The organism is Nocardioides sp. Root151 (assembly GCF_001427925.1).
In the GTDB taxonomy this organism is placed as follows: domain Bacteria; phylum Actinomycetota; class Actinomycetes; order Propionibacteriales; family Nocardioidaceae; genus Nocardioides.
This window is the reverse complement of the sequence record NZ_LMGG01000005.1, coordinates 121,123-232,025: the sequence shown is the minus strand read 5'-3', so window position 1 is coordinate 232,025 and position 110,903 is coordinate 121,123. Positions and strand designations below refer to the sequence as shown.

Here is a 110,903-nt window from a genome sequence, read left to right as displayed (position 1 = left end):
CTACACCTCGGTGCCCAACAGCACCACCTCCGCGGTCTACATCCCGCCGACGTACACCTTCACCCGCCCCACCAACGGCGGCAAGGTCGGCTCCCCGCAGGCAGCCTCCGGCAACAACACCAGCACCCCCGGCGACCCCACCACCCCGACCAGCCAGGCGCCCACCGCGGGCAGCACCGACCCGGGCACGGAGTCCCCGGCGGACCCGGCCACTCCCGCGCCCCCGGGTAGGCCCGACCCGGTCACGACCCTCACCAAGACGGTTGAGAAGACCGTCAAGGATCCTGTCGGGACGGTCACGCAAACCCTCACGAAGGTCCAGGGCACCACCAAGTGCGTCCTGGAGGACCTGAGTGCCCTCCAGTTGGACGGCCTGACCACGTGCGTCGGCGGGCTGCTGAACCCCTGATCTTGATTCGCCCTGGTCCCGATCGAACAACGTTGCGACAGGTCGTCGCGACCACCCTGAACAAGGAGCAACCACATGGGTCGTATGCCGAACGATGTCATGGAGCACGAACTGAGCCTCTTCTGGCAGGACATCTTCACCTGGGCCAGCTGGGCCATCGTCCTGGTGATGCTGGCCATCGCCGTACGGCTGTGGATGCGCCAAGGGACACCCTTCTACTTCATCGCCTGCCTTGCGGCGGGCGTGGCCGCCTTCGCTGAACCGTTGTACGACGTGGCCTTCGACCTGTGGTTCTACGACGCCCAGAACGGTCAGCCCGGCGCGATGTACTCCCACTTCACTGCGTTCGGGGTGGTCCAGCCGAACTGGTCGCACAGTGGCTACATCATCCTCTACGCGAGCGCCTGCCTGTACGCCGGAGGACACATCTACCGGGGCACTCTCGGCCGTAAGAACCTCTTCCTCGTCTGGCTCGCCGAGATCGCTGCGTCGTGCGTCTTCGAGGTGATCGGCACGAGCACCGACGTCTACACCTACTACGGCCCCTATGAGCTGCGGATCGTGAACTACCCGCTGATCATCGGCGTGCTGGAGGGAACCCAGGTGGTCATCTTCACCGTGGTCGCCGTACAGCTCTGGCGACGGGTCGAGACGGCCTGGGGGCTGCTCGGCCTGTTCGTGCTGTTCCCGGTGACCTTCTTCGGCGCCAACTTCGGGCTCGGGTCTCCGGTGATCATCGCGTTGCATCTCGACGAGTCCGAGTTCTCGAGCGGCATCGTCTGGGCTGCGACGTTCCTGAGCATGGCGATGTGTGTCGTCGCCGTGAACGGCGCCGCCAAGTTCCTGCCGGATGCGCGTAGACCTGAAACCGAAAGAGTCGATGCGTCGGACCAGGCAGTGCCTGCGTAGGTACCGCCCTCAGGCGCCGATGGTGACCACCGGCGGCTCGATGACGCCGGCCTCCTGGAGGGCATCCAGCAGGAAGCGGTGCCCGAAGGCCTGGGAGCCGGAGCCGAACCCGGCATGTGTCGCGCCGCCGGTGAGCAGGGCACGGGTCGCCGCCGCGTGGAGCACTGCGGTCTGCGCGTAGGGACACGTGCCGGCCAGCACCACGTGGGTGCGGCGACCGGAGCCCATGGACCAGACCGAGTCGATCGACGCGTCGACCGTCTGGTCCATGGCCAGCGGGCTGCGACCCTCGGCGACCGCATGCTCGGCCGAGGGGTGGCTCATCAGGCTGACAAGTGACGAGCGCTCGGCAGCGCCGCCGTACGCGCGAAGCTCGGTGACGCGGTCGTCCTGGCCGAACCACAGACAGTGGGGAGAGTCGTCGAGGCGGATCGCCAGGCCGGGTTCGGTGTGTTCGGGGAGGCGCACGTGAAGGGTGCGGTCCATCGGCCACGACAGGACGTCGGCCAGGTCGAAGCCGTTCTCCTTCACCACGCGCTGGAGCTGGAGCGCGGAGGAGGGTGCCGAGGCGCCCTGCCAGAGCAGCATCACGTCGAGCAGCTCGGCCCCCGGCGTCTCGAGTGAGAGCTGGGCGGCGATCTCGCTCGTCGCGAACGGCTGGGCCAGGCCGGGAACCAGGGCCAGGCCGGCGTCGACGAACTGCTGGTGCCAGGTCTCACGCGCCTTGACCAGCCAGTCCATCTCGTCGGAGGCGTCGAGGTAGTGGCACCCGGCGCGCAGGGCGGCCTCCACCACGGTGTGGCCGGTGTCGGCGAACGGCCCGAACAGGTTCATCACCACCGTGGCACCGGTGAACTGTGCGGTCAGGTCGTCGGCGTCGTCGCGTTGCGGCTCGAGGAGCGTGAACGGGACGCCCAGGACGTCGAGCTGGTCGGCGATCGCCCGGCTCAACTGTCCTGCCTGGCCGTAGATCACGGCGGGTGAGGCTGTCACAAATACTCCAACAGAGGGGGAAGGAAGCTCGTCCTGCCAAGTCTGGCAGTCCTCCAACAGATTGGGAGGTGACTTGACAAACGTCAAGCAATTCGAGGCAAATGTCCTTGACAATCGTCAAGATTGGGTAGGGACACTTCCGAACGGCACCGATACGATGAGCCCGTGACGGAGACGGTGGGAAAGAAGCGGGGCACGCCCCGCACGCGTGACGAGAAGTACGACGAGCGGCGTACCCAGCTCGCGGAGTCCGCGCTGACCACCCTCGGCGAGCTCGGCTATGCCCGCACTTCGCTGCGCGAGATCGCCCAGCACTCGGAGTTCTCCCACGGAGTGGTGCACTACTACTTCAACAGCAAGGCCGACCTGATCATCCACTGCGTCCGCTACTACAAGACGAAGTGCTCGAAGCGGTACGACGACGTCGTCGCCACCGCCACCACCGGTGACGAGCTGGTCGCCGGCTTCATCGACAAGCTGGTCGAGACGCTGCGTGACGAGGCGCCCATGCACCGCCTCTGGTACGACCTGCGCGGTCAGAGCATGTTCGAGGAGGAGTTCCGCGAGCAGGTCAAGGTGATCGACGGGCTGCTCGAGGACATGATCTGGCGCATCGTCACCCGTTACTCCGAGCTGACCGGCGCCGAGCCGGCGTTCACCCCCGCCACGACGTACGCCATGGTCGACGGCGTGTTCGTCAGGGCGCTGCTGGCCCACGTGCACGGCGAGGAAGACGCACTCGAGACCCTGCGCGCGCAGACCCTGTCGATCCTCCCGGCGCTGTTCCGCTCCTGAGCCCGTGAGCTGGCCGCGGCCTACTGGGCCGCGCTCTCCAGGGCGTTGAGCCGCTCGACCGACGCCTTCGCGAGCGGCTGGATGCGGGACAGCACGTCCGGTCGCTCCCCGAACGCGGCGATGGTGATGATCTCGTTGCCCGCCCACACGACCGTGTACGTCGCCACCTGCGGATAGCGCTTGCCGTCGTAGGTGTAGAAGCCCTTGCCGGTCAGGCTGGACTGTCCGTCGGCGGAGACGTCGAGCGAGTCGTCGTACGTCAGGTCGACCTGCACCCGGCCGTGCTTGTCACGCGTGCGGACCTTCGTGCAGGCCTTCATGTGCTGGTCGATCTTGCCCCAGGTCAGGAGGGCGGCGTCGTTGTCCGACTCGTCGGTGGTGTCCGACTGGTCGAAGGACGCGACCGACGCGAAGATGCTGGTGTACTGCTGGGTCTTCGAGGAGCCGTTGAAGACGATCTCGCGGTAGTTGTCCGGGGTCCCGAAGTCGTCGATGTCGTCGATCCTGGCAAGACAGCCGAACGAGTCGTTCTCTGGCGACTTCTGGGTGCGCTCCTTGAACTCCGGGCCCACGTCGGAGGCGTTGACGAGGACCTCGGCGAGCTGGTCGTCGTCCAGCGGCTCGTCGGGGTTGTACGGCGGGATCGCCGGGTCGCCCATCGCCGCGCCGAGGTCCTTCGGCGGGTCCGTCTGGTCGCCGCAGGCGGTGAGGGTCAGCATCGTGGCGGCCAGCAGCGCCACCAGTCCCCGAGTAGTCATGGCGGCAGGCTACCCGCCGGACGGCTTCTTCAACCCCGGCTCAGGCGTCCGCGCCGCCGAGCAGGTCGGCATACTCCTTGCCGATCGGGTAGTCCTCGAGGACCCCGGCATCTGCCGGTTGGTCCTCGCCGTCGAGGGCGGCCGTCAGCCTGTCGACCACGACCTGTACGACGTCGCGTCGGGCCCGGTCGATGTCGCTGGCCATGTCGACGAACATCACCAGCGAGACCGCGGTGTCGACGCGCACGGCCGTGAACGACAACGAGATCGGGAGCTCGACCCCCGAGACCGTGGCGTGGCCCTCGGCCAGCACGTTGATCTGCTGGTTGACGCCGTCCGCCCAGGCCACCCGGTCGGAGTCGACGTCGAACTGCCAGCGGGTGTCGTCCTCGGTGGTGTCGACCTTGTCGCAGTCGTCGACCTGGGAGCCGAGCTCGCTCAGCAGCGCGCGGGCCTGCTCGGCGTTCTCGGCGTTGGAGATCACGTGGAAGACCGCGGGCATGCCCGGGTCGGCGCTGGCCTCGATCTCGACCTCGATGTCGTCGCCGTCGTCGTCCTTGTCGGTGGCGTCGTCCTTGAAGTCGAGGAGGCAACCCCAGTCGGGACCGTCGGAGTCATCGTCGTGGTCGTCGTCGTCAGGAGAGATCTTGAAGTCCGGCCCGAGGTCGTCCGAGGTGAGCAGGGCCTTCGACAGGTCCTTGTCGGTGACGCCTGCGTCATCGCCAGCACACCCACTGAGCAATGCAGGGCCCAGGGCGAGGATGCCGACGACGGCGAGCGAACCGATACGGCGGCGGGTGTCTGACACGTGTGTAAGGGTAGCCCGCGTGAGCCTCCGCATTCATCGCGCCGAACGGACGGACCTGCTGGCGTCCGGCCTGGCCGACCTCCTGTCGGAGCCGCTCCCGGACCCCTTCGCGCAGGAAATCGTCGTGGTGCCGGCCCGTGGCGTCGAGCGCTGGCTCACGCAGCGGTTGTCGCACCGCCTGGGCGTCGGCGCCCGCGGCGGTGACGGGGTCTGTGCGGGTGTGCGTTTCCTGAGCCCCCATTCGCTGGTCTCCATGCTGCTCGGCCGCGACCGGGACGACCCGTGGGACCCGGATCGCCTGGTCTGGACCGTGCTCGAGGTGATCGACGCCAGCCTCGACGAGACGTGGTGCGTCACCCTCGCCACGCACCTCGGCCACGGGGTCGGTGGTGCCGAGGGTGAGCTGCGCCAGAGTCGTCGCTATTCGGTGGCCCGGCGGATCGCCGGCCTCTTCGCGTCGTACGCCGTGCAGCGGCCGCAGCTGCTGACCGACTGGCGCGACGGCGACGACACCGACGGCTGCGGTGGTCCGCTCGACGGCGACCTGGCCTGGCAGGCGGAGCTGTGGCGGTGCGTCGTGGCGGCCAGGGACATCGCGCCACCCGACGTGCGCCATGTGGAGACCCTTGCCGCCCTTCGCGCCGGCGGAGACGGACTCGACCTGCCCGCCCGGCTCTCGTTGTTCGGCCACACCCGCCTGCCGCGGACCGAGGCTGAGCTGCTCGGTGCCCTCGGTGAGCTGCGCGACGTCCACCTCTGGCTGCCGCAGGCATCGACCTCGCTGTGGGACGACCTGGTCGAGGTGTCGGCGGCCGGGCCCGTGGCGCGCACCGCCGACCGCTCGGCCGAGCTCGTGCAGGACCCCCTGCTCGCCTCGCTCGGCCGTGATTCCCGCGAGCTCCAGCGCACGCTCGCGCTCGTGCCGGCCGACGACGAGCCGCCTGTCGGCACCCTGCCGGCGAGCGGCTCGATCCTGGGTCGGCTCCAGGCCGGCCTGCGCGGCAACGCGTTGCCGGATCCCGTGCCGGGCCTGGTCGACTCCACCGTGCAGGTGCACGCGTGTCACGGCCCGTCGCGGCAGGTCGACGTGCTCCGCGAGGTGCTGGTCGGGCTGCTCGCCGACGACCCGACGCTCGAGCCCCGCGACATCCTCGTGATGTGTCCCGACATCGAGACCTACGCCCCGCTGATCCAGGCCGGCTTCGGCCTGGGCGAGGTTGCCGGCGGCAAGGGCCACCCGGCGCACCGGCTGCGGGTCCGCCTGGCCGACCGCTCCCTGGCCAGCACCAACCCGCTGCTCGCGGTCGCCGCCCGGCTCGTCGAGATCGCCGGCGGCCGGGTCGCGGCGACCGAGGTGCTCGACCTGCTCGCCAGCCCGCCGGTGCGGCACCGCTTCGCGGTCGATGACGACGATCTCGACCAGGTGGCGCGCTGGGTCGAGGCCTCCGGCATCCGCTGGGGCATGGACGCCGCCTCGCGGGCCGACTACGCCCTCGAACGCTTCGGCCAGAACACCTGGCGGGCCGGCCTCGACCGGGTGCTCCTCGGCGTCGCGATGGCCGAGGGCGAGCACACCTGGCTCGGCGCGGCCCTGCCGGTCGACGACGTCTCCTCGGGCGACATCGACCTGGTCGGCAGGTTCGCCGAGTACGTCGACCGTCTCGAGGCCGTCTTCGCCGCGATGGCGGCGGCCAGCACCGTCGACGACTGGGTGACTGCCCTCGGTGACGGTGTGCTCGCCCTCACCGACGTGGAGCGCGACGATGCCTGGCAGGTGGCGCAGTTCGAGCGCGAGCTGGCGATGATCCGTGACGCGGTCGGCGACGGCGACACGACCCAGCTACGACTGGCCGACGTGCGCAACCTGCTCAACCACCGGCTCTCCGGGCGACCCACCCGCGCCAACTTCCGCACCGGCACGTTGACCGTCTGCACGATGGTGCCGATGCGCTCCGTGCCGCACCGGGTGGTCTGCCTGGTCGGCCTCGACGACGGAGTCTTCCCACGAACCGGCCACGTGGACGGCGACGACGTGCTGGCCCGCAACCCACAGACCGGCGAGCGCGACGCCCGCAGCGAGGACAGGCAGCTGCTCCTCGACGCCGTGCTGGCCGCGACCGAACGACTCGTGGTCACCTACACCGGAGCCAACGAGCAGACCGGCGCCGTCCGACCTCCGGCGGTGCCCCTGGGCGAGCTGATCGACGCGGTCTCGCGGATCGCGCCCGACGCCGACCTCTGCGTGCACCACCCGCTGCAACCCTTCGACCGGCGCAACCTGGTGCTGCCCGGGCTCACCGACCCGGAGCGCACCTTCACCTTCGACACCGCCGCCGAGGCCGGGGCCCGGGCAGCGCTGGCCCCCCGCTCCGCGCCCGGGCCGCTCGTGACGGAGCCGTTGGCCGCCCGGCCGACCGACAACGTGTCGCTGGCGGACCTCCAGCAGTTCTTCACCCACCCCGCGCGCTCCTTCCTGCGGCGACGGCTCGACGTTGCCTCGCCGCTCGAGGCCGAGGAGACCCGCGACGCGATCCCGATCGAGCTCGACGGCCTGGAGAAGTGGGGCGTCGGTGACCGCCTGCTGAGCGACGTGCTCGACGGGCTCGACCCGGTCTCGAGCATGACCGCCGAGCAGCTGCGCGGCCTCCTCCCTCCCGCGCAGCTCGGGCAGCGGACCCTCCGTGCGGTCGTGACCGACGTGCAGGCGCTCGTGCAGAAGACCGACCAGCTCCGGCAGGGCAGCCCGCGCAGCCTCGACGTCGACGTGGACCTCGGCGACGGACGCCGGCTCACCGGCACCGTGCCCGGCGTGCGCGGCAACCGGATCGTCAGCGTCACCTACTCCTCCCTGCGCGCCCGGCAACGGCTCATGTCGTGGATCAACCTGCTCGCCCTCAGCGCGTCGCACCCCGACGAGCACTGGGTCGCCTCGGCGGTCGGCAAGGGCAAGGCAGGTCCGGCCCACGCACTGGCCGGGCCGCTGGACCACCGCACGGTCGAGTGGCTGCGCGAGCTGGTCGACATCCACGACCGCGGGCTGCGCGAGCCGATCCCGTTGCCCCTGCGCACCGGGCTGGCCTACGCCGAGGCCAGCGTGCGCTCACGCATGGGCGACCCGAAGGACCCGGTCGAGATCGCCGACCGCGAGTGGCAGACCGACCGTGGCCGCGCGTTCGTCGTACCCGGCGAGCACGACGACCCCGCCCACGTGAGGTTGTACGGCGAGCAGGCGGCGATCTCGGTGTTGACCGGGGCGCCACGGGCCGACGAGGACTTCAACGACGAGCCGCACCGGTTGGGCCAGTTCGCGTGGCGAGTCTGGTCGCCGTTGCTGACCGGGGCCGAGAAGGTGGGCCCGCTGTGAGCGACCTGTTCCACGAGGACCTCGAGGCCTTCGACATCACCGACCCGCTGCCCACCGGCACCACCCTCCTGGAGGCCAGCGCCGGCACCGGCAAGACGTGGACGATCGGCGCCCTGGTCACCCGTTTCGTCGCCGAGGGGGAGGCCCGTCTCGACGAGATGCTGGTGGTCACGTTCGGACGAGCCGCCAGCCAGGAGCTGCGCGAGCGGGTGCGTGGGCAGCTGGTCGAGGCCGAGCGCGCCCTGTCGACGCCCGACGCCCCGCGGGAGGCCAACGACCTGGTCGACCTGCTGCTCACCGGCAGCGCCGAGGAGGTCGCCGTACGCCGACACCGGGTGCGCGAGGCGCTCGGATCGTTCGACGCGGCCACCATCGCGACCACCCACCAGTTCTGCCAGCTGGTGCTGCGCAGCCTGGGGGTGGCCGGCGACACCGACTCCAGTGCCCGGTTGGTCGAGGACCTCGACGACCTGCTGATCGAGGTGGTCGACGACCTCTACCTGCGTGGCTTCGCAGACGCCGAGGACGGCCCCCTCTTCAGCCGGTCGGAGGCCCTCGAGCTGGCCCGCGCCGCGGTGAACGACCCGCAGGCCCGGCTCGAGCCCGCCGAGGCGGAGCGCACCACCGGCGCCGGCCGTCGGGTCGGTTTCGCGACCGCGGTGCGCGCCGAGATGGACCGCCGCAAGCGCCGGCTCGGGGTGCTCAGCTATGACGACCTGCTCTCCCAGCTGGCCCACGCGCTGACCGCGGACGACGCCCCGGCCCGCGCCCGCATGCGCCAGCGCTGGAAGGTCGTGCTGGTCGACGAGTTCCAGGACACCGACCCGGTGCAGTGGCAGGTGCTCGACCGGGCGTTCACCGGCCACGCCCGCATGGTGCTGATCGGCGACCCGAAGCAGGCGATCTACGCCTTCCGTGGGGGCGACGTGGTCACCTACCTGGCCGCCGCGGCGACCGCCACGACCCGCAAGACGCTGGCCACCAACTGGCGCTCCGACCAGCCGCTGCTCTCGTCGTTGCAGGCCGTCCTCGAAGGTGCCGAGCTCGGCGACCCGCGCATCGTCGTACGACCTGTGGGGGCAGCGTCCTCACATCAGGACCCACGCCTGGTCGGTGCCCCCGACGACACCCCCTTCCGGGTGCGGGTGGTGCGCCGCGAGCAGTTCCGGGCCAAGGGAAACCGGGGCGTGGCGGTCGGCCGGATCCGTCCGCTGATCGCCCAGGACTGCGCCCACGACATCAAGAACCTGCTCACCTCCGGCGCGACGTATGACGGCCGCCCGATCGAGCCCGGTGACGTGGCCGTGCTGGCCCACACCGGCAAGTCGCTGCAGATGGTGCGCGAGGCATTGCACGAGATCGGTGTGCCCGCGGTGGTCGCCGGGGGCGGCAGCGTCTTCGGCACCCCGGCCGCGGTCGAGTGGCTGACCCTGCTCGAGGCGCTCGAGCAGCCGCACCGTTCGAGCCGGGTGCGCAGCGCTGCCCTCACGTCGTTCCTCGGTCGCTCGGCAGTCGAGCTCGACACGGTCCCCGACATCACCGACGACGTGGCCGCGACGATGCGCGAGTGGGCCGAGCTGTTCAGCCTGCGTGGGGTCGCCGCGGTCATGGAGGCGGCGGTGATCCGCGGACTCTATGCGCGCGTGCTCGCCCGGGTCGACGGCGAGCGCCACCTGACCGACCTGCGCCACGTCGCGCAGGCGATGCACCAGGCGGCGCTGGTCGACCGGCTCGGCCTGGTCGCCCTACTCACCTGGTTGCGCGCGCAGATGGCCGACGACAAGGTGCAGGTCGCTTCCGAGCGCACTCGTCGCCTCGACAGTGACGCCGCGGCGGTGCAGCTGGTCACCATCCACGGCAGCAAGGGGCTCGAATACCCCGTCGTGCACCTGCCGTTCGTGGCCGACAGGTACTCCTTCGATCCCTCCATCCCCTTGTTCCATGCGGACTCTGACGAACATCGCTCGATCGACGTCGGCAAGGACGGACCTGGTCGCGGGGCCAACGTGTCGCGCGCCCGCGCCGAGGACCTCGGCGAGTCACTGCGACTGCTCTACGTCGCGATGACCCGCGCCAAGTCACAGGTCGTCACGTGGTGGGCGCCGTCCAACAACGCGAAGACCTCGGCGCTGCACCGCATGCTGATCGGCCGTGGTCCCGGCACCAGCGTGGTGCCGGCCGACGTGGCCCTGTCCGACGACGACGCCACCCAGGCCTTCTTCGACGCCTGGCAGCACCGGGGTGGGCCGAGCTGGGCACCCGCGGTGCCGGCCCAGCTGGCCGCCGCCGAGCTGGCCCGGCCGTCCGACGAGCTCTCGGCACGCTCGTTCGGCCGCACCGTCGACACCCACTGGCGGCGGACGTCGTACTCCGCGCTGAGCAGTGTCGAGACCGCCGAGCCCACCCTGCCCGGTGTCGGGAGCGAGCCCGAGGAGACGCCCCGAACCGACGAGCCCGACGCCATCGAGCCGGTGTCCGTGCGGCACGGCGACGGGCCGGAAGTCCCTTCACCCATGGGCGACCTGCCGGTCGGCGCGACCTTCGGCTCCCTGGTGCACGCCGTGCTCGAGACCGCCGACCCGTCGGCCGAGGACCTCGTCGACGAGCTGCGTGAGCGGGTGGTCGAGCAGCTCGTCCGGTGGCCGGTCGACCTCGACGCGGCTGCGCTGGCCGAGGCCCTGAAGACGGTGTGCGAGAGCCCGCTCGGCCCCTTGGCCGGGGCGGTCACGTTGCGCGACATCCCGATGACCGACCGGCTCTGCGAGCTCGAGTTCGAGCTCCCGCTCTCCGGCGGCGACGAGGGCGACCTGCCGGGTGCGCCGGTCACCCTCGGCGACATCGCGCCGCTGCTCCGGCGACACCTGCCCGCCGACGATCCACTGCTGCCGTACGCCGACGCGCTGGCCGACCCCAACCTCGGCGGCCAGGACCTCCGCGGCTACCTCACCGGGTCGGTCGACGTAGTGCTCCGAGTCGGTCCGACCTTCCTGATCGTCGACTACAAGACCAACTGGCTCGGCGGCTTCGACGAACCGCTGACCTCCGCCGACTACCGGCGCGAGGCGCTCGAGGCGGCGATGGGCCACTCCGACTACCCGTTGCAGGCACTGCTCTATGCCGTGGTCCTGCACCGCTACCTGCGGTGGCGCCTGGGCGACTACGACCCGGCGACCCATCTCGGGGGCGTGCTCTACCTCTACCTGCGCGGCATGTGCGGCGCCGACACCCCGTCGTACGACGGCCATCCCACGGGCGTCTTCTCGTGGCGCCCGCCGATCGACCTGGTCACCGACCTGAGCGACCTGCTGGACGGAGCCCGCGCATGACGACCTCAGACCTGGTCGACGGCTACGACCGGCACCTGGCCCGGCGTTCCGACGGCCTGTTGCGGGCGTTCAACGACGCCGGTGTGCTGACCGCTGCCGACGTGCACGTGGCCAACCGGCTGGGTGCGCTCGGCGGTGAGCCCGACGAGACCGTGCTGCTCGCGGTCGCCCTGGTCACCCGCGCCGTGCGCCACGGGTCGGTCTGCCTGGCGCCGGCCGACGCCGCAGAGATCGACCCCGAGCTCGACTGGCCCGACGTCACCGCGTGGGTCGCGGCGATCGAGGCGAGTCCGCTGGTGGCGGCCGGCGTGCTGCACTGGGAGTTCGGGCTCCTCCACCTCGACCGCTACTGGCGCCAGGAGGTGCAGGTCTGCGACGACCTCGTGGCCCGGCGCGCGCTGCCCGCCCCCGTCGTGGACGAACCCGCCCTCACGGCCGCGCTGGCCCGGGTCTTCCCCGACAGCGGGTACGCCGAGCAGGCCGCCGCCGTCGACCGGGCTGCCCGGCAGTGGACCACCGTCCTGACCGGCGGACCCGGCACCGGCAAGACCACGACCGTGGCCGGACTCCTCGCCGTGCTGATCGAGCAGGCCGAGTCCACCGGCCAGCAGGTGCGCATCGCGATGGCGGCCCCGACCGGCAAGGCCGCGGCCCGGCTCCAGGAGTCCGTGCAGGCGGAGACCGCCAAGCTTCCCGCAGAGGACCGGGCCCGGCTGGTCGGCCTCACGTCGTCCACGCTGCACCGCCTGCTGGGCTCGCGCCACGACAACGGCACCCGCTTCCGGCACCACCGCGCCAACCGGCTGCCCCACGACATCGTCGTCGTCGACGAGACGTCGATGGTGTCGCTGACGATGATGGCCCGGCTGCTCGAGGCCGTGCGTCCGGAGGCCCGACTGGTCTTGGTCGGCGACCGTGACCAGCTCGCGTCCGTCGACGCCGGTGCCGTGCTCAACGACCTGGTGCTCGGGCTGCCCGACGACGGCACCGTGATCGCGCTGCGCGACAACCACCGCTCCACCGAGCAGATCATCAGGCTGGCCGAGGCGCTGCGCGACGGGCGCGACGACGACGCGGTTGCCGCACTGCAGGCGGGCTCCAGCTCCGGCTCGGGCTCCGGCTCCGGCGAGGTCGAGTTCGTCACCGCCGAGGACCCGGCCAGTGCCCTGCGTGCCACGATCACCGACGCCGCGCTCGCCGTACGTCGTCATGCGGAGGCGGGTGACGCGGAGGCCGCCCTGACCGCGCTCGACCAGCACCGGTTGCTCTGCGCCCACCGTGAGGGACCGTACGGCGTACGCCACTGGAACCGGCAGGTCGAGGCCTGGCTCTCCGAGGTGACCGGCGACCCGCTCTACGACACCTGGTACGTCGGGCGCCCGGTGCTGGTGACCGCCAACGACTACGGCCTCGGCGTGCACAACGGCGACACGGGGGTCGTGATCCGTCGTGCGTCCGACGGCGCGTCGAGGGTCGTGCTGCGGGGCGCCGAGGGGCTGCTGGACTTCGCGCCGAGCCGCCTCGACGCGGTCGAGACCATGCATGCGATGACGATCCACAAGGCGCAGGGCAGCCAGGCCACCGTGGTCACCGTGCTGCTGCCCGACGAGGAGTCCCGGCTGCTGACCCGCGAGCTGTTCTACACCGCCGTGACCCGTGCGAAGGAGAAAGTCGTCGTGGTCGGCAGCGAGGCCGCCGTCCGTCTGGGAGTGGCCAGGCGGGCGGTGCGGCCGAGCGGTCTGCAGCAGAGGCTGCGCGCGGCAGACCCTGGTGTGGACCTATAGTCGCCCTGAATCGGAATCGGCCCTGCGGCCACGACAGTGAGGAATCCATCATGCGGACCCCCAACAAGGCCGTGGCGCTCGTGGCACTCGCGGCGCTGGCTCCCTTCGGACTGGCCGGCTGCGGCGACGACTCAGACGGCGACTCCGAGGGCGGCAGCAAGAGCTTCGCCGACCAGTCGGCGGAGGAGATCAAGGACGCGACCATCAAGGACATGCAGGACGTCTCCTCGCTGACCATGACCGGCAACTTCACCAACGACGGCCAGGAGACCGCGCTCGACCTCAGCACCGACGTCGACGGTCGCTGCACCGGCACGATGACCATCAACGGTGGCCAGGCACAGATCATCTCCACCGGCACCGACTCCTTCCTGAAGGCTGACGAGGCCTTCTGGACGGCCAGCGCGGGCGACACGGCCCCGCAGATCATCGCCGTGCTGGGCGACAAGTGGGCCAAGCTCCCTGCGGACAACGACTTCGCGGAGGTCTGCGACCTCGACCAGATGCTCGACGAGTTCAACGACACCGACGACGACAAGAAGGCGACGGTCGGTGACGTGACCGAGATCGACGGGCAGGACGCCGTGGAGATCAAGTCGGAGGACGAGAACGGCGAGTCGAGCACTGCGTGGGTCGCTGTCGACGGCAAGCACCGCATCCTCAAGCTCAGCTCCAGCGAGGGCGACGAGCCCGGTGAGTTCACGTTCACCAACTACGACGAAGAGGTCGACGCCCAGGCGCCCGCCGACGATCAGATCGTGCCGCTCGGCTGATCCTGCAGATTTCGGTGCGGTGACGCCTGCGTTCTCGTAGGATCCCTTGGTCCGGGCCCGTTCGGGTGGCCCATGTTCCGGGGATCACGACATGAAGCGCACCATCAAGGCCGTGGCCCTAGCCGCCCTCCTGCCTCTCGCCCTCTCGGGTTGCGGCGACGACTCGTCCAGCAACGACGACACCGGCAAATCCTTCGCCGAGAAGCCTGCCTCGGAGATCAGGGACGCCGCGCTCAAGGACATCGAGGACATCACGTCTATGACCGTTGTCGTGAGGACTGAGTTCGGAGAACACGCGCTCGAGAGCGAGATCAGCACCGACACTGAGGGCCGTTGCGTCGGAACGATACAGATGGGCGGAGGAGAGACCCGGTTCGTCATCACGGGTGGCGACTACTACTACACGGCCGACGAGGCCTTCTACAAGGCGAACACGGAGGCCGACGACGAGCTTGCGGCGGCGTACGACGGCAAGTGGTTCAAGACACCCAGCGCGGGCCAGGCACAGTATGCCGAGCAGTGTGCCCCCGCTGAGATCACCGAGAACTTCAGCGCGGACGACGAGTTCAGCGTCGGTGACGTCCGTGAGATCGACGGGCAGGATGCCATTGAACTGATTTCCGCTGATCAGTCCGTGACCGCATGGATCGCTGTCGAGGGCAGGCACCATCTCCTCAGGCTCGTCCTCAAACCCGACGTGGGCGACGGCGGCTTCGGGTACACCGACCAAGGAAGCGGAGCTCAGTCCACAGCCCCCTTCGAGGGCGACGAACGCGAGGGGGTTGTGGTGACCTTCACCGACTACGGCAAGAAGGTCGTCGCCGAGGTGCCGTCCGGGGACATCCTCACGGATGGAGACACAGGTGCCTGAGGGTTGTGCAGCACGCACGATTCCGCCCGATTCCTTCGTGCGGACGCACAGGGCGCGAGACGGTTACCAGTAGGTAGGATTGCCGCATGAAGCGCACCATCTACGACGCCGACCATGACTCCTTCCGCGCCTCCGTGCGCGAGTTCCTCGAGCGTTCCGTCATCCCGAACGTCGAGGAGCACGCCGCCAACAAGGCGCTGCCGCGCGAGTTCTGGCTCGAGGCCGGCAAGCAGGGATTCCTCGGCCTCTCCATCCCCGAGGAGTACGGCGGCGCCGGCGCCGACGACTACCGCTTCAACGCGGTGCTGTTCGAGGAGCTCAACAAGGTCAACGCGGCCCTGGGCTCCTGCCTGGGCATCCACGCCGACATCACTGCGCCGTACCTCGTCGAGCTGGGCACCGAGGAGCAGAAGCAGAAGTGGCTCCCGGGTGTGGCCGCCGGTGAGGTCCTGCTGGCCATCGGCATGACCGAGCCGTCCGGCGGCTCCGACCTCGCCGGGCTGAAGTCCACCGCAGTCCGAGACGGCGACCAGTGGGTGATCAACGGCTCCAAGACCTTCATCACCAACGGCTACTCGGCCGACCTGGTGATCACCGCCGTACGCACCTCGCCGGAGAAGGGTGCCCGCGGCATCACGCTGTTCGCGATCCCCGCCGACGCCGACGGCTTCAGTCGCGGCCGCAAGCTCGACAAGGTCGGCCAGGACGAGTCCGACACCGCCGAGCTGTTCTTCGAGAACATCCGCCTCGGTGACGACCACATCGTCGGTGAGCTCGACGGCGGCTTCATCCACATGATGCAGAAGCTGCCGCAGGAGCGGCTCGGCTGCGCCATCTCGAACGTCGCGCACGCAAAGCAGATCCTCGAGGAGACCCTGCAGTACACCAAGGACCGCAAGGCGTTCGGCCAGGGCATCGGTTCGTTCCAGCACAACAAGTTCCTGCTGGCCGAGCTGTTCACCCAGATCGAGGTGGCCGAGTCCTACATCGACCAGTGCGTCGTGGCGCACGACAAGGGCGAGCTCTCGCCGATCGACGCCGCCAAGGCGAAGTGGTGGTCCTCGCAGGTGCAGAACGACGTGCTCGACCACTGCGTCCAGCTGCACGGCGGCTACGGGTTCATGAACGAGTACCGCGTGGCCCGCGCCTGGCGCGACGCCCGCGTCTCCAAGATCTGGGCCGGCTCCAACGAGATCATGAAGGAGCTCATCGGCCGCGATCTGGGGCTGTAGTTCTCGATACTCCCTGACGTTTCGGCCCCTGAATAGCGATAGTCCCTGACGTTCCGGTCCCGCGAGGGGCCGAAACGTCAGGGACTATCGCGTCCTGAGGACCCAAACGTCAGGGACTATCGCGTCCTGAGGACCCAAACGTCAGGGACTATCGTGATTTGGGTGAGGGTGTTCGTGGCGGTGGTGCCGCCGGCGGAGGTGCTCGAGGACCTCGAGGAGTTCCTCGAGCCGCGGCGTGAGGCGGCCGACTTCCGGTGGACCGTGCCCGACCAGTGGCACCTCACCCTGGCCTTCAGTCCGGCCCTGGCCGAGCGGCACCTCGACGACCTGGTCGAACGGCTTGGTCGCGCCGCGCACCGGCGTACGCCGTTCGACCTCCGGATCGCCGGCGGCGGAGCCTTCCCGGGCCCTGACCGGGCGCGCGTGCTGTGGGCAGGCGTGGAAGGCGATGAGGCCGCCCGCATCGAGCTGGACCGACTGGCGACAGGGGCCCGTGCCGCAGCGGCGAAGGCCGGAGCCGAGGTCGACGGCGGGCGGTTCCGGGCACACGTCACGCTGGCCCGCCTGGGCCGACCGGCGGAGGTCTCCAACTGGGTCCGCCTGCTCGATGCGTACGCCGGCCCGACCTGGACCGCGCACGAGATCACCCTCTTCGAGTCCCATCTCGGGGAGGGACCGAGACGCCGACCGCGCCATGAAGCGGTGGAGGTGTTCCCTCTCGGGAGGAAAGCCAGCGCGTGAAACGGCAATGTTGCCGAAACACCGGGCCGATACAGTCGAGTCATGCCGTTCCTGCTCCGTGTCGAACTGCCTGACGTCCCCGGCTCACTGGGACGGTTGGCGACCACGATCGGTGAGGCCGGCGGTGACATCGAGGCGATCGAGATCGTCGAGCACCGCCACGACGGCACCGCGGTCGACGACGTGCTGCTCGAGATGGCGCCGGGGAGCATGCCCGACTCGATCGTTTCGGCGTGCAACCAGCTCGACGGCGTGCAGGTCGTGTGGATCTCGCGCTACGCCGCGGGCGGCAACCTGGTGCTCGACCTCGAGGCCGTCGAAGAGCTGACCTCGCACCCGACACAGGCGCTGAACCGCCTCGTCGACCTGCTGCCGCTGACGTTCCGGGCCGACTGGGGTGCGCGGGTGCGTCGTACGCCGGACGGGGTGGTCCGCGTGCACGGCACCCCGGCGGCACCCGACACCGTCGAGTGGCACGACGTCGACCGGGCCACGATCGTGCCCTCGGGCGACGAGAACAACCTGCTCGCGGCGGCGCCGCTGATGTCGGACGAGCTGATCCTGATCGGACGCCGCGGCGGACCCGACATCCTCGAGTCGGAGCTCGCCCGCCTCAGCCACCTCGTCGGGCTGGCCGTGAGCATCTCCCGCTCGTAGGCCGCACGACAGGATCAGACGCGTTCGAGCAGGAACAGCGGGATCTCGCGGTCGGTCTTCTGCTGGTAGTCGGCGTACGGCGGGAACGCGTCGACCGCGCGTGTCCACCACTCGGCACGCTCGTCGTCGGACGCCAGGCGGGCGACGTACTCGTGCGGCTCGGGGCCGTCCTGCAGGTCGACGTGGGGGTCGGCGACGAAGTTGTTGAACCACTCGGGGTGCTCGGGGGCGCCGCCCTTGGAGGCGACGGCCGCGTAGACGCCGTCCTTCTCGACCCGCATCACCGGGTTCTTCCGCAGTTTGCCGGACTTGTGGCCGCGTGAAGTGATCACCACGATCGGGCGGCCGTCGGGAAGCGTGTTCGCCTCCTGGCCGCCGGAGGCCTCGTAGGCGGAGACCTGGTTGCGGACCCATTCGGCAGCGCTGGGCTCGTACTCACCTTGAAGTGTCATGCCTCCACAACAGCACGGGCGGAACGCGCATTCCACGGGGCCGATAGCCTGCGCCCATGAGCGCGATCGACGGAGTCTCCGAAATCTTCGATGCCGAGGCGTGGGACGTGGTGCCCGGCTTCGACGACCTGACCGACCTGACCTATCACCGCGCGAAGGCGCATGGCACCGTGCGGATCGCCTTCGACCGTCCCGACGTGCTCAACGCGTTCCGGCCGCACACGGTCGACGAGCTGCTGCGGGTCCTCGAGCACGCGCGCACGTCGGCCGACGTCGGCTGCGTGTTGCTGACCGGCAACGGGCCGAGTGGGAAGAACGGCAAGTGGGCCTTCTGCACCGGTGGTGACCAGAGGATCCGCGGCCGCGCCGGCTACGAGTACGAGACCGACGGCCACGTCGACGCCGGTGCCCCGCCGAACCCGATCGACAAGGCCAAGCTGGGTCGCCTGCACATCCTCGAGTGCCAGCGGCTGATCCGCTTCATGCCCAAGGTCGTGATCTGCCTGGTCAACGGCTGGGCGGCCGGCGGCGGCCACTCCCTGCACGTGGTCTGCGACCTCACCCTCGCCTCCCGCGAGCACGCCCGCTTCAAGCAGACCGACGCCGATGTCGGCTCGTTCGACGGCGGCTTCGGGTCGGCGTACCTCGCCCGGCAGGTCGGGCAGAAGTTCGCCCGCGAGATCTTCTTCCTCGGTGACGAGTACGACGCCGAGGAGATGCACGCACTGGGTGCGGTGAACCGGGTTGTCGACCATGTCGACCTCGAGAAGGAAGCCCTCGAGTGGGGCCGCAAGATCAACCGCAAGAGCCCGACCGCCCAGCGGATGTTGAAGTACTCCTTCAACATGATCGACGACGGCCTGGTCGGCCAGCAGCTCTTCGCCGGCGAGACCACTCGCCTGGCCTACATGACCGACGAGGCCGTCGAGGGTCGCGACCAGTTCCTCGAGAAGCGCGACCCCGACTGGTCCGAGTTCCCCTGGTACTACTGATCGCCGCCGGTGGTTGAGCCTGTCGAAACCCGCAGGTCAGAGGCCTGACGGTCCTCGTCTTCCAGCAGGTAGATGGTGGCGAGGAGGGTCCGAATCTCGCGCTCATCGGACATCTGCTGAATTTGACGAACGATCTGAGCTAGGTCGGGTGGGGCCGAGCCTGGCGGTGAAGTACCCCACACGGGGACTCTGCTTCTCGATGAGTGGGAGAGGGCACGACTCCAGTGTCAGGCGTTGCTTGGATGTGACACGGATGAGTCGAATCCTCGAAGGGACGTTGAAGTGGACCTGCTCGAACGCGCAGCGCATGTCGTCTTGATCTCCGACTTGGTCGCCAGGTTGGCCCAGGCGGCCGACTCCGGAACGCTCGAGGAGTACGGCGCGCTGCTTGCAGAAGACTTCACCTGGGAGATGCCTGCGTCGCCGGACATCGACCTTCCCGCCCAAGTCCGAACCGGCCGCGAGAGTGCCCTCATCGGCGCGCAGGAAAGACGCGATGCCGGGATCCAGGGCCCCGGAACAGGGACGTTCCACGTCATCACCACCGTGTCCGTCGACCCGGGACCCGACGAGGCAACGTCCATGGCGTACTGGCACTACTACACGCACGGCCGGGAGATGCCCGTACTGCAATCGATGGGCGTCTACCGCGACCGGTTCGTGCGGATCGACGGGACTTGGCTCATTGCGTCCCGACAGATCAGTCGACCCTGACCCACTCAGACGCAGCTCTGGGTCACATGTTGCTGCGATCCGTCAACACCCGAAGGGGATGACCATGTCCACCTCGAACACGCCTGGTGCAATCATCGTGACCGGTGGCACCGGCGGCATCGGTGCCGCGATCTGTCGCAAGCTCGCAGCCCCCGGCGCCAGAATCGCACTGACCTATCGCAGCCGCACCGATGCGGCAGACGCATTGGCGGAGGAGCTCCGATCCCTCGGTGCGACCGCGCGCGCCGACGCCATCGATCTGCAGGATCCCGAGGCGACGGCGGCCTATGTCAAGGACGTCGGTGAAGGTTGGGACGGTGTGCGCACCGTCGTGCATTCCGCTGGCCCCCACATTCCGATGATCCATCTCTCCAAGGTCAGCCCGGGCCAATTCGGTCAGGCGCTCAACGCCGAGGTCGCGGCCTTCTTCAATCTGATCTCGGCGTCGCTGCCGGCGCTGCGTTCCTCCTCAGGGACCGTCGTTGCCGTGACGACCGCTGCCACCTCGCGCTATCCCGTCCGGGACGGCATGTCTGCCGGTCCCAAGGCTGCCGTCGAATCGCTGGTGCGTGGCTTTGCCGCCGAGGAGGGTCGGTTCGGGGTCCGGTTCAACAGCGTCGGTCCCGGCATGCTCACCGACGGCATGGCAGAGCGCCTGATCTCGAGCGGGGAACTCGAGCCGAGTGCCTTGGAGATCACGCGTGGCAACATCCCCCTCCGACGTTTCGGTGTTGCTGACGACATCGCCGAGGCCGCTGCCTTCCTGGTCTCGGATCGCGCGAACTTCATCACCGGGCAGAAGTTGGACGTCGACGGCGGGTACGGCGTCTGACGCGCTCACCCTCGGTGATCGAGAGCGGGAGACTGGGAGAGCGGTGAGCAAGGCGAAGGTCTTGGTGGTCGGCGGCACCGGGCTGATCGGCTCGTGGGCGGCGGTGGAACTCTGGGACCGCGGCCACCAGGTGACCCTTGGTGCGCGGGCTTGCCGCCGAGGAGGGACGCTTCGGGGTCCGAGCGGGGCTCCGGCACTGAGGGCACACGGCCTTCGTGCCGAGACCGTGCTGAGCTGACCGTTCGCCCACGCGCACGACGCCACCGCATGTCGCGTGCTTGACGCCTTGACGGGTCAGGGGCGCGCACCTATTGTCTGAACATGTTCAGTGAACGTGTTCAGTCAAGGATGGTCGCACCGTGGTGACCCGCGACGAGCTGCGACAGGCCACCCACGACAAGGTGATGGCGTCCGCGGAGCGGCTGTTCCGCGAGCGCGGCTACCGGGCGACGACGGTCCGGGACATCGCGACGGACGCCGGGGTCAGTGTCGGCAGCGTGATGACTGTGGGCGACAAGGCCCAGCTGCTCGTCGCGATGTTCGACAGGTCGATCGAGCAGATCCACGTCGGGCGCAGGCGTGACGGCGTACCCGAGAGCCCGTCAGGGCCCGGCGGCAACCCGGCGGATCGCATTCTCGAGGTCGTCACGCCCTTCCTCGAGATCTTCGCCGAGGACGCCCAGCTGTCGCGCGAGTACAGCGCCATCCTCACGAGTGGTGATCACGACTCGGCTCTCTTCCACGGCCTGGCTGACGACCTCGTTCGCGAGTTCTCCGTCGTCCTGCAGGAGTCCGGGATGGGCTCCAAGGACGTTCCGGTCGCGGCGAAGGCGATCTACTTCGCCTACCTCGGCGCGATCCGCGCCTCCGCCGCCAGGGGAGGCGTCGCCGCGGAACAGTCGCTCGAGGACATGCACGCCGTCTTCGCCTACATCGCAACCCCGAGAGGAAAGTGATGCCCGTGCTTCCGGAGCCCTGGTGGCCCACGGCGCTCCTCGCCGCTGCCCTGTTCGGTGACGCGATCCTGTCGATTCGCCCGCCGAAGTTCATCCGCGACTGCCTGGACGGCGTGAACTCCCACGCGAGTGGTGGTGGGTGCTGATCTGCGTGAAGCTCCTCGCAGTCGCTGGTCTGCTCATCGGCATCAAGGTCGAGGGCGTCGGTCTCGCCGCGAATGTCGGCGTGATCGCCTATTTCCTGGCGGCGACCTACGCGCACGTCAGGGCAAGGTTCCTCAAGCAGGAGTTCTGGCTCAACTGCCTGGGGATGCTGCTCTTTGCCGTTGCGGTCCTGCTGTACTCATTCGTCCTCTGAGCCTTGTAGACAGGGGTTTGTGCGTCGCGGGTGCGCGGTACGGTGAAGACGAAAATACCCACCCCGTGTTTTGGAGATTTCTCGGATGTCATTCCACGACCAGCTTCATCGCTATCTCGAGCAGGCAGAGCAGGAGATGCAGGAGAACGAGCGGAAGCTCGGTGAGTTCCGCAAGATCGAGCCGCAGCTCGCCGAACTGGTCGGTGAGGGGTTCGGGGCCGAGGGCAAGGTCCGGGTGACCTGGACCCAACGCGGCATCCAGGACCTCGAGTTCGATCCGCGTGCCCTTCGGCTGACGTCCGGCATCCTCTCGCGCGAGGTCAAGGCCGCGATCGCGGAGGCCGTGGAGCACCTGCGCGACCAGACCATGGAGATCGTCAACAATCTGGGCGTCAAGACGCCGGAGATGCCCGACCCCGAAGAGGCGCAGAGGCAGCTCGGTCGGTTCCGCGAGGAGATGATGGGCGCGTTCCGCCTCAGCGGCGAGGAGCTCGACCGGGTGGCCCGGCTGCGGCAGCAGTACAACCCGTCGAAGCGGGGCGACCGTCCCGGCAGCGCCGGCTGAGGTACGGCGATGTCCTACCCGCCACCGCCGCCTCAGTGGCAGGGCGGATTGTCCTCGACGACCACGACCGGCGCCCCGTACGGCGAACCCGTCTCCGGCCTGCGTGCCTGGTCGGCGGGGCTGCTCGACTGGATTGCCCTGGCCGGGTTCTTCGTGTTCTGGCTCGGCCTCGGGATCCTTCTCGCTGAGTCCGACGACGATCGCTCCACGCTGTTCATCGGACTCGGCATCGGCATCGGGATCCTGGGTGCCGTGGTCTGCCTCTTCGTCGAGGCTCGGCTGGCGGTCAGGCACGGCTCCACGGCAGGGCATTTCCTGCTGGGAGTTCGACGCGACCCGGCTGTCTCCATCGGCTACATCGTCGCCCTCGAGTCATTCCTCGAGTTCTGGTACGACACCGTCCTCGGCACGCTGAGTCGGCTGTTGGACCGCGTGTTCCCGAGCCGCCGAGACGGAGCGGCGGCAGGCACCGGCCTCGTCCGCGACCCACGGTCCCAATCGGCCGGCGGTCGCTGTGCGCGCGTCGTACTCGCCCTCTTGATCATCGTGTCGCCGGTGCCGCTCGTGCTCGCGATCCTGGCCTGAGCCCCGACCCACGCAGGAGCCCCGACCACGCAGGAGCCCCGGTCCACCGAAAGCTCGGTGGACCGGGGCTTCAACTGTCGCAGTCAGCCGCTGTAGGGACCGCTGTCCGGCTTGTCCTCGCCGAACAGGATGTCGCCGCCCTTGTTGCCGGCGTCCTCGGCGTGCTCGCCCAGGTGATCGTCGACCCCCTCCTGGATGGGGTCGTTGTTCTTCCCCAGGTAGTCCTCCGGGTTCGCAATCCGGTTGCCGAGGTCGACCGGCCACGGGCTGAGTGCTTCGATGCCGCTCCCGGCCAGGTTCTTCACGCCCTGCTCGATGGTCATCTCGACCGTGGCCCGGGCCAGGTCGGTCCACGCATCCTCGTCGCCGTGGCTCTCCTGCTGTCCGGCATTGATGAGGGCCCCGCCGACAATGCCGGCAGCCGCCGCAGACAGGACTCCGAGGAGAACGTAGGAGCCGATCTTGAGGCTGCGGTTGCAGGCGATCGCCGTGGCCAGGCCTTCGGCGTAGATGACCTCGGACGGGCCGAGGTTTCCGACGATGCTGGCGACGGCCGCGTAGAAGAGGCTCGCGTTGGCGAACTGGATGACGCCCACGATGCTGCAGCCGAGGGGCCAGGCGCCGAGGGGGACCACGCCGGCGACCAGGGACCATCCCACGATGGTGGCGAACAGCTCGGCGTCCCCGATCTGCTGGGCCAGCTCACCGAGCTCCTTGTTGAACGCCTCGCGGTCGTCACCCGACCACTGGTCCGAGGTGAGGCTGGAGGTGAGCTGCTCCAGGCGCGATCGGGCCTGCGAGAGCTTGTCCGCGGCATCGAACCACTTGTCGGCTGCCTCGCCGACCGCGAAGGGCGCGCCCAGCCCGTCACTCATGATCCAGGCAGTGCCGTTGTTGAACTTGAGGCCCGGGTTCTTGTTGAGCCCGCCGAGCGTTCCGCGCCGCTTCACGATGCCGTGACGGCCGAGGGTTCCACCATCGCCGATCGCCGGGAACGACTTGGCGGCCTGGGTGAGGGCAAGGTCCGCGACGATGGACAGGGGTGGCGGGAGCACGTTGATCGGGAAACAGCCTGCATAGATGCAGAACCCTTGGTTGACGCGGACGGCTGCCTCTACTCCTGCGTCGACGCCTTCGCCGATGCTCACATTCGCTCCTCAGTCGTTGGGGTGGTGGTGCGCGGGGTCAACGGATGACTCGTACGGTCGAGGCTTCCTCGGCCTCTTCCCACTGGTCTGCGGTTCGGTTCAGGCGGCGCTGGATCGAGGCGACCTGGGCGGCCTGCTCGTAGGCGTCGTTGCCGGCGTACTCGATGGCGCCGAGGAAGGCGTAGGCCAGCGGCTGGCCCGAAGGGCTGAACGCATCGGCCTGGGTGTCTGAGTCGGAAATTGACTGCTGTGCTGCAGCCAGGAGGGTGATGACATCGTCGAGCTCGGTGGCCAGTCGCCGCAGGGACGGCGGGTCGACACGGACTTCTCCGCTCATGGGGACTCCTCGATCGGGGTTGTGTGCTCCGGCCCGTACCCGTCCTCGGGACACTGAAACATCGTCCAGCGACCGAATCGCTCCGCTCCGGGTACGGCGTACGCATGATTCTGCGGGAGTCGGGAAGGGTGGGGCCGTGACTCACCGACACCAGGGGACTTCCATGCGCACGATGACGCTCACGACCACACTGGCAGCGATCGCCCTGGTGGCGCTGGCCGGCTGCTCGGACGACGGCGGCGGCAACGGCGGCGGCGGCGGCGACACCAAGGACGTGATCGCCGGCAAGGACGTGGCGGCCAAGGCGGAGACGGCGCTCGAGAGCGAGGTCGACAACCTCGCCGAGGGCGGCTTCGAGTGCCCCGACGTCGACCGTGAGAAGGGCGCCACCGCCACCTGCACGCGCACGAGCGAGGCCAGTGGCTACTACCTCGTTGTCGACGGGCAGGTCGAGGTCAGCGAGGTCTCGGGTGACGACTTCGGCCTCGACGTGCAGATGGAGGACGCCGCCAAGGAGTTCGGCCAGACCGCGGAGTCGATCGAGGCGGACCTGTCGACCCAGGCCGAGAGCAAGTTCGGCGAGGCGCCGCAGTCCCTCGAGTGCCCCGACCTGCCCGGTGAGGAAGGCGCCACGATCACCTGCTCCCTCACGGTGGCGGGCGAGGACAAGAGCCTGGAGGTGACCGCCACCGAGGTGGACCTGACGAACTACACGATGAGCTACACCTTCGCCGAGAAGTGAGCACCGTCGGGCCGGTGGCCGCGCGACACCCCGTCGTACGCATCCTGAAACGGCGGTGACGCTTCGCCGGTTCCCTCTATGGTGCAGGGGTGAATGTCGTCGTGCTGACCGGTGCCGGAATCTCCGCGGAGAGCGGCGTGCCGACGTTCCGCGACGCCGACGGCCTCTGGGAGGGCCATCGCGTCGAGGACGTCGCGACCCCCGAGGCGTACGACGCCCGACCGGCCATGGTGCAGAAGTTCTACGACGACCGCCGGGCCGCGTTGGCCGGAGTCGAGCCGAACCCGGCGCACCTCGCGCTGGCCCGCCTCGAAGAGGTGATCGGCGACAACCTGCTCCTGGTCACCCAGAACATCGACGACCTGCACGAGCGCGGGGGCTCGCGCCGTGTGCTGCACATGCACGGCGAGCTGCTGTCGGCCCTGTGCCGGGGCTGCGGCAGGCGCTCCCACTGGACCGACGAGCTCAGCGACTTCCCGCCGTGCCCGCGGTGCGGGGTCAGCGAGCTGCGGCCCGACGTGGTCTGGTTCGGCGAGATCCCCTACGAGATGGACCGGATCCAGCGCGAGCTGATGGCCGCCGACCTCTTCGTCTCCATCGGTACGTCGGGGGCGGTCTACCCGGCGGCCGGTTTCGTGCAGATGGCCAAGGCATGTGGCGCGCGCACCCTCGAGCTGAACCTGGTGCCCAGTGAGGGCACGTCGTTCTTCGACGAGGCGCGGCACGGCAAGGCCGGCGAGCTGGTGCCGGTCTGGGTCGACGAGGTCATGTCGCGCGCAGCCCTGTGACGTTCAGCCCTGTGACGATCAGCGGCTCGAGCCGGTCGAGCTCGTCGGCGAGGCCGAGGAGCGTGGCCTGGGTGCGGAACATCTGGCGGAACAGCACACCGCTCTCGATCATCCGCGGGTCGAGGTGTCCGAACACCTCGAGCGTGACGGTCCCGTAGAGGGCGGCCCACGACTGGGTGAAGACCCACAGCAGCCCGCGCATCTCGTCGGGAATCTCGAGTGGGACGTCGGGCATGATCGGGTCGCGCAGGATCTGCACGAGGTCGTCGTCCAGCTCGTTCAGTGGCGGGAACGGGGTGTCGTACTTCTGCCAGATCTGCACCAGCAGGTCGTTGAACAGGGCTCCCGAGGCGGAGGCCTTGGTCAGCGTGGTCTCGGTCAGGGTCGGGTCCATGCACAGTGAGGCGACGTCCATGTTCGCGAACACGACGGAGAACTCGTTGCGCGCGGTGAGTGCCCAGCGACGGAACGCAACTGCAGCGGCGGTGATGCGGGCCGCGGGGTCGTCGACCGGGTGGGCGTCGCGGGCCGGTTCGAGGAACTCCGCCGACATGGCGCTGTCGATGCCGATCGCGACCACGCGCAGCAGGTCCTGGTAGGACTCAACGTAGCGGTAGAGCGCGGGCGCGGTCATCCCGATCCGTTGGGCCACAGCCCGCAGCGACAGCTCGCCTCCCTCGGCCAGGATCGCGCGCGCGGCGGCCACGATCTCGTCGAGGGTCGCCTGCCGCTGGCGTTCGCGGCGTTCCTTGGCCATGGTCACGAATTTCCTCCCGGGGGCGGTTGACGCGACGAGTTTACACTGTTTACAGTTAACGGCGTTAACTAATCTGATACCTCGTCACAAAGGAATGGCCGTCATGGAGCGTTGGGGTGCGATCGTCGCCCGCAGGGCAGTGCAGATCCTCGTCATCGGCGTGCTCGCGGTGCTCGGCGCGGGCGCCTACGGGGCCGGCGTCTTCGACTCGCTCTCCCAAGGTGGCTTCGACGACTCCGCCAGCGAGTCCTCGAAGGAACTCGCCCACGAACGGGCGGTGTTCGGCAACCAGACCGTCGACGTGGTCGCGATCTACTCCAGCGACGACCTCACCGTCGACGACCCGGAGTTCGAGGCCGCGGTGCGCGACATGGTGGCCGACCTGCCCACCGTCACCACCAGGATCGTGAACTACTACGAGACGCCGTCGGAGGCCCTGGTCAGTCACGACAAGCACGCCGTCCAGGTGCCGATCTCTCTCGAGGGCGACACCCAGAACGAGCTCCTCGAGAGCTGGGACGCGCTGGAGCCGCACCTCGAGGCCGACGGGCTCGAGACCGACGTGGCCGGCGCCTTCGCGGTGTACGGCGACGTCAACGACATCACCGAGAAGGACCTTGCGCAGGCCGAGACCATCTCGGCGCCGTTCGTGCTGCTGCTCTCCCTGCTGATCTTCGGCAGCCTTGTCGCCGCCTCGATGCCGGTGCTGGTCGGAGCGATCGCAGTGATCGGCGCGCTGGCCGTGGTCCGGCTGCTCACCGTGTTCACCGAGGTGTCGGTCTTCTCCGTCAACGTGATCACCCTGATCGGGCTCGGCCTGGCGATCGACTACGCCCTCTTCATCATCAGCCGCTTCCGCGAGGAGCTTGGCCGCCTCCCCGCTGACGACCCCGACGCCACGGCGACCGCGATCAGGACGACCATGACCACCGCCGGACGCACCGTGCTCGTCTCGGGGCTCACGGTCGCGGCCGCCCTCAGCTCGCTGATGGTCTTCCCGCAGAGCTTCCTCAAGTCGATGGGGTACGGCGGCATGGCGGCCGTGATCGTGGCGATGGTCTCCGCGCTGACGGTTCTTCCGGCGGTGCTGCGACTGCTCGGACGCCGGGTCGACGGCGGTCGCCTGCCGTGGCGCCGGCACCGGCCGGTCTCGGTGGGCAGTGACCACGGCGCCTGGGCCCGACTGGCACACGGCGTGATGCGGCGCCCGGTGGTCGTGACCGTGCTGGTCACCGTCGCCCTCCTGGCGATCGCGTCCCCGTTCCTGGGCGTCAAGTGGGGCAGCGTGGACTATCGCGTGCTGCCCTCCGACGCGCCCGCGCACGTCGCAGCCGACAAGCTCAACACCGACTTCGGCCCCGAGACCTCCAGCGCCAACCTGCTGCTCGACGGCACGTCGAAGGCTGACGTGGCGGCGTACGTCCGCGAGGTGGAGGGGATGCGCGCCCCGGTGACCGTGGAGCCGGTGGCCGACAAGGGCGACGTCACGCTGTTGAGGGCGACCTGGCGGGGCAACAGCCAGTCCCAGTTCTCCCAGGACGTGGTGGAACGGATCCGGGACGTCGAGCCGGGCAGTGGGTCGGTGCAGGTCGGCGGGCTCTCCGCCTCGACGGTCGACCTGCTCGACTCCGTGGGCAGTCACCTGCCGTGGATGGGCCTGATCGTGATCGGCGTGATGCTGCTGCTGCTCTTCCTGGCCTTCGGGTCGGTGGTGCTGCCGGTCAAGGCAGTCGTGATGAATGCGATCTCGATCACAGCGTCGTTCGGAGTGGTGACCTGGATCTTCGCCGACGGTCACCTGGAGGGGCTGCTCGGATTCGAGTCCCAGGGCTACCTCGACGCCACCCAGCCGATCCTCATGCTGGCCATCCTCTTCGGCCTCTCGATGGACTACGAGGTCTTCCTGCTCTCCCGTGTGCGGGAGCAGTGGGACCTCACCCACGACAACGACCAGGCGGTCGCCACCGGACTGCAGAAGACGGGACGGATCATCACCAGCGCGGCGCTGCTGCTGGCGATCGTGATCGGTGCGTTCGGCCTGAGCGGCATCGTGTTCATGAAGATGATCGGAATCGGCATGCTGGTCGCCCTGCTGCTGGACGCGAGCGTCGTACGTGCCCTGCTGGTGCCGGCGACGATGAAGCTGCTCGGCCGATGGAACTGGTGGGCGCCGGGACCGTTGCTGCGGTGGTGGGAGCGCTTCGGCCTCAAGGGCCACTGACCGGATCGGGCGCTGAGGCGCGACTCACGATCCGCATGCTGGGATGGTTGCCCGCATATTGGGCGCCCGGGCTCTAGATTGCCAACCACCCGGCAGGACTCCGCTACCCATGCGGAATGCTGCCAGCATCGCGTACGTCGCCACAGACTGCGTGGTCGTCATCAGCATGGAATCGGAGTGATCACATGATCATCGGCGTCATCAGGGAGGCACAGACCGGGGAGACCCGTGTCGCTGCCACCCCGGCCACCGTTGGCCAACTGCTCAAGCTCGGTTACGACGTGATCGTCGAGTCGGGGGCCGGTTCGGCTTCCAGCTTCGCGGACGAGGCGTACGTCGAGGCCGGTGCGAAGATCGGCGATCCGTTCGAGGGCGACATCGTCCTCGGCGTGAACGCCCCGGCGGATGCCCAGCTCGACCAGCTGCGTCAGAACGCGACGCTGATCGGCATCCTGAACGCCCGGTTGGACGAGTCGGTGGTGGCGGACCTGACCTCGCGGCCGATCACGGCGTTGTCGATGGACGCGGTGCCGCGCATCTCGCGCGCCCAGTCGCTCGACGTGCTGAGCTCGATGGCCAACATCGCCGGCTACCGTGCCGTCGTCGAGGCGGCCCACGTCTTCGGGCGGTTCTTCACCGGCCAGGTCACCGCTGCGGGCAAGGTCCCGCCGGCCACGGTGCTGGTCGCCGGTGCCGGTGTCGCCGGTCTCGCCGCGATCGGGGCCGCCGGTTCGCTCGGCGCGGTGGTCAAGGCCACCGACCCGCGTCCCGAGGTCGCCGACCAGGTGAAGTCGCTGGGTGGTGAGTACCTCGCGGTCGAGGACCCTGAGGCCGAGGTGTCGGCCACCGGGTACGCCAAGGAGATGGGCGACGACTACAACGCCCGCGCCGCGGCGCTGTATGCCGAGACCATGCCGGGCGTCGACATCGCCATCACCACCGCGCTGATCCCGGGACGCCCCGCGCCCCGGTTGATCACCGCCGAGATGGTCGCCTCGATGAAGTCGGGCAGCGTCATCGTGGACATGGCTGCCGGGTCCGGCGGCAACGTCGAGGGCTCGGTCGCCGGTGAGGTGGTCACCACCGAGAACGGTGTGACGATCATCGGCTACACCGACCTCGCGGGCCGTCTGCCCGCGCAGGCCTCGCAGCTCTACGGCACCAACCTGGTCAACCTCCTCAAGCTGATGACGCCGGAGAAGGACGGTCAGCTCGTCCTGGACTTCGACGACGTGGTGCAGCGCTCGATCTGCGTCGTACGCAACGGTGAGTCGACGTGGCCCCCGCCGCCGGTGCAGGTCTCGGCCGCCCCGGCCGCCGCCCCGGCCGCGGAGATTGCGGTCAAGGAGGAGAAGAAGCCGGCCAGCCCGGCGCGCACCTCCGCGATCGTCGGCGGCGCAGCCCTGTTGTTCTTCCTTCTGGTCGCGGCCTCGCCGGCGCAGCTGCAGCTGAACCTGACGGTCTTCGCCCTGGCCGTCGTGATCGGCTACTACGTGATCGGCAAGGTGCACCACGCGCTGCACACTCCGCTGATGTCGGTGACCAACGCGATCTCGGGAATCATCGTCGTCGGCGCGCTGGAGACCATCGGTCAGTACGACGGCACGATCACCGCGGTGTCCTTCGTGGCGATCCTGCTCGCCAGCATCAACGTCTTCGGTGGCTTCGCGGTGACTCGCCGCATGCTCGCCATGTTCTCCAGGTCTTGATAGGTAGCTGAGAAATCATGAGCATCGAATCCGCATCGGCCGCTGCGTACGTCGTAGCCGCCCTGCTCTTCATCCTTGCCCTCGCCGGGCTGTCCAAGCACGAGTCCGCCAAGGCCGGCAACTACTACGGCATCGCCGGCATGGCGATCGCCCTGGTCGCCACCGTGGTCCTCGCCATCGACAAGGACATCGAGGGCCTCGGTCTCGGCCTGCTGATCGCCGCGGTCATCGTCGGCGCCCTGGTCGGCCTGCAACTGGCACGCACGGTCGAGATGACCGGCATGCCTGAACTGATCGCCCTGCTGCACTCGTTCGTGGGTCTCGCCGCCGTACTCGTCGGCTGGAACGGCTACCTGCACATCGAGGCACACCCGCACCGCTTCGACGCCAAGGTGCTCGAGCACGCCGACCTGCTCGGCATCCACTCCGCCGAGGTCTTCATCGGCGTCTTCATCGGTGCGGTCACCTTCACCGGCTCGATCGTGGCGAACCTCAAGCTGTCGGCGAAGATGAAGTCCGCGCCCCTGGTGCTCCCGGGCAAGAACCTCATCAACCTCGGTGCGCTGGTGCTCTTCGCGGCACTGACCGTGTGGTTCGTCATCGACCCGCAGCTGTGGCTTCTGATCGTGGTCACCATCGTCGCGCTGGCCCTGGGCTGGCACCTCGTCGCCTCCATCGGCGGCGGTGACATGCCCGTGGTCGTCTCGATGCTGAACAGCTACTCCGGGTGGGCCGCGGCCGCGTCGGGCTTCCTGCTCAACAACAACCTGCTGATCATCGTCGGCGCGCTGGTGGGTTCTTCGGGTGCCTACCTGTCCTACATCATGTGCACCGCGATGAACCGCTCGTTCATCTCGGTGATCGCCGGTGGCTTCGGCATCGAGGCCGGCCCCTCGGAGGACACCGACTACGGCGAGCACCGCGAGACCAACGCCGAGGACGTTGCCGACCTGCTCACCCACGCCAAGTCGGTGATCATCACCCCCGGCTACGGCATGGCCGTCGCCCAGGCGCAGTACGGCGTCGCGCAGCTGACCTCCAAGCTGCGGGACAAGGGCATCGACGTACGCTTCGGGATCCACCCGGTCGCCGGTCGCCTGCCCGGTCACATGAACGTGCTGCTCGCCGAGGCGAAGGTGCCCTACGACATCGTCCTCGAGCTCGACGAGATCAACGACGACTTCGACGACACGACGGTCGTGCTGGTGATCGGTGCCAACGACACCGTCAACCCCGCCGCCGCGGAGGACCCCTCCAGCCCGATCGCCGGCATGCCGGTGCTGACGGTGTGGAACGCCGAGCACGTCGTGGTGTTCAAGCGGTCGATGGCGTCGGGCTACGCCGGCGTCCAGAACCCGCTGTTCTTCCGGGACAACTCCCAGATGCTCTTCGGTGACGCCAAGGACCGGGTGGAGGACATCCTCCGCGCGCTCTGATCCAGGTCGAGTGCTGAAGTGGCTGCCCTAGCAACCACTTCAGCACTCAACCTCGGCGCCTGTGGATGACGGGCGAGACCGGTCCCATGCCATCGCAGAATCGATTGCATGGATGAGCCATGGTCAAGCCTGGCCGGATTGCAGCACGGAGTCCTGGCCCGCAGTCAGCTGTACGCCCTCGGCGTGACTCGTGCCGCGGTGCGCGCCAACGTCTCTGCCGGCCGATGGTGCTGGCGCACGGAGTCAGTCCTCACCACGACCACCGGCCCACTCAACTGGGAGCAGCGGTTGTGGCTCGGAGTGCTCCACTGCGGCCCGGGGTCGGCCGTCGGTGGGCTCACCGCGGCCAAGGTGCACGGCCTTCGCAACTGGGATCGCGACCTCGTCACGGTGGTCGTGGACGACTCGCTCTCCTTCGAGAAGGTTCCCGAGTTGCACATCGTCCGGACTCGAAGGCCCATCCAGAAGTGGCTGGCACCGGTGACGCTTCCGCTGCTGCGTCTCGAGCCGGCAGTTCTGCTCTTCGGCGCCTACGATCGGAGCAAGCGCACGGCGCAGGGTGCTCTGGCCGCCGTGGTCCAACAGGGTCTGACCACCCCGGATCGACTCGGCGCATGTCTGGCCACGATGAATCCCTTGCGCCGGTCCCGTGACTTCCGGGCCACTCTTCTCGACTTGGCGGGTGGGGCACAGTCGGTTGCCGAAATGGATGTACGGCGAGCCTGCCGCTCCTACGGCGTCGTGCCGCCGCACAGGCAAAGAGCCCGCGTCGACCGCGCAGGAAAGCGGAGATGGACGGACTGCGAGTGGGACCTCCCCGATGGCCGGGTGGTGGTGTTGGAAGTCGACGGTGCTTTCCACCTGGACGTCATGCAGTACTCCGCGGACATGCGGCGACAACGAAGGATCACCACCCCCACGCGATTGATTGTGCGATGTGCCGCTGTCGAGATCCGCGACGAACCGGGTGAAGTCATGGCGGACCTGATCGCTCTCGGTGTCCCGCTGGTGAAGCGCGCAGGTTGAGTGCTCAGGTGGTTGCCCTGGGCACCACCTGAGCACTCAACCAGGAGACAGTAGAGTCTCGCCATGCCCGAGAACCCTGCCGCCCCGACCGATGCGCGCGCTGCGCTGGAGGAGCTGCGGGGCCACGAGGCCTGGGCCATCGTCCGCCAGAAGGACGCAGCGACCCTGTCGCTGGTCGGCGGCCGGCGCACCGTCGTGGAGAGCCTGCTCGACGTGCCGCTCGAGACCGGCATCCCCGTCGACGGCCGGCAGTTCGACCGGCTGGTGGCCGTGCCCTACCGCCAGGTCCGGGAGCGCGGGTTCGACGCGATCGACGACGGCACGCCGCTGGTCGTGGTCGACATCGACCTCGAGCAACACGTGGCGTACGCCGACCTGCTGGCCGCCCTGCCCGACGTACCGGTGGAGTTCGACGACCCGGGCGGCTTCGACTCGAGCGACGACGACTACACCCGTGTGGTCGAGAAGGTCATCGCACACGAGATCGGCAACGGTGAGGGCGCCAACCTCGTGGTGGCCCGCAACTACCGTGCCAAGGCCCGCGGCTGGGGCGACGACCAGGCCCTGACCGTGCTGCGCAGGCTGCTCGAGCGCGAGCGCGGTGCCTACTGGACCTACGTCTTCTTCACCGGCGACCGCTACCTGGTGGGGGCGAGCCCGGAGCGGCACGTCAGCATCCAGGGCGGCGACGTGCGGATGAACCCGATCTCGGGCACCTTCCACCTGCCCAAGCAGGCGCAGCCTCAGGAGCAGACCAAGGCTCAGCTGCTGGAGTTCCTCGCCGACGAGAAGGAGATCTACGAGCTCTTCATGGTCGTCGACGAAGAGCTCAAGATGATGTGCGACATCTGCCACGAGGGCGGCCAGGTGCTCGGCCCGTTCCTCAAGCCGATGACGCACCTCGTGCACACCGAGTACCTCCTCGCCGGCCGCACCGACCGCGACCCGCGCGAGGTGCTGCGCGACACGATGTACGCCGCCACGCTCACCGGCTCACCCGTCGAGAACGCCTGCCGGCTGATCGCGGCCTACGAGCCCGAGGGGCGCGCCTACTACGGCGCGGCGCTGGCGCTCTTCGGGCGCGACGGCGAGGGCCAGCCGACCCTCGACAGCCCCATCGTCATCCGCACCGCCGACGTCAGCACCGAGGGCGTGCTCCGGGTGGTCGCCGGAGCCACCCTCGTGCGCGACTCCGACCCGGCCACCGAGGTGCGCGAGACGCACGCCAAGGCCGGTGGCATCCTCAGCGCGTTCGGGCTGGTGCCCCCGGCGGCCGCGCCCCCGGAGAGCCTGGGCGAGCTGGCCCGCGACGAGGACGTGCTGATCGCCCTCAACGCCCGCAACCAGCGGCTCTCGAAGTTCTGGCTGACCGACCAGGAAGGGTCGGCGCCCGACGTGGCCCTGAAGGGGAAGTCGGCGGTGATCCTCGACGGCGAGGACGACTTCGTGAACATGCTGCGGCACGTGCTCACCGTGCTCGGCATGACCTCGACCGTGGTCCGCCACGAGGACTACGCGCCGGGCGTGCTCGACGGGTTCGACCTCGTCATCGTCGGCCCCGGCCCTGGTGACCCGCGCGACGGCGACCACCCCAAGATCGCCACGTTCCGCACCGCGGTCGACGCGCTCCTGGCCGCCGAGCAGCCGTTCCTCGCGGTGTGCCTGGGGCACCAGACGCTGTGCCAGCGGTTGGGGATTCCCCTTGCCTACAAGGACATCGTCTTCCAGGGCACCCAGTCACCTGTCTCGATCGACGGCCGCACCGAACGGGTCGGCTTCTACAACACGTTCGTCGGACGGGTCGAGGGCCAGGCCCCCGACGGGGTCACGGTCGAGGCCGACCCCGAGACCGGCGACGTGCACCTCGTCCGCGGGCCGCACTTCCGGGGCATCCAGTTCCACGCCGAGTCGATCCTGACCGAGAACGGCTACGACCTGATCCACGACCTGATGCGCGAACTCCTGACCTGAGTCTCAGCCCTCAACCGGGGCGCCCCCCGGCGCAACCTTTCGGGCCTCACCGACGTCTATAGGGCAGAGGCTCGAACCAGACGGGGGTTTGCAGTGCGGTTCCGGGTGTTGTCCCTTGCGCTCCTGGCGATCCTGGTCGCCGCCGTCGTCGTCACCGGACGCCATCAGGGCACCGTCGCCGACGCCGACGCGCCCGGCGGCCCCTCCACCACGATCGCGGCGCCCGTCGAGATCCCGGCCCGCCCCAACATCGTGCTGGTGCTGATGGACGACTTCTCCCTCGACCTGCTGCAGACCATGCGCTCGGCCGAGGCGATGCGGCAGCAGGGTGCGTCGTACGACCGGGCGTTCGTGGTCGACTCCCTGTGCTGCGTGTCGCGGTCGAGCCTGATGACCGGGCAGTACCCGCACCAGACCGGCGTGCTGACCAACACCGCCAACCTGCCCAACCCCTACGGCCCGATCGGCGGTTGGGAGGCGTTCTCCGCCTACGGCAACCCCGAACGCTCGGTCAACGCGCACCTGGAGCACAGCGGCTACACGACGGGGTTCGTCGGCAAGTACCTGAACCAGTTCGAACCGGGCATGACCGACCTCGAGCTGCCGGCCGGCTGGAGCGAGTTCAACGCGCTGTTCGGTTCGGCGTACGACGGCTGGGGCTTCGCCAGCTCGTACGTCGAGGACGGCGAGCTGCGCGTCCGGGAGCATGCGATCCCTCCCGCGTCGGCGACTGACGAGGTGAAGGACGCGGCGTACGCCGGCACGGTGACCGAGGACCTGGCCCTCGACTTCATCGAGCGCCACACCCCCGACGACGCGCCGTTCTACCTCGAGGTGGCGCCGTACGGTCCGCACAGCCGGGTCGACGGTGACACCCCGTGGCCGGACGAGCCGCTCTTCCCGCCGGCGATGCGCGACCGCACCGGCCACGCCGGGCCGCTGGGCAACTGTGGTCGGGTGGACTGCAGCGACCTCGACCTCGACGACCTGGTCGGGTTCGGCGACGACCAGTCCGACAACCTGCCGGTGCACGCCGACGGCACCCCGGCCCCGGGCTGGAAGCCGACGACCACCACGCTGCGGCCCGAGGACGCGGTCGTCGACCTGCGCAACCGGGCCCGCATGGTGGCCTCGATCGACCGCATGGTCGAGCGGATCCTGGCGGCCGTCGACGACGACACCTATGTGGTGCTGACCTCCGACAACGGGTTCCACCTCGGGCAGCACGACCTCGAGCGCGGCAAGGGCGCGCCCTACGACTCCGACGCGCACGTGCCGCTCCTGGTGGTCGGGCCGTCGATCGAGCCCGGCACCCGCCCGCAGGTGGTCAACAACATCGACCTGGCCGCCACCTTCGAGGACCTCGCCGGCCTCGAGCCGGAGCCCTGGCGCTCGGGCACGTCGTTCGCGCCCAGCCTGCTCGAGCAGACCGCGAAGGGCTCGCGCCACGCGTTCTTCGAGCACACCTACGCGCCCTCGCTCGGCCTGGACCCGGACCGGGTCTACTCCGGCGGCACGATCGACATCATCCCGTCGTACGTCGCGATCCGCAGCCGGGACGCGCTCCTGGTGCGGCTCGACCTCGACCCGGACTGGCAGGGCACCGACTACGCCTGGGAGTTCTACGACTACCGGGACTCCGCGTTCGAGCAGACCAACTCCTACGCCGACCCGGGCAAGCGGGCGGAGGTGCGCCGGCTGCAGCGGCGACTGGAGGAGTTCGTCGCGTGCGGTGAACAACGCTCCGAGCGCGTCCGGCCGAAATGTCTGGCGCTGACGCGCTAGGTCCTGACCGAGTAGGTTGCGCATGTGATCGATGCGGTGACGAACGTGGTGGTGGTCGACCACCACGACTCCTACACGTGGAACCTCGTCCACCTCGTCGCCGCCGTCACCGGGGCCCTGCCCGAGGTCGTGCAGCACGACGCCACGTCCGCGGCGTACCTGCTCGGCTTCAGCCATGTCGTGCTCTCGCCCGGCCCCGGCCACCCGTCCGACCCGGCCGACTTCGCGGTCGGCAACGACGTGCTGCTGGCCGGCACGACGCCGGTGCTCGGCGTCTGCCTGGGCATGCAGGGCCTGGTCACGGCGTACGGCGGCACGGTCGAGCGCATCACCCCGGCCCACGGTGACGTGGCCTCGGTCCGGCACGACGGCACGTCCGTCTTCGCCGGGCTGCCCGCGTCGTTCGACGTGGTGCGCTACCACTCGCTGGCCGCGACCCGGCTGCCCGACGACCTCGTCGTCACCGCCACCTGCGACGGCGAGCCCGGTGAGCCGGAGGTCGTCATGGGGGTCCGGCATCGCACGCTTCCCCTTCACGGCGTGCAGTTCCACCCCGAGTCGATCCTCAGCCGGTACGGCGCCGAGCTCGTGGCGAACTTTCTGGGGCGGACATGACCGACCCGGTGCCGCACTTCCTCGAGATCGCCGCCGCCCACGACCGCTGCTTCTGGCTCGACGGTGGTGGCGCTCGGCCCTGGTCGGGACGCCGCTCGATCCTGGGTTGGCTGGACGAGGACGACGTCTCGCTGACGTACGACGCCCGCACCGGCCTCGTGCACCGTGTCGTCGCCGGCACGCGTGAGGTGGTCGGTGACGACATCTTCGCCGCACTCGAGGCGGAGTCGGCCGGCGACGGCGCCGACGTGCACTGGGTCGGCTACTTCGGCTACGCCAGCCGTCCGGACCTGCCGGCGTCCGTGGATGCCGACGACCCGATGCCGACCGCGGTCTGGATGCGGACCAGGAACGTGCGGATCTTCGAGCATCCCGAGGTGGATGTGTCGGGGAGTGGTGGTTTCGAGACGCTCGCTGGCGCTCGCTCCTCAACCACCAAGGAGGCCTCGTTGTTCTCCACCACCGAGGAGGCCTCCACCACCGACGTGCCGGGGGAGTACGCGGCGGAGTTCGCGCGGGTGCAGGAGGAGCTGCACGCCGGCAACTCCTACGAGGTGAACCTGACCTACCGCCTCGCCATCGAGTCCGGGTTGGACCCGGTGTCGGCATACCTGCGACTGCGCGCGCTCAACCCGGCGCCGTACGCCGGGTTCCTCCAGCACGAGGGTGCCTGGCTGCTCAGCTCGTCACCCGAGCGCTACGCGACCGTCGACCGGCACCGGGCGATCGAGACCAAGCCGATCAAGGGCACCACTCCGCGAGGGGAGAGCGCCGAGGACGACGAGCGGCTGCGCCGGCTGCTGGCCACGGACCCGAAGTTCCGCGCCGAGAACCTGATGATCGTCGACCTGCTGCGCAACGACCTCGGCATGGTCTGCGAGGTCGGTTCCGTCGAGGTGCCGGTGCTGATGGACGTCGAGACCTACAGCTCGGTGCACCAGCTCGTGTCGACCGTGCGCGGCCACCTGCGCGACGACATCACCACGATCGGGGCCCTGCGCGCGCTGTTCCCGGCCGGCTCGATGACCGGCGCGCCCAAGCTGCGCACCATGGAGATCATCAGCGACGTCGAGGACTCGTCGCGTGGCGTCTACTCCGGGGCCTTCGGCTGGATCTCCGGCGACGGTCGGGCCGACCTCGGCGTCGTGATCCGCAGCCTGACCACCAGCGGCGACGGACGCTGGCGCCTCGGCACCGGCGGCGGAATCACCGTGCGCTCGGACGTCGACGAGGAGTACGCCGAGTCCCGCCTCAAGGCCGAGCGCCTGACCCGCGTCTTCGACTGAGCCGGGGCCGGGCCTGGACTGGGGCGGCGGAGGCCCTGTGCGGCACGACCCGGCCTCCGCCGGCGCTGCGCTCACGGCACGGCCGACTGCACGGCTCACTGCATGCCCGGCCTCACAGGTCGTCGAAGAGGCGGCCCTTCTCGGCCAGGGTGACCTCGAAGGTCTGCTCCTTGCCGTCACGCAGCACCCGCAGCTTCACCTTGTCGCCGGGGCGGTACTGCAGGGCGGTGGTGACCAGGCCGAGGCCCTGGGCGATCGGGTAGTCGTCGACGGCGACGACCACGTCGCCCTGCTTCAGGCCGGCCTCCTCGGCGGGGCTGTCGCTGGTGAAGTCCTCGACCGTGGCGCCCTGCGCGACTCCGGACTCGCGGGCGTTGCCGGGAATGATGCCCAACCACGCGTGGGTCGGCTCGTCACCGTTCTTCAGCTCCTCGACGATCGGTGCGATGACGTTGACCGGGATGGCCCAGCCGATGCCGATCGAGCCGAGGTCGCCCTCGGAGCCGGTGTTGCTGGACGCCGTACGGTTGGCGGAGTTCATGCCGACCAGCTCGCCCTTGATGTTGACCAGTGCGCCGCCGGAGTTGCCGGGGTTGATCGCGGCGTCGGTCTGCAGTGCGGGGTAGACCATGGCCTCCTGCGAGGCCTCCATGCCGGCGACGTTGACCGGGCGGTTCACGGTGCTGATGATGCCGGCGGTGACGGTCGACTCGAGGCCGTACGGCGAGCCGACCGCGACAACTGCCTGGCCGACCTTCAGGTCCTCGGCCGCGCCGAACTTCATCGGGGTCAGGCCGGAGACGTCGTCGGCCTTGATCAGCGCGATGTCCATGTCGGGGTCGGCCCCGACGAAGGACCCGGTGGTGCTGCTGCCGTCGTCGAAGTAGACGGTGGTGTCGCCCTCGATGCCGTTGAAGGCGACGTGGTAGTTGGTCAGGATCAGGCCGTCGTCGCTGATGATGATCCCCGAACCGGTGCTGCCGCTGGAGGCCCCGAAGGCCTCGATCTTGACCACCGACGGCAGGGTCTTCTCCGCGACGTTCTGCACCGAGACGAGGTCCTGGAGGTTGAGGCCGGCGATGTCGATCTGGCCGGCGTCGACCTTGCCGTCTCCGCCGCCGGAGGTCTCGTCGTGCAGGTAGCCGCCGCCGAAGCCGGCGGCCGCTCCGAGGATCAGCGCACCCGCGAGCAGGCCGATGCCGGTCTTGCCGCGCCCGCTCCCACCGGTCTGTCGGTGCTCGGTCGGCGGGCCCAGGGGGGCCTGGTGCCCCGGCTGGGGATAGCCCGTCGGGTACGGCGGGGGTGCCTCCCACGGCTGGGCGTGCTGCGGGCCCTGGCCGTAGGGCTGGGCGGCCTGTCCGGGCGGTGCGAACTGGCCCTGCTGACCCGGGTGGCCAGGATCCTGGGGCGGGGCGAACTGGCTCTGCGGGGCCGGCGGCGCCTGGTCCTGGGGCGGCGCGTAGGGACCGGGCTGGTGCGCGTGGCGGCCGTCGTACGCCGCCTGCTGGGGCGCCTGGGCGGGAGGCACGGGGGAGGTTTCGTGGTCGGGCCCGGGATCGTTGATCGCGTGAGCCACGCTGGGCTCGGCCTCGGGGGACGCGGGCTCCGGCGGCTGGTCGGCATACGGCTGGGCGGCGTACGGCTGGGTCGGCTCGGCCTGCTGGTGCTTGCGCGCGCCGGGGCGGATCGCCGTCGTGGGATTGGAGTCGTCTCCCGCGTTCTCATCGCTCATGGCCGACATCATGCCGTGAATGTTCGGCCCGGAAACCCCTCATCCGCGGCCTGTCGGGCCAGATCGACGTCCAGGTCAGACGTCCCGGTCAGACGTTCAGGTCAGAACAGCGTGGCGACGGCCAGGGCGAGGCCGGCGACGTTCGCCAGCAGGAAGACCACCATCCAGAAGCCTGCGGGGAACGGCGTGAGGCGCGCCAGCTGGTCCGCGTCCGAGCCGGTACGGCGACCGCGGTGCTCGCGCATGAGCTCGACGACGGGCTTCGGCGCGGCGAGCAGCAGGACCCAGGCGATCAGGTAGGCGAGGGCCGACTGGAGGGTGTCGGAGAGATACCAGGAGACGCCCACCAGGGCAGAGCCGATCACCAGCAGCACGAGTGCGCCGTACCAGTTGCGGATCTGCACGAACATCACCACGAGCAGGGCGACCAGGAGCCACAGCAGGCCGAACGCGCGGCCGTTCGCCAGCATCAGCGCCGCGAGCAGGCCCAGGGCGGCAGGCGCGAGGTAGCCGGCGCACAGCATGGCCACCATGCCGGGGCCGCGCGGCTTCCCGCGCGAGACGGTCAGCCCGGACGTGTCCGAGTGCACCCGGATGCCCGAGAGCCGTCGGCCGACGAGGACGGCGACGAACGCGTGCCCGGCCTCGTGGACGACGGTGACCAGGTGGCGCACCCAGTGCCAGCTGAGTGGGTGCACCACGAGCGCAAGCGCCAGCACGGCGAGCAGCAGCACGACGCGCGGGGACGGTGCGGGTTGCACGGTCGTGGCGCGGGACCAGATCTCGCCGGCCACGTCGGTGAAGGCCACCGTGGACGTGGCCGGGTCAGGGAAGCGCACCGGGTCAGACCTGCTGCAGGGTGCGTCCGGGCAGTCGCAACGTCAGGCAGGCGCCGCCGTCGGGGAGAGTGCTCGCCTCGGCCGACCCCGAGTGGCGCACAGCGGTCTGCCGCACGATCGAGAGCCCCAGGCCGGAGCCGGGCATCGACCGCGACTCCGTGGATCGGTAGAAGCGGTCGAAGACGTAGGGGAGGTCGGCCTCGGAGATGCCGGGGCCCTGGTCGGCGACGGTCAGCACACCGTCTGCCAGGCGGACGGTCACCGTGCCGTCGGCAGGGCTCCACTTGGCGGCGTTGTCGAGCAGGTTCATCACGGCGCGCTCGAGAGCGGCCGACTCGCCGGTGACCCACCAGTCCTCGGCCTCGACGTCGAAGTCGATGCTCGACGCGCGACGGCGTACCCGCGTGATGGCCCGGTCGAGCACCTCCTTGAGGTCGACCAGCTCGACCTGGTGCGGCGCGTGCTCGTCGCGGCCGAGCTCGACCAGGTCGCCGATCAGGTTGGTCATCTCCTCGATCTGGGCACCCACGTCGTCGAGCAGCTCGGCGCGGGCCTCGGGTGGCATGCCGCCGGACGCGTCGGCCTGGAGCAGCAGGTCGAGGTTGGTGCGCAGCGAGGTCAGCGGCGTGCGCAGCTCGTGGCCGGCATCGCCGACCAGCTGGCGTTGCCGTTCGCGGGAGGCCTCGAGCGCGGCCAGCATGGTGTTGAACGCCGAGGAGAGCCGGGCGATCTCGTCGTTGCCTTCGACCTCGATGGGGGTGAGGTCCTCGGTGCGGCCGATCTCCTCGACCACCGAGGTGAGCCGGCGTACTGGCCGGAGCCCGTTGCGGGCCACGCCCCAGCCGGCCACTCCGGCAGCGATCACGCCGGCCACCCCGAAGAGCAGCATCACGATGCCGAGGCGCCCGAGCACGGTCTCCTGGGAGTCGAGCGACTGGGCGATCACCAGCGCCACACCGTCGTCGCGGGTCGGCACGGTCACCACGCGGTAGCGGGTGTCACCGGCCTCGATGGTGCGGATCGAGCTGTGTGCGTCGCCCCTTGCGACGTCGATCTCGTCGCCACCGAGCTTGAGCACCGGGCCGTCGTCGATCGACCAGGTCTTGCCGTCCTGGCGGATGAACGCGATGCGGACGTCGGCGGCGCCGAACGCCCACGACGGCCAGCGCATCTCCACGGTCAGCTCGGACAGGGTCGGAGCCTGAGAGGCGCGTTGGGCCCGGTCGATCAGTGAGGCGTCGAGGCTGGCCTGCATCTGCATGCGCACGGTCACGTAGGCACCCAGGGCGAGGACGGCGACCGTCAGGCCCACCGCGAACGTGGTGAGCAGGGTGACCCGGCTGGCGAGGCTGCGGCGGTAGTGCCACCGGCTCGGCTCGCGCGGCGACAGGCCCATCAGAGTCGGCCCATCAGATTCGGCTGCCCGTCACGGGGAGTCCCGAAGCACGTAGCCCACCCCGCGCACCGTGTGCAGCAGCCGGGCCTCGCCCTCGGCCTCGGTCTTGCGGCGCAGGTAGCCGACGTACACCTCGAGGGAGTTCGCAGTGGTGGGGAAGTCGTAGCCCCACACCTCTTCGAGGATGAACGAGCGCTCCAGCACCCGCTTGGGGCGGCGCATGAACATCTCGAGCAACGCGAACTCGGTGCGGGTGAGCTCGATGGCGCGCTTTCCGCGGCGCACCTCGCGGCTGGCCAGGTCGAGGGTCAGGTCGGAGAACGCGAGCGTCTCGTCGACCAGCTCGTCGTGGGGTACGACGCGGCGCAGCAGTGCGCGCAGCCGGGCGAGGAGCTCCTGGAGTGCGAACGGCTTGGTGAGGTAGTCGTCAGCGCCGGCGTCGAGGCCGTCGACGCGGTCACCCACGGCGTCGCGCGCGGTCAGCACGAGGATCGGTACGTCGTTGCCCGCAGTGCGCAGTGCCCGGGTCGCCTCGATGCCGTCGAGCCGCGGCATCATCACGTCCATCACGACGACGTCGGGTCGCAGGTTGCCGATCCCGGCCAGGGCCTGGGCGCCGTCCTCGGCCATCGACACGGTGAATCCGTTGAACTCGAGGGAGCGCCGGAGGGACTCACGGACGGCCCGGTCGTCGTCGACGACGAGGACGTGGGGCTTGGGTGCAGCACTGTTCACGACACCACTGTGCCAAAGACTCCTGAGGCGTGGCTGAGAATCGCGCTCAGTAGCGCGCCGCGACGCTGGCCGCGCGGGCGCCGTACCCGCCGCCGAACGTGCATGCGTGGACCAGCAGCGGGAAGAGCTGGTGCAATCCGAGCCGGTCCTCCCAGCCGTCGGCGAGCGGCGCGGCCTCGTGGTAGGCGTCGAGGGCACGCGGCAGGTGGGGCATGCCGAAGAGCGAGAGCATGGCCAGGTCGACCTCGCGGTGACCGGCGTACGCCGCGGGGTCGATCACGTGGATGTGCCCGTCGGTGCCCCACAGCACGTTGCCGTTCCAGAGGTCGCCGTGCAGTCGGGCCGGGGGCTCGACCGGGACCAGGTCGGCGAGTCGTCCGACGAGCGACTCGATGCCCCTCGCACCGGACTCGTCGATCGCACCACGGTCGCGGGCCAGCTTCAGGTAGGGCAACAGCCGGCGGGTGGCGTAGAACTCCGCCCACGTGTCGGCTGCGGTGTTGCGCATCGGCAGTCGCCCGATGAAGCCGTCGGCGTCGGCGCCGAAGCCGGTGGCGCCGACGGCATGCGTCGCGGCCAGCGCGCGGCCGAACTCCACCGCGGCGTCGGGGGTCTGCTTCCCGGTCTCGACGAACGAGATGATCAGGCAGTCGGCGTCGCCGGCCAGCACGTCGGGGACGGCGACGCCCCCGGACTCGCCCAGCCAGTGCAGCCCGCGGGCCTCGGCGTCGAAGAACCCCTCGGGCGGGTGCACGTGGGTCTTCATCAGCGCCGAACGTCCGTCGGAGAGCTTGAGCCTGGTCGCCGTACAGATGTCACCGCCGGCGACCGGCGCCGTGGCCACGACCTGGACGTCGAGGAGCTCTTCGGCCTTGCGAGCGGTGGCGGAGTTGCGCGTCATGAAGGGACGACCTCCTGCTGCAGTGCGTGGGTGATGCCGAGTGCGGTGCGCTCGACCATGGCGAGCACGTCGCGGAAACCGTCGTCGCCGCCGTAGTAGGGGTCGGGGACGACGCCGTCGCCGGGTGTCGGGTCGAAGTCGCGGAACAGGCGCAGGCGGTCGGCGGGGACCCCGATCGCGGCGAGGTCACTCACGTTGTCGTGGTCCATCGCCAGGACGAGGTCGTACGACGACACGGCGTCGGCGTCGAACTGCCGGGCCCGGTGCTGCGTGGCGTCGTAGTCGTGGGTGGTCAGGACCGCCGCCGAGCGTGGGTCCATCGGCTTGCCGACGTGCCAGCCGGCGGTGCCGTAGCTGTCGGCGTGGACGTGGTCGGCCAGCCCGGCCTCGTCGAGCCGGTGGTTGACCACGACGTCGGCGATGGGGGAGCGGCAGATGTTGCCCAGGCAGACCAGGGCGACGCGGTAGGTGCCGGGGGTGCGCGGGAGCGGCAACGCCATCAGTCGTCCTCGAGCACGGCCACGTCGATGAAGCCGCAGACCAGCGTGATGATGATGCCGCCGAACAGTGCGTTCCAGAAGCCGTCGACGTGGAAGCCGATGTCGACCTTGTCGGCGATCCAGGCGGTCAGCATCAGCATCAGGGCGTTGATCACCAGCAGGAAGAGGCCGATGGACAAGATGATGAACGGGATCGAGAGGAACTTGACCACCGGCTCGACGTACATCGACACGAGGCCGAGGATCAGGGCCACCATCAGCAGGGGCAGGATCTTCGCCTGCCAGTCGGAGCCCTCGAAGCTGATGCCGTCCAGGAGCCATGCCGCGACGGCCAGCGCAGCGGCGTTGGTCAGGAGCCAGGCGAGGAACTTCACGGCCTCAGCCTAGACAAGGCGTCAACGCGGACACACAGGATCGGCGTTTCGGGGCCCGGCTTGTAACCTCTGGCGGGTGAATGAGTTCGGCGGTACCGGTGCGATGGTGCTCGGGACCGTGGCCTCCGCCGTCGTGTTCCTGCTCCTGGCGCTCGCCCTGCTCAAGCCCCTCGGCTGGGTCTCCGCCTTCTCCATCGCCGGCTTCCTGTGGGCGATCACGGTGATCGGCCTGGTCACGCTCACGCCGCTCGACGCGGTCGACCTGGCCATTCCGGAAGACGCGCGGATGGCCACCTGCTCGACCGACATCGGCGGCCCGGCCCCCGACGGCTTCTGGATCTTCGAGTCCGGTCAGCGCACCCTCAACACCGCGCTGTTCATCCCTGCCGGGGCGCTGCTGGTGCTCTCGGTGGCCCGGTGGCGGGCCGGCTGGATCCTCACCCCGTTGGGTCTGGTCGCCCTCGCTGCGTTCTCCGCGGTGATCGAGAAGACCCAGCTCGAGGTGGCCCGCATCGACCGGGCCTGCGACGTCACCGACATCGTCGACAACGTCACCGGGGCGGCGTTCGGGGTGGGGCTCGGGCTGGTGCTGATCCTGGTGTTCCAGCCGTGGCGCCACAAGCACCGCAAGCGCCGGAGTCGCGCGGGGTACTAGCCTGCGCCCATGACCTCGACTCCCCAGCCACGCGCGAACGTCGGCGACATCCCGGCGTACGTGGCCGGCAAGCCGCCCGTGCCGCGCCCCGACTTCACGACGTACAAGCTCAGCTCGAACGAGAACCCGTACCCGCCGCTGTCCGGTGTGGTCGAGGCGGCGATGGGCGTGGTCGGCCAGATGAACCGCTACCCCGACATGGGCTGCGTGGAGCTGTACGCCGCACTCGCCGAGCACTTCGACGTACCGGTCGAGGACCTCTCCGTGGCCACCGGGTCGGTCGCGCTGATCTACCAGATCATGCAGTCGTTCTGCGACCCCGGCGACGAGGTGGTCTACGCGTGGCGTTCGTTCGAGGCCTACCCGATCGCCGTCACGGCCGCCGCGGCCACGTCGGTGCAGGTGCCGGTCACCGCCACCGGCGAGCACGACCTCGACGCCATGGCTGCCGCGATCACCGACCGCACCAAGGTCGTCATCGTCTGCACCCCGAACAACCCGACCGGCCCCGCCGTCACCCAGACGGCATTGCATGAGTTCCTGGCCAAGGTGCCCTCGCACGTGCTGGTCGTCGTCGACGAGGCGTACGTCGAGTTCGTGCGCATGGACGACGCCGTCGACGGGCTGGCGACCTACCGCGAGTTCCCCAACGTCGTGGTCACGCGCACGTTCTCCAAGGCCTACGGGCTGGCCAACTTCCGGGTCGGGTACGCCGTGGCGCAGGCGCCGCTCGCCGCCGCCCTGCGCGCTGTCTCGCTGCCGTTCGGGGTCTCCGGTGTCGCCCAGGCCGCGGCCATCGCCTCGCTGAAGGCCGAGCCGCAACTGCTCGACCGGGTGGAGACGCTGGTCGGCGAACGCGCACGGGTCGTCGAGGGTGTGCGCGAGGCCGGCTGGGACATCCCCGACGCCCAGGGGAACTTCGTCTGGTTCGCGCTCGGCGAGAAGACCGCCGACTTCGCCGCCGCTGCGGACGAGGCCGGCATCGTCGTGCGCCCGTTCGCCGGCGAGGGTGCCCGGGTCAGCATCGGCGAGCCCGAGGCGAACGACCGCCTGGTCGACCTGGCCGGCACCTTCCCGCACTGACCGCCGCACTCACGCTGCCTGTGAGTTCACCGGCCACGCCTGCGCCGACTATGGTTGAAGAAGCAACTTTCAGGAGGAGTGCCGTGACCGACCAGAGCCAGGCCTATGTCGAGAAGGGCAAGGAGTTCACCCGCGACATGAACTACATCCCCGACCGGATCCTCGTCGGGGAGAGTTCCGCGGACCCGCTGGACGACACGTTCCCGAGCGGCAGCAAGGACAGCCCGCGCGACGTCCAGGTCTGGCCGGTCGAGCCCGGCCGCTACCGCCTGGTCGCGGCCAAGGCGTGCCCGTGGGCGAACCGCTCGATCATCGTCCGCTCACTGCTCGGCCTCGAGGACGTCATCTCCCTGGGCCTGCCCGGACCCACGCACGACAAGCGGAGCTGGACCTTCGACCTCGACCCGGGCGGTGTCGACCCGGTGCTCGGGTACGAACGCCTGCAGCAGGCCTACTTCTCACGGTTCCCCGACTACCCGCGCGGCATCACGGTGCCGGCGATCGTCGACGTGCCGACCAATGGGGTGGTCACCAACGACTTCCCGCAGATCACCCACGACCTCTTCTTCGAGTGGCGAGACCACCACCGCCCCGGTGCGCCCAACCTGTGGCCCGACGACCTCCGCGAGGAGATGGAGTCGGTGATGAAGCGGGTCTTCACCGAGGTCAACAACGGCGTCTACCGGTGCGGCTTCGCCGGCTCGCAGGAGTCGTACGACGCGGCGTACGACCGGCTCTGGACGGCGATGGACTGGCTCGAGGAGCGGTTGACCGACCGGCGCTACCTGATGGGTGACGCGATCACGGAGGCCGACGTACGACTCTTCACGACGCTGGCGCGCTTCGACCCGGTCTACCAGGGGCACTTCAAGTGCAACCGCAACAAGCTCGTCGAGATGCCGGCGCTGTGGGGCTATGCGCGTGACCTGTTCCAGACGCCCGGCTTCGGCGAGACGATCGACTTCGACCAGATCAAGCAGCACTACTACGTGGTGCACACCGACGTGAACCCGTCGGGCATCGTGCCGAAGGGCCCGGACCTGAGCGGATGGACCTCGCCGCACGGACGCGAGAAGCTTTGATCGAGGCCCTCAGGCCTTGAGCCGGTCGACCTGGTCGAGCAGCTGGTCCAGCGAGCGGGCGAAGGTGGCACGCGACCACTCGCCCGGCATGGACGAGTGGTGGTAGAGGCCCTCGCCGATCAGCATGATCGCCTCGGCGGCGTGCCGGTCCCCGACCTCGGAGCGGATCAGGTCGAGCCAGGCCGCGTGGACCCTCTCGAGCTCGTCGATGGCCGGCTGCCAGGACGACTGGGCCAGGCGGACCATGGCCGTGTAGTAGGTGTCGAGGTCGCTGCCGCTGGTCCAGGAGGTGCGCACGTAATGGCGTGACGGTCCTTCGGGCGCCTGCGCCATCGTGACCAGGTCGCGCTCGCACTCCTCGTGGAACCTGGCCTGTGCGGCCTCGGCCAACGCCTCCTTGCTCGGGAAGTGGTAGAGCACCCCGCCCTTGGAGATCCCCGCCCGGGCGGCCACCTTGTCGATCGTGGTTGCGCGCTCGCCCTCGCTGCGCAGCAGTTCGCAGTACGCCGCGAGCGCCGACTCGCGGGCCTTGGGAGGACGGGACATGGGGCGACCCTATCGACCACGGCGTGGAGGCGGAGATCACCATCGCGTGGGTTAGTAACTGTACCGTCCAGACGGTACAGTTGTGCGGGTGACGATCTACCAGCTCCCGCTCGCCCCCGACCAGCTCTCCCGCCGTTCCCGGTGGGTGGCGCTGGCCGTCCTGATGCTGCCCGTGCTGCTGGTCTCGATCGACAACACGGCGCTGAGCTTCGCCGTACCGTCCCTGTCGCGGTCGCTGGGTCCGACTGGCAACCAGCTGCTCTGGATCATCGACATCTACCCGCTGGTGCTGGCCGCTCTCCTGGTCACGATGGGCAGCCTCGGCGACCGGATCGGCCGGCGCCGGATCCTGCTGTGGGGCGCCTCCGGCTTCGCGGCGGTCTCCGTGATGGCCGCCTTCTCGCCGAGTGCGGGCTGGCTGATCGCGGCCCGTGCGCTGCTCGGCGTCTTCGGTGCGATGCTGATGCCGGCCACCGTCTCGCTGATCCGCAACATCTTCACCGACGCGGCCGAGCGGCGGACCGCCGTCGCGATCTGGATGGCCGGCTTCTCCGCGGGCGCCGCGCTCGGTCCCGTGGTCGGCGGCTGGCTGCTGCAGCACTTCTCGTGGGGCTCGATCTTCCTGATCGCCGTGCCACTCCTCGTGCCGCTCCTGGTGCTCGGCATGCGGCTGCTCCCCGAGTCGCGCGACCCCGACCCCGGTCCGGTCGACCCGGCCGGCATCGCCCTCGTCTCGGTGGCGCTCGCCGCCTCGGTCTTCGCGATCAAGTCGGTGGCCACCCACGGACTGGACGAGCTGACGCTGATGGCGGTCCTGGTCGGCATCGCCTGCGGCATCGGGTTCGTACGCCGCATGCTGCGGCGCAGCAACCCGATGCTCGACGTCCGCCTGTTCGCCAACCCGGTGTTCTCGGTGTCGCTGGTGGTGAACCTGGTCAGCGTCTTCGCGCTCGTCGGCTTCATCTACTTCCTGGCCCAGCACCTGCAGCTGATCGCCGGGCACTCGCCGCTCGATGCCGCCCTGATGATGGTTCCCGGCCTGGTCGTGACCGTCGTGCTCGGCCTCGGTGCGGTGCCGATGGTGCGGCGCTTCGGCGCGGCGCGGGTGATGGTGGCGGGTGTGCTGCTGAATGCGGCCGGCTATGCCGCCGTCTCCGCGATGGGGCACACCGGCTCGGGCGCCGTGCTCCTGATCGGCTTCGTGCTGGTCTGTGCGGGCGTCGGCATGTCCGAGACGGTGTCCAACGACCTTGCGCTCAGTGCGGTTCCGCCGGCGAAGGCCGGTGCCGCCTCTGCGGTCTCGGAGACGGCGTACGAGATCGGTGCGGTGCTGGGCACGGCAGTCCTCGGCAGCCTGCTGAACCTGGCCTACCGCCAGGGCATCGACGTGCCGGTGACCGTCTCTGGCCCGGACGCCGAGCAGGCCCGGGCCACCCTCGGGGGAGCCGTGGAGGTTGCCGGCGGACTGCCCCCGGCATCGGCCGACGCGTTGCTGGCCTCGGCCTCGCATGCCTTCGACTCCGGAGTCACGTTGACCGCAGCGATCGCCTCGCTGCTGTCCTTCGCGGTCGCGTTCGCCGTCCATCGGATCCTGCGCGCCCGCGTCTGATCGACCCGTCGTGAATTCCGCTCGACCTGTCGCCAGTTTCGGTTGACCTGTCGTGAGCCTCTGAAACTGGCGACGGGTCGACATGAACTGGCGACAGGTCGACGGGTGTGCGACTATATGCGCATGCACGCATATACGGATGAAGAGCTCGACGCGCACCTGCCCGTGGCCGTCGAGATCTTCTCCCTGCTCGCCGACGCGACACGCGTGCGCATCGTGATGGCGCTGCGCGACGGCGAGCAGTCGGTGGGCGTGCTGGCCGAGGAGGTCGGCAAGTCGCAGGCCGCGGTCTCCCAGCACCTCGCCAAGCTGCGGATGAGCCGGGTCGTCTCCACGCGCCAGGAGGGCAACCGGGTCTACTACCGGCTGGCCAACGACCACGCCCTCGAGCTCGTCGAGGTCGCCTTCAACCAGGCCGAGCACGCCGTCGACGCCGTCGTGCGTCATCGGGACCGCTGATGGGCCACGGACACGGTCACGGACACTCGACCGGTCATGCGAGCGGCCGGGCGGAGGACCGCCAGCGGCTGAGGATCGTGCTCGCGGTGACCGCCTCCGTCATGGTCGTGGAGGTTGTCGGCGCCTTCGTCACCGGCTCGCTCGCCCTGCTCGCCGACGCCGGTCACATGGCCACCGATGCCGCCGCCGTGGTGCTCGCGCTCGGGGCGTCGTACGTCGCCACACTGCGACCCGGGCCGCGTTCGACGTTCGGCTACCACCGCGCCGAGATCCTGGCGGCGCTGGTCAATGCCCTTGTCCTGTTGGGCGTCTGCGGCTATCTCGCCTGGGCCGGGATCAGTCGTCTGGCCGATCCGACCCACGTCGAAGCCGGCCCGATGATCGCCTTCGCGGCGGTCGGCCTCGTGGCCAACGCGGTCTCGATGGTGATCCTGAACCGCTCCGACACCGGCTCGCTGAACCTGAAGGGAGCCGCGAACGAGGTCCTCGCCGACCTGGTCGGATCGGTGCTCGCCGTGGCCGCCGGCGTGGTCATCCTGACCACCGACTTCCATCGCGCCGACCCGATAGCGTCGCTTCTGATCGCGGTGATGATCCTGCCGCGGTCGTTCGTGCTGCTGAAGGAGTCCCTCGTGGTGCTGCTCGAGATCGCGCCGGCCGGCCTCGACCTCGCCGACGTACGACGACACCTGGTCGAGGTGCCCGGCGTGACCGATGTCCACGACCTGCACGCCTGGACCATCACGAGTGGCCTGCCGAGCCTCTCCGCGCACATCACCGTCACCGACGAGGCACTCGCCGAGATCGGCGTCGGCGGCATGCTCGACCGGCTCCAGGGCTGCGCCGTCGACCACTTCCAGCTGCACCACGCGACCTTCCAGGTCGAGCCGGCCAGCCATCGCAGCCACGAGGACCTCGGCGAGGCCGGCTGCGACTGAGCCGCCGGCATTCGGACGCCCTGATGACCGGTCAAGTGAGGTTAGGCTACCCTGACCTCATGCAGAGTGCGCAGTTCCGTGGCGAAGGCCTCGACCTCTCCTACTACGACCGCACGGTCGTCCGTGCTGCATCGCTCACCGTCGATCCCGGGCGGGTCCACGCCTTGGTCGGGCCGAACGGCAGCGGCAAGTCGACCCTGCTGCGCGCCATGGCCCGGCTGCACAAGATCGACCGGGGCACGCTCTCGCTGGGCGAGGAGTCCGTCTCCACGCTGGGCAAGCGCGAGTTCGCCCGTGTGATCACCCTGCTCTCACAGAACCGACCGGTGCCCTCGGGGGTCCCGGTCGCCGAAGTGGTCGAGTTCGGTCGCCACCCCTACCGCGGCAAGTGGAAGGCCCGCGACCCCGAGGGGCCGGCCGCCGTCGCCTGGGCGATGGAGGTGACCGGAGTCGCCGAGATGTCGACCCGTGGCGTCGACGAGCTCTCCGGTGGCGAGCTCCAGCGGGTGTGGCTGGCCTGCTGCCTGGCGCAGCAGACCGACGTGCTCCTGCTGGACGAGCCCACCAACCACCTCGACCTGCGCTACCAGGTCGAGCTGCTCGACCTGGTGCGCGACCTGGCCGACGACCACGGTGTCGCGGTCGGGGTCGTGCTGCACGACCTGAACCAGGCCGCCGACGTCGCCGACGTCGTGACCCTGCTCCACCACGGAGCCGTCCAGGCCACGGGCGCTCCGTCAGACGTCCTCACCTCGGAGCGTGTCTCCGCGGTCTACGGACTCCCGGTCGCGATCCACCGCGACCCGGCCACCTCACGGGTCTCCGTGCACCCGGTGCACCGCACCGAGCGTCGCCTGGCCCAGATGGCCTGACCCACCCACCCCCGAAAGGCACCACCGTGAAGACATCGCGCGCGCTCGCACTCGCCTGCCTGCCGCTGGCCCTGGCCCTCTCCGCCTGCGGCAGCACCGAACCCGCCAAGGACGAGCAGGAGGACTCCGTCGCGACCGGCGGTCCGGTCTCGGTCGAGGACGCTCGCGGCAAGACCGTCGAGCTCGACCACCCCGCAACCAAGGTGGTGTCGCTGGAGTGGATGCAGACCGAGACCCTGGTCAGCCTCGGCGTGATGCCGGTCGCCCACGCGGACGGCGACGAGTACAACGCGTGGGTGGCGAACGCGCAGGTCGACGACTCCGTCCAGGACGTCGGCAAGCGCAGCGAGCCCAGCTTCACCGAGATCATGAAGACCGGCCCCGAGCTGGTGATCACCGACAGCTCCGGTCCCGAGGCCATCGTCAAGCAGCTCGAGAAGCGCGACGTGCCGGTCATCGTGCTCGACACGGCCGACGGCTCCGGACAGCTCGACCTGATGAAGGAGAACGTTCGCACCATCGCCGAAGCGGTAGGCAGGACCGAGGCGGCCGACAAGATCATCGGCGACCTAGAGGCCTCGCTCGAGGCCGGGAAGAAGGCGATCGCCGAGAGCGACGCCGCCGGCGCCACGTTCGCGATGGCTGACGGCTGGGCCGAGGGTGGCAACGTCACCATTCGGTTGTTCGGCAAGGGCTCGCTGATGTCCGACCTCGCCGAGGGTCTCGGACTGGAGAACGCGTGGACCGGCGAGGTCGACAAGGACTGGGGTCTGGGCACCACGGACCCCGAGGGCCTCACCTCACTCGGTGACGGCGTGCGGTTCTTCTACAACAGCCCGGTCGAGGCTGACGACGTCTTCGGCAACCAGCTCGAGAAGAACCCGATCTGGAACGAGCTCGAGTTCGTGACCAGCGGCCATCTCTACCCGCTCGAGAAGGGCGTGTGGACGTTCGGCGGACCGGTCTCGGCGCAGGAGTTCGTCGACCAGATCGTCGCGAACCTGACGAAGTGATCCACCGGTCGTGACCCTGCGCAGTCTCACCGGCCTCGGGGTGCTGGTCCTGGTGGCCCTCGCCGCCAGTGCGGTGCACCTGACCCAGGGCACGTCCGCCATCGGCTTCGGCGACCTGCTCGAGCTCGCGCTCGGGCGCGGGGACGAGCTGACCCGTGACGTCTTCATGGGCTCACGCCTCCCACGCCTGCTGGCGGGCCTGGTCGTGGGGCTGTCCGTGGGCGTCTCGGGAGCCTTGCTCCAGTCGGTCACCCGCAACCCCCTCGCCTCGCCCGACACCCTCGCGATCAATGGCGGAGCCTGGTTCGCGGCCACCCTGGTCGCGGCCCTCGGGATCTCGCTGCCGTTGTTCCTGCAGGGCAGCGTCGCCTTCCTCGGCGGCCTGCTCGGCGCCGGGATCGTGCTGGCCCTGTCCGGCGGAGCCTCCGGTCCGGCGCGCCTGGTGCTGGCCGGGTCGGCACTCGCGCTGGCGCTGGGCTCCCTGACCGGACTGCTTCTGCTGCTCTTCGAGGAGCAGACCCAGAGCCTCTTCGCCTGGGGCAACGGCAACCTGGTCCAGATCAGCATCGACGCCCCGGCGCAGGGGGCGGTGGCGGTCGTCGTCGTGGTGCTCGTCGCGATGCTGCTGAGCCGACAGCTCGACCTGATCAGCCTGGGCGACGACGCCGCGTCCAGCCTGGGCGTCAACGTGCGGCTCGTGCAGCTGGCCGCCGTACTCATCGCCGTCCTGCTGGCCAGCCTCGCCGTGACCGTCGCCGGCCCGATGGGTTTCATCGGGTTGTGCGCCCCCGTGCTGGCACGGCTCTCCGGACCGTGGATCAAGGACGTGCACAAGCACAGCGTGCTGCTGCCGCTCTCGGGCCTGATCGGCATCGTCCTGGTGGTCCTGGCCGACGTCCTGATGCGACTCGTGCCGACCGGGACCTTCGGGCCCGGGGTGCCGACGGGCGTCGCGACCACCATGTTCGGCGCGATCGTCCTCGTCGGCATCGCCCGCACCTTCCGCCAGGGTGGCACGGTGCCCGACGCGCCCTCCGCGCGCACCCGCCCCGGGTCCCCGTTCCGCTTCACGACGCTGCTCGTGGTCGGGCTGTCGGTGCTCCTCGTCGGTGCGACCGTCCTCGGCCTGCTCGCAGGCAACGGCTGGCTGCTGATGGGTGACGACCGCCTCCTGCTCGGCGACGTGACCCACTGGCTCACCGGGAACGCGGGGCCAGTCGTCCACTACACGCTCGAGGAGCGGACCCCGCGTCTCATTGCGGCCACCTTCGCGGGCGCGGCGCTGGCCCTCGCCGGCTGCGCCACCCAGGCCGTCTGCCGCAACCCGTTGGCCGAGCCCGGCCTGCTCGGCGTCACCGCGGGCGCCGGTGTGGGTGCGGTCACCTGCATCTCGTTCGTGGGGACCACCGCGCTCTGGACGATCAACGCAGCGGCGCTGGTCGGGGCAGCCGTCGCCTTCGTGATCGTGTACGCCGTCTCGTGGCGGGGCGGCCTGGACTCGATCCGGCTCGTGCTGGTCGGCGTCGGTGTCGCGGCCGTCGGCCAGGCGCTCATCGCGTTCATCATCATCAGCGCCAGCCCCTACGACACCCAGCTCGCGCTGACCTGGCTCAACGGCTCCACCTACGGCCGCACCTACGACCAGGTCGTCCCGCTCGTTCTCGTCGTCCTCGTGGGACTCCCGCTGCTGCTGCGCCACCGCAACGACCTCGACGTGATGGCCCTCGACGACGACACCCCGCGGGTGCTCGGCCTGTCCCTGGAGCGGACCCGGCTGCTCCTCCTGGTGGTCGCCGTCGTGCTGACCGCCGCCTCGGCCGCCGCCATCGGCCTGGTGGTCTTCACCGGCCTGGTGGCCCCGCACGCGGCCCGCGCCGTCGTCGGTTCCCGACACATCCGGGTGCTCCCGGTGGCAATGCTCCTCGGAGCGCTCCTGGTCAGCCTGGCCGACACCTTGGGACGCAACGTGATCGCACCCGACCAGGTGCCGGCCGGCATGGTCACCGCCCTGATCGGTACGCCGTACTTCGTCTGGTTGCTCTGGCGCTCCCGGGCCTGAGGCGGGTCTGGGGCAGGCACCGCTCGATTGGCGAGGGGGCCGACTGGACGGGTACCTTGAGAGAACGGCAGTGTGGTTCCCGTCACAGACGGTTCCCGGTGCCGGATAGACCGTCACGTCCACGCCGTACCACCACTTCGACGCGTTCGTGACGCGGTTCCCACACCCTGCCTCGGTGACCCCGCAGGCCGGCGAAGAGAAGGAGTGCACACGTGTCCCATGCAGAGTTCGGGCCAGACCTCGTCGAGGTCTTCGGTCCCTCACAGCAGGACGGAGGGCCGGAGCTCGTCCAGCTCCTGACGCCCGAGGGAGAGCGTGTCCACCACGCAGAGTTCGACATGGACTTCTCCGCCGAGGAACTGCGCGGCTTCTACCGCGACATGGTCCTCACCCGCCGCATCGACACCGAGGCCACCGCGCTCCAGCGCCACGGCGAGCTCGGCATCTGGGCACAGCTGCTCGGCCAGGAGGCCGCCCAGATCGGCGCCGGCCGCGCCCTGCGTCCGCAGGACTACGTCTTCCCGACCTACCGCGAGCACGGCGTCGCCTGGTGCCGCGGGGTCGACCCGCTCGACCTGCTGGGTCTCTTCCGCGGGGTCGACCACGGCCGCTGGAACCCCAACGACAACAACTTCGGCCAGTACACCATCGTGATCGGCGCCCAGGTGCTGCACGCCACCGGCTACGCCATGGGCATGCAGCGCGACGGCGTCGTCGGCACGGGTGACCCCGAGCGCGACGCCGCCGTGATCGCCCACTTCGGTGACGGCGCGTCCTCACAGGGCGACGTCAACGAGGGCTTCATCTTCGCCGCGTCCTACAACGCGCCGGTCGTGTTCTTCTGCCAGAACAACCAGTGGGCGATCTCCGAGCCGATCGAGCGACAGACCCGCATCCCGCTCTACCAGCGGGCTCTCGGCTTCGGCTTCCCCGGCGTCCGCGTCGACGGCAACGACGTCCTCGCGACGTACGCCGTCACGAAGGCCGCGCTGCAGCGGGCCCGCGACGGACAGGGCCCGACCCTCATCGAGGCCTACACCTACCGCATGGGTGCGCACACCACGACCGACGACCCGACCCGCTACCGGCTCTCCGCCGACGTGGAGCACTGGAAGCTGAAGGACCCGATCGCCCGCGTCGAGGCCTACCTCAAGCGCAACGGTCTGGTCGACGACGGCTTCCTCGACACGGTCAAGCAGGAGGCCGACGACCTCGGCGTCCGGCTCCGCGAGGGCTGCAAGGCACTGCCCGACCCCGACCCGCACGCGATCTTCGACTTCGTCTACGACGAGATCCCCCCGGAGCTCGCCGAGCAGCGTGACGGTTTCGCGGCCTACACCGCCGGTTTCGAGGAGGCCCACTCATGAGCACCCAGAAGATCACCCTCGCCAAGGGCCTCAACATGGGGCTGCGCAAGGCGATGGAAGACGACCCCAAGGTCCTCATCATGGGTGAGGACGTCGGCCGGCTCGGCGGCGTCTTCCGCATCACCGACGGCCTCCAGAAGGACTTCGGCGAGGACCGCGTCATCGACTCGCCGCTGGCCGAGTCCGGCATCGTCGGCACCGCGGTCGGCATGGCGATGCGCGGCTACCGCCCGGTCGTCGAGATCCAGTTCGACGGCTTCGTCTACCCGGCGTACGACCAGATCGTCTGCCAGGTCGCCAAGATCCACTTCCGCTCCAAGGGCAACACCAAGATGCCCATGGTCATCCGCATCCCGTTCGGTGGCGGCATCGGCGCGGTCGAGCACCACTCAGAGTCGCCGGAGGCGCAGTTCGCGCACACCCCCGGCCTCAAGGTCGTGGCCTGCTCGAACCCGGTCGACGGCTACTGGATGCTCCAGCAGGCCATCGCCTGCGACGACCCGGTGATCTTCCTCGAGCCGAAGCGCCAGTACCACGCCGACAAGGCCGAGCTGGACGAGTCGATCACCCCCGAGCCGCTGTTCACCTCGCGCGTGGTCAAGACCGGCACCGACCTCACCCTGCTGGCCTACGGGCCGACCGTGAAGACCGCGATGAAGGCGGCCGAGGCCGCGGCGACCGAGGGCAAGTCGCTCGAGGTCATCGACCTGCGCACGCTCTCGCCGCTCGACATGGGTCCGGTCCTCGACTCCGTACGCCGCACCGGCCGCGCCGTCATCGTCCACGAGGCGCACGTGAACCTCGGCATGGGTGCCGAGGTCGCGTCACGCATCACCGAGAAGTGCTTCTACAACCTGGAGGCGCCGGTGCTGCGCGTGGGCGGGTTCGACACCCCCTACCCGCCGTCCCGCATCGAGGAGGACTACCTCCCCGACCTCGACCGGGTCCTGGACGCCGTCGACCGATCCCTGGAGTTCTGAGCATGGCTGAGTTCAAGCTGCCCGACGTCGGTGAAGGCCTCACCGAGGCCGAGATCGTCGCCTGGAAGGTGAAGGTCGGCGACGTCATCGAGGTCAACGACATCATCGTCGAGATCGAGACCGCCAAGTCGCTGGTCGAGCTGCCCTCGCCGTACGCCGGCACGGTGCTGGCGTTGCTGGTGCCCGAGGGCGAGATGATCCCGGTCGGCACCCCGATCATCTCCGTCGGCGACCCCGACGAGGCCCCGGCCCCGGCGGCCCCGTCCGGCGAGGCCCCGGCCCGCGACATCGGCGAGATCGACCTCTCCAACCCGGCCGCCAGCGGTGGCGGCGAGGGCGAGAGCCTGGTCGGCCGCATGAAGGCCGAGCGTGGCCCGGTCCGCCGACCCCGCAAGGGTTCGGCCTCCCCGTCGACCGAGTCGGCGGCGGCCACCCAGATGCAGCTGCAGGGTGCCTTCGCGCCCGGCGGTGCGCAGTCCGAGCCGGTGGTCGAGGCCGACGAGCCGGCCGTTCCGTCGCAGTCCGCCGTGTCCCCGCAGTTCGAGACGCCGGCCTTCGTGCCCGCCTCGGCGACCGACCCGGGCGCCGTACGCGCCCTGGCCAAGCCGCCGGTGCGCAAGCTTGCCAAGGACCTCGGGGTCGACCTGGCCGCGCTGCGCGCCACTGGACCCAACGGCACGGTCACGCGTGACGACGTGCAGGCCGCGGCGAGTGGTGCGGGTCTCGATACGGGTCTCGATACGGTCGCTGGCGCTCCCTACTCGACCTCCGAAATCGCTGGCGCTCGCTACTCGACCAACGAAGGCGGCGTGCCTTCCTCAACCAGCGGGAGTGCCTCGGCGGCCGTTGCAGGTGGGGAGCGGCGCGAGCCGATCAAGGGCGTCCGCAAGATGATGGGCCAGGCGATGGTGAACTCCGCGTTCACGATCCCGCACGTCACCGAGTGGGTCACCATCGACGTCACCTCGACCATGGAGTTCGTCGACCGCCTCAAGAAGCGTCGCGAGTTCAAGGACGTCAAGGTCTCGCCGCTGCTGGTGCTGGCCCGTGCGGTGATGCTGGCGATGCGGCGTACGCCGGAGATCAACTCGTTCTGGGACGAGCCGGCCGGCGAGGTCGTGTTCAAGGACTACGTGAACCTCGGCATCGCCGCCGCAACGCCGCGTGGCCTGGTCGTGCCGAACGTCAAGGGTGCCGAACAGCTCTCGTTGCTCGAGCTCGCCGAGGGCCTCAACGCGCTCACGAAGACCGCGCGCGAGGGCAAGACCCAGCCGGCCGAGATGAGTGGTGGCACCTTCACGATCACCAACGTGGGTGTCTTCGGGGTCGATGCGGGCACGCCGATCATCAACCCGGGCGAGTCCGCGATCCTGTGCTTCGGCTCCATCAAGAAGAAGCCGTGGGTCGACGCGGACGGCGAGCTGTGCGTGCGCGACGTGACCACGCTGGCGCTGTCGTTCGACCACCGCCACGTCGACGGAGAGAAGGGCTCACGCTTCCTCGCCGACGTCGCCGGCATCCTCGAGGACCCGGCCAGCGCCCTGCTGTTCTGAGTCACCCGACAAGGATGTGGATCGCAGTCACCAGGTGACTGCAATCCACATCCTTGTTGCTCGGACCTTGATGGCCCGCTCAGCTGACCCGGGTTCTGAGCTCGCCGCCGCGCCGGTTGCCGACCGCCCGCCTCAGACGCCGATCGACCTCCACGGACCCCAGATCGCGAAGCTCATGCCTCGTGAAGCCTGGATGTTCACGAAGAGCGTGTGGCCGTCAGGGCTGAACGTCGACCCGGCGAACTCGTCGCCGAACCGCGGTGCGCCCGAGCTGCTGCGCAACCTGTTCAGGCCGATGTCGAACAGTTCGCCGTCACGGGTCAGACCGCGCAGGAAGTTGTCGCCGGCGCTGTCCTCGCAGATGACCAGGGTGCCGTCGTTGCTGGTGGTGATGTTGTCGGGGAAGTCGAGCACGTCGTCGTCGGGGGACTGGAAGATGCAGGTCAGTGTCTGCGCCTTGGTGTCGTAGGCCCACACCTGCCCGGTGCCGTTGCCGAACCCGGTCGGCGCCGGGCCTGCGGGATACGGCGCGACGGGGCCGCCGCCCTGGGTTGCGGTGAAGTACACGACGCCGTCGTCGTACACCTGTCCCTCGCAGCGGGAGAACAGGGCGGCACCTTGGGCGCGACCCTGGTCGCCGACGTACGAGATGGCCTCGTCGTTGGTGGTGGGCGCCGGCTGGCCGGGGGTGTAGGGGAAGGACGGGTCGGGGTCGGCGATCGGCACCCAGGCGACGGGGTAGGTGGTTCCCTGGACCTGATTGGCCTCGAGGTGCGCGTTGGGTGTGCCGACGACGGCGAGCATCTCCAAGGTGCCGTCGTTGTCGAGGGAGCCGCTCGTCATCGGGTTCGTGCGCGGGCGGTAGCGGTAGAAGCCTGACGGGAAGCCGAAGTTGTCCTCGGTGAGGTAGAGGACGCCCTCGGTCGGGTCGAACGACACCGCCTCGTGTGCGAAGCGCCCGGCTTGGGTGATCGGCTCTGCGGTCGCTGCCCCGTGCAACGGCACCTCGAAGACGAAGCCGTGTGGCTTGGTCAGGCTGGTGTTGGGAGCACCGGTGAAGTCTGCGCCGACGTCGGGGCCGTTCACGGTCTCCTCGCACGTGACCCACGCGCCCCAGGGCATGATTCCGCCGCTGCAGTTCATCTGGGTCCCGGCGAGGCTGTTGTGTGCGGCGAGTACCTCGCCCTGCTTGGTGACCTGGATGGTGGTGGTCCCTCCGGCAGTCATCGGGTCGTAGAGAGGGCCGGGGCCCAGTGGTGCGCCGGGGCCGTTCACCTCGTGGTTGCGGATCAGCACGACCGTGTCGTCGGGGCCGGCGAACGCTCCCATCCCGTCGTGCCTGCCCGGCAGATGGGTGCCGTCGTCGAGCACCACCGGGAACTCGGTGTCGTGGAACGACCGGTAGTTGAAGCCCCGGGGCAGGTGCAGGCGCACGATTCCGTCGCGATGGTCCTTGATCGGCACCAGCCCCAACGGTCGTGCGGACGTGCGCGCCCCGGCAGGCGCGGCGACCAGGCCCGCGAAGGGTCCGGCTGCGGCTACGGCGAGGGTGGCCTTGAGCAGGGTGCGGCGCTCGATCGGCATGGTTGCTCCCGGGGTCTGGTGTGTGTGACCCAGATCACTCTATGACCGAGTGGTCGGCCCTTCCACCCCTTGCTCGACCCGGATTGCGATCAGCATTCAGTGGACCTGACCAGCGCGAGCGCGAAGTCTGCCTGCTGGGCCGCCAGCGCGTCCGGAGTGAGTCCGCCGTCGGGCTGGTACCACGTGGGAACGGTCGCGCACAGCAGCAGGATCGCGCGGGCGGCCTCGCGTGGGTGCGCGGTGCGGAAGCTCTCGTCCTGCACGCCCTCGGTGACCAGGTCGACGAAGATCCGCTCCGTCGAGTCGCGTGACTCGACGACGTCCTGCCGATTCTCGCCCTCGAGGTAGCGGAACTCGCTCATCGCGACGATGGACGCGAGGCGGTGGTCGGTGGAGAACTCGACGTACGCCTGGACCGCCGCGCGCAGCCGCTCCGTCGGACCGGCGCCGGCGCCGGCGAGCCGGTCGGCCAGTCGGCTGAGCAGCTCGTCGTTGGCGTCCTTGAGGACGGCGACCAGCAGGTCGTCCTTGGAGGGGAAGTAGTTGTAGAGGTTGGACAGGCTGGTGCCCGCGCTGCCGGCGATGGTCCGCATGGACGCGCCGTTGAACCCCTGCTCTGCGAACGAGGTGAGCGCCGCGTCCAGGATCGAGTCCAGCTTGGCGCCGCGCGCTCGTGGTGGGCTGGGCTTCTTCATGTCCTCGGACACTAGTGCACTCACTGGCCGGCCCCCGGACGATCGGCCGCGTCACGCGCGGGCGGCCACACGAAGGTGCCCGGCTCCCATCCCTGCTCGACGTCGCTCCACCAGAAGAACCGCACCGCGCGCTCCTCGAAGCGCCAGCGGCCGTCCTCGCAGCGGACCATCGTGTCGACGTAGCGCCCCGCTGCCAGCTGGCTCTGCCGGTCGACGACGCACGGCTGCAGCAACCAGGTCTGCCCGGTCGCCCGGTCGTCGTCCACCTCGAGGGTCTCGTTCGAGGAGAAGTGCCACCAGGCCGAGAGGCTTCCTGACTGCAGATTGCTGAAGAACTCCCTGAGCCCGGTGCGCCCGCGGGCGGTGGAGAGTCCGACGAAGGCGCCGTCGGGGGTGAAGAGCTCGACCAGCTCGTCCCACCTGCCCGAGTCCAGGTGCTGGCAGTAGTGGGCACGCAGCTGTTGGAGCTCGTGCAGGTCCTCCATCCGGCGGAGCCGTTCCTCGACGCCAAGCCCGGTGCTCACTGTCTTCACCCTCTTTCGATCGACCTCTTGCGGAATCCGTCGGTGTCACCCTATCGTACAAGAACGATCGTTCGTACGTCCGCGAACGGCTGGTCACACCGAGGAGCAACAGCCATGGCAAAGCACGCAGAGGCGTCGCCCGCCGCCACCCAGGAGCGAGGAGTGCTGGCCCGCGTCGCCGGCGCGGTACTGCTCGGGTCCGCCCTGGAGTGGTACGACTACTTCCTCTACGGGACGGCCGCGGCGCTCGTCTTCAACGAGGTCTTCTTCCCCTCGCAGAGTGCGACCATGTCGCTCCTGCTCTCCCTCGCCACGTTCGGGGTCGGCTTCGTCGCCCGCCCGATCGGCGCGGTGGTCTTCGGACACATCGGCGACAAGTTCGGTCGCAAGCCGGCGCTCGTCGCAGCCCTGATGCTCATGGGAGTCTCCACGACGCTGATGGCCTTCATTCCCTCGCACGCCTCCATCGGGTTGGCGGCCCCGGCGATCCTCGTGCTCCTCCGCCTGGTGCAGGGCGCCGGCGCCGGCGCCGAGTACAGCGGCGCAGCGATCTTCGGTGTCGAGTACGCCCCCGAGAACCGGCGAGGTGTGTACGGCGCCATTGGTGCGTCCGGTGCGTACGCCGGCCTGGTGCTGTCGTCCGCGGCCGTTCTGCTCACCACCGCGCTGACCACCGACGCCCAGTTCCTTGCCTGGGGTTGGCGCCTCCCCTTCATGGCCAGCATCGTGCTGATCGGGCTGGGCATGTGGATGCGCCTCCGGCTCGAGGAGACGCCCGCCTTCGAGGAGAACGTGCAGGACAGCCGGGACGACCATGCCGACACGCCCGCCCACTCGCCACTGCGCACCCTGCTGCGCACGCAGTGGCGAAACATCCTGCTGGTCATGGGCATGGTCGCGGCACCGCTGGCTCTCAGCTACGTCTACCAGGTCTACGCACTCGCGTTCATGGCCAAGGCCGGCCACTCGCCCGAGGTCGGCACCGCCAGCCTCGTCGTCGCCGGATTTGCCGTGATGCTCACCGCCCCGCTGGCCGGCCTCGCCTCCGACAGATGGGGACGACGCCCGGTACTGCTGGCCGGTGCGGTCTTCGCGGCGGCGTACGCCTTCCCGTTCTTCTGGCTCGCCGGCAGCAGCAACCCGCTGCTCGCGATCCTCGCCGTGGGCATCGCCCAGGGCGGCAGCGTCGGCATCATGTTCGGCGTCCAGGGCGTGATCCTGGCCGAGCTGTTCGCCACCGAGACCCGCTACAGCGGCGCGGCGTTCAGCCGTGAGGTCGGCGCGGTGGTCTTCGGTGGAATGGCTCCGTTCATCTCCGTCGGGCTCTCCTCAGCTGCCGGTGGTGCCTCGTGGCCGGTGGGCCTGTACGTCATCGGCCTGGCTGCGATCACCTTCGTTGCCGGCTACCTGGCCCCCGAGACCAGGCACCGGCCCCTCGACGCACTCGACAAGGTCGCCAAGCAGTTGCCCGCCAACCGTGCCGACGAGTTTGACGGCCTGGAGGTGGGCGCACGATGACCCACCGCCCCGCACCACGCCCCGACACGCCGCGCCACCTCACCGAGGAGCGCCTGGAGATCCAGAAGCTGGCCAGGCAGTTCGCCCGCGAGCGCGTGCGCCCCATCGCCGACGAGCTCGACCCGGAGCAGGGCACCATCCCGGATGCGCTGCGTGACGAGATGGCCGAGCTCGGCTTCTTCGGGCTGATGATCCCGGAGGAGTACGGCGGCCTCGGCCTCGGCGTCTTCGAGTACTGCCTGGTGGCCGAGGAGCTCGCGCAGGGCTGGCTCAGCGTGTCCAGCCTGCTGGCGCGCGGCAACGGCATGGGCGGCGAGTTCACGGAGGTCCAGCGCAAGGAGCTCCTGCCCCGGATGGCCTCGGGTGAGTATCTCGGCGCGTTCGCGCTCTCAGAGGCCGAAGCAGGATCCGACGTCGCCAACCTGTCCTGCCGGGCCCGCCGGGACGGCGACGAGTGGGTGGTGCACGGCACCAAGATGTGGTGCACGTACGCCGACCAGGCCGACTACCTCGTGCTCTTCGCCCGTACGTCGGACAAGGACCCGGCCAAGCCCCACCGCGGGATCAGTGCCTTCCTCGTCGACAAGCCGCGGGGCGCCTTCCCTGCAAGGGTGAGCGGCACCAAGGTGCGCAAGATCGGGTATCACGGGTGGAGCACCTGGGAGCTCTCGTTCGACGGGCTACGGCTGCCGGCCGATTCGATGCTCGGCGCAGAGGGTCGTGGCTTCTACCTGGCCCTGGGCGGCCTCGAGGTCGGTCGTGCCCACACCGCCGCCCGCGCGATCGGCCTGGCCCAGGCCGCCCTGGACGACGCCACGGCGTACGCACAGACCCGGCGCCAGTTCGGTGGTCCGCTCACGCAGTTCCAGGACGTCCGCTTCAAGCTGGCGCGGATGGCCGCCGACGTCGAGGCGGCGCGCCAGCTGATGTACCACGTGGCCACCGAGATCGACTCGGGTCGCCGGTGTGACCGCGAGGCGGCGATGGCGAAGTACGTCGCCAGCGAGATGGCCGAACGGGTCACCAGCGACGCCATGCAGATCTTCGGCGGGGCCGGCTACACCACCGACTTTGCGGTCGAGCGCCACTGGCGGGACGCCCGGCTCACCAAGATCTTCGAGGGCGCCAACGAGATCCAGCTCCGGGTGATCTCGGACGACATGCTGGGGGGAAGTGCGTGAGCACCACGTCGCAAGCAGCCGAGGTGCCGACCCGTCTCGAGGACTTCCGGGTGGGGCAGCGACTCACCGCGCACCTCGCCCTCCCCGGCGCCACCGGAACGGACACGCACGTGGACGGCGCCGCCCTTGCCGCCGCCCTCGCGGCCTCCGACCTCTCGGTCGGCCGGGACCTGGCTGCCACGTGGCGCTACCTGGCACCCGTCCGCACCACCGACGAGATCCTCGTCGAGACCACGGTGACCGGTTGCCGGCGTACCCCCGATCTCGAGCAGGGGGTCGTCACCCGGCACATCAGGTTCCACGACGACGACGGCGGGCTGTGCCAGGAGGGCACCGTCACGTCACTGGTGCCCGTGCGCTCGGCGGTCGACGACGAGGAAGCGCGTGCGAACCGGGCGTTCGGCACCCGCGCATGGGCCACGGCGCTCGCGGCACTGCTGGACGCCGACCCGGCCTTTCGCACCGAGACCAGCACCTGGGACGGCACGATCGGCATCGGGTACGGCGAGCAGCAGGCGCAGTTCCGGGTCTACAAGGGCCGGGTCCTGGAAGCCGGCACTCGCACGGTGACTGGTGCGACCTTCGCGGTCGAGGCGGGCGAGCGTGACTGGGTCGATCTCCTCACCGGGCCGGCCAACGACTTCGTCCGGAGGGCGATGATGGACCAGTTCGCGGTCACCGGCAACGCCTACGAATACCTCCGGCTCCAGGCGGCCGTCGTCGCCCTGGTCGACCGGGCCCGGGAACTGGCAGGAAGTGAAGGTGCTCACGATGCGCGCTGACTATCTCGACGTCGGCGGGTGCACGTCGTTCGTGCTCCAAGAAGGGCGGGGGACCCCGGTGCTGCTGCTGCACACCGCGGGACAGCACGGCGTCCAGTGGCGGCACACCCAGCAGGCGCTGGCCGCACACGGCTACCACGTGGTGGTGCCGGACCTGCCGGGCCACGGCAAGTCCGAGCCGGCTCCCGCAGGCCCGGTCCGCGACCTTGGCGACTACGCCGCGTGGTGCGAGGAGCTCATCGACACGCTCGGCCTGGACCGCCCCTTCGTCGTGGGCTGCTCGATCGGCGGCCGGATCACCCTCGACCTGGCCACCCGTCGCGGCGACCGCCTCCGCGGCGCAGTCGCCATGGCCTCCCACGGCCAGCGAGACACCGCGCCCCGGCTCTCCGTCGGCGGACTCGAGCGCGAGCTCATCGACTCGGCCGCACCGTCCCGCGCAGATCGCACGTACTTCGGCACGAAGGCCGTCGTGGGCGGGACCGTCCCCGAGGCGACCGTCGAGATGATCGCGCGGATGCACCGACGCGAGGACCCGGTGGTCTCCAACAGCGACCTGATCGGCTGGACCACGCAGGATCTCGGCGATGCCCTGGACGCCGTCGCGTGCCCGGTGCATCTCGTCGCGGGGGTCGACGACCTCTGGGTCGACCCCGCGGACGTCGCCCGCACCGCCGAGCGGATCCCACGCTCGGAGCTGACCGTTCTCGACGGCATCGGGCACTACCCCATGGAGGAGATCGACGGCTTCGCCGATGTACTGCACGGCTGGCTGAAGGGGCTCGAGGACCTGTGAGCGCCGGCCCGATCTCCCACCTGGCCCGCCTCGTCGAGGCGGCCCCGGACGCGGTCGCCCTCTGGGAGGGACACTGCGAACCGCCGGCTCCCGTCACTCGCGTCGACCTCTGGCAGCGCAGCGTTGCGGTTCGCGACGATCTCCGCGACCACGGCGTCGGGCCGGGCGACTGCGTCGCGGTCTGGCTGCCCAACTGGTCGGACGCCGTGGTGTGGCAGTTCGCCGCGGCCGCACTCGGCGCCCACGTCATCGGTGTGAACACCCGGTACGGCGTGGACGAGGTCGCCCACGTCCTGGCGAAGGCGCGGCCGCGGGTCATCGCGGTGGCCCACGGCTTCCTCAGGCTCGAGCTGGCCACCGTGCTGCACGCGGCCACGGAGTCCGTCGACGCACCGGCCCCGTCGGTGGCGCTGGTCACCGGGCCCGGCAGTGCCCCGGCCGACGCGCAGGCGTTGGCGGCCTACGACGTCGGCGCCGGAGCGTGGGCACCCAGCCCGGCCGCCGGTGGAGTCACCGACCCGGGGGCGCTCGTCGACCACCCGGACGATCTGTTCGTGGCCTTCACCACCTCCGGTTCGACCGGACGGCCGAAGCTGGCCGCCCACCGTGCCTGCGCGACGGCCGGCCACTCCTTGGCGGTCGCGGCCGCGGCGGACCTGGACGCGGGCAGCGTCTCGCTGCTCGTGCTCCCGTGGTCCGGAGTCCTCGCCCACAGCCCGGGCATGGCCGGGCTGCTCGCGGGCGGGTCGCTGCTGCTGATGCCGTCATTCGACGCGGACCGCGCCCTCGACCTGATGGAACGGTTCGCCGTCACCCACCTCACGGTCGCCGACGACGTGGCCGGACGCCTCATGCGTTCGTGGCGGGAACGTCCCCGGGACCTCACCGCGTTCCGGCGCTTGCTGATCGGAGACTTCTACGGGGAGTCCGGTCGGATCGCTGCCTGGGTCGAGTCCGAGACAGGCGCCACCGTGTTGGGCATCTACGGCTCCAGCGAGATCTTCGCCCTCACCGGGTTCTGGTCCCCGGACACCCCACTGCCGTTGCGTCACCGCGGAGGCGGCCGACTGGTCACTCCCGGCATGGAGGTCCGCAGCGTCGACCCGGTGACGGGCGAGCTCGCCGACGGGCCCGGGGAGCTCCAGTTCCGGGGCCCAAACGTCGTGGACTCCTACCTCGGCGACGTCGACGGCGGGATCGCCGCCGGCGTGCGGAGCCGCGACGGCTGGTTCTGCACCGGCGACCTCGGCACCGCGGCCGGGGACGGCACCTTCGAGTACCTCTGCCGGATGGGCGACTCCCTGCGCCTCAAGGGCTTCCTTGTCGAGCCGGCCGAGATCGAGACCCGATTGATCGAGCACGAGGCCGTCGAGCTGGTCAAGGTGGTGGGGCTCGACGTCACCGGGGAGACCCAGGCCGTCGCGTTCGTCGTACCGCGCCCCGGCACCACGCCCGACCCGGCGGAGCTGCGGGCCTGGTGTGCCGAGACGCTGGCCCGCTTCAAGGTGCCGGCGCAGGTGCACCTGATCGACGAGATGCCGATGACAGCAGGAACCAACGGGGCGAAGATCCGGGCGGTCGCGCTCCGCGAAATGGCCAAGGAGCTGGCGAGTGCCGGCACGGAAGGAACATCATGACTGACGTCGACCGCGCCGATCCCGGCAGCGAGATCGTGATCTGCGAGCCGGTGCGCACCGCCGTGGGTGCCGACGGCGGCATGTACAAGGACCTGACGGCTGCCGACCTCGCCACCCAGGCGCTCACCGGGCTCGCGGCCCGCACCGGCCTGGGCGAGGGCGTCGTCGACGACGTGGTCTTCGGCTACTGCTATCCCACGAGCGAGGCGCCCGCCATCGGCCGGGTGGCCGCCCTCAACGCCGGGTTCGGCGTCGGCACCGGCGGACTTCAGCTCGACCGGCGTTGTGGGTCCTCCCTCCAGGCCGTGCTGTACGCCGCGACGAGTGTCTCCAGCGGGTTCGCCGACGTGGTGGTGGCCGGCGGCGTCGAGGCGATGACCCAGGCCGAGTTCTACGCCCTCGGCCTCAAGCAGGGCGTGCGTGGGGACTCCGTCGAGATGGTCAACCGGATCGTCCGCGGCCGCACCACCGCCGGCGGGGTGAACTTCCCGGTGCCCGGCGGCATGCTCGAGACCGCGGAGAACCTGCGCGCCGAGTACGACATCTCCCGGGCCGAGCAGGACGAGTTCGCCCTGCACTCGCAGGAGAAGGCCGTCCACGCGCAGAAGAACGGCACCTTCGCCGACGAGATCGTGCCGGTCACCGTCCCCGCGAGCCGCCGTACGCCCAAGCAGGTCCTGGACACCGACGAGCACCCGCGGGCCGGCCTGACCCTGGCGGACCTCGGTCGGTTGCGGGCCGTGCGGTCCGCCATCGACCCCGACTCGACGGTGACCGCGGGCAACGCGTGCGGGCAGAGCGACGGCGCGGCGGCCTGCGTGGTCACCACGCGACGGCGGGCCGACGAGCTCGGTCTGCGTCCGTTCGTGCGCATCGTGGGTGCCGCGGTGGCCGGCGTACCCCCGCGGACCATGGGAATCGGCCCGGTGCCCGCGGTGGCCAAGGCGCTCCAGCGCTCGAGGCTGACACTCGACGACATCGACCTGATCGAGATCAACGAGGCGTTCGCCGCCCAGGTGATCGCCTGCCTGCGCGAATGGAAGGTCGACCCGATGGACACCCGGCTCAACGTCAGCGGATCCGGCATCTCGCTGGGCCATCCGGCCGGCGCCACCGGCGCCCGCATCCTGGCGACGCTCTCGCACGAGCTGCACCGTCGCGAGGCGCGCTACGGGCTGGAGACGATGTGCATCGGCGGCGGGCAGGGCCTGGCCGCCGTGTTCGAACGGGTCTCCCGTTGAACACTCTGTGGGTCTTCGCGCACCCGGAAGCGCGCTCCCTCAACGGCTCCCTTCGTGACGAGGGGATCGCCAGGCTCCGGGAGAACGGGCACGACGTACGGGTCTCCGACCTCTACGCGATGGGCTGGAAGGCGGTCGCCGACGGTGGCGACTTCCCCGGCCGGGATCCGGACGCGCCTGTGCGGTACGGGCCCGAGTCCGAGGCCCACCAGGCCTCGGGTGCGCTGAGCCCGGACATCCTCGCCGAGCAGGAGAAGATCACCTGGGCCGACAACCTCGTCATCCAGTTTCCCCTGTGGTGGTACGCCGCACCGGCCATCCTCAAGGGCTGGTTCGACCGCGTGTTCACCAAGGGATTCGGCTACGGAATCGCCGACCCGATGCATCCGGGCCGCACCTTGCGTTACGGCGACGGGCTTCTGGCCGGCAAACGGGCCATGCTCGTCGTGACCGCGGGAGGGAGGGAGGCGTCGCTGGGTCCGCGCGGGGTCAACGGGTCCATCGACGAGTTGCTGTTCCCGATTCAGCACGGCCTCCTCTGGTACGTCGGCATCTCGGTCGTGCCGCCCCTGGTGCACTACGGGGCGAACCGGGTCGACGCGGAGGCCCACGCCGCCCTCACCAAGTCCCTGCGGGCGCGCCTGGACGGCTTGGAGAGCGAAGACCCGATCCCGTTCCGCTTCCAGAATCGCGGCGACTACGACGACGACCTCGTCCTGGAGGACCACCACGCCCCGGGCCGGTCGGGACTGGGCATCCACGTCAGGTGAGTCACTGAGCCCGGTCTGCGCCGCTCAGTGCTCGACGGGGGAGCCGAACCGGGCCACGTGGTGCCAGACCTTCTTGAGGTCCTGGGGGTCCTCGTCGTCGGCCAGCGCGGCGCGGCCGATGGTTGCGGCGTCGAGCACGCCGTCCTGCGCGACCCGGAGCCCGACCTCGACGATGCGCGGCCCACGGAACTCGGAATGCTGGGAGAGCACGTCGACGAGCAGCCGGCGCCCCTCGTGCCATTCGACCGGTACGTCGAGGGCGCGGGCCTGCACCTCGATGTCTGAGTCGCGGAAGCACGGATCGAGCACCAACGCCTCGACGTCCGCGGCCAGGTCGACCGTCCCGTGGACGTGGGCCTCGATGTAGTCGTCCAGCACGCCTCCCTCGAGCGCCTCGACCTCGTCGGTGCGTGCGCGGTCGGCGAAGGCGTCGGCGAGGGGGACGAGGGCGAAGCGGCGCGCCGTCCCGTAGTCGTCGGGGTCGAAGACCGAGTCGGGGAAGCAGAACGTGGTCCGGTCGAGGACGTGCTCGGCCAGTCTCAGGTGCGCCGACCCGAACCGTGGAGCGGCGCCGATCCGGCGCTGGCGATGGTTCAGTGCGCCGTACTTCGGTCGCTCAGCGACCGGTGCGTCGTCGTACGCGTGCCCGAAGATGCGTTGCTCCCAGGTCCAACGGTCACCGCCGGGCCGGGCGGTGAGCCCGCCGTTGCTGGTGCCGGTCTCGAACTGCGACCGGTAGCAGCCGTCCTTCGCGAGGTGCTCGAGCACCGTGGCGCCCCGGGAGACGCGGTCGGGATGGAAGTTCAGCGTGACACGGTGCCCCCGGTCGAGTGCCGCGCCGGTGGCGCGCCGGGCCACGTGGTCGAGGGCTCGGGCGGACCAGTCTCCGGGCATGGCGGCATGCTGCCACGTCGACCGGTGAGTGAGTACTCCCTTGCGACCTGAGTACGCGTACGGATGTGGCGCGTGCCCGATTTCACGAGGGTGGAGTCATGTCCGCAACCCGTGCCTCCGCCTCACGGCCGGCCGCCGCCGCCCTCGACACCTCTGCCCTCGGGCCGGGCTCGGTGCTCGGCGACTTCCGCATCGAGGGCACCCTCGGACACGGGGGCATGGGCGTGGTCTACGAGGCCACCCAGCTCTCCCTGGACCGCCCGGTGGCGCTCAAGGTCATGTCGCGGCGCCATGCCGACGACCCGGTGATGCGGGCGCGCTTCTCCCGTGAGGCCAGGGCCCAGGCGGCACTGCGCTCGCCGTACGTCGTCCAGGTGCACGACCACGGCGAGCACGACGGACTGTTGTGGACCGCCACCCAGCTGATCCCCGACGGTGACCTTGCCGCCGCACTCCGCGCGAACGGGACCCCGCCCCTGGCCACGGCCCTCGACCTCGTCGCGCAGGTCGCCTCCGGTGTCGTCGACGCGCATGCGGCCGGCCTGGTGCACCGCGACATCAAGCCGGCCAACGTGCTGCTCAGCCGTCGCGACGGCCAGGTGCGGGCCTACCTCGCCGACTTCGGCATCGCCCGGACGGCCGACTCCGACCTGACCAAGGCGTCCGGGATGCTCGGTACGGCGTCGTACATGGCACCGGAGCTGCACCACGGTGTCGAGGCCAGCACGGCCAGCGACGTCTATGCCCTCGGCTGCCTGCTGTGGGCGGTGCTCGTCGGCGAGGCGCCGTACGCCTGGAGCACCGGCGACTACCAGTTGATGAGCGCGCACATCTCCGCTCCCGTGCCGGAGCTGACCGGCGACCAGCCGGTGGTCGCGAGGCTCAACGCGATCCTGGCCCGCGCGCTGGCCAAGGACCCGGCCGACAGGTTCGCCGACGTCGTCGAGTTCAGGGACGCCGTGCGGTCGGTCTGAGCGTCACTCCGACGTGGCCAGCGACTGGATCTCGTCGCGCAACCGGCCCATCTGGCCGTCGAGGTCGGACGCCGTGCTGGCCACCGTCAGCAGCGCCTGCTGCAGGTCGTCGGGCACGGCGCCGTCGTACTTGTAGTAGATGCGGTGCTCGACGCTGGCCCAGAAGTCCATCGCGATCGTGCGGATCTGCAGCTCCACCGGCACGTTGATCGAGCGGTCGGAGAGGAAGACCGGCACCTCCACGATCAGGTGCAGGCTCTGGTAGCCGTTGGCCTTCGGGGTGGCGATGTAGTCCTTCGTCTCCAGCACGGTCAGGTCCGGCTGGCGGGTCAGCATCTCGGCGACGCGGTAGGTGTCCTCGACGAACGCGCAGGTGACCCGGATGCCGGCGATGTCACGGATCCGTTCGCGCACCGCATCCAGGTCGGGCGGGCAGTCGATGCGCCGCATCTTGTCGACCAGGCTGTCCATCGACTTGAGGCGGGTCTTCACGTGCTCGATCGGCCCGAAGTCCTGGGTCTGCTCGAACTCCTGGCGCAGGATGTTGATCTTGGTCGCGACCTCCTCCATGCCGCAGGAGTACTCGAGCCGGAAGGCGGCCAGCTCGGCCTGGATCTCGCGCAGGCTCTGCTCGGCCTCGGCAGGGTCGGTGGTTCCCTCGATGAGCCCACGGAGCAGGTCGACTCGGGGCGCGGAGGTTGCCGGTTCACTCATGGCCCCAGTATCCGGGACGCCCGGTAGCCGGTGATCGAGGCTCAGAGATAGCGGGCGGTGCGCTCGGCCGGTGACCCCGGCCCGGAGTCGAGCAGCCGGGCCAGCTCGAACTCGAGCACGCCGCCGACCCGGTGGCAGAACGCCTCCGGCTCCTCCGCGGCGTCCGGCTTCTCGGCCACGATGCGGTCGACGATGCCGCGTTGGTGCAGGCCGATCACGTGCACCTGCTGGCTGCGTGCCATCTCGGCAGCGTGGTCGAGGTCGCGATGCACGATGGCGCTGGCTCCCTCGGGTGGGAGCGGCGAGAGCCAGGCGTGCTGGGCCGCGATCACCCGGTCGGCCGGCAGGAAGGCCAGGGCGCCACCGCCGTTGCCCTCGCCGAGCATCAGGCACAGCGTCGGTGCCTCGAGCGTGACCAGGTCGGCCAGGCAACGAGCGATCTCTCCGGCCAGCCCGCCCTCCTCGGCCTCCTTGGACAAGGCCGCACCCTGGGTGTCGATCACGGTCACCAGCGGCAGTCCCAGGTCGACGGCGAGGTGCATGCCGCGGCGTGCCTCGCGCAGCGCGCCCGGTCCCATCGGGTGGTCGGTGGTCTGCCCGCGACGGTCCTGGCCGAGGAAGACGCACGGTGCCTCGCCGAACCGGGCCAGCGCGATGAGGAGCCCGGGGTCGGCCTCGCCCTGGCCGGTGCCGTTGAGCGGCACGACGTCCGTGGCTGCGTACTTCAGCAGGCGTCGTACGCCGGGGCGCTCCGGGTTGCGCGAGCGTCGTACGGCGTCCCACGTGTCGACGTCGGGGATCGGGTCGTCGACCGGGTCGGGCACCGCGGCGATGCCGTGGCGCGGGGCGAGCAGGATGTTGAGCGCCCGGTCGACGATGTCGGCCAGGGCCTCGGGCGGCAGGACGGCGTCGATGATGCCGTGGGCGTGGAGGTTCTCCGCGGTCTGCACGCCCTCGGGGAACGGCCGGCTGTAGAGCGCCTCGTAGACCCGCGGCCCGAGGAAGCCGGTGAGTGCACCGGGCTCGGCCACGGTCACGTGGCCCAGCGAACCCCACGAGGCCATCACTCCGCCGGTGGTGGGGTTGCGCAGGTAGACGAGGTAGGGGAGGCCGGCGTTCTTGTGGGCGGCGACGGCCGCGCTGATCCGCACCATCTGCACGAACGCCGGGGTGCCCTCCTGCATGCGGGTCCCGCCGCTGATCGGGGCGGCCAGCAACGGCAGTCCCTCGGCGGTGGCGCGCTCGATGCCGGCCACGAGCCGGTCCGCGGCGTCGCGTCCGATGGACCCGGCCAGGAAGCCGAACTCGCCGGCGAGCACGGCGACCCGGCGGTCGCGGATCCGGCCCTCGCCGGTGATCACGGACTCGTCGGTGCCGGCCTTCCCAGCAGCGGCCGCGAGCTGTGCGGCGTACTCCTCGTCGACGTCGCGGCGTGCCGGCGGTGTGTCCCACGAGGCCCACGACCGGTCGTCGAGGACGAGGTCGATCAGCTGGTGTGCGGAGAGACGCGTCGAGGTCACTCGCCGAGGTTATGCCAGGTGTGCAGCACCGCGGACTCGTCTTCGCGACTGAGACCTGTCGTCGTCGCTTCGGGGGTGGCGCGCAGCCAGGCCAGCGTGTCGCGCGCGGTGTCGGCCAACGGTCGGGTCAGCAGTCCGGCGGCGTACGACGCGGCCACGTCGTGGGACATCAGGCCGGCGTACTCCGGAAGCGGGAGCCAGACCGGCAGCGCGCGGTCGCCGGACCATGGGTCGACGTCCTGCTCGGCGAGGAACTCCTGGCCGACCCACGTCCACGACGGCTGGGCGCCGACGCCGCGGGCCACCTCGTCGAGGAACGCGCTGCGCGTGGTGATGTGTCCGGCGCCGTCGAAGACGCCGGTGGTGCGCTGCTCGGCACAGGTGACGATCCACTCCGCCAGGTCACGCACGTCGATCACCTGCACCGGGTCGTCGGGGGAGCCGGGTGCCAGCACCTCACCGGCCTCGGCCACCCGCGGCGGCCAGTAGGAGAACCGGCCGCTGGGGTCACCCGGGCCCACGATCAGGCCCGGCCGGATCACGGTCGACGAGGATGCACCTGTGCGCACGACCTGCTCGCAGGCGACCTTCATCGCGCCGTAGACCTCGGGCCCGGACATCGGATCCTCGTCGGTGGTGATCGGCTGGTGCAAGGGCAGGGTGTCGGGCGTGCCACCGGGGATCGAGTCGTCGGAGTAGACGTTGATCGTGGACACGAAAACCCAATGGGCACTGGGGAAAGTCGCCACCGCGTCCCTCACCCGGGACGGGTGGCGGGCCACGTCGACGACTGCGTCGAACAACTCGGTGGTCTCCAGGGCTGACCAGTCGGGCGAGTCGCGGTCGAGCACGACGTGGCGGGCACCGTCGGGCACCCGGCCCGACGTGCCCCGACAGGCGCACGTCACCTCGTGGCCCCGCGTCACCGCCGCGGCCGCGACCGCCTTCGAGAGGAACACCGTGCCACCCAGCACCAGGATCTTCATGCCCCCACGAAAGCGAAACGGCCGGCCTCCCACAAGGGAGACCGGCCGCCGTTCGCTGTCAGCGCAGTCGCTGTCAGCAGCGTGGGATCAGCTGCGCTTCGGGGTCTTCGTGCCCATCAGCCAGGCGTCGAAGAAGTCGGTGAGCTCCTCGCCGGTCTCCTGCTCGACCCAGTCGAGGTACTGCTCGCGGGTGGGGTTGCCCTGCTCGTGGACGGTCGGCCACTTGCGGACCATCGCCCAGAACCGGTCGTCGCCGACCTTCTTGCGCAGCTCGTCCCACATCAGGGCGGGGCCGTAGTAGATGTTGCTCTCACCGAACGTGCGCGGGTCGTAGTTGCCGGGCGGGCCGGCGGTGGCGCGGTACTGCGTCTCGTACGTCGCCCAGTCGTCCATCACCTCGTCGATGGTGCGGCCGGTCTGCTCGGCCTCGAAGACGCCCTGGATGTACATCGCCATGCCCTCGTTGATCCACACGTCCTTCCAGTCGCTGGGCGAGGTGATGTCGCCGTACCACTGGTGCGCGATCTCGTGGACGACCACTTCGGGCGAGAGCGTGTAGTCGCTGTTGCCGTAGGTGATCATCTGCTGGGTCTCCATCGCACTCTCGGAGTCGACGACCACCGAGCCGAGCGAGGTGAACGGGAACGGCCCGAGCTTCTTCTCGAGGAAGTCGACGGCCTCGCGGGTGTAGCGCATCGCCTTCAGTGCGCGGTCGTCGCCGACCTCGGTCCAGTAGGTCAGCGGCACTCCGCTGGCCGACTCGTCCTCGGTCTTCTGGTACTCCCCGATCGCCAGGGTCACGAGGTAGGACGACGCGGCGCTGTCGAGGTGCCACGTGCTCACGGTGTTGCCGTCGACCTCCTTCTGGGAGGTCAGCGTGCCGTTGGCGATGCCCATGCGCGGGGCGGGGGTGGTGATGGTGAAGTCGTAGAACGCCTTGTCGGCGGGCTGGTCGTTGACCGGGTACCACGTGTAGGCGCCGTACGGCTCCTGCATCGTCCACACGTCGCCGTCGTCGGTGATGGTGAAGCCGGTCGTGGAGAAGTCGCTGCGCGTCGTCGGTGCGTCGGCAGGAACCGGCGTGCCGTCGTACTCGACGACGAGGAGGTACTTCTGGCCCTTCGTCACCGGGGCCTTGACGACCAGGTCCTTGCCCGGGTGGGAGACATCGACATCCGTGCCGTCGAGCGTGGCTGCGGTGACCTCGAGCCCCTCACCGAAGTCGAGCTGGAACTCCTGCTGGGTGGCCGTCGCCCGGAACGCGACCTCGGCCTTGCCGGTCAGCTTCTTGCCCTCGGGGTCCCAGGTCAGGTCGAGGCCGTAGTGGAGCGAGTCGACGATCGGGTCGCCGACGTTGGGGTAGAGGCTGTCCTCGACGGTCCTGCTCTCGGCCGCCTTGAACGCAGGGTCCTCGGGGTCGGTGTCGGAGCCCGGGTCCGGGTCGTCGGTGTCGTCCGTGGTCGATCCGCCGGAGGGGCTGGCGGCCTTGCCGGCCGACGCCTCGCTGTCTCCCTCGCCTCCGATGAGGCCCAGGGCGAGCACCGCCACCAGTGCCACCACGGCAGCCGCCACGACCGCGGTGACCGCAATCCACTTGGTCTTCACGAAGATCCCCTTCATCAGCGCCGCCCAACGCGACGGCGCCCCTCTACCCGCAATGACCGGGCTTCAACCGCGGAGTGCGGCGGGAGTGATGGGACGAGTCTGCCCCATCATCGGGTTCCCGCGCCGCTACTTTCCGCTCCGTGGTTGGGGCCGGGCGGCCAGCTCGAGCGCCATCAGCGCCACCACGTGCGCCCTGCCCAGGCGGTGCACCTCGTCGTAGCCGCGACGCCGGTGGAAGTCGAGGGAGGGTCGGTTCGGCGGGTCGATGTTGACCTCCAGCACCATCCGGTCGTACGCCGCCGCGACGCGCTCGAGCTCCTCGTAGACCCGCCTGCCCAGGCCGAGGCGGCGGAAGCGCTGGTCGAGCACGATCCGATCGAGGTAGTAGAACGTGTCGTAGTGCCCGGTGAACCACAGGTAGTTCTCCGAGTCGTACGACGACCGCGGGGCGAAGGTCATCACGAAGCCGGCGGGCTCTCCGTCGTGCTCGATGATGTCGGCGCGGTCGGCCCAGCCGAGGAGCGTGTCGAGGCGGGTCTGGTCCATCGGCGAGAGCAGCTCGACGTTGCGGTGGTTGAGGTCCAGGACGAACGCGTGGTCGCCGGGACTGATCGGACGCAGGAGGGGCATGGGCGGCAGGCTACTGGCCACCAGTGCCTGAGTTGGCGGTCTTACACTCGTGTGCCACAGTGGCGGGATGGTGTCACAGACTGAGTTCTTCGCCCGCCACTCCGAGCGCCTCGACCAGGCCAAGGCGGCATGCGTGAGCCGGGGCTACTACTCCGCGTTCAACGAGTCGCCCTCGCCCAAGGTCTACGGCGAGAACGCCGCCGCCGAGGGCAAGGCCGCCTTCGACGCGTGGCTCGGCACGGACTTCCCGCTGACCACACCCGGTGCGGAGGGAACGGTGGCGACCGAGCGGTCGCCGTACGGCTTCGACCTGGGGGTGAGCTACCCGCGCGCCCACGACGTCGAGGCACTGCTCGCCTCGGCTGCGGCAGGCATGAAGGCCTGGCGCGACGCCGGCCCCGACGCCCGCACCGGCGTCTGCCTCGAGATCCTCGACCGGCTGCACGCGCGCGTCTTCGAGCTGGCCAACGCGGTGCAGCACACCAGCGGCCAGGCATTCGTGATGGCCTTCCAGGCCGGTGGCGCACACGCCCTCGACCGTGCCCTCGAGGCGATCGCCTACGCGCACGCCGAGATGACCCGCACCCCGGCGACGGCGCTGTGGGAGAAGCCCGGTCGCGGCGAGCCGCTGCGTATGGAGAAGACCTTCACCGTTGTGCCCCGCGGCGTGGCACTGGTGATCGGCTGCAACACCTTCCCGACGTGGAACTCCTGGCCCGGGCTCTTCGCGTCGCTGGTCACGGGCAACCCGGTCGTGGTCAAGCCGCACCCGCAGGCCGTGCTGCCGCTGGCGATCACCGTGCAGGTCTGCCGGGAGGTGCTCGCCGAGGCCGGCTTCGACGCCAATCTCGTCACCCTCGCCGCCGAGGACCCGGCCGACAAGCTCGCCTCCAACCTCGCCCTGCACCACGCGGTGAGGCTCATCGACTTCACCGGCGGCAACGCGTTCGGCGACTGGCTCGAGCTCAACGCCCGCCAGGCCACGGTCTTCACCGAGAAGGCCGGCGTCAACACGATCGTGGTCGACTCGACGTCGAGCTTCGGCGCGATGTGCGCGAACCTGGCGTTCTCGTTCGCCCTCTACTCCGGCCAGATGTGCACCGCCCCGCAGAACATCTACCTGCCCTCGGCCGGCATCGCGACCGACGAGGGCACCAAGAGTCCGGCCGAGGTGTCCGCCGGCATCGAGGCTGCCCTCGGCAAGCTGCTCGGCGACGACGCGCGCGCGGTCGAGCTGCTCGGTGGCGTGGTCAACCCCGGCGTGCTCGAGCGCCTGGCCGGCGCGGGCTCCGGTGAGCGTGGTGACGTGCTGGTCGCGTCCCGCGAGGTCACCCACCCGGCGTACGCCGACGCGACGGTGCGCACGCCCACGCTGGTCGGGTTGAGCGCCGACGACTCCGACGTCTACGAGAGCGAGTGCTTCGGGCCGGTCGCCTACCTGATCTCGACCGCCGACACCGCCCAGTCGATCGACCTGTTCCGCGACACGGTGCAGCGCCACGGCGCAATGACCGCGGCGGTCTACTCGACCGACGACGCCGTCATCGCGTCGATGCGCGACGCCGCTCTGGATGCCGGAGTGGCGCTGAGCGAGAACCTGCTCGGCGGTGTCTTCGTCAACCAGTCGGCCGCGTTCTCCGACTTCCACGGCACCGGCGCCAACCCGGCCGCGAACGCGTCCTACACCGATGGGGCGTACGTCGCCTCGCGCTTCCGGATCGTGCAGTCCCGCCGCCACGTCTAGGAGGCTGCTGAATTCGGGACGAGCCTCCGGGGCGACGCACCTCCGGCGGCGCCCACCGCGAGAGATGCAGTTTGGACCCGTACACGGCTCCGTCAGAGCCAAACTGCGTCTCTCGGCGCCTGTTCGCGACGGCCGCGACCACCGAGGGCCGCCCCGGAGCGCGCCGCGGCCCTAGGCATCGGGCACCTTGGCGAGCACTCGGCGCTCCGGCCCGATCGGACCGAGTAGGCCGCACACTAGGTCCGATCGGACCGAGTAGGCGGGGCATTGACCCAATTGGGCCGCACTATCTAGAAGGGGTAGGTGAGGCCCACGGTCTCCTCCGAGATCTCCCAGAGGCGGCGCTGGTTCTCCTCGTCGCGGGAGAGCCGGTTGGAGCCGACGACCCGCGGCAGGCCACGCATCTGGCGCAGGCCGCCGGGTCCGCAGTAGGTGCCGCCGGGAAGGTCGTCGGTGGTCGCCATCAGCGTGGGCAGGGCACCCATCTCCGCGGACTGGGCACCGGCCTTCATCGCGGCGTCCAGGATGCTGGTCAACCCGCCGGATCCCTTCAGCGTCTGGCCGTAGGACAACAGGTGGGTCGCGGCGTACCCGGGGTGCGCGGCCAGGCCCCGCACCGGGATGCCGGCTGCCCGGGCACGACGGTCGAACTCGTAGGTGAAGAGCAGGTTCGCCAGCTTCGACTGCGAGTAGACCACCCAGCGCTTGTACCTGCCCTGCGGCTCTCGCGGGTCCCACAACGGCGCCACCTTGGTCAGGTGGTGCGCGTTGGAGGCCACGCTGACCACGCGACCGTCGCCCGAGGCGATCAGCTGGGGCAGCAGCAGGCCGGTCATCAGGAACGGGCCGAAGTGGTTGGTGCCCATCTGCAGGTCGAGGCCGTCGACGGTACGGCGCTCGGGCGTGGCCATCACGCCGGCGTTGTGCACGAGCACGTCGAGTGCACCGAACCGCTCGGCCTCGGCGGCGGCCCGGCGTACGGACTCCAGTGACGAGAGGTCGACGACCAGCTCCTCGAACGCGGCCTCGGGCAGTTCCTCGAGCAGCGCGGCACGCGTGGCAGCCAGCTTGTCGGCGGACCGGGCGGCCAGGACCACGCGGGCGCCGCGTCGGGCGAGCTCGCGGGCGGTGTGGGTGCCGAGCCCACTGGTGACACCGGTGACCAGGATCGTGCGGCCTGCCTGGTCAGGCATCTGCGACAGGTCCCAGCTCACGGTGTGGTCCGGAACGCGTCGACCACGGCCTGGCCGAGGGCGGCGTCGCCGTGCAGCTCGATGCCCTCGGGAGTACGACGACCGCCGGCCATCACGATGAACGCCTCGCGGCCCATGGTGATCCGGGACGTCGGGTTCCACGGCACGTCGACCACGGAGGCCCGACCGTCGTCACCGACGGACACGGCCTTCTCCTCGCTGCCGGCCACGTCGATCACGACCGTCGTGCCGGTCGCCGGGGCCACCCGCTTGCCGACGATGATCGGCAGCGCCTCGAGCATGTAGTCGGTGGTGTGACGCGCTGGTGAGGTGTCCATGTCGCCGGGGCGACCGGTGGCCCGGCGGACGTCCTGCTCGTGCATCCACACGTCTAGTGGCCGGTTGCGCAACAGGGTGTTCCAGTCCCACGGGACGCCGCCGAAGACCAGTGACGGCTTGGCCTTGCCGTCGGTCGGCGGGTCCGCGAGCAGCTCGGTGCGGCGTTTCGTCGTGGACTGGCGGATCTCGTCGATCAGCGCGTCGGGCGTGCGGTCGCGCCGGGCCACGACGCCCTGCTCGGTGTAGAGCCCCATCAGCCCGGTGACGTGCTCGGGCTCGCCGATGTCGATGGTCTCCTCGGGGGCGCCGGCCAGGATCGCCTCGAGGTGGGCGGTGTGCGCGGCGACGTCCTGGACGTTCCAGCCGGGCAGGTCGGTCGCCTGCTTCCAGTCGACCTCGTCGAGTTCCTCCAACAGGGTGGTGAAGTCGCCGATCGCCTGCCACCAGGCCTCGACGTATCCGGCAAGTCGCTGCTCGTCAGTCATGGGGCCGAGCCTATCGGCGGCACCCGACGGCGTCCGGCCTCTGAGCCGCTTGTCACAATGGGCGGCATGGGAAGCCGTCCGCGCGTCCGCGCCCCCGAACTCCGGGGCCGCGGCTGGTTGAACACCGATGGACCGCTGACCCTGCGCGACCTGCGCGGCCGCATCGTCCTGCTCGACTTCTGGACCTTCTGCTGCATCAACTGCCTGCACGTCCTCGACGAGCTGCGCGAGGTCGAGGAGGAGTTCGCCGACGAGCTGGTGATCATCGGGGTGCACTCGCCGAAGTTCGCACACGAGGCAGATCCCGACGCTCTCGCGGCCGCGGTCGAGCGGTACGCCGTGGCGCACCCGGTGCTCGACGACCCCGAGCTGGTCACCTGGCAGGCCTACACCGCCCGGGCCTGGCCGACGCTCGTGCTCATCGACCCCGAGGGCTACGTCGTCGCGCACTACGCCGGCGAGGGCCATGCGCATGCGATCTCCGCGATGGTCCGTGAGCTCGTCGAGACGCACGGTGGGAAGGGCACGTTGCAGCCGGGCGACTCGCCGTACGTCCCGCCGGAGCCGGAGCAGACCGACCTCCGCTTCCCGGCCAGGGCGATCGCGCTGCCCGACGGCCACCTCCTCGTCGCGGACGCGGGCCACCACCAGGTCGTCGAGCTCGACGGCGAGGTGGTCGTACGCCGCTTCGACGGCTTCCGCGAGCCCAACGGGCTGTGCCTCCTGCCCGACGACGTGGCCGCCGAGGTCGGCTACGACGTGGTGGTCGCCGACACCGTGAACCACCGGCTGGCCGGCCTCACCCTTGCCACCGGCGAGGTCCGCACGCTGGCCGGCGACGGCACCCAGGCCATGCAGGGCGACGGCGTCGAGCGGCTCTCCAGCCCGTGGGACGTCGCCTGGTGGCAGGGCAACGTCTGGGTGGCGATGGCCGGCATCCACCAGCTCTGGACCTTCGACCCGCGCACCGGTGACGTCGCGGTCGCCGCAGGTACGACGAACGAAGGCCTGCTCGACGGACCACTCGAGGATGCCTGGTTCGCGCAGACCAGCGGACTGGCGGCCGACGGCGAGCGACTCTGGCTCGCGGACGCCGAGACCTCGTCACTGCGGTACGTCGACGCGGGGGAGGTGCACACCGCCATCGGCCACGGCCTCTTCGACTTCGGCTTCAAGGACGGCGGGCGCGACGACGCACGACTCCAGCACCCACTGGGCGTCGCCGTACTCCCCGACGGCACGATCGGCGTCTGCGACACCTACAACGGCGCGCTGCGCCGTTTCGACCCGGCCACGGGTCAGTTGACCACGATCGCCACCGGGCTCGGCGAGCCGTCGGGCCTGCTGGTCGACGGAGACACGGCGTACGTCGTCGAGTCGGCCGCGCACCGCGTCGTCGAGGTGTCACTGGAGTCGACCGGCGCCGACACGGGCTTCGAGGCCCGCACCCAGCGGCCGGTCACCGAGATCGGCGCGACGGTCGAGCTGCGCGTCCCGTTCACGCCGCCGCCCGGGCAGAAGGTCGACGACCGGTTCGGCCCGTCCAGTCAGCTGATCGTGACCGCGACGCCGCCGTCCCTGATCCGTGGCGGCGACGGACGCACCACCGATCTCGTGCGCACCCTCGAGCTCGACCCCATGGTGGGTGAGGGGGTCCTGCACGTGGCCGCGCGTGCCGCGTCCTGCGACGCCGACGGTGGCGAGGGTGCGGCCTGCCACATGCACCAGCAGGACTGGGGTGTGCCGGTCCGGATCACGCCCGACGGCGAGGCCGACCTGGTGCTCCCCCTTGGCGCGCGAGCCGTGGATTCTTGATGCGCGAACACCGCATTCTTGATGCGCGAACACCGCATTCTTGATGCGCGAACACCGCATCGTTGATGCGCGAGCCGTGGATTCTTGATCCCCGAGACCGCAAGAACCCACGGTTCGGACGTCAAGAACCCAGTGTTCGCGCATCAAGAGGACGCGGTTGGCGACAGATCAGGGGGCGCCGCGGGGCTCGTCCATATGGGGCAGGCAGTCGCTGAGCTCGTCGACGATCAGACGGTCGACCTCGACCTGTCCGGCACGGAACGAGGCCCGACCGACCATGTGGTTGGCCACCGGTGAGGTGACCAGCTGGAAGAGCGCGACCAGCACGAGGATCCCGATCGCCTCGGGGTCACGGAGCCGGAAGCCGAGGCCGGTGAGCACCAGCAGCAGCCCGAGCACCTGCGGCTTGGTGGCGGCGTGCATCCGGCTCAGGAGATCGGGCAGGCGGAGCACACCGATGGCCGCGATCAGCGCGAGCGTCGCGCCGCTCAGCATGCAGGCGGCGGCGATGACGTCGGCGACGGTGGTCCAGCTCATCAGGGATCCTCCGCATCGATGTCGTCACTGCCACGGCTGAACCTGGCGATGCTCACCGATCCGACGAAGCCCAACAGGGTCAGCACCAACAGGATCGGCAGTGTCGTGGTGTTGCGGTTCAGGGCTGCCTCCAGCGCGAGGGCGCAGATGCCGACCGCGGTGAGCACGTCGAGGGCGACGGTCCGGTCGAGCATCGTCGGGCCCATCGTCATGCGGGCCAGCAGCAGGAGGGAGGCCAGGCCGAGCATGCCGGCGCAGATGTAGAGGACGACGGTCATGCGGGTGCCTCCTCGAGGTGGTCGATGCGGGTCCCGAACGCCTTGACCACACGGCGTTCCTGGGCGAGGACCCGCTGCCGGAAGACCTCGACTCCCGCCTCGTCGCGGACGTCGAAGGCGTGGAAGAAGAGCGTGTGGGTCGAGCGCCGGGCCTCGACCGCGAGGCTTCCCGGGATCAGGCAGATCATCTCGGCCACCACCGTCAGCACGAAGTCGGAGGGCGTCTTCAGGTTCACCTCGACGACGGCGTTGCGCAGGTTCTTCGTCGGGCCGAGGGTCGCCCTGGCCACGAGCAGGCTGGAGACGACGACGTCCCAGAGGAAGCGGAGCACCAGCCATGCCAGGGGGAGCGGTCGCACCCGCAGGTGCATCCGCAACGGGGGCAGTGGGAAGAAGAGGCAGACCGCGAGCGCGACGACGAAGCCGAATGCCGCATTCCCGAGGCTGAAGTCGCGCCACAGCATCAGCCAGACCAGGGTCAGCCACAGCAGTACCGGCACCTGCAGGGTGCGGTGGCGGGGCATGCGGGTCGGGCTCATCTGTCGTCCCCCAGCACCGACGAGATGTACGGCGTACGCTCCTGCAGGTCGTGCGCGGCACGGTCGGTGTAGCCGTAGAGCGGTCCGGCGACGACTGTCAGGGCCAGGCTGAACGCGATCAGCGCCGCGGTCGGCAGCACCATGCCCAGCGGCAGACGCGCCGGCAGCGAGCCGTCCTCGAGTCGCTGGTGCAGGTCACGGTCGGGCTGGTCCTCGTCGACCACCCGGCGGGCCTCGGCGAGCTCCTGGGTGCCGAACGCGGTGCCACCGACGTGCACGTGCTGGCGGTGGATCACGAAGCCGTGCTGGTGGTGGCTGTCGTCGAGGTCGTCCTCGAGACCGGGCAGGGCGCGCATCATCTCGTGCGCCTGCTCGGGCGTGCGCCAGAAGGCCAGGCCCCACGTCTTCGCGACGGCGTACAAGGTCAACAGGCTGGTCACCACACCCGCCGCGACCAGGGCGTAGGAGAGCGGAGTCCCGACGGCCAGGCCCGCCTGCAGCAGGCCGACCTTGCCGATGAATCCCGACATCGGCGGGATCCCGGCCAGGTTCATCGCCGGGACGAAGAAGAGGACCGCCAGCAGCGGTGACAACCGGGCCAGGCCGCCCATCCGCATCAGGCCGGTGCTCCCGGCTCGGTGCTCGATCAGGCCCACGACGAGGAAGAGCGCGGTCTGGATGGTGATGTGGTGGGCGACGTAGAAGATCGCCCCGGAGGTGCCGGCCTGGGTCGCGAGCCCGATCCCGAAGACCATGTAGCCGATGTGACTGACCAGGGTGAAGGAGAGCATGCGCTTGATGTCGGACTGGGCGACGGCGCCGAGGATGCCGATGACCATGGTCAGCAGCGCGGCCCACATCAGCAGCCCGGAGAGCGGCGAGTCGGGGAAGAGCAGCACCTGGACGCGCAGGATCGCGTAGACGCCGACCTTGGTCAGCAATCCGGCGAACACCGCGGTGACCGGTGCCGGGGCGGTCGGGTAGCTGTCGGGGAGCCAGAACGACAGCGGGAAGATGGCCGCCTTGATCGCGAAGGTGGTGAGCAGCAGCAGCTGCAGCATCAGCCTGGTGCCGTCGGGAACCTCGTCCAGGCGCACGGCCAGCTGGGCGAAGTTGAGGCTGCCGGTCGCGGCGTAGACCGCGGCGAGCGCGATCAGGAACAGGCTCGAGGAGAGCATGTTCACCACGACGTAGATCGTGCCGGCCCGGATGCGCGCCTCGGTGCCGCCCAGGGTCAGCAGCACGTAGCTCGCGAAGAGCAGCATCTCGAAGGACACGAACAGGTTGAACAGGTCACCGGCGAGGAACGCGTTGGAGACTCCGGCGACCAGCACCAGGAACGTCGGGTGGTAGATCGAGACCGGCGCCTCCTTCTGGTCGTCGGTCATCCGCTGGCCGAGGGAGTAGAGCAGGACCAGCAGGGTGACGACCGCGGAGACCAGCAGCATCAGTGCCGACAGCCGGTCGGCGACCAGCGCGATCCCGAGCGGGGAGGCCCAGCCGCCGATCCACAGCACCTGCGGGCCGTTGCGGTCGGCCTCCACGACGAGGATCGAGGCGATCGCGACGACGCTCGTGAGGATCGAGATGGTCACCAACCGCTGCGCCTGGGGCCGGTGGGAGAGCATCAAGGTGAGGCCGGCCCCGAGCAGGGGGAGTACGACGGGCAGCGGGATGAGGGTGGTCGTGTCGACGCTCATGTGGTTGCTCCCTCTTCCTCGAACGTGTCCTCACCGGGGTCGTCCGTGGTGAGCTCCTGGGAGAGGTCGTGGCTGTCGGAGGCCTCGTCGGCCTGGGCGAGCAACCGGATCGCGGCATCCTCGACGTCGTCCTGCACGTCGTCGTGGCCGTTGAGCTGCCAGCTGCGGTGAGCCATCGCGAGCAGGAACGCGGTGGTGCCGAGCGCGATCACGATCGCAGTGAGGACGAGGGCCTGCGGGAGTGGGTCACTCATGTCCTCGGCGTGCGCGGAGCCGATGATGGGCGGCTCGCCGGCGGGGCCGGAGGCGACCATGAAGAGCAGGTTCACGCCGTTGCCGAGCATCAGCAGGCCGACCAGGACCCGGGTCAGGCTGCGCTCCAGGATGAGGTAGACGCCTGTGCCGCAGAGGAACGATGCGGTCAGGATCAGGGTCAGGTTCGCGTTCACAGGCGGACACCTCCGGCGGCCGCGCTCTCTGCCGCGCGCTCCTCGCTGAGGATCTGGCGGTCGAGCCGGGAGCCGAACGTGCGCAGCAGGTCGAGGATCAGGCCGACGACGACCAGGTAGACGCCGAGGTCGAAGAAGACCGACGTGACCAGGTGCGGGTCGCCGAGCGGGCCGAGGTGGAAGTCGATCTGGGCGCTCTGGAGGACGACCCCACCGAAGGCGATCGGGGCCAGCGCCGCGGCGGTCGCGACGAACAGGCCGGTCCCCATCAGGATGCCCGCGTCGACGGGTGCGGCTTCGTCCAGCTCGTAGCGGCCCCCGGCGAGGTAGCGCACCATCAGCGCCAGCCCGGTGACCATGCCGGCCGCGAAGCCGCCGCCGACGTGGTTGTGGCCGGCGAAGAGCAGGTAGATCGAGAGCACCACCATCGTGTGGAACATCAGTCGGGTGACCACCTCGAAGATGATCGAGCGACGGTCCGGGCTCAGCGTGCGGGGCCCGGGCAGCCACACGCGGCGACCAGGTGACGTGGGCAGCTTCTCCACCGTCTCGGGATAGGGGATCTCGCGCACCCGGCGGATGCCCGAGAGGCGCGTGTCGAGGAAGATCAGGCTCGCCACGCCGGTCGCGGCTGCGACCAGCACCGAGATCTCGCCCATGGTGTCCCAGGCCCGGATGTCGAGCAGGATCACGCTCACGATGTTGTGGCCGCCGCCGTACGCCAGGGCGGGCTCGGGGTAGTCGACCGAGACCGGGTCGCCGCTGCGGGCGTTGGTGGCCAGCAGCATGAAGCCGGCCACGGCCAGCCCCACGGCCAGGCCGAGCAGCATCCGGAGCCAGCGCCGTCCGCTCAACGGCCGGTCGGTGAAGTACTCGGGAAGACGGCGCAGCACCAGCACGAAGACGACGAGACTGGTGGTCTCGACGAGGATCTGGGTCAGGGCCAGGTCGGGGGCGCCGTGGAGCAGGAAGAGCATGGCGGTGCCGTAGCCGGTGGTGCCGACCAGGATCACCGCGCGGAGCCGGCGCCGCGAGCGGGCGGTGAAGATCGCCGCGACCACGACCAGGGCACCGACCACGCCCTGGGCCGGGGAGTCCCACAGCACGACGTCGAGGTCGTCGGTCAGGTTGATCACCATCACCGCCCCGGGGAGTGCCAGGACGACGAGCAGGATGAACGCGAGGTACGCCGCCACGGAGCCGCGCTGGGTCAGACCGGTGACCTCGACCGCACTGCGGTCCACGGCCCTCATGCCGGCGCGGTAGACCCGTTCGGCACTCCAGGTCGAGGCAGTGAGTGCCTGCAGCTGGGCGAAGAGTCGGCGCTTCCAGAACAGGAGGAGCCCGACGCCCACGGCGACGGCGGAGAGGAGCAGGGGGAGCTCGAGCCCGTGCCAGAGGGCGAGCTCTGCGTGGTGGTGCGTCTCGGGGAACTGGTCGAGGTGGGGCTCGAAGGCGTGCGTCAGGCCCGGCCCGAGGAAACCGAGGGCCAGGGTGAGCGCCGCCAGGATCACCGGGGACGCCGCGAAACCGGCAGCGACTGGCTCGACAGAGGTCTCCGCGACCCCGGGCTTGGTGCCGAAGGCGCCCCACATGAACCGCAGGCTGTAGGCCATCGTCAGCACGGATCCGAGGACGACCCCGGCGACCACGGCCGCGTTGGTGTCCTCGACCAGCGCGCCGAAGACGCTCTCCTTGCCGACGAAGCCGAGCAGGGGCGGCAGCCCGGCCATCGAGGCCGCGGCCACGGTGGCGGCCGCGAAAACGACCGGCATCTTCCGGGCGACCCCGGAGAGCTCACGCAGGTCGCGGCTCCCGGCGTTGTGGTCGATGATGCCGACCACGAGGAACAGGGTGGCCTTGAAGAGGGCGTGGGCCAGCAGCATGGCGAGGCCGGCCAGCGCGGTGTTGCGGGTGCCGACACTGAAGATCACCAGGAGGAAGCCGAGCTGGCTGACCGTGCCGTAGGCGAGCAGCAGCTTGACGTCGTACTGCCGCAGCGCCCGCCATCCGCCCAGCAGCATGGTGAGCACGCCGAGGGTGAGCACCGTGGCCCGCCACCCGGGTACGTCGGCGAACCCGGGGGCCAGCAGCGCGACCAGGAAGACGCCGGCCTTCACCATCGACGCGGCGTGGAGGTAGGCGCTGACCGGCGTGGGAGCCGCCATGGCGCCCGGAAGCCAGAAGTGGAACGGGATCAGCGCGGACTTGCTCAGTGCCCCGACGAGAATGAGGACGACCGCCACCGTGGCCACCGTGCCGTCCGGGGGGTGTGACACCAGCTCGCTTGCCCGGTGGGTGCCCGACAGTTGGCCCAGCATCAGGATGCCGACCAGCATTGCCAGTCCGCCGAGGGTGGTGACGATCAGGGCCTGCATGGCGGCCAGTCGACTCGCGCGCCTGGCCGGGTCGTTGCCGATCAGCAGGTAGGAGAAGACCGTGGTCAGCTCCCAGAAGACGTAGAGGAGCAGGAGGTCGTCGGAGAGGACCAGGCCGAGCATCGCACCGGCGAAGGCGACGAAGACGCCGCTGAACTGGCCCAGGGACGGGTCGTCGTCCTCGAAGTACCACGCGCAGTAGGCCAGCACCAGCACGCCGATGCCACTGACGATCAGCGTCATCAGCCACTGCAGGACGCCCAGGTTCAGGGCGATGTCGAAGTGGAGACTCGGGAGCCACTCGACGTCCTGGGTCAGCGTCTCGCCGTCGGTGACCCGTGCGGTCAGCGAGAGCGCCCAGACGAAGGTGATCAGCGGGACGACGGCGACGACCAGGAACGTACGGCGACCCAGCAGCCGCACCAGGGCAGGGCACAGCGCGGCCAGTGCGAAATGGGCGGCGACGAGCGCGAGCAAGCGAGGGCCTCACTGAGGGGGTCCGGGTTGCCCCCATGGTAGTTGCCCGGGACCCGCTCGCCGCATTGGTTCCTGACCCCATCTCTTGCGAGCCTGGACACGGCGCTCGCCGTCGAAGGCCGTACGCCGCTGAGCGGTGCGGATCACACCTGCGGCGGCGGACGACGGTCGTCGACCACGTGCGTGGTGCGCGAGCGCTGCGCGTTCATCACCAGGGCCAGCACGATCGCGAGGACTCCCACCGCGACGAGGATCCAGCCGAGAGTCTCGCTGGCCACCACGTCGTCGATGCTGGCCGGCAGGTCGATGGCGCCGAGGGCGAACACCAACCCGATCACCAGCAGGACGATTCCGAGTCCGATACCCATGAGTTGCTCCCTTGCTCGACGTACGTATCCGTACCCCCATTGCGCGGAAGCAGCCCCACCGGACGCAGAGCAGGGCCGCAGCGAACGGATTCGCTGCGGCCCTGTCTCGTGCGGTCAGGCTGTTCGTGCGGTCAAGCAGTGCCTCAGAAGGCGGCCTCGTCGAGGTCCATCAGCGACAGGTCCACGCTCTCGGAGAGCACGCGCTCGGCGGAGAGCTTCGGCAGGTTGTTCTGCGCGAAGAACTGGGCTGCGGCGACCTTGCCGGTGTAGAACTGGCGGTCCTTCTCCGACACGTCGCCGGCGAGCTTGCCGAGGGCCACCTCGGCACCCTTGAGCAGGAGCCAGCCGCAGACCACGTCGCCCAGCGCCATCAGCAGGCGGCTGGTGTTCAAGCCGACCTTGTAGATGTTGCGCAGGTCGCCGCCCTCGGCCGATGCGTCGGCCGACATCAGGTCGTTGATCATCGTGCCGACCATGGCGTTGGCGTCCTCGAGGGCCTTGGCGAGCAGCTCGCGCTCGACCTTGAGACGGCCGTCGGCGTCACCCTCGGCGTTCTTGATGAACGACTCGATCTCGGCGGCCAGGTGGCCCAGCGCGCGGCCCTGGTCCTTGACGATCTTCCGGAAGAAGAAGTCCTGGCCCTGGATCGCGGTGGTGCCCTCGTAGAGCGTGTCGATCTTGGCGTCACGAACGTACTGCTCGATCGGGTACTCCTGGAGGAAGCCCGAGCCACCGAAGGTCTGCAGCGACTCGGTGCCCAGCAGCACCCACGAGCGCTCGGAGCCGTAGCCCTTGACGATCGGGAGCAGCAGGTCGTTGACCGCGGCAGCCAGCTTGGCCTCCTTGGAGTCGGCCTCACCGTTTGCCTCGGCGATCATCACCTTGTCCTGGTAGGACGCGGTGTAGAGCACCAGCGCGCGCATGGCCTCGGCGAACGCCTTCTGGGTCATCAGCGACCGGCGTACGTCGGGGTGGTGGGTGATCGTGACCCGCGGGGCGGTCTTGTCGGCCGCCTGGCTCAGGTCGGCACCCTGGACGCGCTCCTTGGCGTACTCGAGCGCGTTGAGGTAGCCGGTCGACAACGTCGCGATGGCCTTGGTGCCGACCATCATGCGGGCGTTCTCGATGACCTGGAACATCTGGGCGATGCCGTTGTGCACCTCACCGAGCAGCCAGCCCTGGGCGGCCTCGCCGCCACCGACCTGCGGGTCGCCGAAGGTGAGCTCGCAGGTGTTGGACACCTTGATGCCCATCTTGTGCTCGACGTTGGTGACGTAGGCGCCGTTGCGCTCGCCGGTCAGCTCGCCGGTCTCGTGGTCGAAGTGGAACTTCGGGACGAGGAAGAGCGAGAGGCCCTTGGTGCCCGGTCCGCCGACACCCTCGACGCCCTCGGGGCGGGCGAGGACGAGGTGCATGATGTTCTCGGTCATGTCGTTCTCGGCCGAGGTGATGAAGCGCTTGACGCCGGTGATGTTCCACGAGCCGTCGTCGTTCAGCGTGGCCTTGCTGCGGCCGGCGCCCACGTCGGAGCCCGCGTCCGGCTCGGTCAGCACCATCGTGGTGATCCACTGGCGGTCGACGATGTGCTGGGCGATCTTCTTGTCACGCTCGTTGCCGTTGTTGAACACCACGCCGGCGAAGGCCGGGCCGGCGCCGTACATCCAGATCGGGGCGTTCGCGCCGAGCACCATCTCGCCGATCGCCCAGTTCAGGGTCGACGGGGCGGGGGTTCCGCCGAGCTCGGCGGGGATGCTCAGGCGCCAGTACTCGGCGTCGGCCCAGGCCTGGTAGCTCTTCTTGAACGACTCGGGGATCGGTGCCGTGTTGGTCTTGGGGTCGAAGACCGGCGGGTTCCGGTCGCTGTCGACGTACGACGCGGCGAGCTCCTCGCGGGAGAGGCGCTCGACTTCGGAGAGGATCGCCCGCGCGGTCTCGGAGTCGACATCGGCGAACGGACCCTGGCCCAGGATCTCGTCTCGGCCGAGGACCTCGAAGAGGTTGAACTCGATGTCGCGGAGGTTGCTCTTGTAGTGGCTCACTGACCCACCTTTTCCATGTGAAGGGAAGCGACGAGGCTGATCTTCTACTCGTCAGTAACTTAATTATGGATTGCGATCCGCCCGGATGCAAGGCGAGACCCGTCACGTCACCTGGAGGATGGTCGAGTTCTTCGCTCAACTATCTGAGAGACTGGCCACATGCGAGTCTCTGCCAAGTCCGACTACGCCCTGCGCGCCCTCATCGAGATGGCCGGGCGGACCGACAATTCCCCGGTGAGCGCCGAAGAGCTCGGACGACGACAGGACATCCCGCACGGCTTCCTCCAGGCGATCCTGGCCGACCTCCGTCGGGCCGGGGTCGTGGTGTCGCAGCGCGGCCAGTCCGGTGGTTGGCGGCTCAGTGGCGAGGCGAGCAAGGTCAGCGTCGCCGACGTGATCCGGGCCGTCGACGGTCCGCTGGTCTCGGTCTACGGACTGCGTCCCGAGGCGGTCACCTACAACGAGCAGGCGTCGGTGCTCCAGCACGTCTGGATCGCGGCCCGCCGCTCCCTGCGCGACGTCTTCGAAGAGGTCTCGATCGCCCAGCTCGCTGATGGCAAGCTGCCCAAGGCGGTCACCTCCCGGACGGCCGACGAGGACGCCTGGCAGCCGCACTGATGCCTGGCGGTGCTGACCAACCGTGCATTCTTGCGTCGCGAACCGTGCATTCTTGTGCTTCGAACCGTGGATCCTTGATGTCCTCAGAAGGCTTCGCGTAGCGCGAGTCGGTGGCGCACCAGCTTTCGACGCTGCTTGAGCTTGGTGATCTTCGCGTCGAGGTCCCGCTGCTGCAGGCACAGCGCGATGCCGACCAGCTCCTCGGCGAGGTCGACGGCCGCCGCGTCCGCGCTGAGCGGTGCGACGTGCGTGCGGCCCGGCTTCAGGTGCTTCGACCAGCGGGCCACCAGCTCGTCGGGCTCCTCGCCCTCCTCGGGCGTCGCCACGACGTGTACGTCGAGACCGGCGAGCGCGTCGACGATGAGTGCGATCTGCGCGCCGTCCGCGGTGCAGAAGCGGGGCTGGCTGACGACCGCGTCGACCTTCGCCTTCGCGATGCGCCGGCAGGCGGCAGCCCAGGAGCCCTCGACGTCCTTGCGCTTCAGGCCAGCCGACTTGTGGCTGCGGAGCATCTCGTGGGCGGCGGCGTCCAACTGGTCTCCGGTCGCGCCGGCGACGGCGTACCCGACGGTCTCGAGGAGCGGCGCCTCGGCGGCGAGCGCGTCGTGCGTCCGTGCGAGCTCCGACGGGTTCGGGCCGATGTGCAGGAGGATCTTCTTCTTGCGTGCCATGGTGCGACCGTGGCATCCCGATCCGACGACGCGGTGAACGGTGGGAGAACGTCGACTGCGACCGGATGTGACCTTGTCGAGGCACAAACTAGAACACGTTGCAGTTGCGGCGTACGATGCTGGACATGATCGAGTCAGACGCCATCACCTGGGAGGCGCCCGACGGCGACCACCCCGCCCGCCGCCTCTCGCAGCGCTCCTACGACGCCGTGTCGCGCAAGGCCAAGGAGGAGTGGCTCGCGCTCTTCGCCGACGACGCGCTGCTCGAGGACCCCGTCGGACCGTCGTTCTTCGACGCTGAGGGCAAGGGCCATCGCGGCAAGGAGGCGATCGCCGCCTTCTGGGACCTGGCCATCGCGCCGGTCGCCGAGTTCCGCTTCACCATCCGCGACTCGTTCGCCAACGGCAACGCCTGCGCCAACATCGGCACGTTCAGCACCCGCATGGAGGACGGCACGCTTGCCGACACCGACCTGATCGCCACGTACCGGGTCACCGACGACGGGCTGATCGCCTCGATGGCCGCGCACTGGGAGGTCGAGCGGACCATGGCGACGCTCCGCAAGGACCAGTCACTCCGAAAGGAGTAGAAAAGAGGTCTGTGACAGATCGGGCAGGTCGATGCGTCATGAGGGGTGACGCCAACTGTCCGAAGGAGTGACATGTCGAAGGACCAGGAGTTCGAGGAGTTCGCGGTGCTGCGGACTCCTCACCTCTACCGCACGGCCTGGTTGCTGTGCGGTGACGCCCATCGGGCTGAGGACCTGGTCCAGGACACCCTCGCCAAGGTGTACGTGCGCTGGACCCGGAAGCTCGGTCGACGACTCGAGAACCCGGCCGGCTACGCACACACGGCGCTGGTCCACACCTGGATCGACCATCAGCGCCGGCGCAGCTCGCACGAGCGGCCCGTCGGCGAGCTGCCGGAACAGGGAACGCCCGACGGTGACCCGAGCCTGAGGCTCTCGCTCGCCGCCGCGCTCGATGCGCTCGACCCGATGGACCGCGCGGTGCTGGTGCTGCGCTACCTCGACGACGTCTCCGTCGCCGAGGTGGCCGACCGGCTCGGCGTGAGCCCCGGGGCCGTGCGCAATCGCAGCATGCGCGCCCTGTCCCGCATCCGGGACGTCCTCGGCACGTCACTCCCCGATCTGCTCATCCCCTGAAGGAACCCTCATGACCAATCACCACGAACCTGGCGTCCAGGACCTGTTGCACCGGGCGACCGGGGACCTCACCCCGGACGTCGAAACGCTTGTCGCGGGTGGCATCGCCCGCGGCCGGACCCGTAGGCAGCGCCGACGGGTGGGTACGACGATCGCGTCGGTGGCCGCCGTTGGCGTCATCGGTGCCGGCGCGTTCGTCGTACCCCAGTTCCTCGAGGACGCGACGCCGGCGGCCTCGTCTGCGCGCGACGACTTCACGTCGCCCCACGTGGCCGCCGCACCCGAGGTGCAGGCCCAGCGGCAGCTGATCCCGACCGGCCAGATGGAGGCGGTCCTACGCCGACTGCTGCCGGCCGGTGTCACCGTCACCGACCTGACCGTGCGCCACGACACCGACGACCCGCAGAGTCCTGCCGACCGCATCAACTTCACCGTCGACGGTGCGTCGGTCTCGATCTACATCGACGAGTACAACCCGCAGTGGCGGCTCGACAAGGGCTACGAGCCGATCGCGATCGACGACGAGTGCGCGCAGTCAGCGAACTGCGAGCAGACGCCGAACGGTTCCTACCTGCGCAAGGACAACCGTGTTCCCCAGTGGGGTAAGGGCATGGGGCCGGCCAACCAGGTCTCGAACGACGCGTCCTACTGGGGTGTCGACGGCTACCGCTTCTACTCGATGGCGCTCAACACCGGTGCCGAGAAGGGGTCCGACGGCATCGTGGCCGTGGAGCCTCCGCTGACCTCCGAGCAGCTCGCCGCCATCGTCAGCAGTGAGCGCTGGTACCGCTGACTCACTCCAGGGTGTCGGTGCGGGCTGCGATCCACTCGACGACGGGTCGCAGCTCGCGCCAGTCCCGGCGTACGACGTCGGCGAACTCGGGCGTGTGGATCACCGGCTCGAAGCCGTGGTCGCGGCCGAGGGTGAGCGAACGGTGCCGCAGCAGGTCGATCCGCGGGTGATCGGCGTCGTAGCCGCGGGGCTTTGTCTTCAGGGTGTCGCCGCCGATGCTCCAGCCGAGTTTCCTCAACCTGGTAAGGAGTTTCTCGAGCTCCTTGCCGGTGTGCTCGTTGTCGATCGCGTCGCGCACGGCGGCCAACCGCTGCGCGCTGGCCTCGTAGAACCCGCCGCCGGTCCGTACGCCGCGCGCCGACACCTCGACGTACCACCCGGTGGCCGGGGCGACCCCGACGAAGGCGCCCTGGTGGGTCTTGTACGGCGTCTTGTCCTTCGCGAACCGTACGTCGCGGTAGGGGCGGAACACCTTCGCGGTGCCGAACTCGGGCTCCAGTGCGGCGGTCAGGGCGACCATCGGTGCCTTGACCGACTCGGCGTGGACCTGTCTGTGCGCCTCCCAGAACGACTTGGTGTTGTCGACCTCGAGGTCGTCGAAGAAGTCCAGTGCGGCAACGGGGAACCCGGCGAACTCAGCCATGACCGAAGCCTAGGCGTGACCGCCTGATCCGCTCACCCGGGCAGTGAGTCGCCCGGGAAGCCGGCGCACGGGAGGATCTCGCAGGTCATCATTCCGGCCTGCACGCACGGGTCGGCCGCCATGATCTCCCGGGCCCGCTCGGGCGTCTCGGTCATGATCGCCACGCCAGCCACGGTGTCGGAGGACACCGGGCAGAGGATCGCGATCACGCCTTCCGCGCGCAACGACACCATGCGCCGTTGGTGCTCCCGCTCGATCGTGTCGGCATCTGCCCGGTGGCGTTCCGGGCCCCAGTGGAGCTGGGCCAGGCTGTAGGGCTTGGCGCTGGCGGCAAGCGCCTGGATCTGCGCGTCGGTGACGTCCGGACTCATCGCGTGCTCACATCCCTTCTCTCATCCGGGCACGGTAGCCGACACGGTCTCGTCGCCGCCCTCGCCGTACGCCTCGATCGTGAGGACGTTGCCGGCACAGGTGGGGGTGACCAGGAACGAGTCGCCCTTGCCTGGTGCCTCGTAGACCAGCTCGAGGGTCGCCTCGGGGGTCCAGCGGAACAGTGCCGCGTTGCCGTCGGCGCCGCGGTCGCGCGAGAAGTACGCCGAGTCGCCGCACCAGAGCAGGGATCCGGTCGTGGCCTCGCCGAGGTCGTACGTCGTCCCGTCGACCGAGGCGTGCATGTCGCCGACCTCGATCCGGTTCTCCTTCGGGATCGTCGACCAGACGTGGCCGGACGGCGTGGCCAGCACGTCCCAGCCCTTGCACTCCTCGACGCCGTCGATCGGGGTGACCTCGCCGCCCTCGACATCGACCAGCGTGCGGCAGGCCACCGGACGCTTCGCGTCGAACGTCATCATCGAGGTGCCCTCGGGGCTCACCGACACGTTGGTGAACCCGTGCCGCTTCGGTGCGCAGTAGCCCTTCGCGCCGGACCCTGCGGCGAGGTCGACGGTGGCCAGGCAGTAGTCGCTGCCGGGCTTGTACGTCGCATAGGCCAACGTTTCGCCGTACGCCGCGAACGGGCCGCCGGGGCCGGGCGCGGGATCGGTGAGAGTGGTCTTCTTCCCGGACGCGAGGTCGACCTGCGTGATCAGCTGCGGCTTCGTCTCCGCCTTGTCCTGGGCGACCACGACGGCCGAGGAGTCGGTGAGGAACGTGTCGGAGATCTGACGCCCCGCCCCGGCCGGGATGGTGACCGTCTCGGGACCGTCCAGGGTCGCCTGCGAGCGGGCCTCGTCGGTGCTCAGGGTCCACTCCGCGTTGCGGACGATGCTCTGACCGGTGCCGGTCACCGGCTGCCAGTCGAGGAGCTTGCGGGTGGCCTCGGGGCTGGTGTCTGCCGGCGCCTTGTCGGTGTCGGAGCCGTCCGGGGTGGAGCCATCGGTCGGTGCCCCGGCCGTCGTTTCGCTGCTCCCCGTGTCGGAGGGGTCGGCGATGCCCTGCGGTTCGTCGTCCTCACCACCGCCACCGCACGCGCTGAGCGTCGCGGCGAGCAGGACGGCGACCGCGATGCTGCGTGCCCGCATCAGACGCCGATGTTGTGCATCGAGTGGGCCAGGTTCGCGCGGTAGGACCGGTAGGCGTAGCGGGTCTGGTTGCGCGAGATGAACGGCTCCGACGGGTCGAAGCGCTGCTGGTTCCACGGTTCGAAGTACTTCAGCAGCCGGCCTCGGCTGCCGTTCTTGTCGTAGCCGCGACCGACCTGGAAGTGACCGCTCGCGTCGTCGTCGAGGTAGGGGTAGAAGCGCTTGAGCAGGATCGGGTGGAGGATCACCGGAGCGCGGTAGTCGTAGATGTGCCGCATCTGCAGCAGCCACCACTGTCCCCAGGTCCAGTTGCCGACGTCGAGGACGACGTAGGTGCCGGCGCGCTTCGGGTTGTCGAACCCGGTGTACGCGTTCGTGACCCGCACCATCTCGCTGATCGCGGTGCCGCTGCTGGTGGTGCCGAGCCTGTTGGCCCAGTAGATCTGGGAGTTGCGGTACCCCCGCCAGCCCCATCCGATCATCTGCATCGAGGTCGGACCGCACCAGTAGGTCCTGGTCTGTTCGGCGACCCGGCGCTCGTCGAGGATCTTGAAGGCCTCGGGGTAGTCCGCGGAGGTCTTGCGGGCCGGTGCCGCCGTCGTGGTGCCTGCGGTCGCGGTCGTCGTACGGGCGCTGAGGGGGGAGTCGTCGGCGTGGATCTCGGGGTGCCGCTCGACGAAGCCGGTCGGCAGCGGCTTGCCCTGGAGCTGGTGGCGCAACAGCCAGACCTTGGCGACCGACCGGGCCGCCGTGACCAGCTCGGCACGCTCCACCTTCTGGCGCTGGGCCGTCGGCAGTGCGGCGCGCTGGCGCAGCTGGTCGGCCAACGTCAGGTCGCCGGTGGACTCAGTGGCGGCGGTCCGCGCGGTGGTCCGGCCCAGGCCGACCCGGGTGCTGGCGGTGGCCTCGGCCTGCACCTCGGACTCGGGCTCGTCGGTCCACCCGGTGCCCAGGCAGTAGCGCTGGCCCTCGAGGTCGGCGCAGCGCACCTGGCTGCTGACCAGGGTGGCCGCGTCGGTGCGGGCCACCTGGCGGGAGGCGACGGTGCGGCCCTCGGCCAGCACGCGGTCGATCTCGGCCTGCATCTCCGGGGTGACCTTGCCGAGATCCGCGGTGGCGTTGAGCGGGAGGACCGGCGCGGCGGGTGGCTTCGCGGTCGTGGAGGGGGAGGCGGTCGTGGCACTCGCGCCCGACGTGAGGGGGTAGCTGATCAGGACCATGGCGAACGTGCCGATGGCGGCACTTCGACGGCGATTCATGGGGAAGACCTCGATGGGCTCGGGAGTGGGCCACGCACCACTCTTCCCAGAGATCACACGAATCGTCAAGGATCCCATCAGTCACATGAGAAACATCGCAGCGACACGCCGTACGAATTACAAACCTGTAATTCATCCGTCGCGAACCGTGGGTTGTCGCGCTTCGACCAGTGGGTTCTTGGTGGACCGCGTCAAGAATCCACGGTTGGGCGCTCAAGAGTCCACGGTTCGCGCATCAAGAACACGCGGTTCGTGGGGAGGAGGAGAAGGAGAAGAAGAGAGCGAAGGGGAGAGAATGGAGCGGACGACGAGATTCGAACTCGCGACATCGACCTTGGGAAGGTCGCGCTCTACCAACTGAGCTACGTCCGCAGTGTCCGGCCGGCTCGCATGGAAGGGTCCACGCGGAGCAGTGTCGGACGGGGAAGATGCTACTCGACCGGACCGAGTTCCGGGCGACGAGGGCTCACCGTGTCACCGGAGGACCGGCCGGTCAGGCGACGGTGCACCCACGGCAGGGCCTCGCTCCGGGTCCACCGGAGGTTCTGGCCCAGGGCCTCCCGGCGCGGCACGGACACCGGGGCAGGCGCCGGGTCCGGCACCTCGAGTGCGTGGGCGATGCCGAGGCGGTTCAGCACCTCGATCGCCATCCGCTGGTGGCCGGCCGAGTTCATGTGCAGCCGGTCGTCGGACCAGAGGCCCCAGCCCTGGTACTCCCTCAATCGCCAGAAGTCGATCAGCGTGGCGTCGTAGGAGTCGGCCAGCTCGCGGACCAGTTCGTTGTAGATCGCGAACCGGCCGCGCAGTGGCGCGTAGAACCGTGAGGCGCTCGGGTCGTGGGCGGTCCAGAGCACCAGATGGGCGCCGGTGGCAGCCAATTTGCCGAGTCCGTCGTCGTATCGCCTGATGAGGCCGTTGAGATCGACCTTCGGGCGGAGCATGTCGTTGCCGCCGGCGTAGATCGTCACGAGGTCGGGCCGCATCGCCACTGCCGGCTCGATCTGCTCGGCGAGCACGCCGTCGAGCTTGCGACCACGGATGGCGAGGTTGGCGTAGGTGAAGTCGGGATCCTGTACGGCGAGCTGCTCGGCCACCAGGTCCGCCCAGCCGCGCAGGCCGTTGGGACGGGCCGGGTCGGGGTCGCCGACGCCTTCAGTGAACGAGTCGCCGAGCGCGACGTACCGGTGAAAGGTCATGGAGACATTGTGCCGGTCGAACTCCTCCCGACGGTCAGGTCCTGTCGGAGTTTGGTCCTGACAGTGAGCCGGCCAACAGCTCCGAGATGCGGACCCGCCACTGCGCGTCCGCGGAGCCCCGCCGCAGACGGGCAGCCAGGTAGGAGCCGACGACCAGGTCGAGGAGCAGGTCGGCGTCGAGGCCCTCGACCAGCACGCCGGAGGCGATGTCCCCCTCCACCTGGGCGAGGATCGGTTGCAGTCCCGTGCGCAGCGAGTCGCGGAGGGCCGCGCTGAAGTCCGGGTCGGAGTCCGCCAGCACGGATGCCACACCGCCCGGGCCGATGCCTCGGTCGAGGACCTCCTCGGCTCGCGCGAGAACCCACTCGATCTTCTCGTGCACCGCATCCCCGGGCGGTGGTCCTCCTCGCGCGGTGATCGGTTGGAGTGCTGCGCCCAGCAATTCCTGCCGATCACGGTAGCGCCGGTAGATCGTCGTCCGGGCGATCCCGCTGCGTGCCGAGACGGCGGCCACGTTCACGGCGGAAGGGCCGTGCTCGCGGATCAGTTCCTGCGTGGTCGCAACGATCAGGTCGTCGGTGTCGGCGCGGCGGGGCCGTCCCGGGCTGTGCGATTCGGTGGTCATCGGTACGAATTGTCCTCCACCCCAAATTTCGATACATTCAGTGTATCGAAAAGGAGGGGTCGAGATGGATGCGCTGACCATGATGGTGTTCATGCTGGGCGTGCTGTTCGTCAACATACTGACCTACGGATTGGTCACCTGGGTGTACTTCAAGGACAAGAACAAGCCGCTTCCGGTCAAGGCCTTCGGTGCCGAGGTTCCCGGGCACGCCGGGCCGCGGGTCGAAGAGCCCGCTCGCCGCGCCGACAAGGCGGCCTGACGGACGGTAGGTTGTCCGGGTGCTCCTCTCAGACCGCGACATCCTGGCCGAGATCGACGCGAAGCGGATCGCCGTCGAGCCCTACGACCCGGCAATGGTCCAGCCCTCCAGCATCGACTTCCGCCTCGACCGGTTCTTCCGGGTCTTCGAGAACCACCGCTACCCGCACATCGACCCGGCGGCCGACCAGTCCGACCTGACCCGGGAGATCGAGGCTGAGGGCGATGACCCGTTCATCCTCCATCCCGGCGAGTTCGTGCTCGGGTCGACGTACGAAGTGGTCACGCTGCCCGACGACATCGCGGCCCGCGTCGAGGGCAAGTCGTCGCTGGGCCGGCTCGGCCTGCTCACCCACGCCACCGCCGGCTTCGTCGACCCCGGCTTCAGTGGCCACGTGACGCTCGAGCTCGCCAACGTCGCGACGCTGCCGATCAAGCTCTACCCGGGCATGAAGATCGGCCAGCTCTGCTTCTTCCGGCTCACCTCGCCGTCGCTGCATCCCTACGGCTCGGAGAAGTACGGCTCGCGCTACCAGGGCCAGCGCGGACCGACGCCGTCGAAGTCCTTCCAGAACTTTCACCGCACGGAGATCTGAGCTCGTCGGCACTGTGGTGCGGGTCACGGTGGATTAACGGCAGATCCCACTTGCGTAATTCCGGGGGGCCGGAGTTAGGGTGACCTTAATAAGCATGCCCTAACTTCCCGAGAGGACGCAGCATGACGCGCCCCCGCACCCTCTTCGCCGCCCTGCTGGCGACAGCGGCCCTGTCCCTGACCTCCTGCGCCACCGGCTCCGCCAACGGCGAGGAGAAGGACGACTCCAAGGTCGTCACCGAGCCCGACGCCAATGCCTTCCCGGTCACCGTCGAGCACGCCTACGGCGAGACCACGATCGACGCCGAGCCCAAGCGCGTCGTCACCCTCGGCTGGACCGACCAGGACACCGCGCTCTCGCTGGGCATCGTGCCGATCGGTGCCACCGACATCAGCTGGGGCGGCAACGACCAGGGCTCGACCCCGTGGTTCGACGCCAAGCTCGAGGAGCTCGGCGGCGAGCAGCCGGAGCGCCTCAGCGACACCGACGGCGTGCCGTTCAAGGAGATCGCCCAGCTCCAGCCCGACCTGATCCTGGCCACCAACTCCGGCATCACGGAGAAGGACTACAAGAAGCTCTCCAAGATCAACGGCGGCATCCCCGTCGTCGCCTTCCCCGGCGACCCGTGGCTCACGTCGTGGCAGGACTCGCTCGACCTGGTCGGCAAGGCGCTGGGTCGTACGGCGATCGCGGCCGACGTCAAGAAGCAGACCGAGGCCTCGCTGACCCAGGCCGGCAAGGACAACCCCGACATCGTCGGCAAGTCGTTCATCTTCACCTCGCTGGCGACCACCGACATGTCGAAGATCGACTACTACACCGTCGCGGACAACCGCCCGCTGCTGCTCACCGACACCGGCATGGTGAACGCCCCGATCATCGAGGAGCTCAGCAAGCCCGGCCAGTTCTACGGCACCCTCTCCGCCGACCGCGGCAAGGAGCTCGAGGCTGACGTCTTCATCACGTACGCCGAGACCGACGGCGACCTGGCGAAGTTCGAGGCCGACCCGCTGCTGGGCCAGATCCCCGGCATCAAGGACGGCCACGTCCTGGCCTCGACCAACAAGACCGACGCGCTGGGCCTCTCGTCGCCGACGCCGCTGTCGATCCCCTACGCCATGGAGCACTTCATGCCGCAGGTGGCCAAGGCTGTCGCCGGCTCGTGACCACCCTGGCGACCCCCTCCGGAAGGACCGCCACAGCCGGCCGGATGGGACCGGTTCCGACCGGTACGACGACCGCCGTCGCGATCATGATCGCGACGGTGGTCGTCGTCGCCACCTGCTCCATGCTCATCGGCAGCGTGACCATCTCCCCGGCCGCTGTCCTCGACCCCGGCCACGTCGACCACGGCATCGCCCTTGCCCGGTGGCCACGCACCTGCCTGGGCCTGGCCATCGGCGCCGCCCTGGCCCTGGCGGGTGCCTGCATGCAGGGCCTGACCCGCAATCCACTGGCCGACCCCGGCATCCTCGGCATCAACGCCGGCGCCTCGTTCGCGATGGTGCTGGCCATCTCGTGGCTGGGCATCAACGGCCTCCAGGGGCGCCTCTGGTTCGCCTTCGCCGGAGCTGCCGTCGCCGCCCTCGCCGTACACGCCATCGCGTCGCTCGGCCGTGACGGTGCCACCCCGATGAAGCTGACCATCGCCGGTGCCGCACTGACTGCCGCCCTCGGCAGCTGGATCTCCGCGATCCTCCTCACCGACCGCAAGACCCTCGACGTCTTCCGCTTCTGGCAGGTCGGCACGCTCGGCGGCCGCGACTTCGACGTGCTCCTCACCGGTCTGCCGTTCCTCGTGGTCGGCGCCGTGCTCGCCTTCACCGGCGCCGGGCTGCTCAACCTGCTCGCCCTCGGCGACGACCTGGCCCGCAGCCTCGGCCGCCGGGTCGTGCTCGACCGCATCGTGATCGGGCTGGCGATCGTGCTGCTCGCCGGCACGGCCACCGCCCTGGCCGGCCCGGTCGCCTTCGTCGGGCTGGTCATCCCGCACCTGGTCCGGTCGGTGGTCGGCTCCGACTACCGACGGATCCTGCCGTTCAGCGTCGGGTACGGTGCCGTGCTCACCCTCGCCGCCGACGTCGTCGGACGCGTGATCCTGCCGCCGACCGAGGTGCAGGTCGGCATCATGACCGCCGTGCTCGGCGTCCCCGTCTTCCTCTGGATGATCGGCCGCCGCCGGATGGGAGGCCTGTGATGACCGCACTCCTGGCCCCCGAGCGTGACGTCGACGTGACCGTCGTACGACGCGCGCGACGCAGGCCGGCACGCCGTTCGGGCCTGGTCCTGGCCGGCCTCGGTGCCCTGCTGGTGGTGGTGTTCGGCGCCCGTGTCCTGCTCGGCGACTACACGATCACGATCCCCGACTTCTTCCGCATCATCACCGGCACCGAGATCCCGGTGGCCTCCTACATCGTGATGGAGGTGAAGCTGCCGCGGGCGCTCCTCGGCGTGCTCGTGGGCGTCGCGTTCGGCGTCGGTGGCGCGGTCTTCCAGACGACTCTTCGCAACCCGCTGGCCAGCCCAGACATCATCGGCGTCAGCACGGGTGCCAGCGCCGCCGCCGTCTTCGCGATCGTGGCGCTCGACCAGACCGGCAACTGGATCAGCGTGGCCGCGATGGCCGGTGCGATCGGTGTCGCGATCCTGGTGCGACTCGTCGCCGGCACCCTGCTCGGCTACCGCCTCGTGCTGGTCGGCATCGGCGTCGCGGCCGGGCTGATGTCGGTCATCCAGTACCTCTTCACCCGCGCCGACACCTACGACGCCCAGTTGGCGTTGCTGTGGATGACCGGCAGCCTGAACCAGGTCGACTGGCCGACGGTCAGGTTCTTCGCGGTGGCGTTCGCGGTGCTGCTGCCCCTGGTGTTCTGGGTGGCCCGCGCATTGCGCATCACCGAGCTGGGGCAGGACACCGCCGCGGCACTCGGCGTACGCCCCGGTCGCGTGGACCTCCTGCTGCTGCTCGCCGTGATCCTGGTGGCCGCGGCCGTCGCGGCCGCCGGGCCCATCGCGTTCGTGTCGTTCCTGGCCGGGCCGATCGCCCGGTTCCTGAACCGCGGACGCACCACCCTGGTCGGCGCCGGGCTCGTCGGTGCCGTGATCGTCGTGGCCGCCGACTACGCGGCCGACTACATGCTCACGGACGTGAACTACCCCGTGGGTGTCGTGACCGGCGCCCTCGGCGCACCGTTCCTGTTGTGGTTGCTGGCCGTCGGCCGCGCCGGAAGGAAGGCATGATGACTGCCCTGATCGAGCCCGCACACGTCGAGCGTGAGGAGATTGCCGTGAACACGACTCCCGGGCCGACTCCCACGCAACCCGGCGGTGCCCGCCTCGTCGCCGACTCCGTCTCCCTGGGGTACGGCGACCGCCCGGTCGTCTCCGAGCTGTCGGTGCGGGTGCCCGACCAGGCAGTGACGGTGATCGTCGGTGCCAACGGGTGCGGCAAGTCCACGCTGCTGCGTGGCATGGCCCGGCTGTTGAAGCCGACCGCGGGCTCCGTGCTGCTCGACGGACACGCGATCCACAAGACCTCGACCAAGAAGGTGGCCCGGGCCCTGGGGTTGCTGCCGCAGAACCCGATCTCGCCGGAGGGCGTCAGCGTCGTCGACCTCGTCGGTCGTGGACGTCACCCGCACCAGGGTGCGTTCCGCCGGTGGAGCCCCGACGACGAGCGAGCAGTGGCCGAGGCCCTCGAGCTGACCGACACGACGCACCTGGCCGACCGGTTCGTCGACGAGCTCTCGGGCGGTCAGCGCCAGCGGGTGTGGATCGCGATGGCCTTGGCCCAGGGCACCGACCTGTTGCTGCTCGACGAGCCGACGACGTACCTCGACGTCGCCCACCAGGTCGAGATGCTCGACCTGCTCGCCGACCTGAACCAAAGTCGCGGCACCACGATCGTGATGGTGCTCCACGACCTCAACCTCTCCGCCCGGTACGCCGACCACCTGGTCGCGATGCGCGAGGGAACAGTGGCTGCCGAGGGAAGTCCGCACGACGTGGTCACCGAGGAGACGGTGCGCACCGTCTTCGGCCTCGAGAGCCGCGTGATCAACGACCCGATCTCCCACACCCCCATGGTGGTCCCGAGGGGCCGCCACCACGGAAGGACCGACTCATGACCACGACCGCCCAGCAGCTGCCGATGATCCTCGCCGAGGTGGAGGTGAGCGCGGTGGAACGCCTGTCGCCGACCTTCCTGCGGGTCGAGCTGGCCAGCCCGGAGCTGGCCGACTTCGGCGTCGACGGCCCGGTCTACGACCAGCGGATCAAGCTGGTCTTCCCCAACGACGCCGGCGAGCTGGCGTCGTTCGAGGGCGCCGACGAGTCGTGGTTCGCCACCTGGATGGACATCCCGACCGAGGAGCGCGGACACCTCCGCACCTACACCGTGCGCGAGGTGCGCGGATCCGGTGCGGAGACCCGCCTGGTCGTGGACTTCGTGCTGCACCTGGCGGAGGGTGCCACCGGACCGGGGTCCGCGTGGGCCGCCTCGGCCAAGGTCGGCGACCGCCTCGTGACCCTGGCCCCGCGCCGCGGCGTACCGTTCGGCGGCATCGAGTTCGAGCCCGGGACGGCGCGCAACCTGCTGCTGGTCGGCGACGAGACGGCCCTGCCGGCGATCGCCTCGATCCTGCACGACCTGCCGGTCTCGGCAGTGGGCACGGCGTTCATCGAGGTGCCCGTGGCTGCCGACGTGCAGGAGCTGGACGGGCCCGACGGCGTCGAGCTGATCTGGCTGCCGCGCGAGGGTGCGACCCACGGGGAGTTGCAGATCGCCGCGGTCCGGGAGCACTTCGGCCTGGCGCCGGTGGTCGAGTTCGTGGCCGACGAGGCCGTCGACCCCGACCTGTGGGAGACCCCGACGCACTCCTCGTCCGGGGAGGACCTCAGCGACGCGGTCGTGGTGGGCCACGACCTGGCCGGGCTCTACGCCTGGATCGCGGGGGAGTCGAAGGTCGTCACCACGTTGCGCCGGGCCCTGGTCAAGGAGCTCGAGGTCGACCGGCACCAGGTGGCCTTCATGGGCTACTGGCGGCACGGCGTCGCGATGCGCTCCTGACTCAGGCGTCGAGGGCGTCGGCGAAGCGGCGGAACTGGCGGGCCAGCGCGTGGCGGCGACGTGGTCCGGGAACCCGCACGCTGCTGCCGGCGGGCGCCTTGGGTCGGGCGGCGCGGGCCAGCCGGTCGTCGATGACGCGGTGGGCACTGGCTTCGATGTCGTAGCTGGTCATGTCCATGGTCTTTGTCCTTTCAGAGGTCACAGCTGCTTGAGGGTGATGTCGCCACTCACGGTGGTGGCGCGGAGCTCGATGTAGTCCTGGTCGCCGTCGGGCTGACCGGCGCCGGCCAGGTCGGAGGCGATCCGGCCGGAGACGGTGTTGACGTCGGTCCAGACCGGAATGCCTGCGGGAATGCCCACGCGGATGTCGCCGGAGGCGTTCTTCGAGTTGAGGCTGCCGCGCACCAGCTCCTTGACGGTCACGTCGCCGCTGGCCGTCTGCGCGGTCACCTCGCCCGTTGCGAGGCCGATGGCCACGTCGCCGGAGCCGGACTTCAGGATCACCGGCCCCTCGGACTCGGCGATGGTGACGTCACCGCTGCCGGTCGAGACTCCGACGGTGCCGGCCGCGTGCTCGATGCGTACGTCGCCCGAGCCGCTCTTGAGCCGCAGGTCGCCACCGGACTGCCCGACGGTGACCGCGCCCGACCCGGTGTTGATCACGAGTGCGCCGGTGACTTCACCGATCGACACGTCGCCGGAGCCGGACTTGAGGTTGCCGAGCGCGAAGCGGCCCTCGGCGTGCTGGTCGGCGGACCCGGTCTTGGTGACCAGGCGCGAGTCGCTCGGCACGGTGATCACCGCGTCGACGTGCGACTCGTTGCCGCCGAAGAACCCGCTCCGCTCCTTGGGTGCGATGACGGAGATGCCGTCGCCGTTCTGTTCGACGCTGACCTGGTCGGCGTTCTTGCCGGTGAGGCTGACCGTGGTGCGGCCGACGTCGGCGGCGGTGACGTTCAGGCTGCCGCGGCCGAGTTCGACGTACAGCTCGACGGAGGCGGGGGTCTCGAAGATGCGTTCCATGATCTCTCCAGGGTGTGTTCGTCCACCGCTCCAGCCTGCGCGCTGGAGCGTGAGTTTGTTTGATGGGAGTTGCTGGGTGCTCAGATCCAGCCGGTCATGCGGCGCTTGCCGCGGGTGGGGCCACGACCGAACGGGTCACCACCGAGGAACGGCAGGCTCGAGAGGTCGATGTCGACGTTGATCGCGGTGTCGTCGCTGGTCGCGGTGCGGACCACGTTGACCAGCCAGGTGTTGAGCGAGTGGCCAGCGCGGGCCGCCTTCTCCTCGGCCCGGGCCTTGACCGACTCGGGGATGCGGAGCGTGATGCGGGCGACGGTGCCGTCCTCCTCGACCTCGTCGGCGGCGGGCGGCGGCGGAGGGGGCGGCGGGGCCGGTGCGGCCATCGGGGTGTCGATGACGAAGCCCAGCTCGCGGCCGTTGAGGCGGACGTCGACCGAGCCCGACGGCATCTCGGCGGTGATCTCGTTGGCGGCGTGGGAGATGGCCTCCATCAACGCCAGGCGAGCGGCCGGGTCGAGGGCCATGGCGAGTCGTTCGGCGGCCGCCTTCACCTGGGCGTCGCCGGTCTCGGCCGCGGCCACGAGGTCCCGGCGGAGGCTGTCGATGTACGGCGTGATGTCCATGCGCACCACGATGACATCATCGTGACGTCAAGTCAAGACATTCGTGACATCACTTGGTGTCACCGTGGCGTCATGGCGCGCCGAGAGTGGGAAATGTGTCGTGAAGCGGCTGTGGGACCGACACAGATCTCACACTCGGTGGGCGCTACCTGCGGACCCGCGAGACAGCGGTGGAAGCGGACGGCCTGATCGTGGGCAACGTGAGCTCGGAGGGGTAGGCCGCCGAGGTGTGGATCTTCATCACGGTCAGGCTGCCGAGCAGGTCGGGCAGGGTCGGCAGCAGGTGTGGGATGTCGAAGGACTGCACGGCGAGCCGCAGTCGGTGGCCCTTCTGGATCTGCGCACCGGTCGGGAAGACCTCGACGTCGACCGGCTCGACGGCGCCGCCGAGCAGCTTCTTCTTCGACTCCCTGGTGAACGGGTGGAAGGGCTGGATCAGCTTGCCGTCGAGGTACCGCGACTTCGAGGTGTCGAGCTCGCGGAACGAGATCACCTGCCAGCCGCCGGTCAATCGAGAGACGGTGCCGTCGGGTGCGACGTCCTCGACCGCCACCGACAGCATGCCGTCGCCGCTGGTGCTCGACACGTAGAGCCGGGCGTTGATCGGGCCCTGCATCGACACCGGCGTGGTGACCGGCTCGGTCTCGAAGACCACGCCCGCCTTGTCGTTGAGCGCGTTGTTCTCCAGGCACGGGCTGGCCAGGCCGGTCGCGTTGGGCAGCCCGGCGGTCCACTGGTTCATCGAGCGCGTGCACAGGCCGGCCACCGGGAGGGGCAGTACGTCGGCGGTGCCGGCGGTCGGCGTACCCGTGGTGAGACCGCCGTTCTTCGCGCCGGTGATGGCCGAACCGGAAAGACGGTAGCTGGTCGCCTGCAGCTGCGGGCCGATCCACTTCTGGCTGGTGCGCCAGTCGCCGGAGCCCTGCTCGTAGTAGGTCAGCGGCGCGATGTCCGAGTCGAGGGTCGGGTCGGACATGCCCTTGACGTAGTGGTCGAACCACCGCAGCTGCAGCTCGCCGAGCTCGCCGTACCCGGCCTGGTCGATGTCGGCGCCCGACGAGCCCTGCAGGTGGTCCCACGGGCCGATGACCATCTTGGTCGGCACGCCGCGCTGCTGCAGGTTCTCGAAGAGCAGCGGGGTGCCCCGCTGGAAGAGGTCGTACTCGCCGGAGACGAAGAACGTCGGCACATTGACCTTGTCGACCACGTTGATCGAGCTGCGTTCCTCGTAGAACTCCCCGTCGTACGCCGGCTCCTGGCCGAGCACCGCGTCGAGCAGCAGCGGAGTCGTGAAGGTGAGGGCACCGCTGAGGTGTGAGAGCAGGGCGCCGATGCCGGAGGCCGGGTCGCTGGCGGTCACGGCCGGCGGGATGATCCCGGTGCCGGTGACCAGGCCGAGCCACAGCGGGATGAACCCGACGTCGAGCTGTCCCCCGGAGGCCACGACGTCGCGGTAGACGTCGGCGCCCGGCACCTGCGGGAACAGTGCCCTGAGGCCGGGCGGCTGCGCAGAGCCCGCCCAGATCTGGCTGATCCCCATGTAGGACGGCCCGGTCATCGCGGTGTTGCCGTTGGACCAGCTCTGCTCGTGGGCCCACGTCATGACCTCGCCGGCGTCCTTGTTCTCACGTGCTGCGAACGCCTGCCACGTGCCCTCGGAGCTGCCGGTGCCGCGTGCGTCGACGGTCAGCTGGGCGTAGCCGCGCTTGACGAGGTACGACGCGTCGCCGCCGGCCAGCCCGCCGCCGTACTGCTGGAAGGTCTTGTTGTACGCCGTGATGGTGACGACCACGGGCAGCTTCTCGTCGATCGCCTTCCCGTCGGGGCCGGCGGGCACCATGAGGTCGCCGCGCAGGATCACGCCGTCCGACATGGGGATGGCCAGGTCCGTGAGGGTGACGGTGTCGGTGTAGTCCTCACCGCGAGGCGTCCACGTGTCGGCGGCCCGGGCGAGCGCAGGCGCAGGCGCTGGTGCCTGCGTGGCTGCTGCCGGGGCCAGCGTCGCGGCCGCGGTGAGCGAGAGGCCGGCCAGTACGGTGGACAGGACCGTGAACGTGCGACGAGAGCGCATGGGGCACCTTTCGGGTGTGACGAACCCACTGCGACGTCCAACGAGCGTTGCGGTCAAAGGTCATCGGGTTTGAAACCGGCTTCGTGAAGGACACTCAGCGGGCGTCGCCGCATTCAGTGGCTGGGCGCCCACACCTCCGGAGGCCCCTGTGTCCGACCAGAACCAGCCCCCGTGGGGCAACCCGCCGCAGAACCCGGGCCAACCGTGGGGTCCGCGTGATCGCGTCAAGGGCAGGACCCGTGAAATTGACGATGGCACCGGATCGCTTCCAGTCGGTGGAAGAATCCGGTGCCATCGTGGCGCTGCGGCTACCTCAGAGGTCGAAGAGTGAGCTCGCCTCGTTGATGTTGGCCTGCTTCGGGGTGTTCTCCTCACCCTTCGGCTTCGCGGGTGCCTCGGCGCCCTCGTCCTCGACCGGCTCGTCCTCGGCCGGCTCGTCCCCGGCGTCGGACGCCGGCGCCGGTACGTCAGCCTCTGCAGCCGGTGCGTCGTCGGCGTCGAGGATCGTCTCCGGGTCCGTCTCCGCGGCCGACTCGGGCGAAGCCGCGCTGGCCGCCTGTGACACCTCGGCGCCGGAAGGTGCTGCTTCGGCGACCGGCTCCGCTTCGGCGACCGGCTCGGCTTCGGCACTCGCGACCGCCTCTGCCGGTGCCTCGTCGGTGGCAGGCTCCTCGGCCGAATCGGCCGGAGCTGCCGGCTTCTCGACCGTGGTTGCCTCGGGTGCCGGGATGTCGAACAGCGAGCCCACACTGGAGATGTCGACGTCGGTCGTCGGCGCAGACGCGCTTGTGGACGTCGCAGCGGCGGGGGCTGCCGGGACATGAGCAGCCTCGGCAGGCTCCTCGGCCGGAGCAACCTCTGCAGCCGGCTCCACCGGGTCAGCAGGCTCTTCGGCGGGAGCAACATCGGTCGCGACCTCGGCGGGTGCCTCGGTCTGGACCTCGGCGACAGTCGTCGTCTCGGCCGGGGCTTCTGCCGCCGGCTTCTCGACGG

106 protein-coding genes, 1 tRNA gene and 2 pseudogenes are annotated in these 110,903 nt (G+C 69.7%); 62 read left to right on the top strand and 47 right to left on the bottom strand.

Annotation, left to right across the window (positions count from 1 at the left end; all coding sequences use genetic code 11):
• Together ASD66_RS16190 and ASD66_RS16185 are read left to right on the top strand one after the other, a co-directional pair.
• A pseudogene (locus tag ASD66_RS16190) lies at positions 1-409 on the top strand (hypothetical protein); the annotation flags it as partial.
• Positions 410-484: 75 nt separating this feature from the next.
• Positions 485-1,318, top strand: coding sequence for a hypothetical protein (locus ASD66_RS16185; protein ID WP_056683523.1), 834 nt, complete (start codon positions 485-487; stop codon positions 1,316-1,318).
• 9 nt (positions 1,319-1,327) lie between these two features.
• Here the strand turns inward: ASD66_RS16185 and ASD66_RS16180 are convergent, their stop codons facing one another.
• Positions 1,328-2,311 (bottom strand): DUF5938 domain-containing protein, encoded by a 984-nt coding sequence (locus ASD66_RS16180; RefSeq protein ID WP_162254285.1) that lies wholly within the window; start codon positions 2,309-2,311, stop codon positions 1,328-1,330.
• A gap of 165 nt (positions 2,312-2,476) precedes the next feature.
• Between ASD66_RS16180 and ASD66_RS16175 the strand changes: the two genes are divergently transcribed.
• Positions 2,477-3,106, top strand: a complete 630-nt coding sequence (locus tag ASD66_RS16175; protein WP_056683516.1) for a TetR/AcrR family transcriptional regulator — start codon at positions 2,477-2,479, stop codon at positions 3,104-3,106.
• A 20-nt stretch (positions 3,107-3,126) separates the two neighbouring features.
• Here ASD66_RS16175 and ASD66_RS16170 read toward each other — a convergent pair whose 3' ends face one another.
• Together ASD66_RS16170 and ASD66_RS16165 are read right to left on the bottom strand one after the other, a co-directional pair.
• Positions 3,127-3,864 carry a hypothetical protein gene (locus ASD66_RS16170; protein WP_156388742.1) on the bottom strand — a complete coding sequence of 246 codons (738 nt, stop codon included), beginning with the start codon at positions 3,862-3,864 and terminating at the stop codon, positions 3,127-3,129.
• A gap of 40 nt (positions 3,865-3,904) precedes the next feature.
• Positions 3,905-4,672, bottom strand: coding sequence for a hypothetical protein (locus tag ASD66_RS16165; RefSeq protein WP_056891602.1), 768 nt, complete (start codon positions 4,670-4,672; stop codon positions 3,905-3,907).
• A gap of 19 nt (positions 4,673-4,691) precedes the next feature.
• Here ASD66_RS16165 and recC point away from each other — a divergent pair, with 19 nt between their 5' ends.
• The 8 genes from recC to ASD66_RS16125 all read left to right on the top strand — a co-directional run bounded on the left by recC (position 4,692) and on the right by ASD66_RS16125 (position 17,420).
• Positions 4,692-8,036, top strand: coding sequence for an exodeoxyribonuclease V subunit gamma (recC, locus tag ASD66_RS16160; RefSeq protein ID WP_056891601.1), 3,345 nt, complete (start codon positions 4,692-4,694; stop codon positions 8,034-8,036).
• The gene (locus tag ASD66_RS16155) at positions 8,033-11,362 is read left to right on the top strand and encodes a UvrD-helicase domain-containing protein (protein WP_056891600.1); all 3,330 of its coding nucleotides are present in this window, start codon (positions 8,033-8,035) and stop codon (positions 11,360-11,362) included. The genes recC and ASD66_RS16155 overlap by 4 nt, the downstream gene beginning before the upstream one ends.
• Positions 11,359-13,146, top strand: a complete 1,788-nt coding sequence (recD, locus tag ASD66_RS16150) for an exodeoxyribonuclease V subunit alpha (protein ID WP_056891599.1) — start codon at positions 11,359-11,361, stop codon at positions 13,144-13,146. The genes ASD66_RS16155 and recD overlap by 4 nt, the downstream gene beginning before the upstream one ends.
• A gap of 50 nt (positions 13,147-13,196) precedes the next feature.
• Positions 13,197-13,919, top strand: a complete 723-nt coding sequence (locus ASD66_RS16145) for a hypothetical protein (protein ID WP_056891598.1) — start codon at positions 13,197-13,199, stop codon at positions 13,917-13,919.
• Positions 13,920-14,010: 91 nt separating this feature from the next.
• The gene (locus tag ASD66_RS16140) at positions 14,011-14,790 is read left to right on the top strand and encodes a hypothetical protein (RefSeq protein WP_056891597.1); all 780 of its coding nucleotides are present in this window, start codon (positions 14,011-14,013) and stop codon (positions 14,788-14,790) included.
• Positions 14,791-14,876: 86 nt separating this feature from the next.
• Positions 14,877-16,022: an acyl-CoA dehydrogenase family protein gene (locus ASD66_RS16135; RefSeq protein WP_056683497.1), complete on the top strand. Its 1,146-nt coding sequence runs from the start codon at positions 14,877-14,879 to the stop codon at positions 16,020-16,022.
• Between the two features lie 162 nt (positions 16,023-16,184).
• Positions 16,185-16,763 (top strand): RNA 2',3'-cyclic phosphodiesterase, encoded by a 579-nt coding sequence (thpR, locus tag ASD66_RS16130; protein WP_056891596.1) that lies wholly within the window; start codon positions 16,185-16,187, stop codon positions 16,761-16,763.
• Positions 16,764-16,805: 42 nt separating this feature from the next.
• Positions 16,806-17,420 carry an ACT domain-containing protein gene (locus ASD66_RS16125; RefSeq protein WP_056683490.1) on the top strand — a complete coding sequence of 205 codons (615 nt, stop codon included), beginning with the start codon at positions 16,806-16,808 and terminating at the stop codon, positions 17,418-17,420.
• Between the two features lie 14 nt (positions 17,421-17,434).
• Here the strand turns inward: ASD66_RS16125 and ASD66_RS16120 are convergent, their stop codons facing one another.
• The gene (locus ASD66_RS16120; protein ID WP_056891595.1) at positions 17,435-17,872 is read right to left on the bottom strand and encodes a nitroreductase family deazaflavin-dependent oxidoreductase; all 438 of its coding nucleotides are present in this window, start codon (positions 17,870-17,872) and stop codon (positions 17,435-17,437) included.
• A gap of 56 nt (positions 17,873-17,928) precedes the next feature.
• On the opposite strand from ASD66_RS16120, the gene ASD66_RS16115 reads away from it, so the two are divergent.
• From ASD66_RS16115 to ASD66_RS16085, 8 genes are all read left to right on the top strand, one after another.
• On the top strand, positions 17,929-18,864 hold the full coding sequence (locus ASD66_RS16115) for a 1,4-dihydroxy-2-naphthoyl-CoA synthase (protein ID WP_056891594.1): 936 nt from the start codon (positions 17,929-17,931) through the stop codon (positions 18,862-18,864).
• Positions 18,865-19,146: 282 nt separating this feature from the next.
• Positions 19,147-19,578, top strand: a complete 432-nt coding sequence (locus tag ASD66_RS16110) for a nuclear transport factor 2 family protein (protein WP_056891593.1) — start codon at positions 19,147-19,149, stop codon at positions 19,576-19,578.
• A 64-nt stretch (positions 19,579-19,642) separates the two neighbouring features.
• On the top strand, positions 19,643-20,410 hold the full coding sequence (locus ASD66_RS16105; RefSeq protein WP_156388741.1) for an SDR family NAD(P)-dependent oxidoreductase: 768 nt from the start codon (positions 19,643-19,645) through the stop codon (positions 20,408-20,410).
• A gap of 359 nt (positions 20,411-20,769) precedes the next feature.
• Positions 20,770-21,366, top strand: coding sequence for a TetR/AcrR family transcriptional regulator (locus ASD66_RS16100; RefSeq protein WP_056891591.1), 597 nt, complete (start codon positions 20,770-20,772; stop codon positions 21,364-21,366).
• Complete coding sequence (locus ASD66_RS25345) at positions 21,366-21,512, top strand: hypothetical protein (protein ID WP_235530132.1); 147 nt, start codon at positions 21,366-21,368, stop codon at positions 21,510-21,512. The genes ASD66_RS16100 and ASD66_RS25345 overlap by 1 nt, the downstream gene beginning before the upstream one ends.
• A gap of 5 nt (positions 21,513-21,517) precedes the next feature.
• On the top strand, positions 21,518-21,724 hold the full coding sequence (locus tag ASD66_RS25340; protein WP_235530131.1) for a hypothetical protein: 207 nt from the start codon (positions 21,518-21,520) through the stop codon (positions 21,722-21,724).
• Between the two features lie 85 nt (positions 21,725-21,809).
• Positions 21,810-22,289 carry a YbaB/EbfC family nucleoid-associated protein gene (locus ASD66_RS16090; protein WP_056683467.1) on the top strand — a complete coding sequence of 160 codons (480 nt, stop codon included), beginning with the start codon at positions 21,810-21,812 and terminating at the stop codon, positions 22,287-22,289.
• A 9-nt stretch (positions 22,290-22,298) separates the two neighbouring features.
• Positions 22,299-22,874: a hypothetical protein gene (locus ASD66_RS16085; protein WP_156388740.1), complete on the top strand. Its 576-nt coding sequence runs from the start codon at positions 22,299-22,301 to the stop codon at positions 22,872-22,874.
• A gap of 83 nt (positions 22,875-22,957) precedes the next feature.
• On the opposite strand, the gene ASD66_RS16080 is transcribed toward ASD66_RS16085, so the two are convergent.
• Positions 22,958-24,022: a hypothetical protein gene (locus tag ASD66_RS16080; RefSeq protein ID WP_056891589.1), complete on the bottom strand. Its 1,065-nt coding sequence runs from the start codon at positions 24,020-24,022 to the stop codon at positions 22,958-22,960.
• 37 nt (positions 24,023-24,059) lie between these two features.
• Positions 24,060-24,359 (bottom strand): type VII secretion target, encoded by a 300-nt coding sequence (locus tag ASD66_RS16075; RefSeq protein ID WP_056683459.1) that lies wholly within the window; start codon positions 24,357-24,359, stop codon positions 24,060-24,062.
• Between the two features lie 163 nt (positions 24,360-24,522).
• Between ASD66_RS16075 and ASD66_RS16070 the strand changes: the two genes are divergently transcribed.
• Both ASD66_RS16070 and ASD66_RS16065 read left to right on the top strand, forming a co-directional pair.
• Positions 24,523-25,101 (top strand): DUF4333 domain-containing protein, encoded by a 579-nt coding sequence (locus ASD66_RS16070; protein ID WP_056891588.1) that lies wholly within the window; start codon positions 24,523-24,525, stop codon positions 25,099-25,101.
• Positions 25,102-25,190: 89 nt separating this feature from the next.
• Positions 25,191-25,889 (top strand): NAD-dependent deacylase, encoded by a 699-nt coding sequence (locus tag ASD66_RS16065; protein ID WP_056683454.1) that lies wholly within the window; start codon positions 25,191-25,193, stop codon positions 25,887-25,889.
• On the opposite strand, the gene ASD66_RS16060 is transcribed toward ASD66_RS16065, so the two are convergent.
• The gene (locus tag ASD66_RS16060; RefSeq protein WP_056891587.1) at positions 25,867-26,646 is read right to left on the bottom strand and encodes a TetR/AcrR family transcriptional regulator; all 780 of its coding nucleotides are present in this window, start codon (positions 26,644-26,646) and stop codon (positions 25,867-25,869) included. The genes ASD66_RS16065 and ASD66_RS16060 overlap by 23 nt on opposite strands.
• A 103-nt stretch (positions 26,647-26,749) precedes the next feature.
• Here ASD66_RS16060 and ASD66_RS16055 point away from each other — a divergent pair, with 103 nt between their 5' ends.
• The 8 genes from ASD66_RS16055 to pabB all read left to right on the top strand — a co-directional run bounded on the left by ASD66_RS16055 (position 26,750) and on the right by pabB (position 38,695).
• Positions 26,750-28,867 carry an MMPL family transporter gene (locus ASD66_RS16055; RefSeq protein ID WP_056891586.1) on the top strand — a complete coding sequence of 706 codons (2,118 nt, stop codon included), beginning with the start codon at positions 26,750-26,752 and terminating at the stop codon, positions 28,865-28,867.
• 185 nt (positions 28,868-29,052) lie between these two features.
• Positions 29,053-30,576, top strand: coding sequence for a Re/Si-specific NAD(P)(+) transhydrogenase subunit alpha (locus ASD66_RS16050; RefSeq protein WP_056683448.1), 1,524 nt, complete (start codon positions 29,053-29,055; stop codon positions 30,574-30,576).
• Between the two features lie 17 nt (positions 30,577-30,593).
• A complete protein-coding gene (pntB, locus tag ASD66_RS16045; protein ID WP_200950085.1) occupies positions 30,594-32,012 on the top strand; it encodes a Re/Si-specific NAD(P)(+) transhydrogenase subunit beta in 1,419 nt (472 codons plus the stop codon).
• Between the two features lie 108 nt (positions 32,013-32,120).
• On the top strand, positions 32,121-33,038 hold the full coding sequence (locus ASD66_RS16040) for a hypothetical protein (RefSeq protein ID WP_056891584.1): 918 nt from the start codon (positions 32,121-32,123) through the stop codon (positions 33,036-33,038).
• Between the two features lie 63 nt (positions 33,039-33,101).
• Positions 33,102-35,009 carry an anthranilate synthase family protein gene (locus tag ASD66_RS16035; RefSeq protein ID WP_056891583.1) on the top strand — a complete coding sequence of 636 codons (1,908 nt, stop codon included), beginning with the start codon at positions 33,102-33,104 and terminating at the stop codon, positions 35,007-35,009.
• A 108-nt stretch (positions 35,010-35,117) separates the two neighbouring features.
• Positions 35,118-36,794: a sulfatase-like hydrolase/transferase gene (locus ASD66_RS16030; RefSeq protein WP_156388736.1), complete on the top strand. Its 1,677-nt coding sequence runs from the start codon at positions 35,118-35,120 to the stop codon at positions 36,792-36,794.
• 24 nt (positions 36,795-36,818) lie between these two features.
• On the top strand, positions 36,819-37,409 hold the full coding sequence (locus ASD66_RS16025; RefSeq protein WP_056683431.1) for an anthranilate synthase component II: 591 nt from the start codon (positions 36,819-36,821) through the stop codon (positions 37,407-37,409).
• Positions 37,406-38,695, top strand: coding sequence for an aminodeoxychorismate synthase component I (gene pabB, locus ASD66_RS16020; RefSeq protein ID WP_056891581.1), 1,290 nt, complete (start codon positions 37,406-37,408; stop codon positions 38,693-38,695). The genes ASD66_RS16025 and pabB overlap by 4 nt, the downstream gene beginning before the upstream one ends.
• 112 nt (positions 38,696-38,807) lie before the next feature.
• On the opposite strand, the gene ASD66_RS25560 is transcribed toward pabB, so the two are convergent.
• The 7 genes from ASD66_RS25560 to ASD66_RS15985 all read right to left on the bottom strand — a co-directional run bounded on the left by ASD66_RS25560 (position 38,808) and on the right by ASD66_RS15985 (position 45,172).
• The gene (locus tag ASD66_RS25560; protein ID WP_200950084.1) at positions 38,808-40,427 is read right to left on the bottom strand and encodes a S1C family serine protease; all 1,620 of its coding nucleotides are present in this window, start codon (positions 40,425-40,427) and stop codon (positions 38,808-38,810) included.
• A 101-nt stretch (positions 40,428-40,528) separates the two neighbouring features.
• A complete protein-coding gene (locus ASD66_RS16010) occupies positions 40,529-41,266 on the bottom strand; it encodes a M50 family metallopeptidase (RefSeq protein ID WP_235530130.1) in 738 nt (245 codons plus the stop codon).
• Positions 41,267-41,270: 4 nt separating this feature from the next.
• Positions 41,271-42,662, bottom strand: coding sequence for a sensor histidine kinase (locus ASD66_RS16005; RefSeq protein ID WP_056683422.1), 1,392 nt, complete (start codon positions 42,660-42,662; stop codon positions 41,271-41,273).
• A 30-nt stretch (positions 42,663-42,692) separates the two neighbouring features.
• Positions 42,693-43,397, bottom strand: coding sequence for a response regulator transcription factor (locus tag ASD66_RS16000; protein WP_056683418.1), 705 nt, complete (start codon positions 43,395-43,397; stop codon positions 42,693-42,695).
• A 46-nt stretch (positions 43,398-43,443) separates the two neighbouring features.
• On the bottom strand, positions 43,444-44,298 hold the full coding sequence (locus ASD66_RS15995; protein WP_056891579.1) for a fructosamine kinase family protein: 855 nt from the start codon (positions 44,296-44,298) through the stop codon (positions 43,444-43,446).
• The gene (locus ASD66_RS15990; protein ID WP_056891578.1) at positions 44,295-44,798 is read right to left on the bottom strand and encodes a low molecular weight protein-tyrosine-phosphatase; all 504 of its coding nucleotides are present in this window, start codon (positions 44,796-44,798) and stop codon (positions 44,295-44,297) included. Before ASD66_RS15990 ends, ASD66_RS15995 begins: the two co-directional genes overlap by 4 nt.
• The gene (locus tag ASD66_RS15985) at positions 44,798-45,172 is read right to left on the bottom strand and encodes a phage holin family protein (protein WP_056891577.1); all 375 of its coding nucleotides are present in this window, start codon (positions 45,170-45,172) and stop codon (positions 44,798-44,800) included. The genes ASD66_RS15990 and ASD66_RS15985 overlap by 1 nt, the downstream gene beginning before the upstream one ends.
• Positions 45,173-45,248: 76 nt before the next feature.
• Here ASD66_RS15985 and ASD66_RS15980 point away from each other — a divergent pair, with 76 nt between their 5' ends.
• The 3 genes from ASD66_RS15980 (at position 45,249) to ASD66_RS15970 (ending at position 47,992) form a co-directional block, all read left to right on the top strand.
• A complete protein-coding gene (locus tag ASD66_RS15980; protein ID WP_056891576.1) occupies positions 45,249-45,827 on the top strand; it encodes a VanZ family protein in 579 nt (192 codons plus the stop codon).
• Positions 45,828-45,836: 9 nt separating this feature from the next.
• Positions 45,837-46,910 (top strand): histidinol-phosphate transaminase, encoded by a 1,074-nt coding sequence (gene hisC / locus ASD66_RS15975; RefSeq protein WP_056891575.1) that lies wholly within the window; start codon positions 45,837-45,839, stop codon positions 46,908-46,910.
• 83 nt (positions 46,911-46,993) lie between these two features.
• Positions 46,994-47,992, top strand: coding sequence for a glutathione S-transferase family protein (locus tag ASD66_RS15970; protein WP_235530129.1), 999 nt, complete (start codon positions 46,994-46,996; stop codon positions 47,990-47,992).
• Between the two features lie 9 nt (positions 47,993-48,001).
• Here ASD66_RS15970 and ASD66_RS15965 read toward each other — a convergent pair whose 3' ends face one another.
• Positions 48,002-48,538 (bottom strand): TetR/AcrR family transcriptional regulator, encoded by a 537-nt coding sequence (locus ASD66_RS15965; protein WP_056683398.1) that lies wholly within the window; start codon positions 48,536-48,538, stop codon positions 48,002-48,004.
• Between the two features lie 88 nt (positions 48,539-48,626).
• Between ASD66_RS15965 and ASD66_RS15960 the strand changes: the two genes are divergently transcribed.
• The 9 genes from ASD66_RS15960 to ASD66_RS15920 all read left to right on the top strand — a co-directional run bounded on the left by ASD66_RS15960 (position 48,627) and on the right by ASD66_RS15920 (position 59,388).
• Complete coding sequence (locus ASD66_RS15960) at positions 48,627-50,147, top strand: MFS transporter (protein ID WP_235530128.1); 1,521 nt, start codon at positions 48,627-48,629, stop codon at positions 50,145-50,147.
• Positions 50,148-50,270: 123 nt separating this feature from the next.
• A complete protein-coding gene (locus tag ASD66_RS15955) occupies positions 50,271-50,606 on the top strand; it encodes an ArsR/SmtB family transcription factor (protein WP_235530127.1) in 336 nt (111 codons plus the stop codon).
• Entirely contained in the window at positions 50,606-51,544 is a 939-nt protein-coding gene (locus ASD66_RS15950) for a cation diffusion facilitator family transporter (protein ID WP_056683393.1), read from the top strand. Before ASD66_RS15955 ends, ASD66_RS15950 begins: the two co-directional genes overlap by 1 nt.
• Positions 51,545-51,603: 59 nt before the next feature.
• Entirely contained in the window at positions 51,604-52,416 is an 813-nt protein-coding gene (locus tag ASD66_RS15945) for an ABC transporter ATP-binding protein (RefSeq protein ID WP_056683391.1), read from the top strand.
• A 26-nt stretch (positions 52,417-52,442) separates the two neighbouring features.
• Positions 52,443-53,429: an iron-siderophore ABC transporter substrate-binding protein gene (locus tag ASD66_RS15940; RefSeq protein WP_056683387.1), complete on the top strand. Its 987-nt coding sequence runs from the start codon at positions 52,443-52,445 to the stop codon at positions 53,427-53,429.
• A gap of 10 nt (positions 53,430-53,439) precedes the next feature.
• Entirely contained in the window at positions 53,440-55,488 is a 2,049-nt protein-coding gene (locus tag ASD66_RS15935; RefSeq protein ID WP_056683384.1) for an iron ABC transporter permease, read from the top strand.
• Between the two features lie 212 nt (positions 55,489-55,700).
• A complete protein-coding gene (pdhA, locus tag ASD66_RS15930) occupies positions 55,701-56,855 on the top strand; it encodes a pyruvate dehydrogenase (acetyl-transferring) E1 component subunit alpha (protein WP_082563873.1) in 1,155 nt (384 codons plus the stop codon).
• Positions 56,852-57,835, top strand: coding sequence for an alpha-ketoacid dehydrogenase subunit beta (locus ASD66_RS15925; RefSeq protein WP_056683381.1), 984 nt, complete (start codon positions 56,852-56,854; stop codon positions 57,833-57,835). The genes pdhA and ASD66_RS15925 overlap by 4 nt, the downstream gene beginning before the upstream one ends.
• 2 nt (positions 57,836-57,837) lie before the next feature.
• Positions 57,838-59,388, top strand: coding sequence for a dihydrolipoamide acetyltransferase family protein (locus ASD66_RS15920; protein ID WP_082599559.1), 1,551 nt, complete (start codon positions 57,838-57,840; stop codon positions 59,386-59,388).
• A 132-nt stretch (positions 59,389-59,520) separates the two neighbouring features.
• Here ASD66_RS15920 and ASD66_RS15915 read toward each other — a convergent pair whose 3' ends face one another.
• The 3 genes from ASD66_RS15915 to ASD66_RS15905 form a co-directional block, all read right to left on the bottom strand.
• Entirely contained in the window at positions 59,521-60,972 is a 1,452-nt protein-coding gene (locus ASD66_RS15915) for a PhoX family protein (protein WP_056891573.1), read from the bottom strand.
• Between the two features lie 89 nt (positions 60,973-61,061).
• A complete protein-coding gene (locus ASD66_RS15910; RefSeq protein ID WP_056891733.1) occupies positions 61,062-61,667 on the bottom strand; it encodes a TetR family transcriptional regulator in 606 nt (201 codons plus the stop codon).
• A 20-nt stretch (positions 61,668-61,687) separates the two neighbouring features.
• Positions 61,688-62,191, bottom strand: coding sequence for a nuclear transport factor 2 family protein (locus tag ASD66_RS15905; protein ID WP_200950083.1), 504 nt, complete (start codon positions 62,189-62,191; stop codon positions 61,688-61,690).
• 114 nt (positions 62,192-62,305) lie between these two features.
• Here ASD66_RS15905 and ASD66_RS15900 point away from each other — a divergent pair, with 114 nt between their 5' ends.
• The 7 genes from ASD66_RS15900 to ASD66_RS15870 are packed head-to-tail and all read left to right on the top strand — an operon-like array spanning position 62,306 to position 70,116.
• Positions 62,306-63,709: an MFS transporter gene (locus tag ASD66_RS15900; protein WP_082599558.1), complete on the top strand. Its 1,404-nt coding sequence runs from the start codon at positions 62,306-62,308 to the stop codon at positions 63,707-63,709.
• Positions 63,706-64,890 carry an acyl-CoA dehydrogenase family protein gene (locus ASD66_RS15895; RefSeq protein ID WP_056891570.1) on the top strand — a complete coding sequence of 395 codons (1,185 nt, stop codon included), beginning with the start codon at positions 63,706-63,708 and terminating at the stop codon, positions 64,888-64,890. Before ASD66_RS15900 ends, ASD66_RS15895 begins: the two co-directional genes overlap by 4 nt.
• Complete coding sequence (locus ASD66_RS15890) at positions 64,887-65,672, top strand: hypothetical protein (protein WP_056891569.1); 786 nt, start codon at positions 64,887-64,889, stop codon at positions 65,670-65,672. Before ASD66_RS15895 ends, ASD66_RS15890 begins: the two co-directional genes overlap by 4 nt.
• Positions 65,662-66,468 (top strand): alpha/beta fold hydrolase, encoded by an 807-nt coding sequence (locus ASD66_RS15885; RefSeq protein WP_056891732.1) that lies wholly within the window; start codon positions 65,662-65,664, stop codon positions 66,466-66,468. The genes ASD66_RS15890 and ASD66_RS15885 overlap by 11 nt, the downstream gene beginning before the upstream one ends.
• A complete protein-coding gene (locus ASD66_RS15880) occupies positions 66,465-68,105 on the top strand; it encodes an AMP-binding protein (protein ID WP_156388735.1) in 1,641 nt (546 codons plus the stop codon). The genes ASD66_RS15885 and ASD66_RS15880 overlap by 4 nt, the downstream gene beginning before the upstream one ends.
• Positions 68,102-69,346, top strand: a complete 1,245-nt coding sequence (locus tag ASD66_RS15875) for an acetyl-CoA C-acetyltransferase (RefSeq protein WP_056891568.1) — start codon at positions 68,102-68,104, stop codon at positions 69,344-69,346. The genes ASD66_RS15880 and ASD66_RS15875 overlap by 4 nt, the downstream gene beginning before the upstream one ends.
• Positions 69,343-70,116, top strand: a complete 774-nt coding sequence (locus tag ASD66_RS15870; RefSeq protein ID WP_056891567.1) for an NAD(P)H-dependent oxidoreductase — start codon at positions 69,343-69,345, stop codon at positions 70,114-70,116. Before ASD66_RS15875 ends, ASD66_RS15870 begins: the two co-directional genes overlap by 4 nt.
• A gap of 24 nt (positions 70,117-70,140) precedes the next feature.
• Here the strand turns inward: ASD66_RS15870 and ASD66_RS15865 are convergent, their stop codons facing one another.
• Entirely contained in the window at positions 70,141-71,010 is an 870-nt protein-coding gene (locus tag ASD66_RS15865) for a DUF3626 domain-containing protein (protein WP_056891566.1), read from the bottom strand.
• Between the two features lie 98 nt (positions 71,011-71,108).
• Between ASD66_RS15865 and ASD66_RS15860 the strand changes: the two genes are divergently transcribed.
• Positions 71,109-71,984, top strand: a complete 876-nt coding sequence (locus tag ASD66_RS15860; protein WP_056683356.1) for a serine/threonine-protein kinase — start codon at positions 71,109-71,111, stop codon at positions 71,982-71,984.
• Positions 71,985-71,987: 3 nt separating this feature from the next.
• Here ASD66_RS15860 and ASD66_RS15855 read toward each other — a convergent pair whose 3' ends face one another.
• The 5 genes from ASD66_RS15855 to ASD66_RS15835 form a co-directional block, all read right to left on the bottom strand.
• Positions 71,988-72,698: a GTP pyrophosphokinase family protein gene (locus ASD66_RS15855; RefSeq protein ID WP_082599557.1), complete on the bottom strand. Its 711-nt coding sequence runs from the start codon at positions 72,696-72,698 to the stop codon at positions 71,988-71,990.
• 41 nt (positions 72,699-72,739) lie between these two features.
• Positions 72,740-74,218: a carboxyl transferase domain-containing protein gene (locus ASD66_RS15850; protein ID WP_056891565.1), complete on the bottom strand. Its 1,479-nt coding sequence runs from the start codon at positions 74,216-74,218 to the stop codon at positions 72,740-72,742.
• A complete protein-coding gene (locus ASD66_RS15845; protein ID WP_056891564.1) occupies positions 74,215-75,204 on the bottom strand; it encodes an NAD-dependent epimerase/dehydratase family protein in 990 nt (329 codons plus the stop codon). The genes ASD66_RS15850 and ASD66_RS15845 overlap by 4 nt, the downstream gene beginning before the upstream one ends.
• 87 nt (positions 75,205-75,291) lie before the next feature.
• Positions 75,292-76,809, bottom strand: coding sequence for a M1 family metallopeptidase (locus ASD66_RS15840; RefSeq protein WP_156388734.1), 1,518 nt, complete (start codon positions 76,807-76,809; stop codon positions 75,292-75,294).
• A gap of 126 nt (positions 76,810-76,935) precedes the next feature.
• Positions 76,936-77,439 (bottom strand): GNAT family N-acetyltransferase, encoded by a 504-nt coding sequence (locus tag ASD66_RS15835; protein WP_056683346.1) that lies wholly within the window; start codon positions 77,437-77,439, stop codon positions 76,936-76,938.
• Between the two features lie 67 nt (positions 77,440-77,506).
• Between ASD66_RS15835 and paaN the strand changes: the two genes are divergently transcribed.
• On the top strand, positions 77,507-79,183 hold the full coding sequence (gene paaN / locus ASD66_RS15830) for a phenylacetic acid degradation protein PaaN (RefSeq protein WP_056683343.1): 1,677 nt from the start codon (positions 77,507-77,509) through the stop codon (positions 79,181-79,183).
• A 290-nt stretch (positions 79,184-79,473) separates the two neighbouring features.
• Here the strand turns inward: paaN and ASD66_RS15825 are convergent, their stop codons facing one another.
• Together ASD66_RS15825 and ASD66_RS15820 are read right to left on the bottom strand one after the other, a co-directional pair.
• Positions 79,474-80,376: an oxidoreductase gene (locus ASD66_RS15825; RefSeq protein ID WP_056891730.1), complete on the bottom strand. Its 903-nt coding sequence runs from the start codon at positions 80,374-80,376 to the stop codon at positions 79,474-79,476.
• 17 nt (positions 80,377-80,393) lie between these two features.
• A complete protein-coding gene (locus ASD66_RS15820; RefSeq protein ID WP_056891563.1) occupies positions 80,394-81,200 on the bottom strand; it encodes a maleylpyruvate isomerase N-terminal domain-containing protein in 807 nt (268 codons plus the stop codon).
• A gap of 66 nt (positions 81,201-81,266) precedes the next feature.
• On the opposite strand from ASD66_RS15820, the gene ASD66_RS15815 reads away from it, so the two are divergent.
• Positions 81,267-83,015 (top strand): NHL domain-containing thioredoxin family protein, encoded by a 1,749-nt coding sequence (locus ASD66_RS15815; protein WP_082599586.1) that lies wholly within the window; start codon positions 81,267-81,269, stop codon positions 83,013-83,015.
• A gap of 168 nt (positions 83,016-83,183) precedes the next feature.
• On the opposite strand, the gene mnhG is transcribed toward ASD66_RS15815, so the two are convergent.
• From mnhG to ASD66_RS15775, 8 genes are all read right to left on the bottom strand, one after another.
• Complete coding sequence (gene mnhG, locus ASD66_RS15810) at positions 83,184-83,552, bottom strand: monovalent cation/H(+) antiporter subunit G (RefSeq protein WP_056683334.1); 369 nt, start codon at positions 83,550-83,552, stop codon at positions 83,184-83,186.
• A complete protein-coding gene (locus tag ASD66_RS15805; RefSeq protein WP_056683331.1) occupies positions 83,552-83,830 on the bottom strand; it encodes a monovalent cation/H+ antiporter complex subunit F in 279 nt (92 codons plus the stop codon). Before ASD66_RS15805 ends, mnhG begins: the two co-directional genes overlap by 1 nt.
• A complete protein-coding gene (locus ASD66_RS15800; protein ID WP_082563869.1) occupies positions 83,827-84,369 on the bottom strand; it encodes a Na+/H+ antiporter subunit E in 543 nt (180 codons plus the stop codon). The genes ASD66_RS15805 and ASD66_RS15800 overlap by 4 nt, the downstream gene beginning before the upstream one ends.
• The gene (locus ASD66_RS15795) at positions 84,366-86,069 is read right to left on the bottom strand and encodes a Na+/H+ antiporter subunit D (protein WP_056683328.1); all 1,704 of its coding nucleotides are present in this window, start codon (positions 86,067-86,069) and stop codon (positions 84,366-84,368) included. Before ASD66_RS15795 ends, ASD66_RS15800 begins: the two co-directional genes overlap by 4 nt.
• Positions 86,066-86,518, bottom strand: a complete 453-nt coding sequence (locus ASD66_RS15790; protein ID WP_056683325.1) for a Na(+)/H(+) antiporter subunit C — start codon at positions 86,516-86,518, stop codon at positions 86,066-86,068. Before ASD66_RS15790 ends, ASD66_RS15795 begins: the two co-directional genes overlap by 4 nt.
• The gene (locus ASD66_RS15785; RefSeq protein WP_056891561.1) at positions 86,515-89,373 is read right to left on the bottom strand and encodes a Na+/H+ antiporter subunit A; all 2,859 of its coding nucleotides are present in this window, start codon (positions 89,371-89,373) and stop codon (positions 86,515-86,517) included. Before ASD66_RS15785 ends, ASD66_RS15790 begins: the two co-directional genes overlap by 4 nt.
• Before the next feature lie 143 nt (positions 89,374-89,516).
• Positions 89,517-89,741, bottom strand: coding sequence for a DUF6458 family protein (locus ASD66_RS15780; protein ID WP_082563868.1), 225 nt, complete (start codon positions 89,739-89,741; stop codon positions 89,517-89,519).
• 143 nt (positions 89,742-89,884) lie between these two features.
• Positions 89,885-91,780: an acyl-CoA dehydrogenase gene (locus tag ASD66_RS15775; protein ID WP_056891560.1), complete on the bottom strand. Its 1,896-nt coding sequence runs from the start codon at positions 91,778-91,780 to the stop codon at positions 89,885-89,887.
• Between the two features lie 159 nt (positions 91,781-91,939).
• Here ASD66_RS15775 and ASD66_RS15770 point away from each other — a divergent pair, with 159 nt between their 5' ends.
• The gene (locus tag ASD66_RS15770) at positions 91,940-92,398 is read left to right on the top strand and encodes an RrF2 family transcriptional regulator (RefSeq protein ID WP_056683318.1); all 459 of its coding nucleotides are present in this window, start codon (positions 91,940-91,942) and stop codon (positions 92,396-92,398) included.
• Positions 92,399-92,481: 83 nt separating this feature from the next.
• Here ASD66_RS15770 and ASD66_RS15765 read toward each other — a convergent pair whose 3' ends face one another.
• Positions 92,482-93,069 carry a hypothetical protein gene (locus ASD66_RS15765; protein ID WP_056891559.1) on the bottom strand — a complete coding sequence of 196 codons (588 nt, stop codon included), beginning with the start codon at positions 93,067-93,069 and terminating at the stop codon, positions 92,482-92,484.
• Between the two features lie 125 nt (positions 93,070-93,194).
• Between ASD66_RS15765 and ASD66_RS15760 the strand changes: the two genes are divergently transcribed.
• The 3 genes from ASD66_RS15760 to ASD66_RS15750 all read left to right on the top strand — a co-directional run bounded on the left by ASD66_RS15760 (position 93,195) and on the right by ASD66_RS15750 (position 95,028).
• A complete protein-coding gene (locus ASD66_RS15760; protein WP_056891729.1) occupies positions 93,195-93,659 on the top strand; it encodes a nuclear transport factor 2 family protein in 465 nt (154 codons plus the stop codon).
• Positions 93,660-93,731: 72 nt separating this feature from the next.
• Positions 93,732-94,235: a SigE family RNA polymerase sigma factor gene (locus ASD66_RS15755; protein ID WP_056683310.1), complete on the top strand. Its 504-nt coding sequence runs from the start codon at positions 93,732-93,734 to the stop codon at positions 94,233-94,235.
• 10 nt (positions 94,236-94,245) lie between these two features.
• Complete coding sequence (locus tag ASD66_RS15750) at positions 94,246-95,028, top strand: hypothetical protein (protein ID WP_056891558.1); 783 nt, start codon at positions 94,246-94,248, stop codon at positions 95,026-95,028.
• Position 95,029: 1 nt separating this feature from the next.
• Here ASD66_RS15750 and ASD66_RS15745 read toward each other — a convergent pair whose 3' ends face one another.
• The 7 genes from ASD66_RS15745 to ASD66_RS15715 form a co-directional block, all read right to left on the bottom strand.
• The gene (locus ASD66_RS15745; RefSeq protein ID WP_056683305.1) at positions 95,030-95,671 is read right to left on the bottom strand and encodes a DUF2461 domain-containing protein; all 642 of its coding nucleotides are present in this window, start codon (positions 95,669-95,671) and stop codon (positions 95,030-95,032) included.
• Between the two features lie 32 nt (positions 95,672-95,703).
• Positions 95,704-96,042 carry a hypothetical protein gene (locus ASD66_RS15740; protein ID WP_056891557.1) on the bottom strand — a complete coding sequence of 113 codons (339 nt, stop codon included), beginning with the start codon at positions 96,040-96,042 and terminating at the stop codon, positions 95,704-95,706.
• Positions 96,043-96,063: 21 nt separating this feature from the next.
• A complete protein-coding gene (locus tag ASD66_RS15735; RefSeq protein WP_056891556.1) occupies positions 96,064-97,191 on the bottom strand; it encodes a hypothetical protein in 1,128 nt (375 codons plus the stop codon).
• Positions 97,191-98,450 (bottom strand): C39 family peptidase, encoded by a 1,260-nt coding sequence (locus ASD66_RS15730; protein ID WP_056683295.1) that lies wholly within the window; start codon positions 98,448-98,450, stop codon positions 97,191-97,193. The genes ASD66_RS15735 and ASD66_RS15730 overlap by 1 nt, the downstream gene beginning before the upstream one ends.
• 296 nt (positions 98,451-98,746) lie before the next feature.
• A tRNA-Gly gene (locus ASD66_RS15725) sits at positions 98,747-98,822 on the bottom strand.
• A 59-nt stretch (positions 98,823-98,881) separates the two neighbouring features.
• Positions 98,882-99,646 carry an SGNH/GDSL hydrolase family protein gene (locus ASD66_RS15720; RefSeq protein ID WP_056891555.1) on the bottom strand — a complete coding sequence of 255 codons (765 nt, stop codon included), beginning with the start codon at positions 99,644-99,646 and terminating at the stop codon, positions 98,882-98,884.
• 34 nt (positions 99,647-99,680) lie between these two features.
• Positions 99,681-100,271: a TetR/AcrR family transcriptional regulator gene (locus ASD66_RS15715; protein ID WP_056891554.1), complete on the bottom strand. Its 591-nt coding sequence runs from the start codon at positions 100,269-100,271 to the stop codon at positions 99,681-99,683.
• A gap of 64 nt (positions 100,272-100,335) precedes the next feature.
• On the opposite strand from ASD66_RS15715, the gene ASD66_RS24510 reads away from it, so the two are divergent.
• From ASD66_RS24510 to ASD66_RS15680, 7 genes are all read left to right on the top strand, one after another.
• Positions 100,336-100,530, top strand: coding sequence for a hypothetical protein (locus ASD66_RS24510; protein WP_056891553.1), 195 nt, complete (start codon positions 100,336-100,338; stop codon positions 100,528-100,530).
• A 19-nt stretch (positions 100,531-100,549) separates the two neighbouring features.
• Positions 100,550-101,125 (top strand): dCTP deaminase, encoded by a 576-nt coding sequence (dcd, locus tag ASD66_RS15705; protein WP_056683292.1) that lies wholly within the window; start codon positions 100,550-100,552, stop codon positions 101,123-101,125.
• A gap of 122 nt (positions 101,126-101,247) precedes the next feature.
• Positions 101,248-102,291, top strand: coding sequence for an ABC transporter substrate-binding protein (locus tag ASD66_RS15700; RefSeq protein ID WP_056683289.1), 1,044 nt, complete (start codon positions 101,248-101,250; stop codon positions 102,289-102,291).
• A 44-nt stretch (positions 102,292-102,335) separates the two neighbouring features.
• On the top strand, positions 102,336-103,322 hold the full coding sequence (locus ASD66_RS15695; RefSeq protein WP_056891552.1) for a FecCD family ABC transporter permease: 987 nt from the start codon (positions 102,336-102,338) through the stop codon (positions 103,320-103,322).
• Positions 103,322-104,365 carry a FecCD family ABC transporter permease gene (locus ASD66_RS15690; protein ID WP_056891551.1) on the top strand — a complete coding sequence of 348 codons (1,044 nt, stop codon included), beginning with the start codon at positions 103,322-103,324 and terminating at the stop codon, positions 104,363-104,365. The genes ASD66_RS15695 and ASD66_RS15690 overlap by 1 nt, the downstream gene beginning before the upstream one ends.
• Positions 104,365-105,252: an ABC transporter ATP-binding protein gene (locus tag ASD66_RS15685; RefSeq protein WP_082563867.1), complete on the top strand. Its 888-nt coding sequence runs from the start codon at positions 104,365-104,367 to the stop codon at positions 105,250-105,252. The genes ASD66_RS15690 and ASD66_RS15685 overlap by 1 nt, the downstream gene beginning before the upstream one ends.
• Positions 105,249-106,193, top strand: a complete 945-nt coding sequence (locus ASD66_RS15680) for a siderophore-interacting protein (protein ID WP_056683280.1) — start codon at positions 105,249-105,251, stop codon at positions 106,191-106,193. The genes ASD66_RS15685 and ASD66_RS15680 overlap by 4 nt, the downstream gene beginning before the upstream one ends.
• Position 106,194: 1 nt before the next feature.
• On the opposite strand, the gene ASD66_RS24505 is transcribed toward ASD66_RS15680, so the two are convergent.
• The 5 genes and pseudogenes from ASD66_RS24505 to ASD66_RS15660 all read right to left on the bottom strand — a co-directional run.
• Complete coding sequence (locus ASD66_RS24505) at positions 106,195-106,371, bottom strand: hypothetical protein (protein ID WP_156388732.1); 177 nt, start codon at positions 106,369-106,371, stop codon at positions 106,195-106,197.
• A gap of 20 nt (positions 106,372-106,391) precedes the next feature.
• Positions 106,392-107,216, bottom strand: coding sequence for a DUF4097 family beta strand repeat-containing protein (locus ASD66_RS15675; protein WP_056891550.1), 825 nt, complete (start codon positions 107,214-107,216; stop codon positions 106,392-106,394).
• Between the two features lie 80 nt (positions 107,217-107,296).
• The gene (locus ASD66_RS15670; RefSeq protein WP_056891549.1) at positions 107,297-107,839 is read right to left on the bottom strand and encodes a toxin-antitoxin system HicB family antitoxin; all 543 of its coding nucleotides are present in this window, start codon (positions 107,837-107,839) and stop codon (positions 107,297-107,299) included.
• A gap of 145 nt (positions 107,840-107,984) precedes the next feature.
• Positions 107,985-109,910 (bottom strand): CocE/NonD family hydrolase, encoded by a 1,926-nt coding sequence (locus tag ASD66_RS15665; RefSeq protein WP_056891548.1) that lies wholly within the window; start codon positions 109,908-109,910, stop codon positions 107,985-107,987.
• Between the two features lie 313 nt (positions 109,911-110,223).
• Positions 110,224-110,903 (bottom strand): annotated as a pseudogene (locus tag ASD66_RS15660) (hypothetical protein); the annotation flags it as partial.

Coding starts and splice junctions, on each gene's coding strand:
- ASD66_RS15690 (WP_056891551.1), top strand. CDS start 103,322: ATGACCGCACTCCTGGCCCCCGAGCGTGACGTCGACGTGACCGTCGTA.
- ASD66_RS15900 (WP_082599558.1), top strand. CDS start 62,306: ATGGCAAAGCACGCAGAGGCGTCGCCCGCCGCCACCCAGGAGCGAGGA.
- ASD66_RS15670 (WP_056891549.1), bottom strand. CDS start 107,839: ATGGACATCACGCCGTACATCGACAGCCTCCGCCGGGACCTCGTGGCC.
- ASD66_RS15955 (WP_235530127.1), top strand. CDS start 50,271: ATGCACGCATATACGGATGAAGAGCTCGACGCGCACCTGCCCGTGGCC.
- ASD66_RS16115 (WP_056891594.1), top strand. CDS start 17,929: ATGAGCGCGATCGACGGAGTCTCCGAAATCTTCGATGCCGAGGCGTGG.
- ASD66_RS15720 (WP_056891555.1), bottom strand. CDS start 99,646: ATGACCTTTCACCGGTACGTCGCGCTCGGCGACTCGTTCACTGAAGGC.
- ASD66_RS15740 (WP_056891557.1), bottom strand. CDS start 96,042: ATGAGTCCGGACGTCACCGACGCGCAGATCCAGGCGCTTGCCGCCAGC.
- ASD66_RS16140 (WP_056891597.1), top strand. CDS start 14,011: ATGAAGCGCACCATCAAGGCCGTGGCCCTAGCCGCCCTCCTGCCTCTC.
- ASD66_RS15820 (WP_056891563.1), bottom strand. CDS start 81,200: ATGACTGACGAGCAGCGACTTGCCGGATACGTCGAGGCCTGGTGGCAG.
- ASD66_RS15735 (WP_056891556.1), bottom strand. CDS start 97,191: ATGCGGGCACGCAGCATCGCGGTCGCCGTCCTGCTCGCCGCGACGCTC.
- pabB (WP_056891581.1), top strand. CDS start 37,406: ATGACCGACCCGGTGCCGCACTTCCTCGAGATCGCCGCCGCCCACGAC.
- ASD66_RS15875 (WP_056891568.1), top strand. CDS start 68,102: ATGACTGACGTCGACCGCGCCGATCCCGGCAGCGAGATCGTGATCTGC.
- pntB (WP_200950085.1), top strand. CDS start 30,594: ATGAGCATCGAATCCGCATCGGCCGCTGCGTACGTCGTAGCCGCCCTG.
- ASD66_RS16040 (WP_056891584.1), top strand. CDS start 32,121: ATGGATGAGCCATGGTCAAGCCTGGCCGGATTGCAGCACGGAGTCCTG.
- ASD66_RS25345 (WP_235530132.1), top strand. CDS start 21,366: ATGCCCGTGCTTCCGGAGCCCTGGTGGCCCACGGCGCTCCTCGCCGCT.
- ASD66_RS16050 (WP_056683448.1), top strand. CDS start 29,053: ATGATCATCGGCGTCATCAGGGAGGCACAGACCGGGGAGACCCGTGTC.
- ASD66_RS15950 (WP_056683393.1), top strand. CDS start 50,606: ATGGGCCACGGACACGGTCACGGACACTCGACCGGTCATGCGAGCGGC.
- ASD66_RS15995 (WP_056891579.1), bottom strand. CDS start 44,298: ATGACGCGCAACTCCGCCACCGCTCGCAAGGCCGAAGAGCTCCTCGAC.
- hisC (WP_056891575.1), top strand. CDS start 45,837: ATGACCTCGACTCCCCAGCCACGCGCGAACGTCGGCGACATCCCGGCG.
- ASD66_RS15910 (WP_056891733.1), bottom strand. CDS start 61,667: ATGAAGAAGCCCAGCCCACCACGAGCGCGCGGCGCCAAGCTGGACTCG.
- ASD66_RS16120 (WP_056891595.1), bottom strand. CDS start 17,872: ATGACACTTCAAGGTGAGTACGAGCCCAGCGCTGCCGAATGGGTCCGC.
- ASD66_RS15675 (WP_056891550.1), bottom strand. CDS start 107,216: ATGGAACGCATCTTCGAGACCCCCGCCTCCGTCGAGCTGTACGTCGAA.
- ASD66_RS25560 (WP_200950084.1), bottom strand. CDS start 40,427: ATGAGCGATGAGAACGCGGGAGACGACTCCAATCCCACGACGGCGATC.
- ASD66_RS15860 (WP_056683356.1), top strand. CDS start 71,109: ATGTCCGCAACCCGTGCCTCCGCCTCACGGCCGGCCGCCGCCGCCCTC.
- ASD66_RS15770 (WP_056683318.1), top strand. CDS start 91,940: ATGCGAGTCTCTGCCAAGTCCGACTACGCCCTGCGCGCCCTCATCGAG.
- ASD66_RS16090 (WP_056683467.1), top strand. CDS start 21,810: ATGTCATTCCACGACCAGCTTCATCGCTATCTCGAGCAGGCAGAGCAG.
- ASD66_RS15765 (WP_056891559.1), bottom strand. CDS start 93,069: ATGGCACGCAAGAAGAAGATCCTCCTGCACATCGGCCCGAACCCGTCG.
- paaN (WP_056683343.1), top strand. CDS start 77,507: ATGGTGTCACAGACTGAGTTCTTCGCCCGCCACTCCGAGCGCCTCGAC.
- ASD66_RS15845 (WP_056891564.1), bottom strand. CDS start 75,204: ATGAAGATCCTGGTGCTGGGTGGCACGGTGTTCCTCTCGAAGGCGGTC.
- ASD66_RS15945 (WP_056683391.1), top strand. CDS start 51,604: ATGCAGAGTGCGCAGTTCCGTGGCGAAGGCCTCGACCTCTCCTACTAC.
- ASD66_RS16105 (WP_156388741.1), top strand. CDS start 19,643: ATGTCCACCTCGAACACGCCTGGTGCAATCATCGTGACCGGTGGCACC.
- ASD66_RS16070 (WP_056891588.1), top strand. CDS start 24,523: ATGCGCACGATGACGCTCACGACCACACTGGCAGCGATCGCCCTGGTG.
- ASD66_RS15780 (WP_082563868.1), bottom strand. CDS start 89,741: ATGGGTATCGGACTCGGAATCGTCCTGCTGGTGATCGGGTTGGTGTTC.
- recD (WP_056891599.1), top strand. CDS start 11,359: ATGACGACCTCAGACCTGGTCGACGGCTACGACCGGCACCTGGCCCGG.
- ASD66_RS16085 (WP_156388740.1), top strand. CDS start 22,299: ATGTCCTACCCGCCACCGCCGCCTCAGTGGCAGGGCGGATTGTCCTCG.
- ASD66_RS15760 (WP_056891729.1), top strand. CDS start 93,195: ATGATCGAGTCAGACGCCATCACCTGGGAGGCGCCCGACGGCGACCAC.
- ASD66_RS15835 (WP_056683346.1), bottom strand. CDS start 77,439: ATGCCCCTCCTGCGTCCGATCAGTCCCGGCGACCACGCGTTCGTCCTG.
- ASD66_RS16185 (WP_056683523.1), top strand. CDS start 485: ATGGGTCGTATGCCGAACGATGTCATGGAGCACGAACTGAGCCTCTTC.
- ASD66_RS15750 (WP_056891558.1), top strand. CDS start 94,246: ATGACCAATCACCACGAACCTGGCGTCCAGGACCTGTTGCACCGGGCG.
- ASD66_RS15730 (WP_056683295.1), bottom strand. CDS start 98,450: ATGAATCGCCGTCGAAGTGCCGCCATCGGCACGTTCGCCATGGTCCTG.
- ASD66_RS15815 (WP_082599586.1), top strand. CDS start 81,267: ATGGGAAGCCGTCCGCGCGTCCGCGCCCCCGAACTCCGGGGCCGCGGC.
- ASD66_RS15695 (WP_056891552.1), top strand. CDS start 102,336: ATGGGACCGGTTCCGACCGGTACGACGACCGCCGTCGCGATCATGATC.
- ASD66_RS24510 (WP_056891553.1), top strand. CDS start 100,336: ATGGATGCGCTGACCATGATGGTGTTCATGCTGGGCGTGCTGTTCGTC.
- ASD66_RS15865 (WP_056891566.1), bottom strand. CDS start 71,010: ATGCCCGGAGACTGGTCCGCCCGAGCCCTCGACCACGTGGCCCGGCGC.
- ASD66_RS15965 (WP_056683398.1), bottom strand. CDS start 48,538: ATGTCCCGTCCTCCCAAGGCCCGCGAGTCGGCGCTCGCGGCGTACTGC.
- ASD66_RS15685 (WP_082563867.1), top strand. CDS start 104,365: ATGACTGCCCTGATCGAGCCCGCACACGTCGAGCGTGAGGAGATTGCC.
- ASD66_RS16035 (WP_056891583.1), top strand. CDS start 33,102: ATGCCCGAGAACCCTGCCGCCCCGACCGATGCGCGCGCTGCGCTGGAG.
- ASD66_RS16055 (WP_056891586.1), top strand. CDS start 26,750: ATGGAGCGTTGGGGTGCGATCGTCGCCCGCAGGGCAGTGCAGATCCTC.
- ASD66_RS15885 (WP_056891732.1), top strand. CDS start 65,662: ATGCGCGCTGACTATCTCGACGTCGGCGGGTGCACGTCGTTCGTGCTC.
- ASD66_RS15795 (WP_056683328.1), bottom strand. CDS start 86,069: ATGAGCGTCGACACGACCACCCTCATCCCGCTGCCCGTCGTACTCCCC.
- ASD66_RS15700 (WP_056683289.1), top strand. CDS start 101,248: ATGACGCGCCCCCGCACCCTCTTCGCCGCCCTGCTGGCGACAGCGGCC.
- mnhG (WP_056683334.1), bottom strand. CDS start 83,552: ATGAGCTGGACCACCGTCGCCGACGTCATCGCCGCCGCCTGCATGCTG.
- ASD66_RS15805 (WP_056683331.1), bottom strand. CDS start 83,830: ATGACCGTCGTCCTCTACATCTGCGCCGGCATGCTCGGCCTGGCCTCC.
- ASD66_RS16145 (WP_056891598.1), top strand. CDS start 13,197: ATGCGGACCCCCAACAAGGCCGTGGCGCTCGTGGCACTCGCGGCGCTG.
- ASD66_RS16060 (WP_056891587.1), bottom strand. CDS start 26,646: ATGGCCAAGGAACGCCGCGAACGCCAGCGGCAGGCGACCCTCGACGAG.
- ASD66_RS24505 (WP_156388732.1), bottom strand. CDS start 106,371: ATGGACATGACCAGCTACGACATCGAAGCCAGTGCCCACCGCGTCATC.
- ASD66_RS15825 (WP_056891730.1), bottom strand. CDS start 80,376: ATGCCTGACCAGGCAGGCCGCACGATCCTGGTCACCGGTGTCACCAGT.
- ASD66_RS16170 (WP_156388742.1), bottom strand. CDS start 3,864: ATGACTACTCGGGGACTGGTGGCGCTGCTGGCCGCCACGATGCTGACC.
- ASD66_RS15920 (WP_082599559.1), top strand. CDS start 57,838: ATGGCTGAGTTCAAGCTGCCCGACGTCGGTGAAGGCCTCACCGAGGCC.
- ASD66_RS15990 (WP_056891578.1), bottom strand. CDS start 44,798: ATGGCGTTGCCGCTCCCGCGCACCCCCGGCACCTACCGCGTCGCCCTG.
- ASD66_RS15745 (WP_056683305.1), bottom strand. CDS start 95,671: ATGGCTGAGTTCGCCGGGTTCCCCGTTGCCGCACTGGACTTCTTCGAC.
- ASD66_RS15680 (WP_056683280.1), top strand. CDS start 105,249: ATGACCACGACCGCCCAGCAGCTGCCGATGATCCTCGCCGAGGTGGAG.
- ASD66_RS15800 (WP_082563869.1), bottom strand. CDS start 84,369: ATGAGCCCGACCCGCATGCCCCGCCACCGCACCCTGCAGGTGCCGGTA.
- ASD66_RS15665 (WP_056891548.1), bottom strand. CDS start 109,910: ATGCGCTCTCGTCGCACGTTCACGGTCCTGTCCACCGTACTGGCCGGC.
- ASD66_RS15895 (WP_056891570.1), top strand. CDS start 63,706: ATGACCCACCGCCCCGCACCACGCCCCGACACGCCGCGCCACCTCACC.
- ASD66_RS16125 (WP_056683490.1), top strand. CDS start 16,806: ATGCCGTTCCTGCTCCGTGTCGAACTGCCTGACGTCCCCGGCTCACTG.
- ASD66_RS15755 (WP_056683310.1), top strand. CDS start 93,732: ATGTCGAAGGACCAGGAGTTCGAGGAGTTCGCGGTGCTGCGGACTCCT.
- ASD66_RS16135 (WP_056683497.1), top strand. CDS start 14,877: ATGAAGCGCACCATCTACGACGCCGACCATGACTCCTTCCGCGCCTCC.
- ASD66_RS15855 (WP_082599557.1), bottom strand. CDS start 72,698: ATGAGTGAACCGGCAACCTCCGCGCCCCGAGTCGACCTGCTCCGTGGG.
- ASD66_RS15925 (WP_056683381.1), top strand. CDS start 56,852: ATGAGCACCCAGAAGATCACCCTCGCCAAGGGCCTCAACATGGGGCTG.
- ASD66_RS16075 (WP_056683459.1), bottom strand. CDS start 24,359: ATGAGCGGAGAAGTCCGTGTCGACCCGCCGTCCCTGCGGCGACTGGCC.
- ASD66_RS16005 (WP_056683422.1), bottom strand. CDS start 42,662: ATGGGCCTGTCGCCGCGCGAGCCGAGCCGGTGGCACTACCGCCGCAGC.
- ASD66_RS15715 (WP_056891554.1), bottom strand. CDS start 100,271: ATGACCACCGAATCGCACAGCCCGGGACGGCCCCGCCGCGCCGACACC.
- ASD66_RS15915 (WP_056891573.1), bottom strand. CDS start 60,972: ATGCCGATCGAGCGCCGCACCCTGCTCAAGGCCACCCTCGCCGTAGCC.